Source organism: Membranihabitans maritimus (genome assembly GCF_021729145.1).
Lineage (GTDB): Bacteria > Bacteroidota > Bacteroidia > Chitinophagales > Saprospiraceae > Membranihabitans > Membranihabitans maritimus.
In genome coordinates, this window is sequence record NZ_JAJSLW010000002.1 from 173,015 (window position 1) to 288,357 (window position 115,343).

The 115,343-nt window shown below is 37.8% G+C and carries 93 protein-coding genes and 2 pseudogenes (1 of these 95 cut by a window edge); 38 read left to right on the forward strand and 57 right to left on the reverse strand.

What is annotated here, in order from left to right; all coding sequences use genetic code 11:
- From LVD47_RS02740 to LVD47_RS02775, 8 genes are all read left to right on the forward strand, one after another.
- Positions 1-94, forward strand: partial view of a sulfatase gene (locus LVD47_RS02740; RefSeq protein WP_236973998.1) — the end only. It extends 1,337 nt beyond the left edge of the window; the window shows 94 of its 1,431 coding nt (coding positions 1,338-1,431); its start codon lies off the left edge, out of view; the stop codon is at positions 92-94.
- A 143-nt stretch (positions 95-237) separates the two neighbouring features.
- Positions 238-1,077 carry a helix-turn-helix transcriptional regulator gene (locus LVD47_RS02745; RefSeq protein WP_236973999.1) on the forward strand — a complete coding sequence of 280 codons (840 nt, stop codon included), beginning with the start codon at positions 238-240 and terminating at the stop codon, positions 1,075-1,077.
- A gap of 116 nt (positions 1,078-1,193) precedes the next feature.
- Positions 1,194-1,691, forward strand: a complete 498-nt coding sequence (locus LVD47_RS02750) for a DUF8737 domain-containing protein (RefSeq protein ID WP_236974001.1) — start codon at positions 1,194-1,196, stop codon at positions 1,689-1,691.
- Positions 1,688-2,227 carry a redoxin domain-containing protein gene (locus LVD47_RS02755; protein WP_236974002.1) on the forward strand — a complete coding sequence of 180 codons (540 nt, stop codon included), beginning with the start codon at positions 1,688-1,690 and terminating at the stop codon, positions 2,225-2,227. Before LVD47_RS02750 ends, LVD47_RS02755 begins: the two co-directional genes overlap by 4 nt.
- A 565-nt stretch (positions 2,228-2,792) precedes the next feature.
- Positions 2,793-4,724, forward strand: a complete 1,932-nt coding sequence (locus tag LVD47_RS02760) for a methyltransferase domain-containing protein (protein WP_236974004.1) — start codon at positions 2,793-2,795, stop codon at positions 4,722-4,724.
- A gap of 179 nt (positions 4,725-4,903) precedes the next feature.
- Positions 4,904-5,329 (forward strand): DUF1330 domain-containing protein, encoded by a 426-nt coding sequence (locus LVD47_RS02765; protein ID WP_236974005.1) that lies wholly within the window; start codon positions 4,904-4,906, stop codon positions 5,327-5,329.
- Positions 5,330-5,397: 68 nt separating this feature from the next.
- On the forward strand, positions 5,398-5,979 hold the full coding sequence (locus LVD47_RS02770) for a TetR/AcrR family transcriptional regulator (protein WP_236974006.1): 582 nt from the start codon (positions 5,398-5,400) through the stop codon (positions 5,977-5,979).
- A 37-nt stretch (positions 5,980-6,016) separates the two neighbouring features.
- Positions 6,017-6,808, forward strand: a complete 792-nt coding sequence (locus LVD47_RS02775; protein WP_236974008.1) for an SDR family NAD(P)-dependent oxidoreductase — start codon at positions 6,017-6,019, stop codon at positions 6,806-6,808.
- Between the two features lie 111 nt (positions 6,809-6,919).
- Here LVD47_RS02775 and LVD47_RS02780 read toward each other — a convergent pair whose 3' ends face one another.
- Complete coding sequence (locus LVD47_RS02780) at positions 6,920-8,017, reverse strand: acyltransferase family protein (RefSeq protein WP_236974009.1); 1,098 nt, start codon at positions 8,015-8,017, stop codon at positions 6,920-6,922.
- Between the two features lie 303 nt (positions 8,018-8,320).
- Entirely contained in the window at positions 8,321-9,340 is a 1,020-nt protein-coding gene (locus tag LVD47_RS02785; protein WP_236974010.1) for a DUF3500 domain-containing protein, read from the reverse strand.
- Between the two features lie 270 nt (positions 9,341-9,610).
- Between LVD47_RS02785 and LVD47_RS02790 the strand changes: the two genes are divergently transcribed.
- Positions 9,611-12,262, forward strand: a complete 2,652-nt coding sequence (locus LVD47_RS02790) for a DUF7133 domain-containing protein (protein WP_236974011.1) — start codon at positions 9,611-9,613, stop codon at positions 12,260-12,262.
- A 518-nt stretch (positions 12,263-12,780) separates the two neighbouring features.
- Here the strand turns inward: LVD47_RS02790 and LVD47_RS02795 are convergent.
- From LVD47_RS02795 to LVD47_RS02835, 9 genes are all read right to left on the reverse strand, one after another.
- Positions 12,781-15,354, reverse strand: coding sequence for an ATP-binding protein (locus LVD47_RS02795; protein ID WP_236974012.1), 2,574 nt, complete (start codon positions 15,352-15,354; stop codon positions 12,781-12,783).
- 189 nt (positions 15,355-15,543) lie between these two features.
- Positions 15,544-17,889, reverse strand: coding sequence for a T9SS type A sorting domain-containing protein (locus LVD47_RS02800; protein WP_236974014.1), 2,346 nt, complete (start codon positions 17,887-17,889; stop codon positions 15,544-15,546).
- 51 nt (positions 17,890-17,940) lie between these two features.
- Positions 17,941-18,567: a porin family protein gene (locus LVD47_RS02805; RefSeq protein WP_236974015.1), complete on the reverse strand. Its 627-nt coding sequence runs from the start codon at positions 18,565-18,567 to the stop codon at positions 17,941-17,943.
- Between the two features lie 972 nt (positions 18,568-19,539).
- Positions 19,540-22,149, reverse strand: coding sequence for an ATP-binding protein (locus LVD47_RS02810; RefSeq protein WP_236974016.1), 2,610 nt, complete (start codon positions 22,147-22,149; stop codon positions 19,540-19,542).
- 181 nt (positions 22,150-22,330) lie between these two features.
- Positions 22,331-22,762: a MarR family winged helix-turn-helix transcriptional regulator gene (locus LVD47_RS02815; RefSeq protein ID WP_236974017.1), complete on the reverse strand. Its 432-nt coding sequence runs from the start codon at positions 22,760-22,762 to the stop codon at positions 22,331-22,333.
- 231 nt (positions 22,763-22,993) lie between these two features.
- Positions 22,994-23,887 carry a DUF5777 family beta-barrel protein gene (locus LVD47_RS02820; RefSeq protein WP_236974018.1) on the reverse strand — a complete coding sequence of 298 codons (894 nt, stop codon included), beginning with the start codon at positions 23,885-23,887 and terminating at the stop codon, positions 22,994-22,996.
- A 14-nt stretch (positions 23,888-23,901) separates the two neighbouring features.
- On the reverse strand, positions 23,902-24,447 hold the full coding sequence (locus LVD47_RS02825) for a YceI family protein (RefSeq protein ID WP_236974020.1): 546 nt from the start codon (positions 24,445-24,447) through the stop codon (positions 23,902-23,904).
- 11 nt (positions 24,448-24,458) lie between these two features.
- Positions 24,459-24,881, reverse strand: a complete 423-nt coding sequence (locus LVD47_RS02830; protein ID WP_236974021.1) for an OB-fold protein — start codon at positions 24,879-24,881, stop codon at positions 24,459-24,461.
- A 6-nt stretch (positions 24,882-24,887) separates the two neighbouring features.
- Entirely contained in the window at positions 24,888-25,244 is a 357-nt protein-coding gene (locus tag LVD47_RS02835) for a cytochrome c (RefSeq protein ID WP_236974023.1), read from the reverse strand.
- 220 nt (positions 25,245-25,464) lie between these two features.
- On the opposite strand from LVD47_RS02835, the gene LVD47_RS02840 reads away from it, so the two are divergent.
- The 4 genes from LVD47_RS02840 (at position 25,465) to LVD47_RS02855 (ending at position 30,053) form a co-directional block, all read left to right on the forward strand.
- Positions 25,465-26,580 (forward strand): LytTR family transcriptional regulator, encoded by a 1,116-nt coding sequence (locus LVD47_RS02840; protein ID WP_236974024.1) that lies wholly within the window; start codon positions 25,465-25,467, stop codon positions 26,578-26,580.
- Positions 26,581-26,769: 189 nt separating this feature from the next.
- Positions 26,770-27,699 (forward strand): hypothetical protein, encoded by a 930-nt coding sequence (locus LVD47_RS02845; RefSeq protein ID WP_236974025.1) that lies wholly within the window; start codon positions 26,770-26,772, stop codon positions 27,697-27,699.
- Between the two features lie 155 nt (positions 27,700-27,854).
- A complete protein-coding gene (locus tag LVD47_RS02850) occupies positions 27,855-28,562 on the forward strand; it encodes a response regulator transcription factor (RefSeq protein ID WP_236974026.1) in 708 nt (235 codons plus the stop codon).
- Between the two features lie 12 nt (positions 28,563-28,574).
- Positions 28,575-30,053, forward strand: a complete 1,479-nt coding sequence (locus LVD47_RS02855) for a sensor histidine kinase (RefSeq protein WP_236974027.1) — start codon at positions 28,575-28,577, stop codon at positions 30,051-30,053.
- Positions 30,054-30,057: 4 nt separating this feature from the next.
- On the opposite strand, the gene LVD47_RS02860 is transcribed toward LVD47_RS02855, so the two are convergent.
- The 3 genes from LVD47_RS02860 to LVD47_RS02870 all read right to left on the reverse strand — a co-directional run bounded on the left by LVD47_RS02860 (position 30,058) and on the right by LVD47_RS02870 (position 33,716).
- Positions 30,058-32,568 carry a cation-translocating P-type ATPase gene (locus LVD47_RS02860; protein WP_236974028.1) on the reverse strand — a complete coding sequence of 837 codons (2,511 nt, stop codon included), beginning with the start codon at positions 32,566-32,568 and terminating at the stop codon, positions 30,058-30,060.
- Positions 32,569-32,852: 284 nt separating this feature from the next.
- Positions 32,853-33,341 (reverse strand): GNAT family N-acetyltransferase, encoded by a 489-nt coding sequence (locus LVD47_RS02865; RefSeq protein WP_236974029.1) that lies wholly within the window; start codon positions 33,339-33,341, stop codon positions 32,853-32,855.
- A gap of 27 nt (positions 33,342-33,368) precedes the next feature.
- Positions 33,369-33,716 (reverse strand): DUF1801 domain-containing protein, encoded by a 348-nt coding sequence (locus LVD47_RS02870; RefSeq protein ID WP_236974030.1) that lies wholly within the window; start codon positions 33,714-33,716, stop codon positions 33,369-33,371.
- Between the two features lie 155 nt (positions 33,717-33,871).
- On the opposite strand from LVD47_RS02870, the gene LVD47_RS23970 reads away from it, so the two are divergent.
- Positions 33,872-34,648, forward strand: coding sequence for a MerR family transcriptional regulator (locus tag LVD47_RS23970; protein ID WP_236974031.1), 777 nt, complete (start codon positions 33,872-33,874; stop codon positions 34,646-34,648).
- A gap of 21 nt (positions 34,649-34,669) precedes the next feature.
- Here LVD47_RS23970 and LVD47_RS02880 read toward each other — a convergent pair whose 3' ends face one another.
- Positions 34,670-35,260 (reverse strand): carboxymuconolactone decarboxylase family protein, encoded by a 591-nt coding sequence (locus tag LVD47_RS02880; RefSeq protein WP_236974032.1) that lies wholly within the window; start codon positions 35,258-35,260, stop codon positions 34,670-34,672.
- Between the two features lie 57 nt (positions 35,261-35,317).
- Positions 35,318-37,096 (reverse strand): glycoside hydrolase family 9 protein, encoded by a 1,779-nt coding sequence (locus LVD47_RS02885; protein WP_236974033.1) that lies wholly within the window; start codon positions 37,094-37,096, stop codon positions 35,318-35,320.
- Positions 37,097-37,209: 113 nt separating this feature from the next.
- Between LVD47_RS02885 and LVD47_RS02890 the strand changes: the two genes are divergently transcribed.
- Entirely contained in the window at positions 37,210-37,491 is a 282-nt protein-coding gene (locus LVD47_RS02890; protein ID WP_236974034.1) for a type II toxin-antitoxin system RelE/ParE family toxin, read from the forward strand.
- 12 nt (positions 37,492-37,503) lie between these two features.
- Positions 37,504-37,794: a HigA family addiction module antitoxin gene (locus tag LVD47_RS02895; RefSeq protein WP_236974035.1), complete on the forward strand. Its 291-nt coding sequence runs from the start codon at positions 37,504-37,506 to the stop codon at positions 37,792-37,794.
- A 60-nt stretch (positions 37,795-37,854) separates the two neighbouring features.
- Here the strand turns inward: LVD47_RS02895 and pepF are convergent, their stop codons facing one another.
- The 8 genes from pepF to LVD47_RS02935 all read right to left on the reverse strand — a co-directional run bounded on the left by pepF (position 37,855) and on the right by LVD47_RS02935 (position 55,065).
- Positions 37,855-39,678, reverse strand: coding sequence for an oligoendopeptidase F (gene pepF / locus LVD47_RS02900; RefSeq protein WP_236974036.1), 1,824 nt, complete (start codon positions 39,676-39,678; stop codon positions 37,855-37,857).
- 65 nt (positions 39,679-39,743) lie between these two features.
- Entirely contained in the window at positions 39,744-42,458 is a 2,715-nt protein-coding gene (locus tag LVD47_RS02905) for an endo-acting ulvan lysase-like protein (protein ID WP_236974037.1), read from the reverse strand.
- A 17-nt stretch (positions 42,459-42,475) separates the two neighbouring features.
- Positions 42,476-44,524, reverse strand: a complete 2,049-nt coding sequence (locus tag LVD47_RS02910) for an alginate lyase family protein (RefSeq protein WP_236974038.1) — start codon at positions 44,522-44,524, stop codon at positions 42,476-42,478.
- Positions 44,521-45,921, reverse strand: coding sequence for a BNR repeat-containing protein (locus LVD47_RS02915; RefSeq protein ID WP_236974039.1), 1,401 nt, complete (start codon positions 45,919-45,921; stop codon positions 44,521-44,523). Before LVD47_RS02915 ends, LVD47_RS02910 begins: the two co-directional genes overlap by 4 nt.
- A gap of 5 nt (positions 45,922-45,926) precedes the next feature.
- Positions 45,927-48,095: a polysaccharide lyase family 8 super-sandwich domain-containing protein gene (locus LVD47_RS02920; protein WP_236974040.1), complete on the reverse strand. Its 2,169-nt coding sequence runs from the start codon at positions 48,093-48,095 to the stop codon at positions 45,927-45,929.
- An 11-nt stretch (positions 48,096-48,106) separates the two neighbouring features.
- Positions 48,107-50,005, reverse strand: a complete 1,899-nt coding sequence (locus LVD47_RS02925) for a heparinase II/III domain-containing protein (RefSeq protein WP_236974041.1) — start codon at positions 50,003-50,005, stop codon at positions 48,107-48,109.
- Between the two features lie 88 nt (positions 50,006-50,093).
- Positions 50,094-51,866, reverse strand: coding sequence for a RagB/SusD family nutrient uptake outer membrane protein (locus tag LVD47_RS02930; RefSeq protein WP_236974042.1), 1,773 nt, complete (start codon positions 51,864-51,866; stop codon positions 50,094-50,096).
- Positions 51,867-51,885: 19 nt separating this feature from the next.
- The gene (locus tag LVD47_RS02935) at positions 51,886-55,065 is read right to left on the reverse strand and encodes a SusC/RagA family TonB-linked outer membrane protein (protein WP_236974043.1); all 3,180 of its coding nucleotides are present in this window, start codon (positions 55,063-55,065) and stop codon (positions 51,886-51,888) included.
- 893 nt (positions 55,066-55,958) lie between these two features.
- Between LVD47_RS02935 and LVD47_RS02940 the strand changes: the two genes are divergently transcribed.
- Positions 55,959-56,201, forward strand: a complete 243-nt coding sequence (locus LVD47_RS02940) for a hypothetical protein (protein ID WP_236974044.1) — start codon at positions 55,959-55,961, stop codon at positions 56,199-56,201.
- Between the two features lie 411 nt (positions 56,202-56,612).
- Here LVD47_RS02940 and LVD47_RS02945 read toward each other — a convergent pair whose 3' ends face one another.
- On the reverse strand, positions 56,613-58,547 hold the full coding sequence (locus tag LVD47_RS02945) for a heparinase II/III domain-containing protein (RefSeq protein ID WP_236974045.1): 1,935 nt from the start codon (positions 58,545-58,547) through the stop codon (positions 56,613-56,615).
- A gap of 86 nt (positions 58,548-58,633) precedes the next feature.
- On the opposite strand from LVD47_RS02945, the gene mgrA reads away from it, so the two are divergent.
- The 5 genes from mgrA to LVD47_RS02970 all read left to right on the forward strand — a co-directional run bounded on the left by mgrA (position 58,634) and on the right by LVD47_RS02970 (position 62,070).
- The gene (mgrA, locus tag LVD47_RS02950) at positions 58,634-59,668 is read left to right on the forward strand and encodes an L-glyceraldehyde 3-phosphate reductase (protein WP_236974046.1); all 1,035 of its coding nucleotides are present in this window, start codon (positions 58,634-58,636) and stop codon (positions 59,666-59,668) included.
- A 216-nt stretch (positions 59,669-59,884) separates the two neighbouring features.
- Positions 59,885-60,223 (forward strand): PadR family transcriptional regulator, encoded by a 339-nt coding sequence (locus tag LVD47_RS02955; RefSeq protein ID WP_236974047.1) that lies wholly within the window; start codon positions 59,885-59,887, stop codon positions 60,221-60,223.
- Positions 60,220-60,933 (forward strand): hypothetical protein, encoded by a 714-nt coding sequence (locus tag LVD47_RS02960; protein ID WP_236974048.1) that lies wholly within the window; start codon positions 60,220-60,222, stop codon positions 60,931-60,933. Before LVD47_RS02955 ends, LVD47_RS02960 begins: the two co-directional genes overlap by 4 nt.
- The gene (locus LVD47_RS02965; RefSeq protein ID WP_236974049.1) at positions 60,930-61,646 is read left to right on the forward strand and encodes a hypothetical protein; all 717 of its coding nucleotides are present in this window, start codon (positions 60,930-60,932) and stop codon (positions 61,644-61,646) included. Before LVD47_RS02960 ends, LVD47_RS02965 begins: the two co-directional genes overlap by 4 nt.
- A 28-nt stretch (positions 61,647-61,674) precedes the next feature.
- Positions 61,675-62,070: a hypothetical protein gene (locus LVD47_RS02970; protein ID WP_236974050.1), complete on the forward strand. Its 396-nt coding sequence runs from the start codon at positions 61,675-61,677 to the stop codon at positions 62,068-62,070.
- A gap of 809 nt (positions 62,071-62,879) precedes the next feature.
- Here LVD47_RS02970 and LVD47_RS02975 read toward each other — a convergent pair.
- From LVD47_RS02975 to uvrB, 5 genes are all read right to left on the reverse strand, one after another.
- Positions 62,880-64,298 (reverse strand): SusD/RagB family nutrient-binding outer membrane lipoprotein, encoded by a 1,419-nt coding sequence (locus tag LVD47_RS02975; RefSeq protein ID WP_236974051.1) that lies wholly within the window; start codon positions 64,296-64,298, stop codon positions 62,880-62,882.
- Between the two features lie 12 nt (positions 64,299-64,310).
- On the reverse strand, positions 64,311-67,415 hold the full coding sequence (locus LVD47_RS02980; protein WP_236974052.1) for a SusC/RagA family TonB-linked outer membrane protein: 3,105 nt from the start codon (positions 67,413-67,415) through the stop codon (positions 64,311-64,313).
- A 450-nt stretch (positions 67,416-67,865) separates the two neighbouring features.
- Positions 67,866-68,288, reverse strand: coding sequence for a putative toxin-antitoxin system toxin component, PIN family (locus LVD47_RS02985; protein ID WP_236974053.1), 423 nt, complete (start codon positions 68,286-68,288; stop codon positions 67,866-67,868).
- Between the two features lie 8 nt (positions 68,289-68,296).
- The gene (locus LVD47_RS02990; RefSeq protein ID WP_236974054.1) at positions 68,297-68,509 is read right to left on the reverse strand and encodes a DUF8507 family protein; all 213 of its coding nucleotides are present in this window, start codon (positions 68,507-68,509) and stop codon (positions 68,297-68,299) included.
- Positions 68,510-68,673: 164 nt separating this feature from the next.
- Entirely contained in the window at positions 68,674-70,683 is a 2,010-nt protein-coding gene (uvrB, locus tag LVD47_RS02995; protein WP_236974055.1) for an excinuclease ABC subunit UvrB, read from the reverse strand.
- 64 nt (positions 70,684-70,747) lie between these two features.
- On the opposite strand from uvrB, the gene LVD47_RS03000 reads away from it, so the two are divergent.
- A complete protein-coding gene (locus tag LVD47_RS03000) occupies positions 70,748-71,512 on the forward strand; it encodes an alpha/beta fold hydrolase (protein ID WP_236974056.1) in 765 nt (254 codons plus the stop codon).
- A 77-nt stretch (positions 71,513-71,589) separates the two neighbouring features.
- Positions 71,590-73,227 (forward strand): S41 family peptidase, encoded by a 1,638-nt coding sequence (locus LVD47_RS03005; RefSeq protein ID WP_236974057.1) that lies wholly within the window; start codon positions 71,590-71,592, stop codon positions 73,225-73,227.
- A 7-nt stretch (positions 73,228-73,234) separates the two neighbouring features.
- Here the strand turns inward: LVD47_RS03005 and LVD47_RS03010 are convergent, their stop codons facing one another.
- Entirely contained in the window at positions 73,235-73,675 is a 441-nt protein-coding gene (locus LVD47_RS03010; protein ID WP_236974058.1) for an acetyltransferase, read from the reverse strand.
- A gap of 213 nt (positions 73,676-73,888) precedes the next feature.
- Here LVD47_RS03010 and LVD47_RS03015 point away from each other — a divergent pair, with 213 nt between their 5' ends.
- The 11 genes from LVD47_RS03015 (at position 73,889) to LVD47_RS03065 (ending at position 86,823) form a co-directional block, all read left to right on the forward strand.
- A complete protein-coding gene (locus tag LVD47_RS03015) occupies positions 73,889-74,614 on the forward strand; it encodes a helix-turn-helix transcriptional regulator (RefSeq protein ID WP_236974059.1) in 726 nt (241 codons plus the stop codon).
- A 100-nt stretch (positions 74,615-74,714) separates the two neighbouring features.
- The gene (locus tag LVD47_RS23975; protein WP_236974060.1) at positions 74,715-77,141 is read left to right on the forward strand and encodes a TonB-dependent receptor; all 2,427 of its coding nucleotides are present in this window, start codon (positions 74,715-74,717) and stop codon (positions 77,139-77,141) included.
- Between the two features lie 81 nt (positions 77,142-77,222).
- Positions 77,223-78,524, forward strand: a complete 1,302-nt coding sequence (locus tag LVD47_RS03025; RefSeq protein ID WP_439651981.1) for a DUF4374 domain-containing protein — start codon at positions 77,223-77,225, stop codon at positions 78,522-78,524.
- A gap of 17 nt (positions 78,525-78,541) precedes the next feature.
- On the forward strand, positions 78,542-80,035 hold the full coding sequence (locus LVD47_RS03030; RefSeq protein ID WP_236974062.1) for an ankyrin repeat domain-containing protein: 1,494 nt from the start codon (positions 78,542-78,544) through the stop codon (positions 80,033-80,035).
- Between the two features lie 7 nt (positions 80,036-80,042).
- The gene (locus LVD47_RS03035) at positions 80,043-80,543 is read left to right on the forward strand and encodes a DUF2271 domain-containing protein (protein WP_236974063.1); all 501 of its coding nucleotides are present in this window, start codon (positions 80,043-80,045) and stop codon (positions 80,541-80,543) included.
- 12 nt (positions 80,544-80,555) lie between these two features.
- The gene (locus LVD47_RS03040) at positions 80,556-82,742 is read left to right on the forward strand and encodes a PepSY domain-containing protein (protein WP_236974064.1); all 2,187 of its coding nucleotides are present in this window, start codon (positions 80,556-80,558) and stop codon (positions 82,740-82,742) included.
- Between the two features lie 738 nt (positions 82,743-83,480).
- A complete protein-coding gene (locus tag LVD47_RS03045; RefSeq protein WP_236974065.1) occupies positions 83,481-84,038 on the forward strand; it encodes an RNA polymerase sigma factor in 558 nt (185 codons plus the stop codon).
- The gene (locus tag LVD47_RS03050) at positions 84,028-84,558 is read left to right on the forward strand and encodes a hypothetical protein (RefSeq protein WP_236974066.1); all 531 of its coding nucleotides are present in this window, start codon (positions 84,028-84,030) and stop codon (positions 84,556-84,558) included. Before LVD47_RS03045 ends, LVD47_RS03050 begins: the two co-directional genes overlap by 11 nt.
- Positions 84,521-85,618, forward strand: a complete 1,098-nt coding sequence (locus LVD47_RS03055; RefSeq protein WP_236974067.1) for a hypothetical protein — start codon at positions 84,521-84,523, stop codon at positions 85,616-85,618. The genes LVD47_RS03050 and LVD47_RS03055 overlap by 38 nt, the downstream gene beginning before the upstream one ends.
- Before the next feature lie 9 nt (positions 85,619-85,627).
- Positions 85,628-86,305, forward strand: coding sequence for a hypothetical protein (locus tag LVD47_RS03060; RefSeq protein ID WP_236974068.1), 678 nt, complete (start codon positions 85,628-85,630; stop codon positions 86,303-86,305).
- Between the two features lie 164 nt (positions 86,306-86,469).
- Positions 86,470-86,823, forward strand: a complete 354-nt coding sequence (locus LVD47_RS03065) for an SdpI family protein (protein WP_236974069.1) — start codon at positions 86,470-86,472, stop codon at positions 86,821-86,823.
- A 1-nt stretch (position 86,824) separates the two neighbouring features.
- Here LVD47_RS03065 and LVD47_RS03070 read toward each other — a convergent pair whose 3' ends face one another.
- Entirely contained in the window at positions 86,825-87,982 is a 1,158-nt protein-coding gene (locus tag LVD47_RS03070) for a PepSY-associated TM helix domain-containing protein (RefSeq protein WP_236974070.1), read from the reverse strand.
- Positions 87,983-88,219: 237 nt separating this feature from the next.
- Positions 88,220-88,396: a hypothetical protein gene (locus LVD47_RS03075; RefSeq protein WP_236974071.1), complete on the reverse strand. Its 177-nt coding sequence runs from the start codon at positions 88,394-88,396 to the stop codon at positions 88,220-88,222.
- A gap of 303 nt (positions 88,397-88,699) precedes the next feature.
- Here LVD47_RS03075 and LVD47_RS03080 point away from each other — a divergent pair, with 303 nt between their 5' ends.
- Both LVD47_RS03080 and LVD47_RS03085 read left to right on the forward strand, forming a co-directional pair.
- Positions 88,700-89,200 carry a DUF2480 family protein gene (locus tag LVD47_RS03080; RefSeq protein ID WP_236974072.1) on the forward strand — a complete coding sequence of 167 codons (501 nt, stop codon included), beginning with the start codon at positions 88,700-88,702 and terminating at the stop codon, positions 89,198-89,200.
- Between the two features lie 5 nt (positions 89,201-89,205).
- A complete protein-coding gene (locus LVD47_RS03085) occupies positions 89,206-89,754 on the forward strand; it encodes an NADPH-dependent FMN reductase (protein WP_236974073.1) in 549 nt (182 codons plus the stop codon).
- A gap of 95 nt (positions 89,755-89,849) precedes the next feature.
- On the opposite strand, the gene LVD47_RS03090 is transcribed toward LVD47_RS03085, so the two are convergent.
- Positions 89,850-90,869: an aldo/keto reductase gene (locus LVD47_RS03090; RefSeq protein WP_236974074.1), complete on the reverse strand. Its 1,020-nt coding sequence runs from the start codon at positions 90,867-90,869 to the stop codon at positions 89,850-89,852.
- Positions 90,870-90,931: 62 nt separating this feature from the next.
- Complete coding sequence (locus tag LVD47_RS03095; RefSeq protein WP_236974075.1) at positions 90,932-91,732, reverse strand: SDR family oxidoreductase; 801 nt, start codon at positions 91,730-91,732, stop codon at positions 90,932-90,934.
- An 82-nt stretch (positions 91,733-91,814) separates the two neighbouring features.
- Between LVD47_RS03095 and LVD47_RS03100 the strand changes: the two genes are divergently transcribed.
- Positions 91,815-92,156 (forward strand): winged helix-turn-helix transcriptional regulator, encoded by a 342-nt coding sequence (locus LVD47_RS03100; RefSeq protein WP_236974076.1) that lies wholly within the window; start codon positions 91,815-91,817, stop codon positions 92,154-92,156.
- Positions 92,157-92,259: 103 nt separating this feature from the next.
- Here LVD47_RS03100 and LVD47_RS03105 read toward each other — a convergent pair whose 3' ends face one another.
- The 22 genes and pseudogenes from LVD47_RS03105 to LVD47_RS03205 form a co-directional block, all read right to left on the reverse strand.
- On the reverse strand, positions 92,260-92,664 hold the full coding sequence (locus LVD47_RS03105; protein WP_236974077.1) for a hypothetical protein: 405 nt from the start codon (positions 92,662-92,664) through the stop codon (positions 92,260-92,262).
- 277 nt (positions 92,665-92,941) lie between these two features.
- Positions 92,942-93,124 (reverse strand): annotated as a pseudogene (locus LVD47_RS24295) (phage tail sheath family protein); the annotation flags it as partial.
- A gap of 6 nt (positions 93,125-93,130) precedes the next feature.
- Positions 93,131-93,754 (reverse strand): class I SAM-dependent methyltransferase, encoded by a 624-nt coding sequence (locus tag LVD47_RS03110; RefSeq protein WP_236974078.1) that lies wholly within the window; start codon positions 93,752-93,754, stop codon positions 93,131-93,133.
- Between the two features lie 221 nt (positions 93,755-93,975).
- Positions 93,976-95,571, reverse strand: a complete 1,596-nt coding sequence (locus LVD47_RS03115) for a T9SS type A sorting domain-containing protein (protein ID WP_236974079.1) — start codon at positions 95,569-95,571, stop codon at positions 93,976-93,978.
- Positions 95,572-95,692: 121 nt separating this feature from the next.
- Positions 95,693-96,169, reverse strand: a complete 477-nt coding sequence (locus LVD47_RS03120; protein WP_236974080.1) for a Dps family protein — start codon at positions 96,167-96,169, stop codon at positions 95,693-95,695.
- 181 nt (positions 96,170-96,350) lie between these two features.
- Positions 96,351-97,013, reverse strand: a complete 663-nt coding sequence (locus LVD47_RS03125; RefSeq protein WP_236974081.1) for a DUF4386 domain-containing protein — start codon at positions 97,011-97,013, stop codon at positions 96,351-96,353.
- Positions 97,014-97,229: 216 nt separating this feature from the next.
- Positions 97,230-98,240, reverse strand: a complete 1,011-nt coding sequence (locus tag LVD47_RS03130) for an NAD(P)-dependent alcohol dehydrogenase (RefSeq protein ID WP_236974082.1) — start codon at positions 98,238-98,240, stop codon at positions 97,230-97,232.
- Positions 98,241-98,339: 99 nt separating this feature from the next.
- Positions 98,340-100,127, reverse strand: a complete 1,788-nt coding sequence (locus tag LVD47_RS23980) for a helix-turn-helix domain-containing protein (RefSeq protein WP_236974083.1) — start codon at positions 100,125-100,127, stop codon at positions 98,340-98,342.
- A 73-nt stretch (positions 100,128-100,200) separates the two neighbouring features.
- Positions 100,201-101,484 carry a hypothetical protein gene (locus LVD47_RS03140; RefSeq protein ID WP_236974084.1) on the reverse strand — a complete coding sequence of 428 codons (1,284 nt, stop codon included), beginning with the start codon at positions 101,482-101,484 and terminating at the stop codon, positions 100,201-100,203.
- 63 nt (positions 101,485-101,547) lie between these two features.
- Positions 101,548-102,474: a LytR/AlgR family response regulator transcription factor gene (locus LVD47_RS03145; protein WP_236974085.1), complete on the reverse strand. Its 927-nt coding sequence runs from the start codon at positions 102,472-102,474 to the stop codon at positions 101,548-101,550.
- A gap of 51 nt (positions 102,475-102,525) precedes the next feature.
- Positions 102,526-103,398, reverse strand: a complete 873-nt coding sequence (locus tag LVD47_RS03150; RefSeq protein WP_236974086.1) for a TraB/GumN family protein — start codon at positions 103,396-103,398, stop codon at positions 102,526-102,528.
- A gap of 23 nt (positions 103,399-103,421) precedes the next feature.
- Positions 103,422-103,916, reverse strand: a complete 495-nt coding sequence (locus LVD47_RS03155; protein WP_236974087.1) for a MepB family protein — start codon at positions 103,914-103,916, stop codon at positions 103,422-103,424.
- 58 nt (positions 103,917-103,974) lie between these two features.
- On the reverse strand, positions 103,975-104,472 hold the full coding sequence (locus tag LVD47_RS03160) for a GNAT family N-acetyltransferase (RefSeq protein WP_236974088.1): 498 nt from the start codon (positions 104,470-104,472) through the stop codon (positions 103,975-103,977).
- Positions 104,469-105,059 carry a DUF998 domain-containing protein gene (locus LVD47_RS03165; RefSeq protein ID WP_236974089.1) on the reverse strand — a complete coding sequence of 197 codons (591 nt, stop codon included), beginning with the start codon at positions 105,057-105,059 and terminating at the stop codon, positions 104,469-104,471. Before LVD47_RS03165 ends, LVD47_RS03160 begins: the two co-directional genes overlap by 4 nt.
- Positions 105,060-105,174: 115 nt before the next feature.
- Positions 105,175-106,482 carry an acyltransferase gene (locus tag LVD47_RS03170; protein ID WP_369427735.1) on the reverse strand — a complete coding sequence of 436 codons (1,308 nt, stop codon included), beginning with the start codon at positions 106,480-106,482 and terminating at the stop codon, positions 105,175-105,177.
- Positions 106,483-106,566: 84 nt separating this feature from the next.
- A pseudogene (locus LVD47_RS03175) lies at positions 106,567-107,073 on the reverse strand (ClbS/DfsB family four-helix bundle protein).
- Between the two features lie 82 nt (positions 107,074-107,155).
- Positions 107,156-108,217, reverse strand: coding sequence for a calcium:cation antiporter (locus LVD47_RS03180; RefSeq protein WP_236974092.1), 1,062 nt, complete (start codon positions 108,215-108,217; stop codon positions 107,156-107,158).
- 787 nt (positions 108,218-109,004) lie between these two features.
- A complete protein-coding gene (locus LVD47_RS03185; RefSeq protein ID WP_236974093.1) occupies positions 109,005-109,295 on the reverse strand; it encodes a DUF4242 domain-containing protein in 291 nt (96 codons plus the stop codon).
- A 236-nt stretch (positions 109,296-109,531) separates the two neighbouring features.
- Positions 109,532-110,401, reverse strand: coding sequence for a helix-turn-helix domain-containing protein (locus tag LVD47_RS03190; protein ID WP_236974094.1), 870 nt, complete (start codon positions 110,399-110,401; stop codon positions 109,532-109,534).
- Positions 110,402-110,763: 362 nt separating this feature from the next.
- Complete coding sequence (locus LVD47_RS03195; RefSeq protein WP_236974095.1) at positions 110,764-111,192, reverse strand: type II toxin-antitoxin system death-on-curing family toxin; 429 nt, start codon at positions 111,190-111,192, stop codon at positions 110,764-110,766.
- A 1-nt stretch (position 111,193) separates the two neighbouring features.
- Positions 111,194-112,294, reverse strand: coding sequence for a hypothetical protein (locus tag LVD47_RS03200; protein ID WP_236974096.1), 1,101 nt, complete (start codon positions 112,292-112,294; stop codon positions 111,194-111,196).
- A gap of 470 nt (positions 112,295-112,764) precedes the next feature.
- Positions 112,765-115,146, reverse strand: coding sequence for a TonB-dependent receptor (locus LVD47_RS03205; protein ID WP_236974097.1), 2,382 nt, complete (start codon positions 115,144-115,146; stop codon positions 112,765-112,767).
- Positions 115,147-115,343: the final 197 nt, after the last annotated feature.

The window sequence follows — 115,343 nt, forward strand, 5'->3', positions numbered from 1 at the left end:
TACAACTGTAGAAAAAGAAACCAAAAACATTGCAGATCAACATCCGGAGTTAGTAGAGAAGTTAAAAAGTGTTTTAAATGCCAGATTACAGTAAAACGCCTGCGTGTCATAATTAGTAAAAGGGTCGTACATGTATTTAATTGAAAACGTTGCTGCGATCATAATAGATAGTAGAAATACTTGAAATCTCTGATAATCTTTCGCCAACTTCTTTTGGTCAAATTAGAAACCAATTAGATGATAAAAAATCTACAACAGATCAAACTTAATGGAAGGACCATTATTGAGAAACTGAAAGTTATTACTCCTTTGCGTCAAAGTCCTGAATTTGACGATGAAGCCTGTTTCCTGTTTTTTAGCGAAGGAAGTTCAGAAATTGTATCTCCTACCGAAAGGATTTCCATTCTGGAGCATGAAAGTGTTTTATTAAAGTGCGGGACTTATCTTGCGGACCTTTTTCAAAATACTGAAACAGGGATTTGCGAAGTTTGTGTGATCCATTTATTCCCTGACATTCTGGAGAAGATTTTTAAAGATGAGATTCCATTTTTTGTTAAGCACCAAAAAAGTGACAGATATTCATTCCGTCTTTCGAAAAGAAATGCCATCAACCATTTTATTGAAAGTCTCAATTTCTATTTTGATAATCCGGGTTTGGCTAAAGAAGAACTTGTCTATCTCAAAATCAAGGAACTTGTTCTGCTTTTACTCCATACGGAAGCGGCCAATTCCATAATAGACCTGTACAGCTATTTATTTACCCCCCAGCAGGCAAATATTGTAGAGGTGGTAGAATCCCACCTCTATGCTGATTTGAATATTGAGCAATTGGCCTTTCTGGCGAGGCAGAGTCTCTCATCTTTTAAAAGAAATTTTAAAAAACATTTCAATGATACACCGGCCAATTATATTCGAAATAAACGACTGCAAAAAGCAGCGGACCTTCTGTCGTACTCTTCTTATACCATAAATGAGATCTGTTTCCATATTGGTTATGAAGACAGTGTGCATTTCTCCAAAATCTTTCAAAAGAAATTTGGCATTTTACCCTCTAAGTACCGTAATGCCAGTAAATAAAAATAAGTAATTGGTTTTCTGATCCAAATTCACGGTAGTTTGGACTTTCTTTCGCAGTAGGTTGTATCCCGATCACCATAGTTTTGCTACCATTATTTATTCAAAAACAAAATTATATGGAAGCTTTAGCGGTATTAGCTGTACAATGTACGCTCAGTGTGCTGGTCTTTTATCTTGCAACAAAATGGTATGTGATTCCAAGGATCAACAAAGAAACGATATTTGATGTTCTAGCCTTTTTGCTCCTAATAAATGTGTTTCGGTACCTGCCGCTCTCTTTGTTTATGCCGGGTCAGGTTTCCGAGGCTTTCCCCCTCTATTTAAAGAAAATTGTAGCCTACGGAGATTTTTTGTCTGGTATGATAGCACTAACAGCTTGGATATTGCTTCATTCAAATAAGAAAGGAGCATTGGCATTGACCTGGATTTTTTCAGTGATAAGTATTGTAGATATAATTGGGGTATTGATTTTGGCAATAATTGAAAAAGTATATTCTCTACCACTCGGGACGAACTATTTTACGATTTCGGTATATGTGCCTATGCTAATTGTTGTTCAGGTAGTGATTCTAAAAATTCTTACTCGCAAAAAGTTCAAATTAATCAGAAGATGAATAGCATATTAACAATAGGAGACATTGCCCCGGTCGTTGGTGCAGAGGATATTTGGGAGAATACAATAGAAGTGCCTTCCAAAAGAAGTTGGAATTATCTTTCTTTTCATCGGTTTGCTAATTGCCCGTTTTGCAATCTCAGAACCAATGAACTGATAACAAACTACAATGTATTTAAAGAGCATAAGATAGAAGTTGTTTCCATTTGGCCATCCTCAAAACCCCATTTATTGCGTTATAGTAATAGTGTAAAAACTCCCTTCCCAATGTTGTCAAACAAAGATAAGAGCATCTATCGGGCTTATGGAGTTACAAAATCTTCAATATGGGGTGGTGCAAAATTAATATTTCATCCCCAATTGATTGTAAGGGCTTTGAAAGGGAAAAGCAATACAATGGAGGTTGATGCAGACCCCAATTTGATGCCTGCAAGTTTTCTTATCAGTCCGAAAGGAATTGTTCAAATGGCATATTATGGGAAACATTTTGGTGACCACCCAACTATTGAATCTATAATACAGGCCAAAGAGCAGTAAAGATAGAGTTCATAACCTGTGGTCAAAGAATTTTTAGGATTCAGAGTAATTGAGAAAAAGGAGGTTTTACGAATGGACTATTGAGAACTTCTTATCAGGAAGCAGACCAATGTTTTCAAAATTTAATTCCTAACGTACATTCTGAAACTTGATTTGATAAGGCGAATCTAATACATACCCTTCTTTTATTTTCTCCCCATAAAGTTTCAGGAAGCAGCCTTGTATATTTAAGATCTGCTCATCCTGAACCTATAACTATTCGTCGAGTTCAGGTTTTAGATGATTTAAATAATGATACCTTGTTCTGTACTAAAAAAAACATGATTTTCGATTAACGCTTCCTATAATATAGAATATCAACAGTGATACATAAACCTGGAAGTATGCCCTAAAAAATGAGAATAATAGAGTGTCAATATCCACTCAATTAATGACTGTTAGTATGATTTTTATGACAACAAAAAGGGAGTAAATCAATACCTCAAAAAAAGAAAAAAAAAGATTTTATCAGTAGTACTATTTGTATATTTCGTGGATATAAATCACTAAATATTTAGACGAAAATATGAAAAAAGAACGCCCGAAAGGGCAAGATTCCAATGGGAAGAAAACCAAAAAGATGACTCCCAATAAAACCGTTGGTCCCGCCGAAAACCTTGAACAACATTTACAGCCCGATTGGTGGAAACGAATTTTTAATTCTATGTATCTGAAAACGGATGCGGATGTAGTGGAAGACAGTCAAATCACTAAAAAGGAAGTAGACTTATTCCATAAAATTCTCGACATAAAAGAAGGAAATACTCTTTTGGATTTGGCATGTGGGCAGGGGAGGCATTTAATAGAAATGAATGGCCGGGGGAATTACAATCTTTATGGTCTGGACCGTTCCCGCTTTTTAATTCAGAAGGCCAAAAATATATCCAAGAAAAAGGGAATAACTATCAATTTTAAAGAGGGAGATGCAAGAAAATTGCCGTATGCAACGGATACTTTTGACTTTGTAACTAATCTCGGTAACAGCTTTGGATATTTTGAAACACTTGATGATGATACTAAAATCCTGAAAGAGATATACAGGGTATTAAAACCGGGCGGGTTACTCCTGATGGAAATTGCTGATGGTGATTTTTTACGAAGCAACTACACGCCAAGAAGTTGGGAATGGATCGATAAGAAACATTTTGTTTGCCGCGAAAGAACAATGGCAACCGATAACCAGCGATTAATCTCCAGGGAAGTGATTACCCACACAGAAAAAGGAGTTATAGTAGATCAATTTTATGCGGAAAGATTGTACACCAAAGACGATTTAATTACCCTTCTTAAAGATGTGAATTTTAAAGAGGTAACTTTTCACGGCAATATTACTTCTGAGTCTTCCCGCAACCAGGACCTGGGAATGATGGAGAACAGGTTTATCCTTACTGCTAAGTCAGTAAAAGAATGGACCCCTAAAAGAGTGAAAAAAGCAGTTAAAAACATAGCTGTGATAATGGGCGATCCTACTCTCAAAGACATAATAAAGCCCGACGCAATATTTGATTCCGATGATTTTGATACAATAGCCAATCTTAAAAGTGCTTTGAGCCAGTTAGGCCAATACAAATTCAGCTATCTGAATAATCATAAAACACTGGTTTCCGACCTACAAAAATTACAGGGGAAGATAGACTTTGTGTTTAATTTATGTGATGAAGGCTTTGATAATGATGCGGTTAAGGAATTGCACGTGCCCGCACTTTTAGAAGTAATTAACTTACCCTATTCGGGATCAAATCTTCAGACACTGGCGTATTGTTATGATAAGTCTCTTATAAGGGGTATTGCAGCAGAGATAGGTGTACCGGTGGCTGATGCTTTTATGATTACAGCTGATGAAAACTTATTTGAACTCAATATTCCATTCCCTGTTATTGCCAAACCCAATTTTGGAGATTCAAGTTTTGGAATTACTCAAAAAAATGTGGCGTATACCGTTGAGGAATTAGCGAATGCAATTCTTAGGATCAGATCACAATTTGGATATACCAAACCCATTTTAGTGGAAGAATTTTTGACTGGTTCGGAATTGTCAGTAGGAATCATAGGGAATATTCAAAATTATACAGTACTTCCTATCATTGAAGAGGATTTTTCTGAATTACCTCAGGGGCTGCCAAGGATTTGTGGCTATGAGGCGAAGTGGTTACCAGACTCTCCTTATATGAAAGCTTTAAAGTCCATCCCTGCGTCTATTCCTTCCAAAACGGAAGAAGAATTAATAAACTATAGCCTCAAGCTTTTTGAGAGGCTTAATTGTAGAGATTACTGTCGATTCGATTGGAGGTTGAACGCGAATGGAGATCCTAAAATTTTAGAAGTTAATCCCAATCCCGGATGGTGTTGGGATGGCCATTTAGCTAAAATGTGCAGCATTGGTGGAATTGAATATCCTCAAATGCTGGAGTCAATTTTGAATGCTGTAGAATTAAGGTATACTCTGCCGGAATCTTGAAAACAATAGGACTTTATTCCCCTTTTGGAAGTGACTGGGACGAAATCCTGTTTATCTTCCGGAAAATAAATGGTGTTGATTCTGGTCGTTTAACCGGTCCGAAGTACGGAAATTTAATTGTATTTTTCCGATTATGATATTTTTGCCAGTATCGTTATTTTATAATTTAGAGATAAGACATGTCCAGATATATTAATACCACTCCGGAGACGGGAAAAACCTTTTATCAATATTTTCTTGGAAAGGGAAAGATTGTGATGTTGAACTTGTTGAAATTTCGAACAATTGCTGATTATACAAATCTGGATGATATTCAGCCTTCGGCAGAAATCAGCGGGGAAGAAGCATATCAATTGTATATGGAAAGTACTTTACCGGTACTAGAAAAGGCGGGGAGCCGGATTATTTATTATGGAAAAGGCAATAGCTTCCTCATAGGTCCCGAGGCAGAAAAATGGGATGCTGTTCTATTGGTTGAACACGAGTCGGTTTCGAAGTTTATGGGGTTTGCTGAAAATGAAAGTTATCTGAAAATTGCAGGGCATCGAACGGCGGCGTTGGAGGATTCCCGGTTGTTACCTACAACGGAGGTAGTTAACAAATGAAAGCAAAGCCCGGAATTTTGCGGTTCAAATTTATTTTTTTAATTTTGTATCGATCATTACAATAATAAATGAAAGGAAGGCCTACAATTTATAAGGATGAAGAAATAATACTAAAAGCACAGGGTTTGTTTTGGGAGAAAGGGTATAGTGCAACGTCCCTGGCTGACCTGAGCAGAACCACTGGGGCAGGGCCAGGTAGTCTGTATAATACCTTTAAAGGAGGGAAAAAAGAATTATTTATAAAATCACTTCATCAGAGAAAGGAAGATTTTAAGAAGTTTAAACAAAGTTTAAGAAATAGCAATAAACCGATCGAAATGATTAAAAGCTTTTTTCTAGATATAGCGAATGCAGATAAACATGCTCATTTAAAAGGCTGTATTGTAGCCAATACTATTGTAGAAATGACTTTTATTGATGACGAATTAGAAAATGAAGCCATTGATATATTGAAGGAGACGGAAAAACTCTATACGGAAGTCATACTCATAGAACAAAAGAAGGGAAATATTAGATCCAAAGTCCCTGCTAATGTCCTGGGAAAATACCTGGTCACTCTCTGGTGTGGGATTAATTCTCTACGAAGGATTTATCCGGATAAAAACGTACTTAAACAACAAATAGAATTGCAGCTGGAAATATTGAATTAATTTTTTTAACTAATTATTGAACGACCACTACACAAGTATGGATTTACAACTTACAGAGAAAAAAGCTTTTATAAGCGGCTCAACTCAAGGAATCGGATTAGCTATTGCGCGACAACTCCTGAAGGAAGGAGTGTCGGTCATCATCAATGGACGAGAAGTTGAAAAAACCATAAAAGCCCGTGAAAAGCTTCAGTCGGAATTTCCTAACTTGGATATTAAGGCAATAGCAGCTGACTTTTCAAAGAATGAAGAAGTAAACAAACTATTACCTCAATTGACGGATGTTGATATCTTAATTAACAACATTGGCATATTCGAACTAAAGGATTTTGAAGATATTTCAGATGAGGATTGGTACCGAATTTTTGAGATTAATGTGATGGGTAGTGTCCGATTAACGAGAAAGATTTTACCTGAAATGTTGACTCGGAAATGGGGGCGAATTGTTTTTATTAGTAGCGAATCTGGTGTAAATGTTCCGGAGAATATGATTCATTATGGGATGACTAAATCCGCCATTACTGCAGTGGCAAACGGACTTTCCAAACGAACAAAAGGAACTGAGGTTACAGTAAATACCGTGGTAGGAGGCCCCACGTATTCGGATGGAGTCTCATCCGTAGTTGAAACAATGGCAAAAGCTCAAAACCTTGAAGTCGATCAAATGAAAGATATTATTCTACAGCAGTCAAATCCACATATTTTGTTGGAACGATTTATAAAACCAAACGAGATAGCAAACCTGGTTACATTTTTATCAAGTCCATTATCGGTTGCAACAAATGGGGCCTCATTAAGAGCTGATTCGGGAGTATTGAAAACAGTTTGAAAAATTCTACCAGAAATAAGATATTTATTAATTAGGTCGATGTGGAACCTTATTACTCTATTTGCTTAAATTTAGCATAAAACGTAGGTAGGGAATGGATATCTCTCCAAATTATACCTTTACAAAAGTCTTATTCTTGTACATATACCAAAGCAAGAGATATAAAATTCCAAATCCGCCTATACTCAATAACAGAGGCTGAAAGTCACCCAGGTATTGTTCGAATCCGAAAAGAATATAATTTGATATTTCCGGGAAACTGATCACGTGGGAAAGTACATAGGCAGTAATGGCGTTCATACCGATCACGCGCAAGAAATACGACCACTTTTTGTATCCTTTGACATCAATAATCCAGTAGAACAAGGCCAAAAGCAAAAAACAGATCCCGGATGAAAAGAGGACGAAAGAACTCGACCACAGTTTCTTAACTATCGGATGCCAAATCCCCCAAACCAATCCGAGGGCTACCCCACCAAGACCCATTAGCAGTAAATTCCGGGCTACTTTGGGGCGGGCAATCGATGATTTGATAATCTCTCCTGCAAATAATCCCGATAAAGTCGTAGCCGTAAAACCAAACCCTGTCAATAGCCAGGTATACTGTAGTCCATCGTCAAAGCCCCTCATCACCAGACGATCAAAGTAGATTGCGAAGTTTTGGTCAGGCATCAAAATACTCCTACCTTCTCCAGGAACATTAGGTACGGTTAATATCAGTGCGTATATAACCAAACAAGCAGCAAATAAAATATATCGCGCTTTTTTCGAAAGGTGAAGATAGGCCAGCGAAGTAAATACATATCCGACTGCAATAGCTTGCAACGTATTGCTAAATATTTTAAAGGTGTTGATATCTAATTCAAGTAGATTCCCCTGCACAATCCATCCCAGGATAAAAAGGATAATAAAACGGCGTCCTAATCTGCGATATACAGGGGTTAGATTCTTGTTTGATTCACGAATCCTTCCGAGAGAATATGGGATTACCGCCCCCACTACAAACAAGAATAACGGCATAATTATATCGTAGAAGTGAAACCCAAACCATTCCGGATGGTTGAATTGTTGGGCCATGACTCCTGTAAAGGCAGTATCAGCACCCCTATGCAGGTTTTTGAAAAACTGATCTAAAAATATAATCATCAGCATGTCAAATCCCCGTAGGGCATCTATAGACATTATACGTTCCTTCTTTACAACTCCCATGCATTAAATCTTTATTGAATGGATACAAATACTTTTCCTTTTCAAAAATTTAACGTAATGTACAATAATTTAATAATATCGAAAGAATATAATAATGAAAAGAAAGGAAAAGAGGTTTTGAAGTGATGTGTTGGGTAGTCTTGAAATAGAAGGAAAGGTTAAAAAGGATATGTATTCTGTAGAAAAAACCACTTAGGCGCTAAGACTACAAGAACTAATAAGTAATAATGAAAAAAACTCTTCTGAGTGTATCTTCGTGATCTCATTGTCTCAGTGGTAAAATAAAACCACTCATACACAACATCAATGTGGATGCGGATGATCGTGATGATCAGATGATTCATAGTGTTCTTTTATCAGATCTCTGCCAAAATCCCCATCAAAATCCCGCCATACTGTGTGGATATGATTGGCATCATTTTGGGTATTGTCAAATTCAATAAGAAAGGTTTTTCCCTGGACTCTGTAATAGTGTGGTTCACCTAAATCAGTTTCTCCCGCCCATCCAAAGTGGATCTCATCCCAATCTTCAATTTCTATATTCTTTCGGCGCTTTTCTGCCAGTTTCTCAGGCATCGAAGACAAATAAACGTGAATGAGCTCATCCAAAATTTCGATTTCTTCTTCTGTCATTTCTCTAGTTGAGACACCTACGGGTTCCAGCGGATTTACTTTGGATAATACACCTGTTACATTATCTGGAAAGGCTTCTTCCTCAAAAATGGCTTTTTTTCGCTTGCTGGCAGACATCATATTTATAAGTTGAAGCCCCAGGTCTTCCTCTTCTTTGAGGGTCCGTTCGCCTTTTCGGGATCCACTGGGTACAATGGCAGGATTGGCTCCAAAAAACCGCGGTGTCATACTTATTTTCCCATCAACGACGGTAAAGTTCAACGAAACATGATGTCCTTCAAAGGACCAACTCCAGGGGTCGTCTTTCCTGGGGTCACCGTAAAAAGCAGCGTGGTATTTTTCCGGGTCACGATATTCAGTATCACCACTGATTTCTGCAAGAACTTCTTCTAAACTAATGATTTGCTTTGTTTTTTCATACCCGGATTTGCTTAAATAACTCCTGACCAGTTTGAAAAGTAAATCTTCCTGTTTATTATTGAGTTCGCTCAATTGTATTCCGGGACGCGGTTTGGTTAATACGGGAACAAAATCCCATTCTTCACGCTCTTCAATGTCAAAATCAAAATAGGCTTTATCCCATTGTTCATCCGATAGGCTTTCTATAAACTTAATGGCTGGCTTTTCATACTTGAGTGAAAAGGCATATCCAATGGCCAGTAGTGAAACAATAGGAATAAATATTTTCAAATATTTGAATTTCAGAAGTGATGTGAATGTCGACATTTTATTTTAAAGTTGTTTTGAATTCCAATATAAGGTATTTTTTTCCGACCAAAAATTTCTTCTTTTAAGAAAATACAAAATTAAATGACCTATTGACACTTTAAGTTCCCTGATTTGTGTTGTATATTTTAATTTTCAATGATCATTTTTATATTTACATCGCTTTTATGAAGGTTGAAAAACACTTTCAATTAACTGATAATCATGAAACCACAATACACAAAAGTAAATTCAATGAGAAATTATATTTATATTTTAATCTTGTCTGCAGTGGTTGCCTGGGGATGTAATCCAGGTGGATCAAAATGTGATCCGGCTGCAGAAGACCAATATACCCATATGACGGATTCATTGGTCAATTCCCTGGAGTGGCCTGAAAACCTTGAGATAAAAGCCTTTGCAGGGCCTGATTTAGTGCCAAGCCCTGCATGTATGGCTGTTTCGGCATCAGGAGAGGTGTTTGTGGGAGTTGATAAAATGGGTTCACTCGGCAAAGAGATGGGCCAGGGAGCTGTAATACGGCTAGTAGATTGTAATGGAGATGGAATATTGGACTCCCATACGGAATTTGCCAGAATGGATAATCCACGTGGAATACTTATCCTGGGAAACCGCGTATTTGTTTTGCATACTCGGTTTTCAGAAGAAACGAAGAAAGCGGCTAATATGGATCTCGTTGTGTATGAGGACAAGGACGGGGATGGAGTAGCTGATGGGGAGCCACTTCCACTGATTACAGATTTGAGCAACCCGCGCTATTTGGCAGAACGGGGAACGGACCATGCTACGAATGGAATTCAAATTGGTATTGATGGTTGGATATACATTGCGGTAGGAGACTTTGGATATCACAATGCGACAGACAGGGACGGTACGAAAATGACAATGTTGGGTGGAGGAGTTGTGAGAATAAGGCCAGATGGAACTGAGATGGAAGTCTATACACATGGATTACGAAATATATACGATGTAGCCATTGATCCATTTATGAATATTTTTACACGTGGCAACACAAATGATGGTGGGGGTTGGAATGTACGGTTTGCTCATCAAATACAGTCAGGAGAATATGGATACCCCATTTTGTTCAAGCATTTTACAGAAGAGATAATCCCTGCTTTGATAGATGTAGGAGGGGGATCCGGAACCGGAGCCCTATATCTCAATGATGACAGGTGGCCTGCAGTGTACAACAATACCCCGCTTATGGCCGATTGGGGTAGAAGTTATTTATATAGGCACCCTGTAGCCCCGGATGGTGCTTCATATAAGCAAACCGAAGAAAAATTTATTCAATTACCCCAAATCACAGATGTCGATGTAGATGCTTCCGGAGCCATGTATATGTCTGCATGGGACGGTGCGGGATATTCGGGAAGTCCGGATATAGGATACGTAGTCAGAGCTATTCCTAAAGGGCTGGAATATCAACCATTTTATAACCTTGAGAATGCATCCGATAGCGAGCTATTAGCCGAAATCCAATCAAATAATGCCAGGGCCCGAATGGCAGCACAATGGGAAATCCTCAGCAGGAATAAAGAGAAAAGTACCGAATCAATTTGGGCGTTGGTTGAAGACGAGAGTCTTTCTCTTGAATCAAGGGTGGCGGCTTTATTTACGTATTCGCAGTTAGCAAAAACCAATGGAATTGATAATTTAGTGATAGCCACTGAGAATGTTAAATTGCAAGAATATGCGCTACGGGCTCTGGCTGATCGAAAAGAATGGGTCGATAACGTACCTCTGGAGCCATTCATTACCGGACTTAATTCCCATTCACTTCGGGTAAAAGCAGCTGCAATCATTGGTTTGGGAAGATTAGCTAAGAAAGAAGCCATACCTGTATTATTGGACATTGAGGTTCCTGAATCTTTCAAGGCTCCGCAACAAGGCACTGAAGGACCCCACGCCACACCTAATTCAGAGATTATTATTCCGCACCTGGCTGTGAAAGCCCTTGTATCTCTCAATGCTACGGAGGAGTGTATTACTGCTCTGGATACGGAAAATAAAGATTTAGCTCTCTGGGTAATGAGGTATATGCACGATAGTCAGGTGGTCCAGGCACTGATTTCTAAGTTTGAAAAAACCCAAGATCCTGAGTTGAAAGAAAAAATCATCCGTACCCTGGCCCGAATATATTATCAGGAAGCTCCTTACGATGCCACCTGGTGGTGGAGCACGCGCCCCGATACCCATGGACCGTATTACAAAACAGTTGAATGGAATTCTACCCCTGTGATTCATACATTTTTGATGGAACAATGGCGGAAAGAAGGTGCTAAAGGACGAGACTTTTATAAAAAGTTAAATAGTAAGTACAGGTTAGGGATCGATGAATTTGGTACGATAGAAAAGAAAGCCCCCAAAGAAGATGCACCGGCCATAGATCTTGAAAAGCTGAAGAATAAAAAGGGGCAGGTTGGGGAATCCTCAATAGAGGATATTATGTTGGCTTTGGACAAGATTGATGGAGATCCTGAAGAAGGTAAAATTTTATTTTCTCGCCAGGGATGTCAGACCTGCCATAGTATTGATAAAAGTGAAGTAATGAAAGGGCCTTTTATGGGACAGATCGGATCAATTATGAACCGGCAGCAAATAGCGGAATCAATTTTAAAGCCCAATGCGTCCATTTCCCAGGGCTTTTCCACCGCACAGATTCAGACCAAAGGAGGTGATACTTTTGTAGGTTTCGTAACGGAGGAATCAGCGGAAAATGTGACCATTCGCAATATTGTTGGAATGGCTACGGAAATAGAGAAATCGGAAATAACAAGTCGCAAAGAGCTGGAATCTTCGATGATGCCTTCAGGCCTGGCCAATGCACTTAGTTACCAGGAACTGGCTTCATTAGTGGCGTTTTTGGAAGGGCAGAAATGATCATCACGTATGAAAAAGAGTCACCCGGAAAACAATGGTATTGTGCCTGTTCCTATTCATGTAGTGGCGGAACATCTGTACGACTCAATGTAAATTTGGTGTCTTAGTAGCTAGGTTATTCTGACAAACGCCATCAAATACAAGTTGGAAATGGACGGTGAATGTACCCTACGCTTTTTCCTTGTTTCCCTGATGATTCTCTTGAAATCTGCAGAGAAATAACCTTTACGACCAGGTGGTGGAAATCTGAAAATTCATGCCTTGGACCGTTCCTTCACTTCTCTCTGCAATTGGATCTATAACCATACATGGAGTTCAGATCCATAAAAAATTAAAAATGGCATCCTACTTGCGAATGGTAGTTCAATTTTTTAACTAAAAGAAGGATGCCCGAGTTTGATTAGGTATGAGGAGTATTATTTTTACAATCGAAATCTATAAAGGCTACCTCGTTTGCGGTTATTTGTTTGTACCAATAATTAACGCAGATGTATCAAAGTCAAAATAAGGGTGGAAAATTAAGGTTTAATGCCAAAATATTCTGAGGGAGGTACTCCGTATTTTTCCTTGAATATTTTTGAGAAATTTGATAAACTGGAGTATCCAACGGAATATGCAACTTGTGAAACCATAATTCCTTTTTTCAATAGGTAGGCTGCTCTTTTTAGTCTTTGATTGCGAATAAATTCTGCTACGGATTGGTTTGTCAAGGACTTGACCTTCCTGTATAGTTGCATTCTGCTTAAGCCCATGTCATGATAGAGGTCACTTACTTCATATTCCGCATTATCCATATTGTCTTCAACACATTCCATTAATTTTTTTAAAAAGATTTCTTCATCATTCGTAATAACTACTTCAGCGGGTTGAAGCTCTATTACTTTTTGATATTTTTTACGCAGTAATTTACGCTGGTCGAGGAGGTTTCTAATTCTTGTTTTAAGTTCCTCGGAATCAAAAGGTTTGACTAGGTATTCATCCGCTCCTGTTTTCAGCCCCTGCAGCTTATTTTTCATTTCCGTTTTCGCTGTTAATAAAACAATAGGTATGTGATTGGTAGCTGTTTGATTCTTGAGAATTTTGCATACATCAAACCCAGATGTTCCTGGCATCATTATATCACAAATAATAAGGTCTGGTAAATGATTCGTTGCGAATTTAATTCCATCTTCTCCATTTTGAACAGTTTGGACGGAATACAATGGTTTTAAAATAGAGGCTATTAAATCAGAAATCTCTTGATGATCTTCCACAATTAAAACACGTTCTCTTTCCCCACTTGTGGAGGTATCTTCATGTTTTATGGATTTTGGTTTTGTAGACTTTTCGCCTGATTCTTGACAAAGGGGCTTCCGAAGGGGGAGAATTACCCGAAATGTAGACCCCTGACCAGGTATACTTTTCAAATGTATTGACCCACCGTGGAGTTCAATTAGTTCCCGGGTAATAGATAACCCTATTCCTGTACCGGTATTTTCCTGATTTTCCAATTGATAAAACCGGTCAAAAACTTTTTGAAGTTTGTCTTCTGGAATACCAGGTCCCTGATCAGATACATCGAGAATTAAATAATCTTTGTATTCGACCTTTATGTTGATAGTTGAATCATTGCGAGTATATTTTACGGCATTGGACAGTAAATTTTGAAATATTTTTTCCAGAGCATCATGATCATATTCTAACCATTCTGCTTGTTCCGGAATGTTGGTATTAAACTGTATGTTTCGTGTTGAAGCAAGGGAGTCAAAAAGTGAAACAGTCATTCGCAGAAAGGACATGATATCTCCGGGTGTAGGAGATAATGTATAGGTACCTGATTCCAGTTTTGATAGGTCTAATAATTGATTGATCAGCCGAAGAAGACGATCTGAGTGAATTTTCAATACATCCCAATCCGTTTTAATCTTTTTGGACAAATTTTTGTCTATAGTCCCCTTTATGAGGGTGAGTGGGGTTCGTAACTCATGAGATACGTCGGTAAAAAGCTTTGTTTTCAATTCGTCAATTGCTTTTATTTTTTCAGCCTCTATTTGTGCTTTTTGTGCCTTTTCTTTTTCGATATCTGCTAATGTTCTCGCTATTTTATTGGCGCAGAGGGAAGCTATGGTTTGCAATGTGTCGAGATGCCTTCTGGTGAAAAATCCTTTTTCCGGATGTTCGGAATCTATTACCCCCAGTACTTTACCTTTGTAGATTAACGGTACTGCAATTTCTGATAACCTATTTTCATCATCGGTAATATAACGGGGGTCCAAAGTGGTATCAGAAATGATTTCAGCTTTGGCATTATTGGCTACGTTACCCACAATTCCCTGGCCCAAAGGGATTTCAATGGGTTTGTAAATTTCAAATGCTTTTGGATTTTTATTGCCAAAAGCCGCTTTTTGTACTAAAACAGCTTTTTTTTCATCAATCAAATAAATGACACAATCGACGAAACCGAATCTGCCAATACAATTTTTGGTGACATCCCAAAGGATTTCATCTATCGAGTTTTTTCCGTAAAGAGAATTTGAAAAATAATGAATAGTCTGTTCCACTTCATTAGCTATTTCCAGATCATGGATTTTTTGCTTGAATTTTTGAGCATAAGTGATGCCATGAAAAACAGCTACGGACAATGAACCTGCAAGCGTGATTAAAAGATTTCCGTAATAAACATTACTTATGTTGACTATATTGATAGATTCGGGAAATATAGAATAATTGGTAACTTCTAATACGATTAATGCCGTAATGCACAGAGTAAACAGGTACAATATTGAAAGCCATTCCTGTTTTTCTGCAAGTAAAATACCGGAGATGAGGACCAGAATCATGATAAGTTGAAATCCTGCTTCCTTCCCCAATAGTCCTGACAAAAAGAATAGATGAAAGAACGAAAAACTAAATAACCATAACCTGGCCAAAGTTGGTCTTCCACGATAATTCCAAACCCATGAAAAGGCTAACAGTATCGTTAAAAAAAGAACATATATCCCTATTTTCGTCGATTTACTGAAAAGGAAAATGACGTAAGGCAAGGAAGTAAACACCGCAAAGAAAGTATAGATATTTACCAGTCTTATCCGTTGAGATTTTAGAAAAGACATTTCGGGTTTTATACCCCAATTGGCAAGTTGTAATCGTCTGATTATCACTTGACAAAGATATTATAATTCTCTCAAATTATTACTTTTCCAGAAACTCCTTCCATTATCATAAGGTTATCTAATGAGAAAATTGATATGGTTATTTGAATCATGAGCCGGAGGAAATGATAGAGGCTTCAGAATTATTTTTTACATTTTAATAAACTTTTGTGTGGTTTGTTTATCGCCGTTTATAGTAACAGTATACATCCCTGGATGCAAATCATCTACTATTATCTGATGTGTCAGAGATTCTGTTTGGTCCGACGAGGATAGTTCCTTGACTTTTCTGCCCTGGAAATCCATTATGGTAATTTTAGAGATGACCAGAGAAGGATTTAATCTTAAGTGTAGAATATTGGTAACAGGATTGGGGTTGAGGTCCAATTTTTGAGGTTCTTTACCTGAATTTTCTATTGCTTGGTTTGTAATTCCTTGAATTTCGCAAGTTACTTCTATGGTTTGTGTAAAAAGTATTTGCAGTGAAGCAGTACAGCTCGTCACCTTCCAGTGCCTTTCAACAATACAGTTGCCATCAGTACAATCCCCTATTTCATTCTGGCCCAAAAAGATGGGTATTCCCGGACCGCATAGTCCTTCACTTACGTAATCCGGTAGCGGGGGAATATTACAAAACGCAACCTGATCTTCGGGAAGGTCAAATTGGCTGACGGTGTCATTAACCATTCTCCATTTAAAATTTTGAATACACAAGGTCGTATCACCGCAACAGTTTATCAAAAAATATACCCGGTCAAAATCAAATTCACAATTATTTAGCTGGTGAATGTGAGAATGGTCTTCGGCATGTACCCGCGATATACTACATCCTTGACTTTCAAAGGTTGTGTCCGTTAATGGAGGGGGAAATTCCGGAAATTCAGTAACGCACCCAAAATTGACATCCTCAGGGCATAGGGAGTCCGGAACTTCACCGTTATTTTCCCACCAGGTAATCATTTGATCGCAGGAAGATGTATTCCCACATTGGTCAGTAGCAGTGTAAGTCCTTGTCATTTTTATAAATCCATTGTCATTTGATATGCTACTTGCAGTGATTTCTACTGTTACGGGGCCGCAATTATCTATTGCTACAACTGTGCATTCTTCAGGATCTGGAATAGTCTTGGGGTCGCACCCAAGTTCAAGATTCGGAGGACAGGTAATAAGGGGAGGAGTGGTATCTACTGTCCAGAAAATACGCTGCGTGCATGTGCTTATATTTCCACAAAGATCCGTTACTCCATATGTGATATAGTAGTAATATAGGCAGTCATCACCCTGTATGACATTCCCGACATCTATTTTGTCAATAGAAGCAATGCCGCAGTTGTCAGTAGCTTCTATTCCAAAGTCGGGTGATACAATATGTACATCTGTATTTAATGGGTTACACCCTAGATCCATGTCAGAAGGGCAATGTGTAATATCGGGAGCTTCTGTATCTACGGTCCAGGTAAAAGTCTGGAGGCACTGATCTTGGTTTCCACATTTATCTGTAGCGATATATACCCAGCTTATGGAATATTCACATCCCACTAAGGTGATATCTGATAACTCATAGGTTATTTGTACACTAGAACAGGAATCTAATGTCTTTACCACATCTGGTGTGGGCAAAGGAAGGTCTTTGTTTACATTAAAATCCGGAATACACCCCAAGTCCTTACCTGTGGGACAACTGACTATGACGGGAGGAGTGATGTCGGACGTCCAGGTAATTGTTTGTTCACAAATACTTTCATTTCCACAACAATCAATTGCTTTATATTGACGGATGCGTTGCTGAGTGCATTCGCTACTGGAAATAATTATATCCTGAAACCAGAAAACTGTATCCAGACAACAATTGTCAGTCACTGTTAATTTTTCGGGAGACGGTGTTGGGAACGCTATAGGATTGCAACCGAGGTCGATATTCTTCTCACATTTTATTTTGGGGGGTTGCGTGTCCTTAATCCAATTGTATACTTGCGTATATGTGTATGTATCACCACTACATGGTGTGATTTTGAATTTACGAGTCAACGAATAATAACATCCGTCATTATTTTTGTCGTCTCCTAACCATTCTTGGAGTGCTTCGCAATGTCCGGGAATAAATCTTTTTGGATCGGGAATGCTTTCTCTTAGATTTGGATTACAGCCCAGGTCAATTAAAATCGTTACATCTTCAGGGGGAAAAGTATCATACACAAAAAGAATGTTTTGGGTATCGATTGTTTCATTTCCACAAGCATCAATTGCTGTATAAACCCTTTTTATGTTGTAATTGCAATCTTTGTTTGTTGGAATATCTTCAACGTGTCGTACGTTTGGTTCACGGCAATCAGAGTTTACATCTATTTCGTCGGGAGCAGGCCCGGGTATGTCAGAAAGGCTATTAATACATCCTAAATTCAATTCCGGCAAGTTCATTGAAATATTCTGGGCAGCCAGCGAAAATGTAAAGAATACAAGTATACTGGTTGTTAATATTTGACGTAAAAGTAACATGGTAGATTTTTTATAGAGTAGAAGAATAATTATTGTCAGGAGATAACAAGGTTAGTTTTTAGTGAAATTGAATAGCGTTCCGAGGACAATGTTTAATCCCCGGTTCCTAAACTTTGTTTCTATCGTTTCGACATCATTGACATCAATTACACCGATTGAGTATCTCAATTCTGCAAACACCTTGTAATCGGATACTGAACATTCCACCCCGGCTCCTAATCCGAATCCGAGGTCTACTTTTTTGAAAGAGTCGGTTCTATCTGCTTTGTCCCCATCTTCGAATTTTATGTTGCCGTTTAGTAAAATGCCAAATGAGGGTCCTGCAAGGAGATAAGGGGTTAGATTTTGATCTATTTCCAATGAATATTTAACTAATGCTGGTATCTCAATATATGATGCGCTGTATTTTTGGTTTAACTCTTTATGTCTCCACCCTTTTAGTAAATACATTGGTTCCAGTCTAATTGACAGATTTTCGTTGATATTGTGGTCTGTGACCAACCCAATGCCCAATAAGGCTCTTGTACCGATTCCATCAGAGCCTGTGTTTAAATTTGATGTTGCAAAATTTAAATCTAATAAGGGACCGATACTCCATTGAGCTGAGGATAGTTTTATGGAAAATAGAAATATGCAAGAGATAATAGTATACTTTTGAATTACAGATCGATAGTTCATATCCATAAATTTATGTTGTGAACAAAAAATTATGTGTATGGGGCGGTTATGAAAATAGGATAATGGTTACATACCATTTATTGCAGGTGTACCAATTTTTGATGGATGAGTACCATCGGTAAAAAATTGAGCAGTGGGAAAAAGATCCGACTATAAATGATACAGTCGGATATATTTGCACAATATATTTAGGGTTACTATGCTAATCCTTTTATGTCCTTGAAGAAAAGAAAATAGAATGTATCTACGTTATATTGATAGCTCTTCACTATGTAATACAAATGCTAAGATAAGTTTGTCTTTTATATTTAGATTGTCGCTATTGTAACAAATGCTGTCCCTATTGTAACAATAGGAGGGGTAGTAATTCCAAAGGTTTGGATAGTTAGGTTAATTCAAAAGAAAGTCATTCTTCAGGTGCGATGCTAAAGGAATAATACGCTAAGATACTTTTATATAGATTGTAAAATCATTTTTTCCTTATAAATAAAAAATACCCGGTAAGTTATATTTTACCGGGTAATCCTCATACTTATATAGGCTCTTATTCGAACACCCATTTTGTTCGAATATTTTAAACAAAGAAGTTTTTGGTCAATGCAAAAACTTAAATTTTAATTACCTCTTTTGGTTAATTAAATCCCCTTTTACCTACTATGTCAAAGTAAAACCAAATTGCTACACCGGATTATTTGTATTGTAACAAATAATAACTCGATTGTAACATTTATAGCAAAATAGAATTGTAATTCTCTTTGGGAAAATGATCTGGAAGGGCTGTCGTGTAAATCGCTATTGTATGTACTTTTAGCAACCTTAAGAAGAAATGGTAAATACCACCAGACTATATGACAATAATTTTTACAGCGTAGTTCTTTGTCATTATTTAGTATATCCGGATCCAGAATAGGAAACAATCATACAAAATGGAAATAGCGTAATTCTCCATACTCAATAATATACGGAGTGCTGTTATTTTTCGTAATCAGATGGAGAGACTCCGTATTCTTCTTTAAAAATTTTGGAAAAATAAGATAGGCTGGTATATCCTACTGAATAGGCGGATTGTGATACCGGTTCACCTTTGCTCAACAACTCAGTTGCCAAAAATAAACGATGTTTTTTTATAAAAAGGTTGGCCGATAAGCCCGTAAGAGCCTTTATTTTGCGATGTAATTGCATTCTGCTAATACCCATTTCTTTGCAAAGCAAATCCACGCTAAAGTGAGAGTTTTGAAGGTGATCCTGGATAATGGTTTTAAATAAATTGAGAAATTGTTCATCAGGATTTTGGTCTACTAGTTCTTTCTTACTAGGAGATTCCGGTGATCCTTGAAATTTTTCCTGGAGTAATCTCCTTTGCCGGAGAAGATTGTTGATTCTAATTAGTAATTCTTCACTATCAAAAGGTTTTTGTAAATAATAATCTGCCCCGGTTTTTAATCCTTCGAGTTTGCTATTTTGTGATACTTTTGCTGTAAGTATTATTATGGGGATATGATTGGTTAAACTTTGCGATTTTAAATGTCGGCATACTTCTATCCCTCCTATTTCAGGCATCATTATATCACAAATTATTAAGTCAGGTAATATCTTTTCAGTTTTAATAATCCCGTCTTTACCGTCAAATGATTGGATTACAAAATACTGGGGTGATAATATATCCTTAATTAGATCCGAGATTTCAATACTATCCTCGATAATTAGTATTGATTCATTATCATTTGAAACGTTTTGAGATAAAAGGGGGCGTAAATTTAATTTGGGGTCTTGAATAGAGGGTAGGGATATTTTATCTAGGGGAAGAACAACTGTAAACTGGCTTCCTTTATTCAATTCACTTTCCACTGCAATATTACCGGAATGTAATTCTACAAGTTCTCTGCAAAGCGATAGACCAATGCCTGTTCCAATCTTTTTTTCCCGGGAGAGGCGATAAAACCTCTTAAAAATATTCTTTTGGTCCATCTTAGAAATGCCTACTCCCTCGTCTTTTACTATAAAAGTCAACGCATCTGTATAATCTGCACTTATCTCTATGGAAGTATTATTATCGCTGTATTTTATAGCGTTAAAAATTAAGTTGTAGAATATTTTTTCTAATGCGTCTTTGTCAAAATTCAACCAAATTGGTTCATCCGGTATATCACTGAAAATTACGATATTCTTTTCCCGGGCATATCCTTCAAAATACGAAATTATTAACTTTATAAATGATGTGATTTCAGCCGGTTCTGGGTTGAGTTTAAATTCCCCTTCTTCTAGTTTTGTAAGGTCAAGGATCTGGTTAATAAGCCTAAGGAGTCGATCTGTTTGTTTATCGATTATTTGCCAATCGTTTTGTTTTTGTAAATTTTTGCCTGCTGTCCCTTTTATTATGGTAAGCGGTGTTCGAAGCTCATGGGAGATATTGGTAAATAATCTGTTTTTTAATTCGTCAAACATTTTAATTTTTTCGGCTTCGACTTGTAATTTAAGTGCTTTTTCCCGTTCGCGCTCTCCGATGGACCAGGTTATCTTATTGGCACATAAGGCCGCAATAGTTCTAAAAATTCGAATATGTCGTGAGGTGAAAAAATTCTTTTGTGAATTTTTGGATTCAATAATCCCGATCACATTATTGTTAAAAATTATTGGGGTGACCAGGATTGACATATCTGCGTAGGCTTTTTTATTGACGGATTGACCAAAAGAAGTGTCGTTGAGAATTACAGATTCTCCTGTTTGAATAACCTGACCAATCAAACCTTTGTCTACTGGTACTTCATTGGTTGTTTCAAGAGAGTATTTATCCGGATCAGTGGAGGAAGAGCCCGCTTTTTGTACCATCAAATTGCGATCTTGATCCAGCAAATAAATAACACAGTCTTCAAGCTTTAAATTAGTAATGCAGCTATTTACAATATCCCATAGAACTTCACTAAGACTATTTTGTCCATAAAGTGAATTGGAATAATAGTTTATAGTTTTTTCGATATCATTACTTGTTTCTATTATCCTTCTATTCGTCAATAGTTGTTGGTTGAATAAAAAGTGGTAAAATAGTCCAATAAAAATGGTAATCGATAACGATAAAAATAAGTTCAGGTATTGAAAAGAAGTAATGGCCCCATGAGGCCGGGCAAACTCCATTAAATTGTAGTCAGTGATTTCCAGGAATATCAAACTGCTTATTGATAATCCTATATAGAAGTATATCAATGCTTTGTCTTTATATTGAGATACAATTATTCCAGCCAGGGTCAGGGGGATAAAAAGGAATTGTGCACCACCCATTTTTCCCACTAATGAGCTAAGAACGATTAGAAGTGAATTGACTACAGTATATAAAAATAGTTTTACAGCTTTTAGCTTTTGGTAATAGCAAAAGATCCAGGTTGAAAAATGGGCTAAAACAAAACCGGTTAGCAATAAAAGAACACCTGAGTGCTTGACAATAAAGAGATACGGTATGACTGCAAAAGTTGCAAGAAATACATATACGTTCATCAGACGTAATTGAATTGCCGTCTCAAAAGGTGTATCTTTTGATATCCCCCAATTAAATATTTTAAGCTTCGAAATTTGAAAAGCCTTGTACATTGAGAGTCGTTTTATTAGGGATGATCTCTTTGGTTTCCGATCCTATTAATGTAAGCAAAGTTGTATTATATATTTCATGTATGCAAGACTAAATTTGAAATTAGAGTTGGTCTAAATTTCTTTAATAAACGGTATTAAAGGTGCTTTCAGAAGAAATTATTTGAAATTATCCCTATTGCGGTTATCGAAAGCTTCCTCCCAGTTCAATTAAGACATCGGTAATGGTTTCAAGCCTTTTTTCGTCTCCGTAATACAATTCCAACGCAACCTGATTTGCACTTTCATTTGCATTTTCTAAAGAATTAATTCCCGCGCTGGTAAGTTTCACAAAACTTACTCTCGCGTCTCTGGCATGAGATTCTCTTTGAACAAGCCCAATTTTTTCCATAGGGAGTAATTTTCGCGTAACTGCTGAAGCAGATAGTCCTACTTTTTCAGAGAGATCTATCCTTCTCAGTTTCTGCCCGGGCGATCTATATAGGTGAAATAATATCATGAAATCACTAAAACTAATACCGTGAACGCTAAGAGTAGCATCAAACTTGCGGGCAATGACAGCCTGAGTCATACTTAGGTTTAGGAAGAATTGAAGTGTAGAACTTAATGATTGCATAGTAATTGATTTTTAATTGAAATGTAAAATAAAATCAAAAATATACTAATTGAATCAATAAGTAAATTTCCTGCAAAACTATTTTGGACCTGTATTTTAAATCAATTGGGGTATATGAGAAAGTTCCAATTTTTATTGTGGCAATCTTTTCGCAATTTGAGGATAATCAGTAAAAATAGATCGTAAATGCTCCAGTTTTTACGAATATATTAAGTCCCAAAGACCTTGTGGCTACTTTTTATTACCCAGATGGAATGCCCTCGAAATATTAAATCCAAGGTGAATATCTCCTGAAAAGAAATTACCAGTAGTTTCTGTAATAAAACTTTTTTCAATCATGGTAATCGCATTTGACATCATCAATTGGAAAACATGTCCACCCGTTTCGATATCAACACTTATACTAAATGCGTCTCGAGGGGTAATAGATTCTATTGGATTGAAAGAGTAAAAATATTCAGCATTTACTGAAACTTGGTTGGTGATTTTCATCCGCCCTCCAATACCCAAAGCCAAAATATCATGCGGATCCTGGAAGGTAGGTACTGTATTTCTATGAATGTAGGTAGGTGCGACTTGAAGTGAAATTGCGGAATTGAATTTTCGCGCAATAAGGACCTGGGTAGTATAAGCCAGTCTATCATTGAAATCGGGTTTGTCATCAGCTGGATAATCTCGCAGGGTTTTTTGTGCCATACTTCCGACAAGTGTAACGCTTACCGGGAAGGTGTTTTGACTTGTTTTTTGTTGCAGCAAACGGTATTTGACAAATCCGTCATAGCTTTTATCAAAAGAACTTCTACCTAGACCAAGTGTAAAATTGTCGGAGACAGCATACTCCAATGCAAACCTGATATTTGATTCATCCAATCCAAACAGTTGATAAAACCCACCATTGACCCGACCGAATCGATGGGAGATAAGAAATTCCAATACTCCTTTTTTACGGGTCTCAACGGAATGGCCGTTTGCGATTCGGGTTCCCTTGAATATAGCACTTACTATTTCAGTAGTTTTAGGTGTTTCACTCTCCAGTATATCCAATAAATCCTGCGAATTAGATAATGTGGTATTTAAAAAGAAGAAAGTGAAAAAAATACAAGACAACTTTAACGAGTGATTCATAGGTAAAATGCTTTTTATCTATATGGAGTATGTTCCAGTTTGCAGGTAACTTCTACTTCTTTGGCGATATTACGTGCTACAACTGATGGAATATTTATTTCATAATCAGCTACCGTGACCATAAAAGACCCGTCAAAATTCACAGCGTCGTCAGTTATTTTCAATTTACCTTCCATGGTAATTGGCTTGGTAATTCCATGAACAGTCAAATCTCCTGTGATTGCAGCCACTCCGTTTTCACCGTCGAGAATTTCTTTCAGATTTTGAATTTCACCTTCAAAGCTAGCTTTGGGATATTTGTCTGATTCCACATAATTCTCATTAAAATGTTCTTGCATCAAAGCTTTTTCAAATTCAAAGGATTTCATAAGGAGGGTAACTGCAACATTACCTGTAGATAGATCGACTATACTTAATACCTGATTATTTTCGGCCTTAATGTCTTCTACTGGAGTATGGGAATAAAAGGAAATATACCCCTGTTTGGTGATATACCGCTCTTGCGAGAACCCAATTATTGAAAACAATAAGCAAATACATATTAATGCAGCTCTGTACATATTTATTCAGTTTAATTTACAATAACAGTCCTAATCAGCATAACATCTAGTAAAAACCCGGTACAAATCCCTCTTGCTTCTAATGTTTGACCTTTTTCCAGTCCCAGCACTTTTTGATTTTCGACAGGATCCATATTACATATAACGCTTTCAATCCCATTACCGTTTCGCAGTGTTATTACACCATTCCCATTAGCAGTATCTATGGATTGGATTGTTCCTTTCACCCGGACCACTTTGTCCAGGTATTTTTTATTGGCTAATTGCTCGTCATTTTTAAATTCATTAATCAATTCATCTGTAGAGAGAACATAATCAGCTGTAGCTTCGCGGAGGTCTTTATGGGGTTTATTATACACTTTTGTATAGACAAAAAATGCAATTATAGCCCCAATCAATAGTACGGACAGAGATATGACAAATATTTTTCTCATAATTTATTAATTATCGGGAGCCCCGTCATCTACCCAACATCCTATAAGAATTATTTGGTCATCTGTCAGGCTTCCTGTTTGAGGCATTACCCTTGATGCTGTAAGTTCTTTTATACGAGCAGAGTTGTTTTTAATGGCCTGGTAGGTACGCAAATCAGGATTTTGAACGGAGCCATTGTGACAAGAAATACAATTATTGTCAATAATTGGCTTTACATCCATTGAAAAGGATGTTCCGGGCTCGCACTCCATTTCGTTTGGATCATTCATCCCCATGTCCTCTTCAACATTTTTTTCACAAGAAAACTGAATAAGAATTCCCAAAGTGAGTGCGAATGACATTAAAAATTTTACTTTGTTCATAAACATTTGATTTTAATATTTTAAAATAGAAAGTCTACAATTAAAGAAACGACCAAAGATTATTTCTCGAGAGGATAAAAGTTCTTAATGTGAAATTTATTAAATTAGCTTACTCTAAATTTAAGTAGTATTTTACTTTATTATTGCTAAAATCTTTGTGAAAGGGAAATTTTTATAGCTGAAAGGGAATTTTTCAGCCTGAAAAAACAACACGTTTTTCATGAGAAAAGATCAAGTCTACTTCTATACTTTTATAGGGTTAACTATTGTAACATTTGCCGTCGGCTATTTTAGTATGCAATCTTTATTGCAATATTCTACGAATCAATTGCTCCAGTCCCAAATAGAATCAAGTAGACGAGAAGCCAATGAAATATCAAGCCTTGTCCAGTACCAGCTTGAAAATGGGTTGTCCAGAGGGGTAGTTATTAACAACCTACAGTCAACGCTGGAAGGGACCAGCATGGAGTCGGGATTTGTCTGTATGTTTGATTGGTCTGGTGTGGAAATTTGTCACCCCAATCCCGAAAAAGTCGGACAACAAGTAAAACCAGGTCAATCCTATGTACAACCTTTAGTATTTGATGAATTGGAAACCGATGATTTTTATAATTTGGTGACACAGGGAAAAGAAGTAGGAGGCATTCGAGACTTCCCAAATAGTACAAGAGAATCAGAAATTATTTATCTATATCCAGTAAAAAATACAGACTGGATCGTAGCTGCCCATGCGAATATCCAGCAAATCGAAAATCGCATTGACGATATGCGATCAAACTTTACCTTGATTTACGTTTTTTCCGGAATTTTAATTGTCATTGCATCTTTTTTTACTGTTCGATTTATAGGAGGCAGGTATGAAAAGATGTTGGAAATCCAAAATAGAGATTTGTCAACAGAACTAGTATCAATGTCCAAATTGAACCAGGATTTGATCAAATACAAAGAATCCTGGGAAGAACCCGATAACTCAGATAATCAAACCGAAAGTATAAATTATAAAAAAAGGGTATTAACTCATTTTAAAGATGAAATCGTGTCAATAGATACCGCTGAAATAGCCTATATTTTTATAGTTAATTCAATTACATATATTTATTGTTTAGATGGGGAAAAGTATACATGTAATCAAAGTCTTGAAGAGTTGTCAAACGAACTTAACAGGGATCAATTTTTCAGGGCTAACCGACAATATATATTATCTATCAAGTCAATTCACAAAATTTTTAAATACGGTAAAAATCAGTTAAAAATTCGTGTTGAGCCACCGTCACCAGATGATATAATTATAAGTAAGAATAAAGCTGCAGAGTTCAAAGATTGGTTGAACTCATAAAAGCCTCCAGCTTTTAGCCACTAGTTTCTAGCCTAGGCTCAGGGCCCTTAAGTCATTACATTCCGATTTTGATTTAACATTCATATTGATACGGAAATGCAACACTTTCATTACACTTTCATTACACTTTCGTGATACTTTCGCAATACTTGTACCTTACTTTTGAAGTGTAACTAAAACAATAATAGTATGACACTTAAATGGTTAATTTTTATGTTTGTTCTACCTTTCCTAGTAATCTTTTCGTGTTCAGATGATGATGGAATGAATACACCGGAGGGGAAGGATCCCGATACAGCTGAGGAAGTTTCAATAGATCGATTTAGTGAAACTGCAGCAACGTTAATGGTTCGGACAGAAGCCAATGGATTACCGAAGGCCAATGAACCGATTGATTATGATCAGGCTCCATTTATTACTACAGGCCTGGGCCGGGAAGGAGAAATAGTAGAATATTATAATTTTGATGTACAGCCCCTTACACCGGCTCCCATTTATGTATTTTTCAAGGAAGGGTCTAGTTCACCGGTAGAAGGTCAATTGAATGTGATTAATGTAGTTCCGGGTGACAATGGATACAATGATTTTTGGCAAGTGTTTAGGGTGACAGTACCTGGAGATTATGTAGCGAATACGATTTCTAGCATGAATGAATTAAATGCAAGAAATTATAATATAGAAGCGCTCAATACAGTAGTAAATTGCCCGGTAGTGCCTAAAGGGAGTACAGCGACGAAACGTATGGGTGATGAAAGTAGTGGTTTGGTTCGAGGATGGTACAAAGGGCAAATAGTATATTATTTCAATTTTAGTGAGTCTAGTCTCGAGATTAATTCCAATGGTGAAATTCCGGTTTCCCCAATTTTTGTCACATTTAATATCAACCCGGGTGAAGATGGAGGTGGCCCAGCTTCAGGCTTTGTCACAGAAGAAGGAACAGTTCAGACACATAACGTATTGGCCACCATCCCACAGAATACCGGCTATTCTCCATTGTGGGCCGTACGTATTTACGATAATTCAGGTTTTGGTTCCGTTATGGATTTAGGGTCTGCACAGAGTGCACCTGCTATTGGCCCGGGACCCAATGTCAATTGTCCGGTTGTGAACATACAATAAAACCTTTATATAATAACTGTATTTAAATGGCTACCTTTTCAGGTAGCCTTTGTTTTTGAAATGAAAACCTACTTTTTATTACATAATAGTAAAGGTTGTTGTTTCTCTGGGATATCGTAAATAGAAATGATTAATTATTTAGTAATTTACAAAGCATGAAGCGGGCTTTAATTATAGAGGATGATGTGGACATTGCTGAATTAATTGAACTTCATCTTTCGGACTTGAAGTTTGAGGTAGAAAAATTTCACGATGGCAAAAATGGCTTTATCAGAGCGATGAAGAATAATTTTGACCTGATTGTTTTAGACATTATGTTGCCGGGAATGGAAGGGATGACAATTTGTACAAAGCTTCGAAATGCCCAGGTTAAGACACCTATAATAATGTTAACGGCGAAAGCCGATGAAATTGATCAGGTTTTGGGATTGGAATCAGGAGCGGATGTCTATATCACAAAACCCTTTAGTGTACTGGAATTAAAGTCCAGGATCAAGGCTCTCTTTCGCAGAATTGACATTGAACGAAAAGACGATGGTTATGGGGGAAATAAAAATCCATCCAGCCTGAAATACGACGAACTAAGTATTAATTTAGAAAATAAAAGTTTGCATATTCGGGGTCAACGAATTGATCTTACCCCAAAGGAATTTGAATTATTAGCATTATTAGCCTCCCACCCTGGAAGAAGTTATTCCCGTGACGAATTATTGAGAAAGGTATGGGGGTATGAATACAATGCTTACGAACATACTGTGAACAGTCACATTAATCGTCTAAGAGCTAAGATAGAACCGGATATGTCCTCACCAAAATATATTTTAACAACCTGGGGAGTAGGGTATCGATTTTTAAATAGTTGAAACTAACTGTTCATGAAACCAACGATCAGAGTGAGTGCATTTTATTGGAAGATAGCAGTAATTTTTATGGTAGCTATACTCATTTTGGCAGTAATTTTTTTATGGGTTAGTATCAGGTCTTCTATTGGCTATTTTCAGGAAGCCCACCAGCGATTGAATTCGGAAGTAGCAGAACACATTGCTCTGGAAACGGAACCATTTGTAAACGGAAGTATTAATTCTTCTGCCTTAGAAGATTTATTCCACGATGTAATGGTTTTACATCCCAGTTTGGAAATTTACCTTTTGGACAATACAGGTCAAATATTGGCCTATTCCGCTCCGGATTCTCTGATTCAGTTGCAATCAGTAGAGATCGATCCGATAGAGACATTTATAGAAAAGCAGGGAGAAGTCTTTGTCAAGGGATCAGACCCGAGACATCCCGATCAGAAAAAAATATTTTCGGCGGCACCTGTAATTAGATCTGGCATCCACCATGGGTATGTTTACGCCGTTCTTCGGGGAGATCAATATACTTCAACCAATGATGCATTATTTGAAAGTTATGGATTTCGTCTGGCTACAAAAGTAATAGTAATTGCTATTATTGCTTCATTGGTCATTGGCTTGTTGGCTTTTCGCATAATTACCGGTAACCTTGAACATGTAATTCGTCAAATAAGAGCATATCGTTTACTGCCGGATAAATCCGGATATAGAATGGAAGCATCAGGAGAGTTGAAGCCCCTTGCAATTACTTTTAATCGGATGGCGCAGGAAATTGAAGAAAATATAAATGCTATTAAAAAAATGGAAAAGTCTCGTAGAGAACTTATCGCCAATGTATCCCACGATCTTCGAACCCCTCTTTCGACAATCAGGGGATATGCAGAAACCCTCCTGGTGATGGATAAGTCACTATCCGGTAAGGATAGAAAAAAGTATACCAGGGTAATTTTGAACAATGCCAAAAGACTAAAAAAACAAGCTGATGAATTATTTGAATTATCAAGACTGGAGAGTGGAGAAATCCAGATACAATGTGAACCATTTTCCATATCCGAATTAGTGCAGGATAATATTCAAAAATACAAAGACAAAGCACATGAAAAAGGTATTAATCTCAAATCTGAAATTCCCGATGAAATTCCTCTTGCATTTGCAGATATTGGGTTGATTGATCGTGTACTTCAAAATTTAATCGATAATGCCCTTAAATTTACTGCTGGAAAGGGGGTAGTCACCATAGAACTATGCCACCGTATTAGGCCGGGAAATATTTGTGTAATGGTCAGGGATACAGGAATAGGAATTCCGGATACCTTAATAGATTCTGTCTTCAATCGTTATATCAAATCGAACCGCAATTTTACAGAAGAGTCCGGATCAGGGTTGGGATTGGCAATAGTAAAAAACATTTTGGAACTTCATAATACAGAAATTTTTGTCGAAAGTATAGTCGATGAGGGAACCACATTTTACTTTGATTTGCCCGTATACAATAGTTAAATAATTATTGAGTCGGAGGAGAATTCCGTCTCCTGATCCATTTAAATGCCTCAAACCAAATAACACTTATAAATCCTATTGCTATAGATATAAGTAGTTGGTTAACAGTAATTTGTTCGAATCCAAAAAAACCAGCAACAGGCTTGAAATAAACCATAATGCCAGTTAAAATACTAGTGACAAAAATTATTATACCTACTAGATTGTTTTTGTATTTCATAGTTGTAATAATAGAGTAATAAAAGGATCGGTTGACTAATGTGAGAAAAATATTAGCTGCGATAAGTACTAAAAACACCATTGTCCGGGTAGTAGCTTCACCTGATCCTTGCGATACGGCATATTGGTAAACAAACAGACTCCCAATTGTTATGATCAACCCTTGAATTACACTGGTAAATAATTCTCTACCATTAAAAAAAGTATTGGTAAAAGGTCTTGGGTTTTGTAACATTGTGTTTTTCTCCATGGGTTCATTTTCATAAATAATAGAACAAGTTGGTCCCATTATCAATTCAAGAAAAATAATATGAACAGGCGTAAAAATATTAGGATAAATCCACCCAAGGGCAAGAGGAATAAAAACAGTTAGAATTATGGGGATGTGAATTGAAATAATATATTGAATAGCTTTTTTAAGGTTAGCGTATATTTTTCTTCCGAGCGCAACCGCATCAATCAGCTTAGATAGGTTGTCATCAGTAAGGATCAACGATGAAGCCTGTCTGGCTATTTCAGTTCCTTTTTGCCCCATGGCTATCCCAATATTAGCAGCTTTTAGGGCAGGTCCATCGTTCACTCCATCACCAATCATAGCTACGATATTATTTTGCGCTTTAAGAGAATTAATGATCCTTAGTTTTGCTTCTGGAAACATCCTGGAAAAAATCCTGAATTGCTGAGTGGCTTTAGCTAGTTGTGTATCGTCCAATTCCATCAACTCTTTTCCAGTAATGGTTTTATCCCAGCCTTGAAGATCAATTTGCCTGGCAATTGCAGAAGTTGTTACTGGATTGTCTCCTGTGACAATTTTCATTGAAATACCAGCTTTGTAAAACTTTTCGAAAACCTCTTTTGTATTTTCTTTCGGAGGATCATAAAATGCCAATAATCCTAAAAATTTAATAGGTAAGTCAACTTGTTTTTCCGGGTATTTACCATCATCAATGCTGGATATCCCAACTCCCAATAAACGATATCCCTCATTGGCCATTTGTTCCAAAATCCCATAAACTTCATTTCTGGATTGCTCGGACATATTACAAACACTGATCAACGCTTCCGGTGCTCCTTTTGTAGCGATAATTTTATCACCAAGGGAATTAGTGAAAATATGTGTCATCATGGGTGGGTTGCCCGTTAGTGGATATTTAAAGTCTAAAGAATATTTGGTCCTGTCATCCTCAGCGATAATATCTTTGTAGGTCTCATGAATTGCTTTTTCCATTTGATCAAATGGGATGGGTTCACTTGCCCACATCCCCATACGAATGAGTTCTTTTTCTTTTTCCGAAGAGTTTTTTTCAGGTTGTGTAATTTTACCTGTTGACAGGGTGAAAATTTTAGCAAGTGACATTTTATTCTCGGTAATAGTCCCTGTTTTGTCAGCGCAAATAACAGAAGCACTTCCAAGGGTTTCTACCGTTTTCATTTGCTTGACAACAACGCCCATATTCATTAACCTCAAAGCACCAAGCGCCATAAAAGTAGTAAAAGCAACAGGAATTTCTTCGGGTAGTATGCTCATAGCCAATGTGAGGGATTTTAATAGGCTATCTAGAAAATTGCTGGAATTATAATAATTTATTCCCCATACAATAAAAAATACAATGACTCCGGCAATAACCATCTTGCGTACAAAGGAGTTAATTTGAATTTCCAATGGTGATTTTTCATCCTTGATATCCTGAAGGCTTTTACCAATTTTTCCCAGTTGAGTATTGTTCCCTATTGCCGTTATTTTGGCTATTGCCATGCCACTGTCCACAGTAGTGCCGGAATATATTGACTTATTTGATGAAGTTGCCGTTTTATACACTGACATGGATTCTCCAGTGAGTAATGATTCATTTACATAAAAGTCACTGGATTGGATGATTTCTCCATCTGCGGTAATTAATGTGCCTTCTTCTGCGAGCAATAGATCCCCTACTACTATTTCTTCAGAAGGAATTTCAATAATAGAATAATTTCTAATGACCTTTGATTTTGGTTGTGTTAGCTCTTTAAGTTTTTTAATTGCGTTTCTGCTCCTGGAGTCTTGAAACAGAGAAATAGCTGCAACAAAAATGATGGCGATGGAAAGAAATAAGCCGTCTCCAAATTCTCCACTTATGAAATACACTAATGATGCAATTAATAATATAACGATCATTGGCTCTTTAAAAAGCCCTATTAGAAATGACAATATTGTATTTTGTTTCTTATGGGTAATAATATTTTTACCGAATTTTTTTTGAGCCTGTCTAGCTTCTTCTTCGGTTAATCCTTTTATAGAAACTTTATCTTTTGCCATATTTAGAGTATGATTAAGAATTTATAGCAATAAATTAATTATTAGTTCGCGTAATTATTTTAAAACATGTAAGTAATTACATTTCCTATTTTTATCCCTCCATGAGCCCTAAGGATTAAAACTTTACGTGCCTTCGCGTTGCTCGGCGAGACTTTGTGTAATTTTTTAGCTCTTACGCAAAGAATCGCTGATATTCCACATCCATATGGAATCCGAAGAGTTGCCAAGAGAATTCGTTAAATTTAGACAAGCTCTTATCCTTTTTCTTGGACCCTAAACCAATATTAACTTATTTTTTTTATCATCTTAAAATTTTTCAATAAAATATTTTGTCTCATTGGGTACTGCTCCTTAATTATAATGAAGCCTTTGTTTTGAAAAAATGGAAGAGCTGTGATACTGACATCTGAAGTCAAAGCTGTGATATTGCTCTCTATCGCATTTGATTCCAGGTGATTATATAAATAAGAGCCAATTCCTTTTTTTTGTAAATTGTAATCCACATATAAAAAATCGATATATCCATCGATTCTTAATGAACCAAATCCAACAATTTGGTTCTCAATTAAAATAACAGGAAAGTATTGATCATTAATTTTCTGTAACCACGGATCGGGTTTTTTTGCCGATGAGACCCATGCATTTATTTGTTTATGTGTATAATCATTCTGACACGAAAATGAAATGGTATGAACAAATAAATCCAGAATGCCATACATGTCCTGCTCCAATGCCTGTCGAGTCGTTAAATTAGATATATTGGATCTCTTCATGAAATTATTATTCTTATAGTTAGGCATTTAGTAATGATCTATTGCCTTCAATAGAATGTTTTTAATTACCTGGATTGGTAGGTCCCTGTAAACGTCTATTTTCAATATTTTTATTTGTTTGCGATTTCCTGCTTCCAATTCGGGATGATTAAGTAAATATCCATAATAAAATCCAACATACGGTTCGCCAGACTTTCTTTCAATCCAAATATAACATAGAATTTTGCCCTTGTAATAGAAAAAAGGTGCTCCGTATTTGTAGGCTGACCGAATATCCTTATTTGTGTCCATTATAATATCGCGTAATGCCAATAGACATTCTCTTATTTCCGGGTTTAAATTCTCATAAAAACTGTCAAGATTGTTTAATGTCACACGCTAAAATTCTATATATACTTGTTACAAGATGAGTGATATAGAAAGTAATATATAAAGTCTTCAAAAAATAATTTTAAAAAGCAAGGAAAATTATTTGACCCTAACATTACGTCATACCATATCTTTGGTCTTGAAATCAAAATGTTAGTAAAGTGGAATCCGGAAAACATTATACAGTCAAAGAATTAGCGGATATGGCGGGGGTGAGCGTACGTAGCCTTCACCATTATGACCGGATTGGTTTGTTGCACCCGGATTTTCGTACCGACGCGGGGTATCGAATGTACGGGAAGACGGAATTGTTGCGATTACAGCAAATTCTATTTTATAAGGAATTGGATTTCGGACTTAAGGAAATTACCGAAATTCTTGACAATCCCGATTTTGAATTGATAAGTGCACTGAAAAATCATAAGGAAAAACTATTGTCCGAAATAGAACGCATTGAGCAGCTGCTGACGACCATTGACAAGACTATTGATCATTTAAAAAACAAAACAAAGATGAAACACGAGTCATTATACGAGGGTATTCCCAAAGAAAAAGCCAAATCCTGGCGTAAAGAAGCTATGGAGAAGTGGCCCGATGAGGTTAAAAGATCTGAAGAATCGTTGCTTAAAATGGAGAGGGAAGGATTCGAAAAATTGAAAAATGACTTTGCAAATTGTTGGGCATCCCTGGCAACCATGAAAAGTGAAGATCCCACTTCGGAAAGTGTACAGTACGAAGTGTATAGGCATTACCGATTTATTCGTCAGTTCTGGGGTACTGCCGGAGAAGCAGACCTGCAGGGTGATGCCTATTCCGGCCTGGGGGATATGTATGTCAGCGATGAGCGATATACTTCGATAGACGGGAAACCCGATCCTGAATTTGCCGAATTTATGCAAAAAGCCATGCAGCATTTTGCGGATACGCGGTTGAAGTAATTACTGGGGTTTGGGATTTAGTCAATCCCTATTTTTTCGATTCATCATTTTTATTACAAATTTTCGTAAGAATAACGGAGGGTACTTATACCCTTTTTTTGCCAAGCGAATGCCCATTGGTTCATATTCTTTTTTATTCAATGGCAGATTGGTTCCCAGGCCATCGACATACCGATTGAACATACAAAATGCAGAAGCAATGAGTATCGTATCGTGAATGTCCTCATCCAGTGCACCGCCATTTTTGGCCGTAATAATATCGTCCTCTGTAACTTCCCGACCACTCTTTTGTACTTTGGAGGCAATAGCCAGTAATGCTTTCATTTTATCGGATACAGGAGCGGTGGCCAGATCCGTAATCACACAGTTAATTGTATTTCCATTGTCATTAAAATGAACATTGGCGGAAGCGCTATGGGATTCATGGCAGAATTCACATTTGTTGAGTTTAGAAACATAGGAAGCAATGAGTTCTCTTTCTCCCTGGCTTAAATTCGAAGGGCCGTGCAATAAAGTATGGGCGAGATTGGAAAGTGCTTTTCCGGTAGGCCCTTTGTAAAAAAGCAATTCTACAATTCCCGGTTGGTTAATTCCAGTGTTAATGTACGTCATATTTTGTGGTTTTCTCTCAATTTCGCAATTTTCGTAGAGTTCTCAAAATCCTTGCTTTTATTTTGATTTGGTTTCCATAGCAGCCAGGAGATAAATCAACGAAGCCGTTCCATCCATCGTTGGTTCATTGGTACTGTAATCTCCAGGATCGTCGTGATAAACCGCCAGGTCGGACTGGAATAGAGCGTATTCATCGGGATCGATGAGTTTAATACCGATCAAATTGCCATAGATACTGCCGTATACCGGACCATCTACCAATCCTCCCTTTACCGGATAATCATGTAACACCGTAAACGAAGTGTGGGGTGATACGGGTGTATGGCCCTTTCCCGGCAATCCTACGACCATGCTTGTTCCCCAGGGATTGAACCCGAAAAGCCAGTCAAAACACGCTTGTTCCAGTTCACGGAAAGTTTCATCATCGGTCAACTCGCGGTATTGGTGGCATTGAATAGCGAAAGATGTAGTCAGGTTATTGGAACACCAGATAAAGGGTATCCCCCGATAAAATGCATTGGTCTTTGCCTTTTGCCAGACTTTTTCAATACCCGCTTTCAGGTAGTTTATTACTTCACGCTTATGTTTTCCTTCCAGGATCTTTGCCAATTCGTAATGGTTGAAATTATGAAAAGGGTACCATTGATAGTGACGTGCTGTATTATTCCCCATCCAGGGAATTACTTTCTCTACTGATGCGTACTTCAAGGCCTGATCAAGGTAAAAAGAGTCTTTTGTAACACGGAAAACCCCGACTGCTCCCAGTTCCATATCATCGGTCCAATTATCTTCCTCATAGAAATAGGGTGCTTTATTGGGGGCGATCTGTGTCACCCCCGGATTCTCTTGTCCAAATGCATAAGCAGACTTTGATCGCTTTTCCAGAAGTTTAGCAAATGACATTTCTTCCCTGAACAATTCCGAGCCCAGCTCCAAAGCACTGGCAAACTTCCCCGCAATGGAAGAAGTCCCGGTAGCCCTGTTTTGATATTTTCCGAGACCTTGTGGTTTCCCAGACACGAAATAAACAGGCCTGCCGATTCCTGGCTCGTATCCATAATTGACAGAATCCCTCGTAGGCAATCGATACCCTGAATGATCCCGATCATCTGCAATTTGGTTGAACATCCAATCCTCTCTAGGGTGCATTTTCAACAACCATTCCAATCCCCAACGAGCTTCGTCAAGCACATCGGGAAGGTTATTTTCTCCATCCAAACCGTTAGAAAGGTGTTGATCTCCAAACGCTTCCGGGAAATCTCGATATGCGGCTAGCAAATGGTAGGTAGCGTTGGCAGAAGTGGAGGAATATTGAAGATAATCACTGGCATCGTGCCATCCACCAGTAACATCTACAAAAGAATGATCTTCCATAGGTCCGTACACTGTGTAGCCATCCGTAGTATGGCAAGAATCATTTAAATAGGGATTGAACCCGCACCGCTGTTGTCTCATATACTGTAGTGCAAAGTCTGCAGTACCATTATAAACGTCCTTCGAGACCCTAAATTCAGGAGAACGGACTCCTCCTACTTGTAGATAATACGTACCCGGTTCACTGATATTTGAAAAGTCCAATCGGTAAGATTCCAAAAAAGGACCATACGATCCGAAGTTTCGACCAATAGCTTTCCTCAAAATGGTTTTGTCTGTTTCCGAACTAATAAGTTCGAAATAAGCACTTTTTGTTTCAGAGAAGGTACCAAAAACGGCGACTTTAGTAAGATTTGGAAGGTATCCCAGTTGATTGATCCGGATTACAGGGTCTGATTGCTGAGATATAGCCGGAATGGTCGATAAACATAGGATTAAAATAGCTGTCTTTAAGCAGAACATATACGCCATAAAATATTTTAATGAGGAAATTAAACAATATTAATTTAATTTGGTTATATTCGATACGTATCACATAAAAAATTAATGCTGATGCGATTGAATGTTATAGTTCTATGATATATTCTTTTTCTTGTAAGGAGACTGAAAAAATTTGGAATGGTCAATATTCCAAAAGGTTCCCGGTTGAAATACAAGAACGATCATTACGTAAGTTGAGACAATTAGATGTTGCATTGACTATTGAAGATTTGAAAAATCCTCCCGGAAATCATTTAGAATCATTAAAGGGCAGTTTGATGGGTCAAATGAGTATTCGGATAAACAGACAATGGAGAATTTGTTTTATATGGGAGAATTCGAATGTACACGAAGTAAAAATCATCGATTATCATTAAATTTTAATGGTTATGAAATTAATTGAAAACCCACATCCCGGTATCATTCTAAAGAAGGAATTTTTGGAAGAATTGAGTATGTCTCAAAATAAATTGGCTCAGGCCATTAATGTTCCTTCGAATCGAATCCACGCCATAATCCGGGGCACGCGAAAAGTGACTGCGGATACAGACCTGAGGTTATCACGGTTTTTTAGATTATCGGAAGGATATTGGCTTAGGTTACAAAATCTTTATGACATAGAAGAAGCCAAAAGGAATAACTCTGAAAGTTTGAAAGAGATCATTCCCTATAATAATTAAACCCGAATCAATTAGGATAACGATATTTACAACTAAATATTAGGATTTCGTTTCTCTTTACTAATTGTTCAACAAAATCTCCTCGATCTCGTCCATCACCCTATTCATTTTCCGAATCGTTAATTCAAACGGTTCATTGCTTTCCATATCCACACCGGCATTTTTTAGAAGATCAACAGGATATGCAGATCCCCCGGCAGATAAAAAGTCAAGGTATTGCTTTACGTTTTCTTCTTTACCTGATAAGACCTTTTCTGCCAATGCCTGGGAGGCCGTAAATGAAGTGGCGTACTGATACACATAATAGTTGTAGTAAAAATGCGGGATATACGCCCATTCGTATTGTATATAATCACTTACTTTACAGACACCTTTATCGTGCCCATAATATTTTTTTACCAATTCGGTGTATAGTTCACTGAATCGGTCCCCAGTAAGTGCTTCACCCGACTCTACCATCTCGTGGATCTTGAGCTCAAATTCGGCAAACTGGGTTTGACGGAATAAGGTTCCTTTGGCTCCTTCCAGATAATTTCCTAAAATGGACAGACGGACTTTAGGGTCTTCCAGGTTGGATAATATGTGGTCGTTAAGCAAAGCTTCGTTCAATGTCGATGCCACTTCCGCCACGAAAATAGAATAATTGGCCTTGGAGTGGGGTTGGGCTGCATTGGCCAGATAGCTGTGCATTGTATGTCCCAACTCATGGGTTAAAGTACTTACATCGTCGTATTTCTCATTATAATTCATCAGGATATAAGGATGGACGTCATAAACTGATCCGTTGGAATATGCTCCCGAGCGTTTACCTTCATTGGGATACATATCGATCCATCGATTCTCAAAAGCGTGGGCGACAACTTCTGTGTATTGGCTTCCCAGTGGTGCCAGCGAATCAAATACAAGCTTATTTGCTTCTTCCACTGAATACCTAAGATCTACTTCATTGACCAGTGGTGCATAAAGGTCATAGTAATGGAGGGTATCAAGCTCCATTATTTTTTTCCTGAGTTCAAGGTACCGGTGAAAAGTATCCAGATTTTTGTTAACATTGGATATTAGGTTGTGGTATACCCCGGTGGGAATATTGTCAGAATCAAGTGCGCTTTCCAGGGTTGAGTTATAGTTTCGCACCTTCGAATAAAAAAGGTCTTTTTTCAGATTGCCGTAAAGTTGTGTTCCGAATGTTCTTTCGAATTCTCCTATTTTATTAAAGAAGGTTTCGAAAACCAGTTTCCTGTCCGCTCTGTTATCTGCAGCTCGATGCAATGCAAAATTGGCAAAATTTAATTTTACACTATCGTCATTGACCAAAGTGACGGTAGGAAAAGGAAAGTCTGCGTTGAAAAAAACGCTGTAGATCGAAGATGCATTGCCAGAAATAAGAGAGGATTGGGCGATAACTTTTTCGACTTCTTCAGAACTTCTATGTTCTTTTTTTCGCATTAAGTCCGATAGGTAAAAATCAAAAAGTTCAAGTGATTGTTCCTCCCCGATGAATTCTTCGATAGTAACAGGATCCATACCCAGGATCTCGGGCTCGATATAAGAAACTTTTGCAGCAAAATCCGAGTAAATCTGTTGAGCTTCTTGTTTCATGCCTTGATATTTGGTCACCCGAGTATCTTCATCCGATGCCATAGAGGCATAACTATACAATCGTCCCAGGTCTTTACTCAGTTCGTCTATGTAAGTCAGCGCTTCTGCCAGTTGTGCAGCAGATGAAGTCATTTTTCTTTTGAATTGCCCGGCATTTTCTATTCGCTTTTTGAGGCTTTCTTTTTCTGTTTTCCACTCATCGTACGAGGTGAAAATATCTTCTAATTTCCACTTGTGTTTTTCTTCGATTTTTTCTCTTCCGGAAGCAAGCGTATTAACTGACATATATCCTTTTTACTTTAAATTAAAGGATTCAAAATTAATAAATATTGCTCTTCTTTCTACATTTGTTACTCCCTCAATTTTATAACACCTTTTGATTTCGGAGGGATTTGAATGATCACCTTCTCCTCTTCCTTCTTCAATTCCAATTTTTGTTCTTCTTCCTCTATTAAAACCACGGCATTCGAAAATGTTGTATCCTGAATTTCAAATTCAAACCCTTCATTGCAATTTATGCGAAAAGTGTTTTCGTTCATTAGTTGAAGCTCGATAGAACCTATTTCTTCATTACATGATAGTGCATATTTCCCGGATTGGATACTTTTCCCTTTTCCCAAATACATTTTTTGGGGTTTGTTTTTTACGTAATTAAGGACTCCAAATATTCCCCTAAAAGCCATAGAGTCTTTTCTGAATTTCGCAATATTATCATTCCCCTGAAACACGATTTGCTTTTCGTGTGTTGTCCCCTCTATCTCAAGGACAATGTGATTAGATTGAGAATTTTTATTTAATATCTCCACATTAGTAATTTGCGATACACTTTTTTGCTCAGAAGGTTCAAATATGGAGACAAACGGCCTGGACCAGGCTTCTCCGTTTCTGAAAATAGCAAGACCCGGCGTGGGGAGTTTTTTTAATTTATTCGGGGCCGTATTGGAGCGCGGGAATGTTCCGGAATAATATTCCTGGCTCGTACCTCCGGGGAAATATACATTCATATAAGAATTCTCTGAAATGACAAATTGGGCTTTAACGGCTTCTTTATTTGCCCGAGTATGTTTTACATTTTTCAAAAATCGAATACCGGGTTTATCTTCACCAGATAGCGGGTAGGCAGGAGTGGAAAACAATGTTAAGGGATTACTATCCATTGTAAACATTGAAACTGATTTGCCGATATTGTGATATATATAATCATTTCGAACCGGATGGTCAGAACGGTAGATGTCAATATAATAACCAGAAGTATCAGATGTTCGAATAATCCCCATTGTGCGCAATTGATTGGTATTGGTAGAGTGCTCAAAATACCGTGTGTCTGTAAAGGAGAAATTTTCCGAAACAGCTGATTTCCCGGGGGAAGGTTCCATGGCAAAGAGTTCAATGGCTCCAATATCTTTTTCTCCGGCCTTGCCTTTGTAGGGTACCGAACCTGATTGTCCGCCTGCAATTACCGTATTATGGGCTGCCCATTGGGCGTAATATTCAACGTGATCCGGATGATCGTAAGTAGCTCCAGGGCCCGGGTCAGCTCCCATTACCGTTCCATTTCCGTAGAGTTCCATGGCCATGCCATTGTTGTGATTATGATTATAGGAAGCGCCGTTTACTGCATACATTAGACCATTTTTCTTATCGATTCCATTCCTTTGGAAGTAAAATCGGGCAAAGTCCAGTTCACCACTTCTTGGCCAGGAAAGTTCATAACCTTTGGTGTCAGGTAATTCGGAAGCATATGTCAATAGCCCTAGACTGCCGGAAGTTTCACGAGAATATAAACTGTCTGAAATTAGGGTTTCAATAGCCTTGGCAATATTTAATGTGTTTGTATCATCGTATTTTTTTGCATAAACCAAACCAAGTTCCAGGCCCAGAGGGCTTTGAAAGACCCTTTTCGTGTCTCCGAAAGAAGAAACTTTTAGGTTGGGGAAGGAATATTTTAGAAGCGCATAAGATGCCTGAAAAAGAGCAGGATATTTTTGAAAAACGCTATACCCATTCTTTTCGAAAACGACTCCTGAAAGCAATAGATTGGAAACGGGATAATTGTGATATCCCCCGGGTTCTTTCCAGTGGCCATCAGGCGTCAACCATTCTTCGACAGTAGTAGCATAAGACAAGTGACCACAATTGTTTTCAATTGTATCCCTTGAAAAAAAGAAATCCATAAAGAAATCTTTTCGTTCCTGGTTTTCAAGGCTCAGTATAGCCATAGCCAGGGCTGCACTTTCTGCGGCATACCAATTGCTGTGAGCAAACCCATTATAGGTCAATGTCTCAGCAAGTCGGTCAAAGACTACCTCATAGTAATTCATATTGTAGCCTGTTTCCACCATAAATGACTTTAAAAAATCATAGGCAAGAAGAAGTGGCTCATTGTGCCCATCTCCCAGGGTTTGAATGTTTAAATATCCCACGCGGCAAGGGCCTTCTATGGGATCCTGGTAATAGGCGCCACGAGCCCATTGATTGACAATATCCGAAGCAAACTTCGCATATTTCTCCTCTCCATACAACCAGTAAAGAATTGACGCTTTCAAGGCTAGTCTATGGAATTTGCCATTTATAGACCCCACATAGGCCCTGGGATCAATTTTTTCATTTTTCTCAATGTCGGGATTGTAAAGCTCCATTTTCATAGAGGTATCGTATGGTGTCAATTCTTCAATTGATGGGACTTTATACCGGTTGCCCTTTTTAGTAACAGGAGGTCGCTTGTGAGGAGAGTACCTCACCGTAGGACAAGGTGCATCACCTGAATAACTAATGATTTGTGTACCGATGGAATCTGAAACAGCATGTGTATATCTTTTTCCGGGTATCCTGTTCATCAAATACCGACTTAATATCCACGCCGTATCATTTTGATGTCGTTGCACATATGGATCCACATTTGAACGCATGTCTGTAACAATTCTTTGCGCCCATTCATGATTTTTGATTTTATTCAGGATTTTACCTTTATCAGATTGATTTACTAAAAGGTGTGGATTCTGTGAAATTCCTCCATTAGGAAAAAAGCATATGCTCAATAATGACAAGAATAAGAAACGAATCATAGATTAGGGTTCAAATGTTATTTTTCATCAATTACTATATTATCGGTATTATTTAAGGGTAGCGAAACTTCATAAGTAGCATTAGAATCAAATGTTAGCTTTATAGTGATGAACTCCTGATCCTGGTCTATAATTTGAGCTGAAAATTCTGGCATTATGGTGTCATAGGGAACAATTAACCACGGAATTATCACTTCTTCAGATATTTCAGTAGAATAGACACTTGTGTAGTTTTTTAAAACCTTATTATACAATTTGCTATACCAGCCTTGAAGTACTGGTTTTTCCTGCCCTTTAACCAGGTCAACTTTCCAATTGGCTTGGTTAAGAGGGCGAATAAAAAGATTTCCTTTTTTACGTTGGGTAAAGACGGTATTCTCTTCATTTTTTAGGATTTCAAAATCAGGGTTCCAATGCCACAGTGCTTCAATATTCCTGGGGCGATCCGTTTTTATTTTGTCAATAACGATCCAAAACTGATCCTTGAGATAGAAAAAAGTTCTTTGATGTTCTGCCGAGCCTTCAATTCCTGAAAATGGTTCTGCTGTTCCCCAGGCATAATCATATTGATCAGTAAGTTTATACTGATTTTCCTCAATCGCATTTTTAGCCAGCTTGGGCCCAGGACTTTGTTCTTTTCCGTCTACTAGTATAATATTGTGACTTAAAGAACCACGGGCATACTTGCTAAATTTATCTGCTACTTTACCTCTATAGGCAAATCTACCACCGTCCACCAAAAAATCAACCCCATATGCCGCCAGGGAAATGTGAAGTTTATCGCTGTGTTGGTGACCTGATCCCCAAGGGCCTATGTCAAAAAACGACCAATGAGCACTTTCTGAGAAGTTATTTCGGGATACTACTTGTCCAGCCCAGGGAAATATAAGAGAAGAATTTTGTTCTGGTTTGATCCCGGAATCGCCATTACTTGCAAGGTATTCCCAATCTGTACGGCCGTACTTTTGCGCTGCTTCTAGAACTCGCGGACGATTAAAATCAAGGTCGGAATCGTTGTTCATTACCCCGTTTCCATCAGGTCGTATTGACCAGGCAAGGTAGTTCCACATATTTTCTAATTGATCTGTGTAAAACTTTGGAAGCGGTTTGCCTGCACGTTCGCAGATATCATTGAACAAAAGGAAGTTGTGCAATGCTACTGTATGGTAATGGGAGGCCAATTCGGTCTGGACACCGTCAGGATAAACTTGCCCCTTGAGACTTTCTGTCATTTGATCAATGGTATATCCCAACCATTTAGTTGACATTTTAAACTCTGGCCAGGAAGTAGCTAAGGTTGCCAGGCCTGACATTTCCATTGTTAACCAGTTATTTTGTCCGTGAAAATTGTATGCATAATGTGCGTGTTCCGGTAGACTACTAAGTATAAGCAATTGGGTTGCAGGGCTAATCAGGTCAGTGTCAATAAACTGATAAAAGACATTAGACCATACTTTTACTCTAAAACTTGCCTCCAGTCCTCTCCACATGGCAGTGCTGCTCTTTACTTCCGGATATGGCAAGCTCTCAATGACCCAGCTTTTGATAAAATGGTCGATGTATCGAATATATTTTGGATTACGAGTGTCGGAATAAATAGATAATAATTCCCTCACTGGGTAGTGACGATTGAGAGCCCAGGCCCATTCTATATCGCTGTCAGGACCTTCCCATGCCCAGTCCAAATGACCCGAATTATCTCTTGGTACTTTATCAGACAATGCATAAAAACGAAAAATATCTTGCAGGATAGAATCACCTTTTGCACTTGTTTTCGTTGAAAAAGGGGGTAATTCTTTTCGCAAATGCGAAGCAATATTATTGTTTTTATAATATTCCAGGAGTGCGGAACAGGCTTTAACTAAGTCCGCATCATTGTAATAATCATTAACTTGGGCTAATTCCGGAATTTTCAGATCAAGGTCTTTCATTAATTTGTTCATCCGTTCTGGAAACGCTGCACAAACATCTCCTACAGTTGATAATTCCATCCAATGGGTCTGTGCTATGCAGTTTGCACTGGTCAGTAAACTTAAAAGATAGAAACCAATAATTCTGGGTATCATTTATTCTTGATTTTATACAAATATAATTGACTTGGATTAGGCCAGGGTTTGCCTCTTGGCCGGTCTCGATTATTGGGAAGGGTCTCCCACTTTATTATGTATTTGACATCACTTGACTCAGGTTTCCCAGTATCCCCTGTCTTAAGTACCTGGAGTCCGGGAAAATCACCTTCTAATGGAAACGAAATTTCTTTTTCCTTTTTATTTTCCATCGTTTGAACAATGTCAAAATCATTATTTAGTAAAAATGTTTTTTCACCGTGTTTGATGTGGTAGAAGGAAACTTTATATCCAGATTTCGTCCTGGTAAAATCTCGGAATCTCACTTCTTTAACAATACTTCCGCGTCCTTGAAATTCCCACCGATAGTCCCAGTCAGTTATTTGTTTGTATTCCCATTTATCATCTACAAGCCGGGCGATAAAAAATTGCAAATTCCCTTTTGGACCGTACTTGTGGTACACAAAAACTGGCTTTAGGTCCTTGTCGAGACACAATCTTGCAGAGAGATTTATTATTCCTCCACCGGAGGGAATAGGGTCAACAATAACGGATTTATCGTCATAAGTAACTGATATATCTACAGGGTCATCATAAGCATTGTACCAATTTTTCAGGTCAGGGCTCTTAATATATGATAAATCGTGGTTGGTTTCACAGTCCGGAGTATCCCGCCACACCCAATACACGTGATACCAGTTATCTTGTAGTAAAGTAGGTTGGGACTGATAGGCATTCATAAGCCCCTGGCCATCTGTAAGTGGAGCATCCAATAATCGGGTCCATTCCTGCTTTTCGGTTGAATATATATTATAAATTTCATTACCATTACCGCTTCCCCCGTCTCTATAGTGGAAAAGTAGTTCGCCTTCACGGGTTTTCATAAATTTGGGATAGGTGCAGCGGTTTTCTTCTGTTCCGACCATATGGCGATATTGTACCATTTCGGAAACATCGTCCGGATTTTTGCTTCTGAAATACGTCAATGGATGTACATGCATATTACCTGCGAGATGTATATAACCTTCTTTGTCTATGGCTAGGGTAACTGAATTGTGGCTATCCCAACCAAGGATTGTACTGGTTCCACCTGAAGTTTCCCGACGTAGAAGAGGTAATGGATGTAGGTCAAATTTGCTTTCATCGAGATTGCGTTGGCCGACCACCATTTTACGATCTGAATTGTAGTATGCTATATACTGTCGGTTTTCATGCGTAAGTAGACAAAACCCGACGGGGTGTCCCGCCCAAACGCTGTCAATTTTTATCTTATCTAAAATAGCAGGATTTGAAAATCTTTCCTGTGCCGACAAGTTACTAACACCAAAAGAAGTACTTGCAAGAGAGTATATGAAAAGAATTATTTGCACTTTAAATTGCCTGTATTTCGCTGTCATATTTTTTAAAATTTGATATTTACGCTTTGACCGGCATAAACAGTTTGCGGCAATTCTACGGAAAATTCTGTATATCCTTTTTTGGAATCCCAGTATGTATGCACTATTTCATTAGAAAAATAGATTTTATCGTTGATCGCAAAGTGTAGTTTCCCCATTTTTCTTGTAGGGTCCGCTACTGTAATTTCTGTGATTCCTATATTGTTGTAAGTAATCATGATCATTCCGGGGCTGTGAAATATAAGATCTGTGTCCCCAAATATGTTTAGAGTATCATTTTGATAAAAAACTGCTTGAGCGATTTGCAATCGTGAATGATTAACAGCTTGGACTGTGGGAGAATTAGCAGTAACTTCTATCGGGTTTCGGGCTGTGAAATTAATGAGCTTTTCACGATTTGCATTTGGAAGTACAAAATACGTGTATGAGTCATTTTCAGGTTCGTAACCATGATCTAACCAAACTTTAAATATTTCCTTTTCTATCTTTTCTTTAGGGGAATCAGATTGTTCATTGATGTCGTACCAACTACCGGACTGGGTCTTATTGGATATATATACAGAGTCTGTTTCATGTAGCACATAGCCAACCTTGTCATGAAGTATCCATCGGGGCTTTTTAAAATTTAATATTGTATCAATATTGAGTGTTTGAACAGTCTCTCCTGAAATGATGACATCGGAGTTTAAATGGCATTGGTTTAAAGTGGTAACCACATTTCCATCGGATTTTGAGGAAATATTACTTCCGAGACAGACGTATTCATCGTCGAAGAAGAACCAGGACTTTTTCGCTTTTATAGTATCGAATACACTGCTATAATAAAATCCGGCAGCCCCGTACAAACCATTTGTTACGCCACCTGCAAAATCAGTAATGCCTTCTTTTTGTATTTCCCATTTGGACGAGAAAGAAGAATGTTGGACCAGGGTAGTACCGGGAATTTTATGAAAGTCAAAAACCGGGAAAATATCTCGATATTCTTGCCCTGTCCTCGAAATAAAATTTGACCCATTGCCCAGGTAATGATTGCGAAGTCCTTCGCTGTTGTAAGGAACCTCCATATTGTGATTTCGGGTGGAAAACATGCGAACAGAAGTGAAGTAATCAGGTCTTTGATGGGTATGATGTTCGGAGTGCCAGTAAAAGGTATTGTGAGAATGAGATGGTTGTAAATTATTATTCCTTATAGCGATAATCTCTTCCAGTTCATCCTTCCTGTAATCGCCTGAAGCTATCAATCTTTTGGGAGTTGTTGAACCGTAAGGATCCAGGGTTCCAGCCCTGGAAATACTCCTGTTTTTGGCTCCGGGGTCGGGATATTTCCCATGTACCATCATTTTACATATTCCATCCAGGTAATAGTCGGTAAGCATTTTCATAGAATTATCCGAAAAGGAATAAGTAGTGCCCCGAACATAGGCTGCCCACTCTGCAAAAGCATCGGCATACCCTTTGCCATAAGAAAGTGTATTGTTTACACGGTCAAGGCGGTGGTGAAAGCTATAATCATATTGCATGCCACGTGCAGTTGCAAATTTGATCTCACTTTCGATGACTTCTATAACTTTGTCAAATTCCTCTTTATCTTCCTTCACCAAAAGTTGCTTCGCCAGGATTCCGGCAATTTTTATCCGGTCCCCGCTTGGACGGGCACCCGAAGCTTCGAGATGAGCCCGATTAGCTATTTTCAAAGATTCTTCTAGCTGACTTTCTGTAAAAATGTTGTCTTCTTTAAGGATTAGTAGGATCTCCACCAAAGTCCTGGGGATTCCAATTTGATTCCACCACCAGTTTTGGCAGATAAAATCATGCTCTAGCCAATAGTTTAATGCAGAATTTATTGTGGCTTTTACTTGTTCCGAATTATAAAAATTGGATCCTTTACGGACGTAAGATCTACTTAAATCATGAATATTTTCCATATGAATATGGTGTTGAAAAGCAGTTCTTGTAGTATCGACATAGTCAATTCCCGGCCAGGTGCTATCTTCTTGAAAGGTTGCCAATAATTGAGATATTTGACTATCGTCAATAGTAGGGGCCATAATTTCTTTTATAATCCGGTCTTTGATGATAGAGAGGTCGGATTGGGCGTAGGTAGTTTGTTTGCATAAACATCCCATAATAAGAATAATATAGAAAATTACAGCCTTAGACCATGTGCTTTTCATTTCACCGTAAATTACTTCCCTGTCAATCTAATTTTTATTTCCCCTTCCCCATTTTCAAATGTCCAGGAAGGTATGCGTAATTCCACTCTTTTTAATCCTGCTATTTGTCGATCCAATTCAAGGGGAGCAGGATCTAGAGACACAATTGAAATAGAGAACTCAGAATGGGATAAATTTTCTAATTGAATTTGTTTGCCTGCTTGTTTTAATATAGCCCCTCCGTTCACAGGAATTACTTCGGCCGTAGTCATTAGTTGCCAGGTGACTAATTTAGTTTTTTCATTCGTTTTTATTTGATCTTCGATAATCAGGGAGTGTGGACTGTCCTTCGTAAAAGTTCTTTTGATCATATCCAAAGTTCCTTCAAAAACCGGAGACATATCAAATGTGGCAGAAGGCTCAGCTCCTTTAGTAAAATCTTCCAGCGAAGCAAACCCATCAACCACGTGCAATTGGTCATTGACGGTAATAGTACTGTGACCGTAATTGTTTTTGGTGATAAGTGTCCATCGTTCACATTCCTGACAACGACCCCATAAGTTAAACCCCGTTTTTTCCAATTCGTGATAACTTTGGTTTCCCGGGTCAATTACCCAACGAACCCCATTTAATTCCCAAATAAAAGACCCGGCATCCATATTGCCGTGGTTGACGGTTCCCCGTCCACCTTTTCCACCGAAATAATATTGGTTTTCGTCATCGCGAAAAAAAACTATAGGATTATCTCCTTTTCCACTCCAGGCATAGGGCAATGCTGGTTCGATATCTACGGGTTCATATTGGGATAGCCAAACAAGACCTGCGCCGGCATGTCTTGTCAGCTTGCTCATTTCTTCAGGCGCTATCATAAATCGTTCCTTTTCAAAGAACAATGGATAATTATACGTTTTCGCAAACCAGGCCAGCGTCATATCACCATTTTTCCCTCGGTTATCTCCACAATCTGCAAAATTGTAATACATCCCCGAAGGCGCTTCACTTAATTTTTTAAATAAAGCACTTTCTCGAAAAGCCGGGTAATTTGAAATGCCATAATCTTTGCCAAATGCACTTTCCAGCATAGAGGCAGTAAGCACTGTGAACGCCGTACCATATCCCCAGTAAGTAGCACCCTCCGGATACACCCCATCAGGTCCATATTCTACAAGGGCATTCGGCATTCCATCAATTGATCTGCTAATAGTTCTAGCAGCTAATTCGGGGTTTTCATCTGCGATCATAATAGAAGCAGCAATCATTCCCCCGTTACAAACCTGGTTCCAATTATTGGTCCCGTTTACCCATCCGGGTGTCCCATCAAATGAAGGATTGATGCCTTTTTCTATAAGGGCATCTTTCGCTTTTCGTATGGTAGGTTTGGGCAAATCCCCTTCTGTCCAGTCAAGGCCAATAGCGACGGCCATTGCCATTTCAGCGACATCGAGAAAGTGGGATGGGTTCCAATCCGAAAAATTACAAACTGCGAGAATTTCATCATTTATTCGATCGAGAATTTCTTTGTTTTTATCCACCTGGTATACCATCCCCAAAACATTCATACGATATAACATTTCTCTCGACACATGAAGCAATCTTCTTCCCGTTTGAATCCTTTCCAAAAGAGGCTGCTCTATAATTTTGGCAGCGTTTAGCTCAATAGCCCTGTAGACATTTTTTATGACGGGATCAGAATTTAATTTTTGTTGCAGGTTTCTTCTTAGCGGTTTAGTAAGAATTAGTTTAGGACTTTTGTTTCGTAGATTTTCCTTTACATAGTTGGCTGTAAAAGGATTCTCCAATTTTGTGGTATCTATTCTACTTAAATCAGTTTTAGGGTTAGAAGGAAGGTCAAAAATAGCGGCATAAATATTCAAATTTAAAGCTGAAAACATAAGAAATGGAAGCAAGAAATTCTTGGTAATATGAAGCATTTTTGAAATTTTATGATGAAAAAAATGATCCTGATGAATATAATATTATTCACCAGGATCTGTATAAAATATTTAAGATTAAATTAAATTACCAACCCGGGTTTTGCTGAACGTTCGGATTCTGAGAGATTGTGCTGGTAGGAATAGGCCATAAATAGTGTTTATTCTCGTCAAAAACCGGATCAGCGAAGTCCGTTCCCTGATAAATATCGACATAGGGAACTCCATCTACCATGGATGACAATACATTAGCTCCTTCATATCTGGTTTGTGCAGCAGCATCCCATCGAATTCCATAGTCGGGTGTCTCCAATTTTTTACCTTGTTTCCATCTTCTAAGATCATCATATCTTAGCCCTTCCATAAATAATTCAACTCTTCGTTCCCTTCGGATTTCTACAATGAGAGGTGATACGCCGTCACTTGTATATCTTGGATCAACAGGGATGTTGTTGATATCCATATGAGGCATTCCTACCCGATCTCTTAGCAGGTTGATACTTATATCGAGGTCTTCCTGGGAAATGGTCCCCAATTCCGCCATCGCTTCAGCATAATTCAATAATGCTTCTCCATAACGAAGAGTAATTGCTGGTGTGTTGGAAGTATTATATGTAGCGTAAGAAGTATTGGGGTCAAATACTTTAATAATGTGGTATCCTGTCTCTATGGTTTGTCCACCATCCATACCTCGTAATCTAGGGTACGGCCGGGTATCGAAATTTCCATACCCGTATTTCAGTACATCGTCAGGGTGTAATATGGTTTGTCTCAACCTCGGGTCACGGTTTTGGAAAACATCTTCTATGGTAGCATCACCTTCGTATAATGGGGAAAGAGTGATTGGCAGGCCGTCTGTACACAGGTAGTCCTCCACCATACTCTTAGTAGCTCCTCCGTTATAACCACGGTGATAACTTTGGACGTGATTCGTGTATATCCCCAGTTCGTATCTTCTCCAATACATTACTTCGGGAACCCCAGTCAGGTCATCCGTTATCTGGTGGATGGCATTGTAGTCGTTTTCAGGGTCTCCTGTTTGATACAATTCGTAAGGTCCATTATCCATCAATTCCTTTGCAGCTGAAGCAGCTTCTTGCAACCACATGTCCGGATTGGTGCCTCCGTGATATTTTCTCCAGGTTCCTTCGAAAAGGCATATACGAGATTTTACCAATAACGCTGCCCAGCGATTAAGCCGTCCCGGTCCGCCACCATCGCCCCAATCATCGGGTAGATTTTGCGAAGCAAAATTCAGATCATCCAACACATTAGCCATCACCTCCTCACGGGGCGTTCTGCTAGCATAGAGTTCTTCAGAATCTACATTCAATTCCCGGTCTACCCAGGGAGCATCTCCAAATTTCGAAACTTTATCGGCATAAAACCAACCTCGGAACAAACGGGCCTCTGCAGCATATTTGTCCTTTACTTCTTGTGATACATCAGCGGTACCATAATTCTCCAATCCTACATTTATTGCCCGTACAAAATTCCATCCCTTGTAGCCAAACCATTGGGAGCCTGAAGTAACGGTATGTTTTCCGGCCCGAACTTGCTGGTACCTTGTGTGACGTGAATGTCGAGGTGCGATATTATCTGTGAATTCATCCAGGTACCAGATGCCTCCCCAGTGACTTTCAAAGTTTTGGTAATGCCCCATCATAATTGGGACAGCGTCATCATTTCTCGCCAAATCATACAGGCTATTATTATAAACCCTTAAATCGTTTTCTGTATTCCAGAACGTTTCATTACTCACCTCATCGAGGGGGTATCTTTCCAAAAAATCGTCGTTGCAACTTGCCAATCCTAATACGACAAGCAATGCCAGACTATGTTTTATTATAATATTTTTCATCGCGCTATTTTTTATTTAATTAGAAGGTCACGTTAGCACCCAGAGAAAAAATTCGTTGCAGAGGATATTCTACAGCACCGTTGAAATCTTCACCTGATAATACATTGGTATGTAAGTTTTCCGGATCCAACGGTTTTCTCATACCTGTCATTTCAAATAGATTCATTCCAGCTAGATACAACCTAATCCCGCCAATGCCTATTCGCTGGGTAAAATCGGAATTAAAGTTGTAGCTCAAAGTGAGATTTTTTAATCGCATATAACCTGCGTTCTGAATAAACCTTGATTGTGTTTGTAAATTTTTCTTTGTATTCGTTGAAAAATGTGGTGCTGGAAAATAAGCGTCCCGATTGTCCTCGCTCCAGGTATCAGTGATATAATACCATTCTACATGTCCTGCATTGAAAGGGAAGAACCATGTCCAGTTATTGGCTGATGGCCAGTAGTCCCTTTTGCCAACTCCCTGGAAGAATGATGTTAATGACCAGTTTTTGTAGTGAAGGTCTAAATTGATTCCAAAGCTGTAACGCGGTGTAGAATTCCCAATAATCTTTCTATCGCCCGGATCATCCAATGTTTCTTTACCAGGACTGATTTTACCATCTCCATTAAGGTCTGCATAGCGGATGTCTCCGGCTCGCCAGTTGGCTCCATCCGGTACTTCGCTTTGATCCGGAGAAGACGCTACTTCTTCATCCGTTTGGAAAATACCAACAGTCTCATATCCCCATATTTCTCCTATTTTTTGTCCCTCATAGTATTCGGATAGTGCACCTGTAGGATTATCATACTTTGTGATAGTTGTTTGCCAGTCTGACAATGCTAAAGTTACTCTATAATTAAAATCACCACCAATATCATCCCGCCAGGTCAAGGAAGCTTCCCATCCATTGGTTTCCAGATCTGCTGCATTGGCTTGAGGTGCATCGGTTCCCAGAATATTCGGATATTCTACATCAGTTAACATGTCTTTTGTTTCACGGGTGTATATATCAAAGGAAGCATCCAAACGCTGGTCAAGAATGGTAAAATCTACCCCTAAGTTTTTTGAGATAACAGTTTCCCAGGTTAGTGTAGGGCTTACCAGTCCTGCTGCCGAAACATAAGGGGTTCTGGTTCCACCAGACATCATATATGGAGATGTACCTATTCCCATAGTAGATATATATGGATAGTAATTATTACCCAGTAGTTGGTTCCCGAGCGTTCCATAACTGGCTCTTATTTTAAGGTTACTCATAAAATCCCGGGTAGCCGCCATAAAGTTTTCTTCTGAGATCCTCCATCCCACTGAGAAGGAAGGGAAGAAACCAAAACGATCATCCTTTGGAAACCTTGAAGTGCCATCGTATCTTCCGTTAGCTTCAAATAAATATTTATCGTCATAAATATAGTTCAATCGGTAAAAGGCTCCTCTCAAAGAAACATGGGATTTACTTCCAAACGTCTGTTGATTGCCCGTCGTTGCATTTAGATCAGTAATAAGAGGCGTAATAAGCGTATTGGCCTGGGAACGAGTGTAGGAGTTCTTACCCCATTCCTGGTTGAAACCAACCATTGCTTTAAGATAATGATTATTAAACTGATCCAATTGGTATTCTGCATATGTGTTTAATACAAAGTACTGGTTGTAGTTATTTCGATTGTCAATCCAGTCATTCCCACTAAACCCGTTTCCTATGATCAAGTTAGTTAGGTCTTGGTTTTCAATTACATCAATTTTGCTCGCGACATCCTGATAATCTCTGTGATACGTATTATAAGAAAATTCTCCTCGGAATTTCAAGCCGGGCAAAGGGGTTAGAGTCGCTCCCTGTGACAACCATGTATCATTGACCGTAAAGGTTTCCCTTCCTCCCTGATCCAGATACGGGAAAAAGTTCAAACTAGCAAAGTGCATACCTATATATTGCTCATATTCGGATCGGTCTCCGGGCGTTAGGTAGTATTCCAGGTCCGGAAAGTCAATGGGCAAAATGGGATTTACCCTGGCTACTGTATTTATGTTGACATCCCAGTTATAAAAGTGGGGTTTGTCACTTATCTGGGCATTAAATACGATTTTTTCGTCGAGACTTAACCAGTCGTTGATTTGAAAGTCTGCTTTCATTAACGCATTGTACCGTTGAAAGCTTTCATTGTTTTCATGATCCAGATATCCCGCTTTATTTAAAGCACCAAATGACACGTAATAGTTGGCACTTTCTGTAGCTCCTGACACGCTGAGGTCATATTTTTGCTGGGGAGCAAATTCTGTCATCAAACGGTCCTGATAATTATTATATCCGTAATATTGCAAAACACCGTCTTGTACGCCCCAGGCAGGCCCTCCTTCTTCAGAATATTTTCTCACATTTTCTATAAATTCATCGTTGAAAGCTGGAGAACCATTAGTTCTCATACTGGCATTGTTTCTTGCTTTCACAAACTCATATGGGTCCGTAACCGGGTCCATGTTGAAAATGGGTTTTGCTTCTGAAAGTTCAGTAGAAAGCTGAATATTTACTTTTCCCTGTTTACCTTTCTTGGTTTCTACCAGTATAACACCGAATGCTGCCCTAGCACCGTAAACTGCTGCTGCCGAAGCATCTTTTAGTACATTTACACTCGCTATATCATTTGGATTGATACGCTCAAGATCCATAGGCACCCCATCTACCAGGATTAGTGGGGATCCACCATTGATGGATTCAAATCCCCTGATATTGAAATCGGCAGATCGCGTAGGGTCACCATTCCTGATAGAGACGTTGAGATTGGGGATCAACCCCTGTAATCCTTGCCCTACACTGGGGATAGGCCGGTTTTCAAGCGCCTCGCTGGTGACAGATGAAACGGCTCCTGTAAGATTCACCTTTTTCTGAGAACCATAACCCACTACCACCACTTCGTCGAGTGTTTCTAGGTTGGGTTCCAGTGAAACGTTAATTTCAGCCTTACCTTCTACCGGAATCTCCATACTTTGATAACCGATATACGTAAATAAAAGGACAGCATCAGAAGCTACGTTTTCAAGGGAGTAATTCCCGTCAAAATCTGTAGATGCACCTGTGGTCTGACCCTGTACAATTACATTTACGCCAATAAGTGCCTGGCCTTCTTCGTCAGTAACATTACCCGAAATATCCACTGTATTTTGGGCATGTAGAATAGGTATTGCTAATAATACCCATGCTAACATAAAAATTAGTCTTCTCATTGAAAGTTAATTTTATTTAATAAAAAACATACAAGTATCACGCATTTGCACAAACGTTTGCGCAAATGATTAGAATAAAACTTAATTTATAATAGCTACTACTTAAGCTATTATTAAATGCCTAAAGTTTATTAAAGTTATTTATCAGAGTTAGAGAGTTATCTTCACATCCATATAATTATTGTGGTTTTACAATTATTACATCATATAGTGTTTGTCTAATATAAAAAGTTTTTACAAAATTAAGAAATCGAAAATAAATACTTCATTATATCTCATGTCAAAAATATCATATTGTTTGACTTAAATTCATGTACTTTTCACACTTATCGTGGTACTTTTCAAGCATATTCTAAAATAAATGTTAAATAATTATTTTTATATCCTTTTAATTAACGTTTGATAGAGTGTTTCTGTGGTGGTAAATATCGTGGTTTAACAATATTGTAGATTAATATTTTGGTTTTATGCTAGCTGTTTTTGGATATAGGGGCCTATCTTATGAGTTTTCCTTGGTTGGAAATTATCTTTCCCAGCCAATACTTTTCTCAGTGTTTTGAAAATTACCAGGTGATTTTAAAGAGTGAAGTCTTGTGTAGCAATCAGATATAGTAGTAATAATCACAAAGATCTTATTTGTAATGTTTATCATGTTCTTTATGACCTTTGCCGTTGAATATACAAATTTCTGCATAAGTATTGGGAGTCGTTTGATGTTAATTAGAAGGCTGAATTCGATGAAAATTTAGAATTCACCCACCTGGGAATAGTTAGTTTCGACAAAAGTAGTTGACTACAATGGAGACAATTTATAGTCTATTGCGGAACAAGGATCGCTGTTTTGACAGGGTTAGGACTTTCTTTAGTGCGAAATCAGTTCCAGATTTGAAAGAATGGGTGAATATATTACTTTGCCTATGCTTTTTATCCTGATAAGGACACACGAAACTACCGTAGAATACAGCGTAAGGACAGTCAGGGCAGCTACATTTGATTTACCTCATTTTCCATCTGAAAGCATGTATATTTGGCGAGTGCTGGTTGGTGCCATAAAAGATTTAATCCGGGCAAAACAATATATTTTTCGTACAGGTTTCTCAGCCTGCAATTGCTATGACGTTCAGGGTGGGCATTGAACATACGTCAGGTTTCGCGTTTTTTCGAAATGGCAAAATATTAATTGTGAGGTCGTTATGGAATAAATGCTAATTTGTTAGTGTTGTGTCACGCCTCTCAATTTAGGGTGTAAATATATTCTAATTTCCTATTGTGTCCGGAGGTTTGTCGTCAGGAGATTACCTTTGACATATTATTTTTAAAATCAACTATATTAAAAGGTAGTGTTGTCATTATTCTGCGAAAGCCTCTGGGATTGTAGTCCTTAAAAGGGGTAAGGGATAGGAGAGTGAAAAGGTAATGAGTAGTTTCTATAGAACGAAATAAAATTTGCTTAATGTTAATAGAATTGAAAATTGATAAAATATTATATTATGAATCGTAAAACAATTAGTAAGTTCCGGTTTGATTTATTTAATTTATTTGTTCTGTTAATCTAATTTTGAAATCTTGAAAAAGTACTTTCCGTTTGTACTTAACGTTTTTGCCTTCAATGTGAGTCTATAGATTCTTTCTCCCCAAACCCTTGAAAGCCTTTCGTCGTCAATAAATATTGCTTCTGAACGAACCTCAAAAATTTTATCATTATAAGAAAGTTGAACGGACTTTCCGTCCTTTCGTAACTCTATAACACCAGGATGAGCAATTATTGGCTTTGACCAGGTCATAAAGTTGATTTCATTATTTATTTCAGGATTATTTAATTCAAATTTATCTCTGATTTCAATTTCATCTTTATCGTTTACACTGTAAGATCGTTTCCATTCTTTAATGCCGGCTTCTGGTTTATATGCTTTTGCCAGGTTCAATGAAAATGAGGGGTTACCGGGGTCAAAGTCTACCCCGGTTGCTTTAAACTCACTACCTTCTTTTTGAGCATACCCATTAATTACCGGAAGATTGTGGTAATTACTCTGCATAGTCCAGATAGAATACCTTTCGCTACTAAAGGTCTGCCGTGTGTAGGTTCCTACTCCGGCATCTATAAAAAAGGGAATATTGTCCAGATATAGCGAAAAAGTTCCAACATCATTATGGTTGTGACTTTCTCCGTTATACCCCCCTTTCGCGGCGAAATAAAAGCCACTTTCTGTTTTGAAATAACAGAATTCAGTTTGCGGATACCAGGTATATTGAAACCTGGGCAATTCTGGTTTTGTTTCTTTTAGCTCTGGCTGAACAAGCAAAGCCTCTAAACTCCTGAATATGTCCCGACCGCTGGGAATGGATTTGTCCATTTGGTCTCTGTGGAATAAATAGGCGGCAAAATGTTTCATTTCATCGCTGCCTACAGATTTCCCATATCGGTAAATCACATATTTGTCACCCCCTCCCCTTGCTGAAGCATCAGCAAAATTTACAACCCATCCGTCACCTACATAAGATCGACCGATGTACTCTCCCATGTTGTGAATTATTGGTTGGTCATATATTTCTACTTTTCCGGAAGTAGCCATCGATAGAATATCAAGGTAATCAAACATTTTTCCAGCTGCATGGCCCCAATAAGAAGGACCTTCCTCACAGGCACCGTCCTCATGGGTGTAGTTGATAAACTCATCTACCGAGCGCATCGACCTGTAAACGGCATTTGCCAACCGGTCCGGATCCTCTTCCATTAGAAGGAAGCAGGTTAGTACATTAAAATTGCACCAGGGATTCCAATTATTAACCATTCTTCCTTCTCTTCCATCAAGTGCCTGCCACCAAAAATCACTTCGTTCCATGTACGGCGTTAAAATGCGGTCTTCTATATTATGACGAAGTCTTTTAGCAATTAAGGGACTGGATTTATCAAATTCATCTTTGAAAAAATAATATACCCACGAATAAAAAGAACCTAAATCTCCTGCAGTTAAATCAATAGTGTATTCATATGGATCGGGAACAGACCTTCCATTGGACTGAAAAGAGGGTAAATGTGCCGAAAGCACCCATGTAGTCATTTCACAGGCAAACCAGGTGCCATTTATAATTTGATCTATAAAACGTCCCTTCCCTTCAGCCAATTCTGCCATTACTAAAGCAGCCATGGCTGAATTGTTTTGACCAAAGGGTCGTTGCATTATTACTCTTGAGCCACTTTTTTCAAATTCGGTATAATCGGTAAATTTCACTACTTTCCAATCGTAATCGAGATATTCTTCTCCTTTGGAAATCAAATCGTACTTTATGCCATTTGTTAATTTATCCCAACCTTTTCTATCCTTATAGCTGGGATACGGAACCCATTCTTTATGGGTCTGCAGGACCGATTTCAATTCTTCCGGTGTAATCTTCGTTTGGAGTAAGTTCCTACTTTCATAGCTATACAATAAAACGTTTGCGGATACTAAACAAAGGATCAGGGTAAATAGATTTTTCATCGGATGATTATTAATTAGGTGTTTAAAGTTTTTCTATTTTTGGAGATATTGCGATTTTCAACTTTTGAAAGATAATAGAATAAAATATGAATTGGAAGCCTTCGGATCAGCGATATTCAAATATGATTTATAATTATTGTGGGAAGAGTGGATTGAAGTTGCCAGCTATTTCTTTGGGATTGTGGCATAATTTCGGTTATGATGTCTCCCATGAACGGAAGCAAGCCATTTGTAGAAGGGCTTTTGACCTGGGTATTACGCATTTTGACCTGGCAAATAATTATGGGCCGCCCCCCGGCAGTGCAGAAAAATCTTTTGGTCGCATTCTGAAGGAAGATTTTGCAGGATATCGCGACCAGCTTCTTATTTCTTCAAAAGCCGGTTATGATATGTGGCCTGGCCCTTATGGCGAATGGGGTAGCCGAAAATATTTGATTGCCAGTTGCGACCAGAGCCTGAAGAGAATGGGGTTGGATTATGTAGATATTTTTTATTCCCACCGTTTTGATCCTAATACCCCATTGGAAGAAACCATGATGGCACTGGATCATATAGTGCGATCCGGAAGAGCTTTGTACGCAGGAATTTCTTCCTATAATTCGGATAGAACCCGGAGAGCTGTTGCTATAATGAAAGAACTGGGAACCCCGTGCCTCATCCATCAACCGAGTTATTCCATGCTCAATCGCTGGGTCGAAGACGACGGGTTATTAGATACGCTGGAAGAAGAAGGTGTCGGTTCTATTGTATTTTCCCCGCTGGCACAGGGTATGTTGACCGACAAGTATTTGGGAGGTGTGCCGGAAACCAGCAGGGCCGGAAAGGACAAACCCTCTTTTCGCCCGGATTTCCTCAATGATCAAAATCTGGAAAATATACGTGCCCTCAATGAAATAGCAAAAAAACGGGGACAATCCCTGGCGCAGATGGCTATAGCCTGGGTACTCAAAAAGGGAAGGGTGACTTCTGCCCTGATCGGTGCCAGCAAGCCGGAGCAGGTAGAGGACTGTATTGGTGCGTTGGACAATCTTAATTTTTCTGAAAATGAATTAAAGGAGATCGACCAATATGCCAAAGATGGGGCCATCAATATCTGGGCACAGTCTGCGGAGCTGGAATGATGTCACGGGTTTGATGAATTATTACATTTTATGTGGATTTAGAATTCTAAACTCGATTATCTTTTTTTGTTCAGCATTCTGAATTGGAAGTTTTATTAAATATAATCATTTATTAAAGTAAGTGAAACTATTACATAGTAATCAAGTATTAATGTAAACGGACATTGATCCCGGTGTGCAGGCTCTTACCTAAGATTTTTATGTATATTTGCTTTTATGAATTCGAAACTATTGCGGGGAACACTGGATTCCATCATCCTAAAGCTGCTATCCGAAAACGATGAAATGTACGGATATGAAATGACGCGTGCGGTTAAGGAACTGACCGAAGGAGAAATTGAATTGACTGAAGGGGCACTGTATCCGGCACTCCACCGACTGGAAGCTAAAGGAGTATTGGAAACCCATACGAAGTCAATTGGGAATCGATACCGGAAGTACTACCGTTTGACAGAAAGCGGGAAAGGAGAAACTGCTTCAGCGCTCACTGAAATGGATCGATACATGAGTGCCCTCCAACTTATTTTTCACCCCACTAACCGATCATTGACATGAAAAATAAGCCACAACTCAGTTCTGAAGAGATCGATAAACTATTCCACTTTGTACAAAGCAAATACGTCGACTTCAAAGATGTACAATACGAGATCGTAGACCACCTGGCTACAGCCATTGAAGAAATCCAGCAAAAGGATCCTGAAGTGTCGTTTGAAAATGCCCTGACTCAAGTGTATGCCCGATTTCCCGTTTCAGGATTTGCTAATTGGGTAACGAAAATAAAAAACGAAATGGATCGAAAAAGCCGAAGGCAAGGTTGGATTTGGGTAAAGCGATTTTTTGGTTTCGGGGAAGTATTAATTACTATCTTACTTGCTACGGTTTTCATATTGCTAGTGAACTACTACGGTATTTTTGGAGTAGTAGGTAGCCTGGTGGCAATAAGCGCATATCTTAGATTTTTACAAATTTATCCGCCGCGCAGGAAAAAGGAGTGGGTTAGCTTAAAAAGAGAATACTGGGTAGTTTTTTCCTATTTAGACGGTTTTCCTTTAAACTTCAGAGAACCATTTCTACATCCCTCACTGGCAGCTTTACTGATTCTACAGATTTCATTTCACTTTGTTCCACAGTTTATTCTGATTCCAGCTTCCCTGTTTTTGGCGTGGTATTGTGTAGTGGCATATGCTGCTACCTATATTTTCCCTTCCTGGCTAGCTGAAGAAATTGACCAAAAATACACCCACCTGAATATTGCATTATCATGAGAGAGGATGTACCACAACTCGGTCCAAATGAAATAGACAAGTTATTCCAATTTGTGAAGGGTAAATATGTACGTTACCGGGATGTCCAATACGAGATCGTGGATCACCTGGCTACAGCCATTGAAGAAATTCAACGAATTAATCCGGAAATCACTTTCACTGATGCATTGGCTAAAGTTTATGCGAGATTTCCCGTAACCGGGTTTGCGCAATTGGTAGCCATCAAACAAAAGCAAATGAACCGGTACTGGACACGTAGGATCGGAAGGTGGCTATTGCAGTATTTCAGGCCACCGCAGGTAATTGTTACGTTTGGGTTGTCCGGGTTGTTTTACTGTATTCTTCACTTTACCGGGGCTATGGGTATACTCGGAATGTTGCTATTTATATGGCTATTGGCAGTTGTGCTGAGAAGTAAATCCCCTCATGACAGACAGTTCGAAAATCCCGAAAGACGTAAATATTTAGTCATTGATTCATTTTACAATACTGTTCCAATGGCCCTGGCACAGCCCATTGGGTTTTTGTGGGGTTTTGTACAATTTGTTGACGATATCCGCTTCGAATATATTCCGGTTTCTGACACTATTATTATTCCCCTTTCGATATTCTTGGCCCTTTACTGCATTCTTACCTATGCGGCTAATTATATTTTTCCATATTGGCTGGAAGAGGAGATAGAGGAGAGGTATGGGCATTTAGAGTTTGTGTAGATTTTGCTTGTTCTAAAATACAAACGTAATGAATCGAAAAATGCAAAATTTAATACTAGTTCTGTTTCTGGTTTTTGTTGCCGGAGGGGTGTGGCTGTACGTTACCTTCTCCGATTACTTTGGATCAAAAGTCTCCAAAACGGTAGTAATTGAGGATTTTAATCAAAGAATTGTAGATTCCCTGGTAGCCAAACCAAATAAATCGTATTCAACATACTTTGTCAAGATCAACGGATTTGTCAATGATTCGGTTTATGTACAAATGTGGAAGGAGGGTTTTAGAATAAAGCTTTTCGGGACTATTGATACGGTATTTAGATCTGATTTTTATGGAGGTGAGAGAAGTAAAGGAACCCGACATTTTATTTTTGATCCGTACAAAGCCGATGAAGGGAATTTGGAGATAAACTATTCGATTCAGTAGCTAAAGTAAAGGTAAATACATATGTCTATCGCGCCAGGTGAAGAGAAGGTTGTGCATCCTGTAATTATTGTATTCACGGAATGGATCTGAATCCCGTGTCAGCGTAAAAAGAACAAATGAGAAATGAATCAATCAGCATCTCGACAGGTAATGTATCAAACGGACTTTATCTTCTTAACTCGCTTTATTTATGACAAGATCATGAATAATGGCGATGATTGATTGTAATTAATTGATATACAATTAATCGTGCCAGGATTAACCCAGGCAATTTCAAAATATTTAGCACCCAAACCTGCCGGATACAGGCTGGTTTGAGGAATGATTAAAAATTTAAATACTGTCTAGAGTTGTATAACTCTTTCTTATTCAATGCCTTAAGATTCTGGCATCATGCAGACATTAATCGTCTGTAGCCTGCTAGCGGTGCTAGAACCACTATCTTCAACCATCGGGCGAAAAATTCGGTTAATTTTTCTATCTAACAAAACCACATCACGGTTCTCGTCATCCCGCAGTTAATGCCCCCCAAAGGGATCATTATGTGACGGGACTGACCTGACGATCTTTCCTTAAATTGTCAGGAACAGACTCTCCCAATAAGTCCTTCGCGACCTGACAAGATCTTTATTTTGTTAGCACTTTTAGCCTTATGCCATGGGCATCCCATTGGGGCTAACCTTATGTTGTATTCAATTTCGGGTTAAGAACTGGAATTAAAAGAATGGTTAGAAGAATTACAATAAAAAACCCGGAGCACTCCATTTAAAGTTCCCCGGGTAATTTAGATCTATAACGTATATGCTAAATCAATTATCCCAATACACCGGATCAGTCAATCCGGAGATCTCGGGGACATTGGATCCATTCCTCGACATTTCCGTGTCGGGGAATTGCAGTCTACGGATAAAATCCGGTAATTGTGCACCTTCGGGCAATTCAAAATCAGTGTACTGATAGTCAAACCTTCTCGCATCGTTCCAGGTTTCAGGATTGAGGAAAAGTGCAATATACTTTTCGTTCATAATATCGAGTAAGGTAAGGTTCCCGGCAGATAAACCCGGGTATTTGTCTGCGATAAAAGCATTCTGGTCTTCGGTAGACACACCAATTTTGGTCATATTGGACTTGATGCCTTCTACAAAAGCATCCATCGCCCGTTGCTTGTCATCAGTGCGGAAGGCTGCTTCCGCTTCGATAAATTTTTGCTCTGAATAGGTAAATACCAATAAAGGAGCTTCTTCGCTTGAATAAAATCCTGATGTCTCCAGGTAGCATTCTACCTGCACGGTTCCATCCCCTCTTCGGCCCGCACCATTGGGTGTGCCAAGAAAGGTGGTTTCCCCGTCTTCTTCAAAAGGTTCGGTGATTAACGGAAGCCGGGGGTCGAAAACGCCAAAAGTTGTCCCGTTTAGCGCATCAATAAACTGCTCGGAAAGCCATCCGCCCAATACCAGGTTGTCATTGTCAATAGCTACATCAGCCCATGGATTACGAACATCAAAGGTAGTTAATTCGGCATCATCTTCATTCCCTTGGAGACCACTGCCAAGGGCAGAAAGAACAACTGCGGGATCGTAGGAGCCTTGCTTGGAAAAGTGATTCAAATATCGTGCTTTCAGTCCATTCGCTAATTTAATCCATCGGGTTACATCTCCTCCATAAAATAAATCCTTTGAAGCGGTAATGGCACGAGTCTCACCCCCTGAATTAAGGAGGGAAATACTTTCGTCTAACAGGGATAATACGGTGTTGTAAATTTGTTCGCCACTATCGTATCCGGGTTGGATAATTTCTCCTGAAAAAGCTTCTGAATAAGGTGCACTTTCCCAACTATCAGCTACGTATGAGAGATTGATCGCCATTATGATTTTGCCTACCCCGGCATATAAATCAGCTCCCTGCTCTTCCGCATTGTTGATTAGGTCATAAGCATCTGTCATTACACCATACAGGTTTCCCCAGGCTGTTGAATAATTCACTTCGTCATATGTATCTGTTGGGGATCCCTGGTTGGGGGATGCCAAATACTGAGTAAAGTAAGAAGTGTACCCATTACTTACCCTGTATGCATTAACAGGAGTCTGGTGCGTTACCCTGTTCAAAAGTCCGTCGATCGGTGAACTGGTAGCTACATTGGGATTATCATTAACATTGAGGTATTCCTCACAGCCCATAGTGAAAATCAAACTGCAAAAAACAATCGCATTTATTATATAGTTTTTCATTTTTATGTCTTTTTAGAAGGATACGTTAATTGAGAAATTATAACTTTTCACGGCGGGATATGTAAAACCTCCAAAGCCGTCGTCCCCGTTGCCATTGGCCCGGTTACTTTCCGGGTCATACCCAGAAAACGGTGTACTCAACCACAAATTATTTCCCACAAAACTGACGCGTGCTCCTTTCATTGGAATGGTTTCAAACCACTTCATAGGCAACTGATAAGAGAGCGATAGGTTTCTCAATCGAACCCAGTCGGCGTCTTCTACAAAATTTTCAGTGATACCGCGGTAAACATTACGATAAAAACCAGCTCCATAGTCCACACCATCAGGTCCCACGCCCTGTCCTTTAAAAACCTCCATCGTATTTGGTGAACCGTCTGCCAGGACTCCGTCAAAAACGACCATGTCTTCACGATCAAGAGTGTATGGTGAAATTCCAAAAGCCGCAAAGAAGTTGTCCATTTGATTGTACTTTTGGACCCCCTGGCGGGTATCAAAAAGAGCCGTTAGTGTCAAATCCTTCCATGTAAAAGTAGTAGATAAAGATCCAAACCACTTGGGTTGGGTGTTTCCGAGTATAAGCTGATCTGTATTCCGCTCCGGGAACCCATCTTCTCCGATTAAAATGGGGGCGTCTTCATCAATGAATTTAGGATCGGAAGGGTTGGGATTATATCGTGCATAACTTGTACCATATATATTTCCGTATGCTTCCCCTGGTACCAGATTTAAAGAAGCCGTGGCTCCTGCATAACCGTAGTGGCTGCCCAGGAAGATCTGGTCTACGCCTTCGATGATCTCCAATACTTCATTTTTATTGGAAGTATAGTTGAATCGAAGGTCCCAGCTAAAGTTGTTTGTTCTAATAGGGGTAACATCTAACCCTATTTCTACACCCTGGTTTTTAATTGATCCTGCATTTAGGATAAAAGTCGTAAACCCGGTCGTTTCGGAAGTAGGTACGGGAACGATTTGATCTTCACTCACATGGTTGTAGTAGGTGAAGTCCAGGCCTACCCGGCTTCCTATTGCAGATAGTTCAAGGCCTGCTTCAAAAGTAGACGTGCGCTCCGGAGACAGAGTGGAAGAACCTTTTGTATTTTGTCTAGTGAAGGCACCTATGTCATCTGTTCCATACGTAACATTTGTTCTGTAGGGATCTGTATCTTTTCCGATTTCAGCATAGGACAACCGTACTTTCCCAAAGTCAAAAAATCCCTGAAAAGGTTCAAAGTGTTCAGTAAATACGTATCCCAGGCTAAAGGAAGGATAAAAGAAGGAACGGTTTTCCATTGGCAATGTTGAACTCCAGTCATTCCTACCGGTTATGGTAAGGTACAGAGCCCTGTCATAATCAATAGATATTTCCCCAAAAGCACCAATCAGTCTTTTTTGGGAGAGATAAGTAGAAGAAGATAGCGTTTCGGGGTTGACATTGTTAATGCTGAGCCAATTCCATACACTTAGTTCCTCTCCTTCTGTGGAAATCCTGTTATAAGATTGGTCCAGAAGATCATGCCCAAGCAATAGGTTGGCCTGTATTTTGTCAGAGAATTCGTGATTAAAATTCAACATCAGGTTAGAGTTTATATCCCGGCTTCTCATCCTTGTTTCTTCGACAAATCCCAGTCCATTATCTTCGTGGACATTTTCACCTTCAATGCCTGTGGGACCTGGTGCTCTTCTGTATCTAAAATCAGAGTATTGGTCCAGTCCCAAGCGATAATTAATACCAAACCAATCCGTAACCTGGTAATTTATGTTGAAGTTTCCAATATACCGGTCTACATCGTCTGTCAACTTATTGGTCTTGGCTCCATAGGTAGGATTATTTCCTACGGCACCGTCGTTGCGATAGCCTTTCATTGTACCGTCTTCAAATTCAAAATCTTTAACATCGACCCTGGGAGACCAATAGGTTAGACTTTCATTATAACGGTCAGCATTTACCCGGTCTCCACCTGAATTGATATAACTAATACCGGCATCGATTTTAACCTTGTCGGTAGCTTGAATACTTCCGTTAAACCGGGCTGATAAATTTCCATAATTGGAAAAAGGCAATACCCCAACGTGATCGAGGTTTGAGAGAGACAACCTAAAGTTTGATTTGTCTGTGCCTGCTCCCATGGCAAGAGTGTTTCGCCACTTATTTCCTTTTTGATACCCGTTTATATAATTATTGTACAAGATATCAGGATGCGAAGGGTCAATTGATTTTGCTTCTTCAATGGATGGTCCCCATGTGGGCCAGAAAGAATTAGGGTCATAACTTCCCAGATATCCCTGTGTGTACTTTCTTTGTGTCTCCGGGTGTTTGTTAATCTCTTCAATGCCATAGGTAGAAGTGTAGTCAACGGTTAATTTACCTTCCTTCCCTTTTTTGGTAGTGATAATTACAGCACCATTGGCAGCTCGTACACCGTATAATGCTGTTGCTGCACCTCCTTTCAGAATACTCATGGATTCTATGTTATCGGGGTTAATGTCCCCTACCCTGTTGGACATATTTCGACTTTCTCCTCCACCGACGGTATATGTAGAATTATCTATGGGCACTCCGTCCACGATAAACAGGGGTTGGTTATTGGCTCCCGGGTCCAGCGAATTAATTCCTCGTATAACAATTCTAGATGACTGTCCCGGACCGCCACCACTTGAAGTAATTTGTACGCCCGTAGCCTTCCCCTGCATAGCATTTACCAGGTTGTCCTGGCCAGAAACCTCCAGGTCCTTTGCATCAATATTTTCGACTGCATAAGGCAGGGCTTTTTTATCCCTGGAAATGTTCTGGGCAGTAATCACTACTTCATTAAGCTCATTACCTTCCATCATAACCACATCTATGGTTGACTGGTCTCCTATTTCCACTTCTTTGCTTTGATAACCGACGTAAGAAAAGCGTAGGGTTTGACCTTCTTCGGCCATAAGGCTGTATTTGCCATTAAAATCAGTCACGACCCCTTCATCGGTTTCGACTATCACAATATTAGCAGCGATAAGAGGAAGGCCGTCTTCATCTGTGACCGATCCTTCGATTCTTTTTTCCTGTCCGATTAAGGAAAAACTACTCGCCAAAACGGCAAATAGGGTTAATAGTAAAAATTTTGTTTTCATAATGCACATGTTTGTATCCAACTTGCCCGGTTGGATGATCTAATAAAAATGAATGTAATTTTTGTATCAATCAGAGTGTTAAATCTATAATTTCATATGTTTTGTATTCATTAAAGTTAATGGATACTTTGTCTAAATGAGATTTAACTATAAGTCAAATTTAATAAAAAATTAATATTTAATTACCAAATTCCAGACAACTAATTACCAAAAATAAAAATGTTGTCAATTTCAATGTGGGCATGGGCAAGCTAAGTTGGGAAGATTGAAGAAATTATGCTTTGGTATATTGTTACAGGAACTATTGGATGGGAGTTGCCAGCAACGAGTTACGAGAAAGTAAAAGATTAACTCAAAGCTCGAAACCCCGGACTCAAGGCTCGAAACTCTCGGCTCAGACAAAGGAAGATTGAGCTTTTAAAAAAACCATTCAATATGACTAATTATAATTTAATCATAAACAAAAGATTTAAATTTCTTTGGGTGTAAAACATTTAGTGGAGGAAAAGTTAATTCTTTAAAAATGTCAAAATGTTTATCGAAAGTTATTAATGCATCTGCTGAAGCAGATAGTGCTAAATCGGCAAATTTATTATCATCGGGGTCTTTTTTTATCAAACCCCACCTATAATGTGGTTCTGCAAAAATTACATTAGTAGCTGAACAAAGAATACCAAGAACAAAATTTGCTGTTTTTTCAGAGTAAAAGTTTGTCAATTTTTCAGCGTATTCAGATAAAACTTCAGTACTTACCACCCAATTAAACTTCTTTTCCTCAAAAGCTTGGTAGATAATAAATTCAGGGTTAGAACGGTTAATTGTCGTTATTAAAACATTAGTATCAATGACTAATTTTAACTTTGGAAACGACATAGCCTAAATTATTGATCACGCAGCTTTTGGTAATCCTTACTTGTTATACCCTTTGCTTCAACAACTCTATTCACTTCTTCTTTCAATTTCCTGGAATAATGATCGACTAACAAATCACGGATTTCAACAGATTCTTCATAGGTCATTTCTCGGTTAAAAATTCGAAGTAAACTCAGTTGTACCTCATTTAACCCGCTCATCTCTTTATTTCCCGTTACCATATGTCATTATTATTTTATCATCAAGTGTATAAAGTTAAGTAAATTCCTTCCCATTTTCAAGATTACAACATTTTTTAGCTGTAGTGGAAAATTAGTAGTTTCCAAAAAGCTATGAGTTACGAGAAAGTAAAAGATTAACTCAAAGCTCGAAACCCCAGGACTTTCTAAAGCTTCTTCTTCAGTGCCATCATTTCATCTCGGTATTGAGCAGCAGAAATAAAATCGAGATCGGCAGCAGCCTTTTTCATCTTCTTTTCTGTGGCTTCTATGGCTTTTTCCAGTTGGTCTTTACTCATATACTCCACTATGGGGTCGGCTGCTTCTGTCGCAGCTTCCGTAGGCCCGGTATAAGCTTTTTTACCTCGAATATCAAGGATGGATTTTGAGCTCAAGATCTCTTCCCTTGTTTTGGATACCGTTCTCGGGGATATATTATGTTCTTCGTTGTACGCTATTTGCTTAGCCCTTCTCCGGTTGGTTTCATCGATGGTTTTTTGCATGGAGTCTGTCATTTTATCCGCATAAAAAATGACAAGCCCGTTTTCATTTCTCGCAGCCCTACCGGCCGTTTGGGTAAGCGAACGTTCATTCCGTAAAAACCCTTCTTTATCTGCATCAATAATGGCCACCAGTGAAACCTCCGGCAGGTCAAGCCCTTCCCTTAGTAAATTTACTCCAATCAGTACATCAAAAACCCCTAATCTTAATTGCTGTAAAATTTCTACGCGTTCAAGTGTGTCAACTTCTGAGTGAATATACCGACATTTAATATCTATTTTTTGCAGGTAATCGGTCAATTCTTCGGCCATTCTTTTAGTCAACGTAGTAACCAGGACCCTTTCGCTTTTATTGATCCGTTGGTTGATTTCATCTAATAAGTCGTCTACCTGATTGTAGCTCGGGCGAACTTCAATTGGTGGATCAAGCAATCCGGTAGGGCGAACTACCTGCTCTACAATCAGTCCCCCTGTTTTCTCCAATTCATAATCCCCCGGAGTAGCGCTTACATAAATTATTTGATTGGTCATCCCCTCAAATTCTTCAAAATTTAAAGGTCGGTTATCCATGGCTGAAGGAAGGCGAAATCCGTAGTTTACCAGGTTCATTTTGCGCGCCCTGTCACCGCCCCACATGCCCCGGACTTGCGGAAGAGTAACGTGGCTTTCATCGATCACGGTTAGGTAATCTTCGGGAAAGTAATCCAGTAAGCAAAATGGACGGGATCCGGGCTCTCTTCCATCGAAAAACCTCGAATAATTTTCTACCCCATTGCAATATCCTAATTCCCGGAGCATTTCCAGGTCAAATGTTACTCTTTCGTGAATGCGTTTGGCTTCGAAATACCTTCCGTCAGATTCAAAATATTTCTCCTGTTCTCTGAGTTCATCTTCGATGTGGGTAATAATACCATTGATTCTATCTTTTGGTGCAAGGTATAAGTTTGCAGGAAATATGGCTGCGTGTTCGAGATTTTCAATGCGCTTTCCGGTTTCTATTTCAATCCTCTCAATTTCCTCTATTTCATCACCAAAAAATGTAACCCTGTACCCATAGTCTACATAAGGTAAATTAATGTCTACCGTATCTCCACGGACTCGAAAAGTTGCCCGGTTAAATTGGTTCTCGGTCCTCGAATATAGGCTGCCTACTAATTGATACAGGAATGAATTTCTCGTAATTACCTTACCTTCATGGATTCGTATAATTCCCGTTTTGAAGTCTTCCGGGTTCCCCATGCCGTATATGCAAGAAACAGATGCTACAATTATGACGTCTCTCCTTCCAGACAGTAAAGAAGATGTAGCGCGCAACCTTAATTTATCAACTTCTTCATTAATTGATAGGTCTTTCTCTATAAAAGTATCTGATACAGCAATATAAGCCTCGGGTTGGTAATAATCATAGTAGGAAACAAAATATTCTACAGCGTTATTGGGAAAAAAATCACAAAATTCTCCGTACAATTGGGCTGTCAGGGTCTTATTGTGAGTAATCACCAATGTAGGTTTATTGACTTTCTCAATTACATTTGCGATGGTAAACGTTTTTCCGGAACCTGTTACCCCGAGCAACACCTGGGCTTCATCACCTGCATTGATTCCAGAAGTTAACTGATCAATCGCTACCGGCTGATCACCAGTGGGGGAATATGAGGATTCTAATTTAAATGGCATAGGTTATGATAAACATATATTGCTTAAATGTGGTTCAATTCTTGTTTGATAAAAGTAAAAATTTATGTTGAAATTAAATTATCGCGCATTGGGTGAAGGCCAGCCTATGGTTATCCTTCACGGATTGTTTGGGTCGCTGGACAATTGGGCAACATTGGGGCGCAAGTGGTCAGAGGAATTTAACGTGATCCTTGTCGATTTGAGAAATCATGGAAAATCCCCCCATACATCTTCTCATTCTTACCCGGAGATGGCAGAAGACGTAAACCGGTTTTTGGAAGAACACGACCTTTTTGATGTCTGTTTATTAGGTCATTCCATGGGTGGCAAGGTTGCCATGCAAACAGCGCTTAGTTTTCCTGACCGGCTTAATTCGATAATTGTGGCAGATATGGCACCTAAAGCGTATCCCAGGGGGCATGATAAAATTTTTGAGGCAATGAACGCGTTGAACTTAAATGTGACTTCGCGAAAAGAGCTGGAGGAAAAATTATTTGAATATTTAGACGATAAGGGAATTGTGCTTTTTTTATCCAAGAACTTAAAGCGTTCTTCTACGGGCTTTGAATGGAAATTTAACAAAGAGGTATTGGAAAAGGATTATGAAAAAATAATACGTGCTCTCCATTCATCAAACTCGTTTACAAAACCTGCTTTATTTATAAAAGGGGAAAAATCTCACTACTTAGCTGAAGAAGACGGGAGTATAATTGCGCCCTTGTTCCCGCAGTATCAGTTAAATATTATTGAAAATGCGGGTCATTGGATACATGCGGACAATCCAAACCGTTTTTATAATGTAGTCCGTCAATTTTTACATAAATTGTAAAGCGGAGTGCAACGAAAGGAAGTTTTCCCATTGCAAACGAATAGATAAATATTTAATACTGCAAAACCAAAAATCTTATGAAGTTTTCACGAAATATACTTCTGCTTATATTCTTCCTAATGCCCTGGCTTTCCTTTGTCAATCAACCAATACAAAGTAAAGCATTTGAGATAACGAAGAATCTGGAGATTTTTGCAGATGTCTACAAAAATCTTAATAAGCATTATGTTGAGGAACTGGACCCCTCCACTATAATTAATGTCGGATTAAAGGCCATGATGAAATCCCTTGATCCTTATACAAGGTTTTATTCGGAATCAGAAATTGAAAGTTACCGGTTTCAGACGGAAGGAACCTACGATGGGATAGGTGCCAGGATCAAAAAAATTGAAGATGCAATTACGATTATTGAACCCTATGAAGGAGGTCCTGCAGTGGAAGCCGGGTTGAGGGCCGGTGATAGAATATTGAGCGTTGATGGGGTAGACGTTCTGGGAAAATCCAATGAAGAGGTAAAAGATATTTTGTTGGGAACCGGTGGATCAGAAGTTGTATTGGGAATTGAGCGATATGGCACTGGGGCACTTGAAAAGATTACGGTTGAAAAAGGAGAAGTTAATATTAAAAATGTTCCTTATTCGGGAGTTATCAAGGATGGTTATGGTTACATTGCACTGAGTACATTTACCGGAAATGCAGGAAAAAATGTTCGCGGCGCGTTGTTGGAAATGATGAATAACCACGAATTGAAAGGAATTATTTTTGATTTAAGGGGAAATGGAGGAGGATTGCTTCGTGAAGCAGTTGAAGTGTCCAATGTGTTTCTTCCGAAAAATAAAGTGATTGTTTCCACAAAAGGTAAAATAAAAGAAGAGCAAAGATCATATAAGACTATGAAAGATGCAGCTACACTGGAACTTCCTGTGGTTGTACTTGTCGATGAAAATTCAGCTTCTGCGTCGGAAATTGTAAGTGGTGCACTACAGGATTATGATCGTGCTGTATTATTAGGCGAACGAACGTATGGGAAGGGTCTTGTGCAAATAACGAGAAGCCTGCCATATAATAGCCAAATGAAATTAACGACATCCAAATACTATATCCCCAGTGGCAGATGTATTCAATCTGTAGAATACGATGAAGAAGGGGAGCCAATAATGATCCCGGATTCTCTAAGGACGAAATTCAAAACGGAAAAGGGTCGGACTGTTTTGGATGGTGGTGGGGTCAAACCAGATGTTGAATTACCGCAACATTTAAATCCTGAAATATTAAAACACCTTCAGGAGAATAATATGATCTTTTATTATGCCAATGAATATTATTTGAATCACGAAGAGATTCCGGAAGCTGCTGAATTTGAATATGATGATTACAAAGATTGGTTGAATTTTCTCAAAGCGAACAAGTTTCAATACCAATCCGATTTACAAAAGTCATTAGACAAATTTGTGGATGAATTGAATGATAAGGAACGCTTTTCAAAGCAAATTACATCTATCTCATCGGAACTTTCTAAGGATAAGGAAATGGAGTTGGAAAAGTACAAAGATGTTATCCAGCAAGAAATCGGAAAGGAAATAGCGAGCAGGTATTATTTGCAAAAAGGGAAAATTTTGTATTCGTTGAGACATGACTTACAGATTGATAAAGCGATAGAAATAATGTCAGATTCTACGACATATAATTCTATTCTTTCCACATCGGATGAGTAAATTGCAATTATTTCAATTTCATATGTAGTATTGGATACGGCTTTCCAGTAGCATCTAATTCGGAGCGTTCTGTGACCGTAAAACCGCAGTGCTTGTAAAACCCAACAGCCCTTTCATTTTGTTCGTTTACATCGACTGTATTGGTCCCGAGTTTTTCAATGGCGAATTCCACTAACAATCTTCCCAGACCAATTCCGAAGTAGTCCGGATGTATGAACAGCATTTCAATATTTTTTCCAGTCGTTCCCAGAAATCCAACTATTTCATCATTCTCAGTTCTAAGGACGCTCAGTTCTACAATATCCAGATATTTATCCAATATTAAAGGTTTATAGTATTCGATGTCTTCCTCTTTCAGGAAGTGATGAGTAGCGCGAACTGATTTTTCCCATATCCGAATGATTTCAGGATATTCATTTTTTGAGGCTTTTCCTATATTATGTTCCATCCATACAAACTTCTAACTAAACGGCTCAAATATAGTAGATACTATTTACAGCAATTGGATGGAAAGGAAGAAATGCACGTAAATTTTGTTATATTTATAAAGTATAATTGACTGGTTTTTGCATTTATTTTGCAAAGTGGACTCAATTTAGTTTTTTTTATTTCAATTTAGTTAGTTGACGTCATTTCAAATAATGATTTGTAGCCTAGAGCGATGGAAAGATGTATTCAAATTTCGGAATATATAGAATTGTCTATTTGTAAAATCAATACTACAATTTCCTCTTATGGAAGGATATTTAAAAAAAGAGGTGATTTTGTTTTTGAATTTTGTATGATAGATGAGGATACGTTAATACAGACAAACAATCAGGCATTTTTAATAAAAATTAAAGTACATCAAGCATTTTTTGATAAGTATGAAGAAGAGGTAATGTATCATACTAAGAAACAAAAATTAAACTTTAAAGTACAATCAATTCTATTTGAACTGGTGGATATCATTCCACAAAATATTGAAAAGAAAATACTCATAGAAGCAAATTCACTTTTCCTGATACAACAGCTATTAGTCAATTCCAATCCTATGTATATCAACAAGGGAATAGATGGATCCCCGCTGAATGAGGAGAAGGTTTCTGAAGCGGAGAAGTACATATTGAAAAATTTATCCCAAAAGTTAACTATTCCCCAAATAGCCAATAAAATAGGAACTAACCAGGGGTATTTAAAAACAAGTTTTAAAATTCTAAAAGGGGAAACCATATACTTTTTCATCAAAAGGAAGAGAATGACACTTGCAAAACACCTTATTCTTACATCCAATTTATCTATTTCAGATATAGCACATAAAGTGGGTTATAGTTCTCTAAGTAGTTTTAGCCAGGCTTTTAGCAGTTATTATGGGGTCAAACCCAGTATGTTTGTGCAATCGAAGTAATAAATTTCCAATTCCTAAACTATTTTTTCTTCTCTATAAACTTATGAGACTAATTTTCTGATAATATTGCATCATTTTAAAATTAGTCTAAATAAGAACAGTGTGTAGAATTTATACAATACGAATTTTTCTTCTTTATGTATTAGTAAGTGTTACTTCTGGTATTCAGGCTCAGGAGACAAGCTTATACGGATACGTGTATACCGGAGATAATAAGCCACTTACAGGGGCATCCATTTTTATTGACTCAGTAGAAATGGGCGCAGTTTCAGGATTGGATGGTAGTTATAGTATTGAGAATGTAAAGGCAGGGAGCTATTCGATTCGAGTTTCTTATATTGGTTTCAAGCCGGTAATGACCAATGTAAAACTAGAGCCAAATAAGGCAACATCAGTTGATTTTACATTAGATGAGGGAGTAGAAGAAATATCAACTGTGGTAGTTCAGGCTAAGACACATAAAGCAGAAATCGAAACCCAGGGATTTGCTGTAAATACTATCAGTACTGAGAAGGCAGGGCAACGAAATATCCAGACAAATGAATTATTAAATACTTCAGTTGGTGTTAAAATTCGGCAGAATGGAGGCCTGGGATCAAATGTTGAATATTCATTAAACGGACTGTCGGGAAGTGCAGTACGCATTTTCATAGATGGTATACCGCTTTCCACTTTCGGTTCTTCATTTAACCTGAATAGTATTCCCCCATCAATGATTGAAAGGATTGACGTGTATAAAGGTGTTGTTCCCGGTCACCTGTCAGATGATGCTCTCGGAGGTGCTATAAATATCGTCCTCAAAAAAGCAGCAGGAAGTAATTTGAATGCTTCATTATCATACGGTTCTTTCAACACGCTACAGGGAAGTTTTAATGGTTTATACCGGTTCGAAAATTCAGGCTTTACCATAAAATCCTCCGGGTTTCATAATTATTCTGACAACAATTACAAAGTATCCGGTAGAAGTGTTGTGGTGGCGGGACTAGGAGGAGTTCAAACTCCTGTTACCGCCAGGAGATTTAATGATGCGTACAGATCGACAGGTGGAATGATAGAGATAGGGTATACCGGAGTCGAATGGGCAGACCAATTTTTTATTGGGTTTACAGGATCCAGTGATTACAAGGAGGTTCAACACGGTGCGTTTATGACTATTACGCCTTATGAAGGTAGGTTTTATTCATCCGATGCCACATTGGCAAATCTTTCTTATAAAAAAGCAAGTCTCTTCACCGAAGGGCTGGATATTACATTAAATGGATATTATGGCCAGCGCAACCGTCAGGTTAATGATACGGTTAGTTGGGCATACAGTTGGAATGGACAGCGAGCTATCGATTTTAGGGGGGATGAATACCAGTATAGTTGGGATTCTCAACAAGAGGGAGGTCCTTCTCTGGCCAAAATTAACAGAAATGTAGCTGCGATAAGAACGGGATTGTCCTATAGTTTGAATGACAATCATAAATTATTAATCAACCATGTATATAACAGGATTGACAGGGAGGATAGTGATATCCTGAGATCCGTATTGGAAAATACTTTTCGTGGTACAAGAGATTTATATAAGAATATAGTCGCTTTGACGTATGAATTAAATGCCTTTGATGAAAGGTTGAAGTCAAGCTTATTTGGAAAATACTATCAACAAAAAACAACGAGTATTGACCCAGCTGTTGAAATAAGCTCTGATGGAAATAGACGAATAGTAGACGAAGTGGTAAGTAGTAATAAAGTTTATGAGGGGTATGGTTTTGCTGTGTCTTATGCTATCACTCCAGAAATCACCCTATTGACTTCAGCAGAGAAAGCCGTACGACTTCCGAATGAAACGGAAATTTTTGGGAATGATGGCGATAATGTAGTTGCAAATGCCAGTATCAACCCCGAGCAGAGTAATAACTACAACCTGGGATTTAGGTTTGGAGCATTTAATTTCAACAATCATAAATTTACGCTCTCTACAAATATTTTCACCCGAAATATCAAAGATAGAATTGGCCTTCCCATTGAAACATCGTTAAATGTAGACGATGAGTTGATCCTATATGTAAACCAGGGTAGTGGTACATCAAAAGGAATTGATGTCCAATTTAATTATAGCCTTGAAAAAAAATTATTCCTCAATTTCAACTTTTCTAAATTTGATTTGAAAATAGAAAACAGAGGTGTTGAAATTGATGTGCCTAATACCCCATTTTTTACAATGAATGGAAACCTCCAGTACTCTTTAAGGGATTTAATTCAGAAAAACTCAAGGCTCGATCTTTTTTATACATTGTATTTTACTGATGAATTTTCTTATCTGGTTCCTCAGGGCTCGAATACTGTGGGGGATGATTTTTTTAAAGTTCCTGACCAATTGGCACAGGATTTGGGAATAAGTTATGCTTTTCCAAAGAATAATATTGTTGTCAGTTTTGATGTCAAGAATGTCTTTGATAAACCGGTTTATGATAATCTATCTGTCCAAAAGCCGGGAAGAGCTTTCTACCTGAAATTTAACTACTCAATTAATACATTTTAAATTATTAAATAATAAGAAATGACAAATTTATTTTCAACCATTAGAAATTTAGCACTGATTGCCATCTCTGCATGGCTATTAATGTCTTGCGATAAAGAAGAAATTACACCAAATCCAGATCCCACTCCTGAGCCGACAGAATCCAGGTGGATTACTGTTGCTGCAGCCAGGATGGGCGATAATCCCGGTGATGGGAATGGAGGAACACTAATATATGCCATTGATAGTGAGGATGCCAGAGACCCATCAGTCTCAGTGGAGCCTTTTGACAACGGCTTTATAGTCCCGTCTAATCGGACAGCCAGATTACAGGCATCAGAAGACGGAAATACAATTTTCAATATTAGTTATGCGGGAGATACTGGAGGGAATTACTCTAAGTACAATGTAGAAGGTGGTCAGAATTTTGAGCAGACGGGTTCAGAAGTAAGTATTGCTCCTTATGTAGGCTCGGCCCCACGCTGGATCAAATTATTTGATGGCGACCAGACCGGCGCTGCCGTTTATGTATCGACCGAGCATGAAATCGATGACAATGGTACTCCTGATGATGTAACAGATGATACTTATTTGCGTACAGAAGCTACGATGGGGATAGTAACGTTGGATTTGGTAAATTCTTCAATAAAAGAATTTCAGGAGCACAGTATTCCTTTGACTGCAGAAGAAGAGGCGCAAGGGTACTATATTTCAAGAATTGATATGCCGGTTTTGAATGCTGCAGGAGATAAAATATATATCGGTGCCCGTCTAAGTAAGGTCGATCCCGAAACAGCAGAAAGAGATAATGATTATGAGATTTTAGGGTCAAAAACGATTGTATTGGATTATCCGTCTTTATTGAACCCATCTATTATTACCTCAAGTGTAGGTCATGGAAATACGAATGGATATCGCAGTATTAATGCATTTTTGTACGATGGAAGTGTTTACCAGGCAAATCAAAGTGATCCTGAAGGTTCACATATATTAAAAATCGATAGCGATAACCAGTATGATGATTCTTACGATTTTAACCTTGATGAAGCTTTAGGGGTAGAGGGCGCATATATTTTGGCCTGGAGACCGGCTGCTAATGGTAAAGCCGTTTTAGCGTATCGCCATGACGGGTCTGAAGAAGGCGTTGCCGGTGCACAGGGATTTTTTGCATTGGTTGATTTAGAGGCCAGAACAGCAGAACTAATTGATGAAATTCCGTATGACCCTGATTTTTATTTGTTCCAATATCAGGGATTTGCTGTATATGAAAATGAAATATTTGTTACCCAGGCCCCAGTTGGAGAGAATGGTAATATTTATGTCATAAATACCAATACAGGCGAAGTAACCAGGGGGGCAGAGCTGGTAAACGTGGAAGGAAGCCACTTCATAGGCACATTTTAAATTATAAAATAAAGGATATGAAACATACATGGATTGCTCTATTTTTCACATTTCCAATTTTTTTACAGGCACAATCAGAAAATATTTTTCACGATCGGTCTTTTTGGAGCACGCAACCCAATGTCGATGTAATACGACAAAAAATAGCTGAAGGTCACGATGCTGAAGCATTAGACCCCAATGCTTTTGATGCTGTAACAAGTGCAATCAATAGTGGCGCACCTCTCGAGACTATTAAATTTTTGTTATCGCTTGAAGGCAATGATGTAAATAAACATACCCACGATGGTAGAAACTATTTGATGTGGGCAGGAAGATCCGGCAATATTGAAATAGTAAAAATACTATTAGAAAAAGGTAGTCGCACGGATATTACGGATTCCCACGGATATAATTTTCTTACGTTTACCGCTGCATCCGGCAATACGGATATAGAATTATATGACCTTATTTTGGATCACGAAGTCAGTGTGCATTCAACGACCCGTTCAGGAGCCAATGTGCTTCATATCCTTGCAGCCTCGATTAAGGACAAAAATATGATCGATTATTTTGTAGAAAAAGGATTGGACATACACAGTCGCGATGATGAGGGCAATGGAATGTTTAATTACGCAGCAAAAGGGGGTAATATTGAGTTAATGGAGCATTTGATCAAAATGGGCCTTGATTACAAAAAATTAAATTCAAAAGGGGAAAATGCCCTCTTTTTTGCTACGCAGGGAAGCAGGGGGTATACCAATCCGCTAAGTGTTTACAAATTTTTGGAGGGACTCGGTTTTGAAGTAGATATTGTTAACTTCGACGGACAGACGCCAATCCATAATCTTTCCAGGAGCGCAAGAGATATGGAAATCATTAATTACTTTATAGATAATGGTGTAAATATCAATCAGGTAGACCGAAATGGAAATACTGCGTTTATGAATGCTGTTAGTGCAGGGAATACAGTAGTAGCTGAAAGTCTGTTATCGGAGGTAAAAGAAATTAATTTACAAAATAAGGAAGGATACTCAGCTTTGAGTTATGCGATTATGCGCAGTTCCGGGGAGTTGGTTGATTTGTTAAAAGTACATGGAGCAGATTTTAGTATCCTCGATGCTAATGGGAATAATTTAGTGTATCATCTTTTTAATTCTTATAGTAACAGGACGAAAGATGGGTTTGATCCACTCTTTGAACTTCTTAAGGAAAAAGGTCTGGGACTGGCAGAAAGTTTTGAAAATGGTAATACATTAGCACATATTGCCATTGAAAAGGAGGAAAAAGGATTATTAGTCAAAGCCATTGATTCAAATGTAGAAATCAATCAAAAGAACGATGATGGCTTGACTCCTCTACATCTTGCTGCAATGAAAGCAAAAAATAATGAGATATTGAATATCCTGTTAGACAGTGGAGCGGATAAAAGTATTTTAACGGAATTCGAAGAAAGTGCATTTGATCTTGCAAGTGAAAATGAGGCCCTTAAAAAGGCAAAGTTGGATTTGAAATTTTTGAAAATAAATTGATTTTACTATGAAATATTTAGGCTTCCTAGTGGTCTTATGTGCAATATCAATAGGACTTACTTCATTTGTTTCCCCTTTGGCAGATGGTGAAGAGAGACAATTTAAATGTATGATTCAATTAACTAATTATACAGGGGAAGGTGCTTATATAGTCGTGTCGGTCCTGGATAGTGAGGATAATTATGTCAAGACATTGAGGGTGCTTGGAGACGATGAAGAATGGTATCCTGATATTCCCACATGGTGGGAATTCCATGAATCCAAGAACAAACCCAACATAGATGGGATCACAGGTGCGACGATAGCAGGAGGGGAACGGTCAATTTTTGTTTTGGATATTGACGAATCGTATTTAAACAATGGATATCAACTTAGGTTTGAAACATCGGTAGAGCACCAGGACTATCATAAAGACGATTTAAAAATATCAATAAACGATGCATCTCTAAAAGGCAAGTTTGAAGGTACCGGCTATATCCGTTATGTTCGAATACTTCCTCAAACCTAGTTTTACAGACTTATGGTAAAAAGAATATGGAGGTACAGTCACTTTTTGCTGGCTGTATCTTCTTCTATTTTCGTGCTTTTGGCATCTATCACCGGGCTTTTCCTGGCTTTTGAACCTATTGAAAATCAATTGCGGGATTTCAAAGTTAAGGGAATCGAAGAAATACCTTTGAATCATGTCATTGATACCATGAAATCTACCTATGAAGAGGTGGTGGAGATAATGGTTACACCTGAAGGGTTTGTAAAAGCATCCGTATTTAGTATGGAGGAAGATTTGAGCGGAGATATATACATTAATCCTTATAACGGTCAAAAAATTGGGGATATTCCGGCAAAAAGGCCTTTGTTTGAGTTTATGACTACCCTGCATCGGTCTTTGTTCCTCAAAACGACGGGGAGGATTTTAGTTGGAATTGTATCATTTTTACTTTTCCTCATTGCAATTACAGGAACAATTTTATTTATCAAAAGGCAAAATGGAATTCAGAACGTCTTCAAAAGAATAACCAAAGACGATTTTTATCAATTTTACCATGTCATATTAGGTCGATGGACCTTGTTACCCATTTTAATCATAAGTCTGTCCGGAGTGTATTTATCACTTTTACGGTTTGATTTGGTACCTGAAGGCGAGCCTGTTGCGATACAAACATCTTCTGTAAATGGATCCAATAGTATGTCAGGAGTGCTGGAAACCATCAAATTGGGGGATATAGAAAGCCTGGAATTCCCATTTTCATCTGATGAAGAGGATTATTTCATTCTTACCCTACCTGATAAAAAATTGAGTATTAATCAGGTGACAGGTGCAATTGTAGAAACAAATCAATTTCCAGTTACTAAATCGGTAGCAAGGGTAAGTTTTAATCTTCATACCGGGACCGGTAGTATTTTATGGTCCCTGGTATTAGCCATTTCATCTGCCAATATTTTATTCTTTTTGTATTCGGGGTTTGCCATTTCGATTAAAAGACTAAGCAAAAAAATAAAAAATAGGTACAAGCCAAATGAGGCAGAGATTATTATTCTGGTGGGTTCAGAAAATGGCAGTACAAAATCTTTTGGACAAATATTTTACAGTGCATTATTAAATCAAAAGCAAAAAGTCTATTGGGAAGAATTGGATAGTTATCAAAATTTCCCCAATATGACGGACATGGTAATTCTGACATCTACATACGGAGAGGGGGACCCCCCGGCCAATGCAACCCAGTTTTTTTCAAAGTTTTTAGAAAATCCCCCGACCAGGAAATTTAATTTAGCCGTTGTCGGATTTGGTTCTCTGGCTTATCCGAAGTACTGCCAATATGCCAAAGATGTAAATGCTTTAATTAGCAAAAACGTAAATTGTGAATCTGGGAGGCCCATTTGCTTAATACACAATAAGTCATACACAAACTTTCAAACATGGGCTTCTTCCTGGGGTAATCACAAAGGTGTATCAATAGAATTGCCAGCTCAATTATCATCCCAGAAGAAAAAATCACATACTTTTTCAGTTAAAAGCAAAACCCTGGTAAATGATGATTTTAATGAAACCTTTACCCTCGAACTTGAATCTCCAAAGAAGCAATTTTCATCAGGTGATTTAATTGGGATACTACCGCCGGATTCCAACATAGAAAGGTGGTATTCCATTGCTAAATTAAATAAAAGAAGAATTCTACTCAGTGTGAAACGGCATGAAATGGGTGTTTGTTCCAATTATCTGAGAAATCTCGAAACGGGCGATGCACTTCATGCTATTTTCCGTGTAAATAAAGATTTTCACTTCCCCAGAAAAGCTAACAATGTTATACTTATTGCCAACGGTACCGGGATTGCACCCTATCTCGGAATGTTGTTTGATAATAAACGATCAATTCCGGTATCTTTATTTTGGGGAGGAAGAAATAATACATCATTTACGTTGTACAAGAAATGGATTGAATCTGCTAAATCTCAGGGATTGTTAACAGATTTTAAAATTGCCTATTCCAAGGAAGATGCCCCTTTTCGATACGTTCAGGATTTGATCCGGCATGAGGGAACATATCTTGCACATTCCCTGGAGAAGGGTGGTACCATTATGATTTGTGGATCTATTTCAATGCAAAATGAGGTTTTAGCTATCCTGGAAACCATTACACAAGACTACAACGGAAGAAATTTTAGTGATTTTCTCCAGAAAGGGCAAATTTTGATGGATTGCTATTAACCCGATCCCTGGGACTAATGATCCCTTGAGGTGACGAGGAAAGTAAACAATCGAGATAAACCATGGATCATAAAGCATGCCTTTTTATTCAGAGGATATCCTGTTAATAGGTGACGCATCCATGGGAATTTACAGGGAAGGAGAAAAGGGTCTTGCTATCCGGTGGGATTCTTCTCGATAAGCCATTACCTTCAGTTGTATTTTCAATGCTACAATCCATTTAATTATCATGTGCCAGACGAATTGTTGAAGGTTAAGGGGGGAGTGAAAGGAATATTCTAGGCTGCTTCCTGAATCTTTATCGCAATAAAGAAAAGGGGGAGCGAACGCAGTAGATATATCTTTCCGGTCTTAGCTTAAGGATTTACATTTTGGAGTTGCTACTTGGAAACAGCGACCTTCTTCCTAAAAATAGCGCTAAAGAGTCCACTATGTATTCGCCGCTTTTAGTCGAACCTTACTATTCTCAAATGCTCTGAATCCTAAAAAATTACCGGACTTAGATTAATTTCAATTTTAGTTCTTCTAATTACCCCAAGGATTAGCCTTTCCAAAAGGTTCTTTGGGAATGGTTAAATTCACGGTGTAAGAAAACTACAGGACTGACTGTTATCTGGACCTACCTACCCCCCTAGAAGTATATTTATATCTAAGAAATTTAAATTTATTTAAATTTCTTTTCTCATTGTGCAACGCTTTCAAAAATGAAAAGACTATATCAATAGAAGAAAAATATTTGTGAAAAACACAGTTGATCTATTAAATGATGAAAAAGTACTTGTGGAGCGTTGTGTCCAGCAGGATAGAAAGGCACAAAAGCGGCTTTATAAACGCTATGCGCGAAAAATGTACAACGTTGCTTACAGGATTCTCAGAGATGATGAATCAGCACAAGATGCATTGCAAGAGGGCTTTTTAGTGGTTCTCAGGGATATATCATCATTTCGGGGAGATAGTTCCCTGTCAACCTGGATTCACAGGATCATTGTGTATAAATCTATAAATATTTTGAAGAGAGAAAAGAATGTAAGCTTTGAAAAGGTTGAATCAGAATTTTCTGAGCCATTTGAATTTACAGTAGATGAATACAAAATTTCAATTGATCAAATAAAGGAAGCTATTGCGTCTTTATCTGATGGTTATCGAACCATTATAAATCTATACTTGATTGAAGGATACGACCATACTGAGATCAGTGAAATTCTGGGTGTCAGTGAATCAACTTCGCGGTCACAGTATCATCGTGGACGGAAAGCTTTACAGCAATTACTAAAAAATAAATTTTATGGACATTAACGATTATATACAGAAAAACAAAAGTGAATTTGATGACCGTGATTTTGATGAAAACCTGGTCTGGAATCGTATAGAAAAAGAATTACCACCACCCCGATTTAGAATTATTCCATTGTTGAAGCGAGCCGCCATTGCATGTATTATTATAATATCCGCTATTACCCTTTATCAATACGGGTACTATGAGGGCAGTAACAGAATGTTTAATGAGGGGCTTTCAGAATTGAATGCTATTGAAACTTACTACGGGCAAAAATACGAGGTACTAAAGTCATCACTGGAAAACAACAATACGTATGAGCAAACCACTAAAGATGCATTTTTGAAAACTATGGAAGTTCTGGAATTAGAAAATATAAAGCTAAAGGATCGGTTAAACAGAAATATTGATGATGAAAAAGTAATGATGGCTTTAGTAGAAAACTACAAAGAACAGATACAAGCGCTTGAAGATTTTTTGGGTAAATCCCAAATGGATAAAAATGAAAAAAATGATGATCGTGAATACTTATCGCTTTAGAGGGTTGCTTCTGTGGATAGTCTTGTTTTTTGTTGGCCACTCTTATGGTCAAACGGGAGCTACTTACCCTTTTGAGAAAACTCTTCATGTAACGACAGAGAACCTGGTTAATGTAGTGAATAATCTTGGGGATATACGTATTGTTGGTTGGGATCGGGAAATTATACAACTGGAAATCATTGTTCGGGACAGTAAAAATGGCAAAATTTTGCAACATACCAATGCTCTTACTCCTCAGATTATACGAACGGGGCAAGAAATAACGATTGCCATGAAATGGGAAGATCAGTCGGAAAATTGGTTTTCATCATGGATCAATGACAAAATAAAAAGCATTGGGAAGTCAGACTTTTGGGTCGGGTACACATTGAATGTCCCGAATACTATGGACCTGAATATTGTAAATGAATTCGGAAATGTATCCATTGAATCCTGGGATAGTGATTTATATATCGATCAACAACACGGCCAACTGGTCATTGATGGAAATATTTCAAATGCAAATGGTGTGTTGAAGTTTGTGGAGGCGAAATTTGGTTCCGTTTCGAGAGTGAAAATGGATCTAAAGCAAACTAATATAGAAGCTTATAGTATAGATGTATTTGAATCAGAATCCGTAGGGGGTGTTTATGAAATTGAAAATATCGGTCAGTTAAATCTTGTTTCATCAAGAGATGAGCTCAAAATAAATTATGCTGCCAGGTGTGATATTGATGCCAACTTTAGTGAGATAATAATTGATAGGTTGTCAGAGAGATCAAAATTTGAAATCCAGTTTGTGACAATGAATATTTTGGGATTTAGGGACGGTATTGTACCCCTGGATATCAATCAGCGAAGTTCTCAGGTGTCTGTTTTTGTAGGTGATGATCCATTTGAATTCAAAGGACAGGTGGATGGGGGTACCCTACGGTTGCCACTGTCAACCAAGATATTACAGGTCGAATCACTGGATAATAAAGATAAGCAAAAGAAAATTCACGCGCACTATGGAAATGGTGTGGGAGAGACTATCAATTTAATTTCAAAAAACGGGAATGTAATTTTTAAAAATCAATAATTAACAACAATGAAGATTAATATCATTTTTTTACTTTTAGTGACGGTAGGTTTATACGGGCAAAATGACCAGGAAGGTTATATTGAGTTTTCTGAAAAAAAGGTTGATGCGGCAGAAACATTTAGTTCTGGAAGTGGGACGCACGGTGTTTATCTTGGCATTCAACCCAAATTTGGGAAAATTGGAGATGACAATGCTTTGTTTTTCACTGGGCGGCTCGGCTATGTAACTAATAATAAATTGGAGATAGGAATAAGTGGGTCCGGATTTTATTCAGATCACAATCTTTCCAACCTCAATAGGAGGAAGGTCCTTACCGGGGCATATGGTGGATTGCACTTCGAGCCTATATTTTTCGGAAAACAAAAAGTTCATATGTCCGTACCCGTCATGATAGGAGGCGGGGCTATCGGATTTCTGGACAGGGATGATTTTGATATTGATCCGTATGATGATGAGTGGGATCCCTTTTTTCTTGTGGAACCCGGCGTAAATGTCGTTTTTAAAATATCAAATATAATACAGTTGGAAACAGGAATTACCTATCGCATGACAAGTGATGTCTTACTTGGTAATCAGCTGAACCTTGAAAATGTTAATGGATTATCATTTGGAGTTGGATTGAAAATGGGGGTATTCAATCTCGGTTCTCGAAAAATGGTTAAAACAAATGTCTCCACCGAATAGATTAGTTTGATACTTATTATCTTATGGTGGAAAGTTAAAAAGTAGTATCCATGATATCTGTAATATGCATACGGGGTTGATAATAAAATAGTTGCGGGTGTAAAATGTTGCCTGAAAATAATTATTTGAAATTACAATTTTAAGAGTTCAAACATTGATTACTAATGAATTTTTCACAACCTTTTTTTACTATTCTTATAATTTGTGGTACTGTATTTTTGATACTGGGTTGGATTCTCAGGAATAAACCTCCTAAAAGTATTAATTATTACTTTGGGTACCGAACTTCTTCTGCGATGAAAAGTAAGGATAGGTGGGATTTTGCACAATCCTATTCCGGTAAATTGTTGACAAATTCGGGTGGAGCTTTGGTCGTATTTGCTATTATAAGCCTGTTTTTTGAGATTCCCGAAACAGCTGGAAATATTATTGGAACGGTATTGACAGTTCTTGTGATTTTCATTATAATCTTCAAGGTAGAAAGGGCCCTTCGGAATAACTTTAACCAAGAAGGATAAATTATTCTGTAGTAACGCTATTTCCCGCATCTGTTTTTCGACTTTTTTTATTTCTTCTACCCCACCAGATAAGAAATCCTGTGATAGGTAGTGTAGAAATGAACAGCGTTGAAATAAAAAGTAATAGGCGTCCCCAGAATCCCAGGATATTTCCCAGGTGGATATCATACACTAATCCATTAAGGTAAGAATAAGTACTTTTGTCTGAGAAGGATCCCGGTTTAAACGAGCCACTTATTTGTTTACCGGAATAGCGGTCATAATAATAATGATCAGTACTATATACTCTTTGATAGGAATCTATTACCGTTATATGAATAGGATCCGTTTCCGAGTGAGGCATAGAAATATTGACTGATTTTTTCGGGAAATTCCTTCGAAACTGTTTGGCCAATTTCTCCATTATATCTACTTCACTTAGTATTTTGACCTTTGATGGTTTTTTAGATCGGGGGGTATCGTATTCAATTATTTGCTCTCCCGTTACCATTTGTAATGCATTTTGTACTCCGCTAAACCCCCAAAAAATCCCGGTAAGTACTGAAAGAATGCCAATCCATAGTGAATAAAACCCCAAAGTTTTATGTAAATCATAATTTATTCTTTTAAATCGACTTCCCCATTTAATTTGTAAGGATCTGGCCATCCCCTGTCCATTCCTTGGCCACCACAAATAAATACCCGTGAAAAGTAAAATAAAAGATATCAACGTCACCCAATGTACAACTTCTTCACCAACCTTCCCCAGAAGCAAATTTCGATGTAAGGGAACCAATTTATTTAACCACCCCTTTTTCATGTCTTGTAAATGGATAATTTCTGCGCTGTATGGGTTTAAGAATGCATAATAATAGGTTCCCGGAACAAAGAGTAAAACCTTAGTTGCGCTAATGCTGTCTCCAAAATGAATAGTGCGAAAATCCCCTTCAGGAAACGCTTTCTCAAGCACGGATTTAAACTTGGGAATGGGGGCAAATGATCTTTGTTCGTTTTCGACCTTTTCTTTGTATAAAAGGCTGCTGATTTCTGGTTTCCAGGTCAATATGGCACCAGAAATACAAATTATGAAGAATAATAGTCCAGTTCCTAACCCCAACCAAAGGTGTATTTTCCCAAATACTTTTTTAATCCGGGTTCCAATGGAGTAGTTTTTTGACATATGGGTAAATTAGTAAAAAAAACACAAAGAGTTGTCTGAATGTAATTTGTGAGATGAAGAGGAAAAAAAATTACAGCAAGAAATCAAACATAAGTTTGCATCATTATTTTAAAACATTTAGTTAAATACATTTTGTATTTAAATTCCTCCAGGGGCCTTTCGGCTAAGAACTTTATATGAGTGTTCGACTGAGTTCACGACGAAGTCCTTCGGATTGCTCAGTGAGTCTTTTTGCTCTTACTTGTCTGCCAGCGAAGGACAGGCAGGACAAAGGTCTGCTGAGGCTCCACATGGATACGGATCCACAGTGCCGACCAGAGGAGGGCAGGTTCCGCAGATAATTTGATAGATTAAGGCAAACTCTAATTTTCCCGGCATAATTTCAATGGGCAGAACACCGATTAATAAGACCATATTATTCCATTAGTACTTTCAAAAATTTAATAAAACAAGTGATCACTTGTTTTATTAGTAATCTATCTTTACCTTTACAGGTAAATAATTTTAAAATTAAAGTATAAGTTATAAATTACCCGAATTGGTTTGGTTGAAGGATGCGTTGGGAATTTAAGTTGGTATTGAAACGAAGACTATTTATCACCGGTATCAGGATGAGGTAAGGATTTCTCATAAAGGTTTGGAAGAACAATATTCAAAATCAAAAACTTGCAATTATGGTATATATAATGGATGCAAAATTTCTCAAAAAAAGAATAAATGACGGGAAAAACCATATCTAACAAAGTCGAGAGAAGCGGAATTATTCCGGTTAATCTACAGGATTATGAGCCTGAAATAAAAAGCATTTTTTTTGATATAAAAGAAGGTTTGTATATGGGGTTGATGTTGAAGGAAAAAGAGTTTAAGGCTTTTCTTGCCGAAGTAAATTGGGAAAAATACAGGAATATGCCTGTCGCCATAGGTTGTTCTACTGACGCCATAATACCATCCTGGGCTTATATGTCTATTGCGGAAAAGCTTTGTGGTATAGCTACTCAAATAGATTATACATCTCCCGGTCAATTGGACCTTCGTTTATGGAAAGAGCGGATTGAAACTACTGATTTCAATCATCTTGAAGGTCAAAAGGTAGTGGTGAGACAGAACCAGAATATAGAGCCCCAGTTGTATTTGGCAATTACCAATAAACTCAAACCATTGGTGAAAACGCTTATGTATGGTGAAGTAGGGCTTCCTAAAGTGATTTATAAAAAATAAGAATAATGAAAGCATTGATATTTAACGGTGCATTGGAACGTAGAAAAGATACTACTTCTGAGCGATTATCGGACTACTTAAGTGAAGAACTTAATAAATTGGAAATCGAAACCAATGTATTCAAAATTGCAGAATCAGGAGTACCACTATTTGATGTTTCCATACAGAATACACCCAATTCGGTAGTATTAATGAACCATATATTTCGGGATGCAGATGTTCATATTTGGCTTACACCCCTTTATCACGGCAGTATGACAGGTGTCATGAAAAACTGCCTGGATTGGTTGGAATATAGCGCCGATCAACCCAATCCATACCTTACCGGTAAGGTAATCGGATTGGTTTGTTGGGCAGATGGCGTACAGGCCATGCAGGGAATCAACGCAATGGATGCTGTTGCCAAGTCTTTAAGGGCATGGACAGCACCTTTGAGTATCCCCATTCAACGCAATGAATTGTTTGATGACAACGGGAATATAAATCCAAAATATGAAAACAGGTTTGAAATTTTATTACAATTGTTAACCCGCGGAGTTCAAACTATATCGTAAATAGCAGTCAGCGATATGTTCTGGAAAAGAGTGAAAAATATTTGCCGTTTCACCCACTACATTCGTTTGGTACAACCCCTGGGCGGTAATTATTTTTACATTCGATAGCCACTTTGCTGCCGGACCATCCAACCGGGATATTGCAATGGAAGAGGACTAATTTCATCTATCTCTTTCAAATCATTATCTGATAAATCAATAGTTACAGATTTAATATTTTCATTTAATTGGTCAACAGTTTTTGCACCAATAATAGTACTTGTAATGCCGCGTTGTTGGCGTACCCAGGCTAAAGCCAATTGCGCGATACTTGCATCATACCGGTTTCCCATTTCTTGCAAAATATCCACTAAATTGTATGCTTTTTCTTTGTCAACAGGTGGAAAATCAAAGTTACTACGTCTCGCACCTTGTGTAGTATTTTTTCTGGTGAATTTTCCCGTAAGAAAACCGCCGGCCAATGGACTCCATGGGAAAATAGATAGATTGTGTTCGACGGCCATTGGTACTAATTCGTGTTCAATATCTCGATTGACTGCAGCGTAATGATGTTGTAAGGCGATAAACTTGTGCCAGCCTTTGTATTGTGCTATAGCTTGTGCTTTTGAAATTTGCCAGGCATACCAATTACATACGGCGATATAACGAACTTTACCCGTATTCACAATATCATTCAGTGAATGCATGATTTCTTCAATCGGTGTTTTCGGATCAACGCCATGCACATAAAGAATATCGATGTGCTCTAATTGCAATCGCTTAAGGCTTGCATCAACCGAATTGAAAATATGATATCGTGAAAGTCCTGCACTATTGGGCTTTTCATTCATTTTTCCCAATACTTTTGTGGCAATTATTACTTCATCTCTCGGAATTCCCAGATCTTTCAATGCTTGTCCCAGAAGTTGTTCTGATTCACCAAACGAATATACATTGGCCGTATCAATAAAATTGATTCCGGCATCAAAAGCGGTTTTGATTAAACTATTTGCTTCTTTTTGTTCTACATTTCCTATTTTCTCCCAAATACCACCGTTCTTTCCACCAAATGTCATTGTGCCCAAACAGAGTTCAGAAACCAATAGCCCGGTGTTACTTATATATTTATAGTTCATGTTGTTATATTTTTATTTTTTAATTGAAATGTCTGAAGGAATTATCTTCCCGAAATATTTTTTTAATTGTTTTGTAAGTTCAAAAACCATTTCTTTATTTCTTTTCTGAAATTTTCCGCACCTAATTCCAAACGTTGATTAAAACGCTTTTCAGCAGTTTCTCCGGCAAGGTATCTTAGTTGGTCTTTCCCATCTGTTGTTGCTTCATAAATCACAGCAGCAATTTCCTCGGGGGTGGAAGGGGTACTAAATCCACTAATTGTTTTTTGAACCATTTCATCATATATCGGATCAGATCCCAAATCTAAAGAGCGTCCAGAAAAATCGGTTTTTGTTCCACCCGGTGCTATGGTTTTAATGATAATGTTGAATGGTGCCAATTCAATAGACAGACTTTCACTCCAGCCTTCCAATCCCCATTTCGTGGCATGATATATACTACTGAACGGGAAAGCCACAAGTCCCGCTATGGAGGTTATGTTAAGGACCATTCCGTTTTTCCTTTCCCTGAAATAAGGGATAAATGCCTGTGTAACCCTCATTGTACCCAATAAATTCGTATTTACCTGTTGCACAATTTGTTCATCGTTAAGTGTTTCCATTGCTCCAAACAGCCCATACCCTGCATTGTTCAGTATAACATCGATGGATCCCAATGAAATTGCACTTTGTACCGTTGATTTTATTTGTTTGGTATCGGTTATGTCCAGGGGTAAAATAGTAACATTGCGGAGTTTTGATAATTCTGTTTCTTCTTCGGGTTTTCTCATCGTAGCGATGACCCTCCACCCTTTTGATTGAAACAGCCTGGCGGATGATTTTCCGATACCTGATGATGCTCCTGTAATAAATATTGTTTTCATTTTTATGTTTTAGAATTCAAATATAACCTACAAAAAGTATACATTAGATACTTGTATCCTAAAGGATACTTATTCTATTATTATGGTGATTGAAGAAGAAAAATTTAGGGGAAAAATTCAAGCCATACAAGATACTATGTATGTGCTTGGAGGAAAATGGAAATTGCCTATAATCCTTTCCATCTTTGGTGGGAACAAACGGTTTAATGAAATTTCAAAGTCAATTCCTAATATTACTAACAGGGTATTATCCAAGGAGTTGAAGCATCTTGAAGAAAATTTATTGATTAAAAGGACGGTCATTGATGATTACCCTGTTAGGATTGAATACACGGTAACAGCGTATTGTTTTGGCATCGAAAAGGTGGTGAAACAAATGGAAAGTTGGGGAAAAAAACATAGGGAAAAATTAGGGTTAAAGTAAAAGATACACCCTAAATACAATATTCAGGCAAAGTGATCGAACTGATATTCAATGTAGTTAAAAGTAATGATCTAATGCAACGTCCTGCCCAACTCTTTTAGTTTCACCCGGCAAAGAAATCTCTTATCATGGCTTTTATTTGGTTATCTGTCATACTATCTGCATTCTTATGATCCTTTACTTTGGCAAATAAGTCTGGATAGGATTTTGCAAGCTCGTTGTTCAGTTTTTCTCCGGTTTGGGCAGGTCCAAAAATTACTATGGCATCCGAACCTTTTATTGTATCAGCAATTAATTTAAAATAACCTTTATATTGGTGCTTTTCACGTTCCAGATATTTACTGTCTTGCACAACATCCTGGGGGCCCCCTTTCATTCTTGTTCCGCTTCCTCCTTTCGGACGGTACTCATCGATGTCTGATTCAATGGTTTCGAATTTTTCTACGTCATCATCCAGGGTAAGAATCTTAGCTACTCTTTTGTCAATCCAAATTCCTGTTTTCTTCATTTTTTTGTGTTTTAGGCGTTCATTATTCAATGTTGTATATGGGGCATAGATTGTGTAAGTTTTCATTTTCATCGTCAAGTAAAACAGCTTGAAAGGAATGTATTGCCTTTGATACTAATATATTAAATTTAGAACAAATATTAATGTAAAAAGCTAGTGATCTAGTTTAAATGGACATTGCACAATTTGGATAATCAGTTTGAAATGTTTCCTGGTGTTCCCTTTTGATACAAGTATAACTCAGTTTGGCAATTAATGATCATTGCAGACTGCATACTTTCCAAATATTGATTAAGAAATTGGTAATCATAGCATTTACAGTTTTCCAGGAGTTTTTGTCATTGGGCTCAAAAACAAATGCCTTTTCAGCAAATTTTCATGATTGCTCGAGAAAAATAATAGTTTTTCTTACAGAGATATATCTCCATTCCTGACTGTTTCCATCAAGGGTTCTTACGCCTCAAATTCATGACCCCTTTTTAAAGGAACAAAAAACAAAATTCTGGAATACACCCGAAGGAGTTTTATGATCTATCTCTATACATATTCTTTTTTTAAATTCATGTTTAAATCGGTTCGTTAGCTCCGATTCAGAGTATTGTTTGATTTCTAATCCACTGCATTTTTTTGGTCCCTTTTCTGAAAATGTGCCCAATACCAGAATCCCGGCTGGATTGATATGGCGACTGGCAGTTTCTATATAGGAGGAAATTTCATCTTCTCGGGTCAAGAAATGATAGGCTGCTCTATCATGCCAAAAGTCATATTGTTCCGTGGGGTGAAATGAAGAAATATCAGAGATAATCCAATTTACTTTATTTGCTCTTTGTCCTAAACGTTTTTTTGCCCTGTTTATAGCAGTTTCAGAAATGTCAAGAACGGTGATGTCTCGATATCCCATGTCGACTAGATGATCAACTAAAAGGCTGTCTCCCCCACCAATATCAATTACTTTAGCGGTTTTGGATACTTTGTATTGTGTGAAAAAATCTATTGAAGTTTGTGGTATTGGTTCATGCCAGCTAACATCTTTTAATTCTTTGGTTTGGTATATCGATTCCCAATGGGATTTTCTATTAAAAACTTTCAAATATTTTATTTTATGTGTGGTGTAAATAGGCATTCAAGTAGTTACAAGATGATGCTTTGGCAAAGTTTATTCCATTGAAGTAGGCTTTTGGGGGATTATAATTTTACGGCATTTTCCCCATCGCACCTTTTTTACGTAATAAGCGGAAAGGTAAATGACCTTTTTGACAATGATTGGCCAAATTCCCTTATAATTACAATCCCTTTCTTATTTAATTTTTATCATTTAAAAATAAATTTTTGTGTTGCTTTTCCATAGGTAGTTTGAATCGAAATAGCATAGACACCACTCTTTAATTGATTGCTAGCATTTAAAGTATAGGTGTTGTTTCCAGAAGATTGATTTTCTAGAAAAACATTTCTAATAGTCGCACCCTGCATATCATACATGGTTAATTTAACATCAGAATCCTTCTTTAAAAAATAGTCAACGACAAAATGGCCATCATTTGGGTTGGGATTAACGGACAAATTCAAACTTCCTGTCTCCTGAGGATTCCCTTCATAACCAGAATAAATCGTATTGGTTAAATATACTTTATATATTTGGCTATTGGCAGTACTTTGTGTGCCATCATTGTTCCAAAAAATATTGGCTTCTGAGCTAATAATACCTCCAAAAATATACCCAATCAAAGTGCTATCTCTTGTAATTTCATCGAGTTTATAAACGCCGTTATTATATAGAGATTGATTCACATTGGGAATGAATTCTGAACCCGCACCCAATAAAACTGGCATTTCAATAGGAAGTTTATATTCAGTCATTTTTCCATTTGCCTCCCTTGTGACTCTTGCTATTGTTTTTACAAAAGGAACATTATTATCTTGAACCAATATCCCAGCACTATCATAATACTGAGCTATCCCTCCAAAAAAGACAGTGTGCATTTCATTTTCACTTGATGAATATAAAGGGATGGTAGCACAGTGATAATGGTTATAATATTGTAGAAAGGAATTGTTTACTGAATAATTACTGCTGTCTACAGTGACTGAATTTAAAAAAGGTAAATTAACGGTTGGCTGAAATACGCCGGAAAACATGGTGATTCCTTCTTCGCCATTGGGTAATATTTGTGGAGCAGCATTATAGTCCCTTCGATGTAAATTTTCTGCATCCGTATAAGAAGATAAATGCTGTACAACAATATTTACTCCATCATCCTGTAACGAAAACCTTCGTATTTGATTAGTATATTCCTGATAAAATGTAGGGTTATTCATAGGGTTGTATCTTCCTAAAAATATTTGTCCTCCCAAAAGATAATATATGTCATATATTTTTTGCAACTGCCCCCCTGTAACCTGAAATCGGGGATCTTCAATTTGCCTAAAGTACATTGAAAAATTCAATCCATTAACAATCGCATTTATAACATCGGGAACTTTTATAGCGGTAAGATAGGGATAGGTGATATGATTGCCTTGCGTTGTACTATACCCGTACCCTCCAATTATATATAAATAGGCCCCCTCCTGGTAAAAGTTCATATTGGTAGAACTCAAATGCTCTTGAATGGAAATCGGCAATGAAGATAATGGAGCACCCCATTTTTCATGGGAGATAGGATCTACTACTATAAGTTGATTGTTGTGACCAGCAATGTCAAATGTGGCCCAAGGCTGTCTTTGATGCAAGCCATCAAGTCGTCCACCTACCAATAACCACTTTTCTTGATCTTGCCCAAATGCAAAAGATTGAAGTCCTCCTAATTCAGAAATATTAAATGGCTCCAAAGCTATTGTAAAGGGTGATTGGGAATAAACAGTTATGTTTAACAATAAGAACCCAAGTATTAATCGTAGATTATTCATTTCCTTCATTTGGTTTATATAGGATCTCTTATGTCCGACCCTTTGAAGGATGGACTATGGTTTAGTACATTAAACTCATTAATCGCATATAGTCACATATCACAAAAGAATTATTCCAATTCTACCGGTTCAAAAATGAGGAATACATCCAAACTAACTTTTCTTGTTCTCGAATGTAATCACTCATTAATGCATTAGTACCTTCGTCATCTGCATCAGATGAGATATCAAGCAATTCACGTTGGAGAATAATGGTTGTTTGAAAGGATTCCAATATATCTTCAACCGCCTTTTTGCCGTCGCTGACCTGCAGGCTTTCTTTAATCGTAGAAATATTTCTATAGTCTGAATAATTATGTTGAGGGGAATGACCCAGGGTTAGAATCCTTTCTGCAACTTCATCTATCTTTAAAATCAAGTCATTGTATAACTCTTCAAATTTCACATGAAGTTCAAAAAACTTTTCTCCTTTTATGTTCCAGTGATACCCTCTGGTATTTTGGTAAAAGATAGAATAGTTTGCTAATAACTCATTGAGTTTTTCAGCTAATAATTTTGATTTTTCCGTGTCTAATCCGATTGCATTTTTACTTTTCATTTGCCTGATTTTATGGTTCATTCCAAATATAACGATATTCCTTTTGTTGAAGCGTAACAAAGGTTACATATAGATTCTCATATTTGATCTAAGTTGTGTAAGTTTTAATTTCGAATTGTATGTAAGGGAAATATTAATCCAATGGTCAGACTATTGATAGATACAGTACAATATCTATTTTCTATCTTCCCCCTTTCAGAATTAACCAAATGGCCAATCCCAATTCACTTATAGCCATAGGAATTCCGAGGATCAATTCAACCGTGGCAATGGTGTTTGAGGCTTCGGGGATTGCCGACTTTACTCCATGTGTAATGGTGTAACTTACTCCGGCTATATAGAGCAATAGGCCTATCCATTTAGGTGTTGATTTTGAATAAATTGACAGGTATCCCAGCCCCATTAAATGAAATCCAAATACAATAAGACCAAGAGACCAGTATTTTTCAAAGGCACCAAGCAAATTTGCAATAGCTAATGCATCGGGATTTACAAAGTGTAATATTTGCCATGCATTTACCAGGTGGTAGATGGCAAATGCCAGAATGATGGAGTAAATAATACGCACAAGGCCCGTAGCGAAGGAAACTTTACTATTGACTGGAGTAAAGAATTTCCAAAGACTCCAGGCAACCAAAATATCTGCCATCAAAATGACAAACCATCCTATTATCCCTCTCTCAAATAAATCGGTTGCTTTTTTCAGATTCATTAATGTAGCATTGGAGTCCCCGGGAACAATTAGCCTGTTTTGAACGTAACCATAGGAGTAGGCTGCAGCTATAGCCATAATTATAAGTGCTGTACCCGATAGTATAGCGTAATTTCTTTCTATTATTTTCATGATTAATAGGTTGTAATGTCTTTGATATTAGGTGAACGAGAAGGCTTATTTATAAATAATAACGTGAGCTCGACGAATAATTGATTTTGTCATTATTCTGCGAAAAATGCAAATATCAATGCCAGAATCGACGTTTTACCTTGATTTCCATCCCGGGCTGGCACCCCGGGTTATTTATATTTCGCTTCCCGACAATTTCATGTCGGGACAGGCACTTCAGAGCTCTTTTTTCTCTGTCGTACTCGCATTAATAATAACAACATTGCCTTTTTTACGACCTGTGTCAATATAGGCATGGGCCTGGGAGACCTTTTCCAGTGGATATTGCCGGTCGATTACAGATTTTAGCTTCCCCTCCTTAAAGATTTTAACTAATTCTGTTAACAGTTCTTTCAGCTCCTCTTCTTTCTTCATACCTGTCGCTTCGAATCGCGCTTTCTTTTTGCCAAATATTGTGGTAAGAAGCATTTTTACCAACAAAGGGAATTTTAAAACCGGTGAAATATACGCTCCGTTTTTCGTCAGAATACTTTTTGTTTTATCAAAAGAACTTTTTCCAATAGTATCGTAAATAAGGTCGTATTGTATCTTTCCTTTAGTGAAATCTTCTTTTGTATAATCGATTACATGATCTGCTCCCAGGGATTTCACCATGCCCACATTCCTGTAGCTGCATACTGCGGTAACTTCCGCACCCATATATTTTGCAAGTTGAACAGCTGAGGTTCCCAGGCTTCCGGAAGCTCCATTAATCAGTATTTTCTGTCCGGGTTTTAGTAGTCCCACGTTTTTCAGGAAATTGATAGAGGTCAAATTTCCATCACAGAAAGTTGAAGCACTCTCATAGCTTAGGTTCTCGGGCTTGTGGAGAATTACACCTTTCTCCGGGACAACAGCATATTCGGCATTAGTACTAAAATTAGTAGTAGTTTCACCAAATACCTGATCTCCAAGGTTGAAAGAAGTAACATCAGGGCCTATTTCTACAATTTCACCCGCAAATCCGGTACCTGGAATAGTATGTTTAGGTTTGCGAAGCCCCAAGATCAAACGACCTATAAATGGTTTCCCTGTTCTCATCATACTGTCTGCTCTTGTGGCGGAGCTGGCGTGAATTTTCACTAATACTTCTCGGGTTTTAGGTTTTGGTATTTCTACTTCCTTACAATGGATTACTTCAGGAGATCCGTATCCCGATAATACGGCTGCTTTCATTTTTCGGTCCATAACATTCAATTTTTGATTCGAAGCAAAGATCGAATGATCATCCGGATTAAAAGTTCCAATAAAATAGGAAGGCGTTCGGATTTATAATTCCGAACCTTTTTAGAGGCGGGTATTATTCATATATTCTTTTGGTGTTATTCCTGTTTCTCTTTTGAAGGCAGTATTAAAGGCAGTTTTAGAATTAAAACCACTTTCATATGCCAATCCTAATAATGAAATATGGTTATTTTCTGGTTTTAGTATTAACTCCTTAAAATGTTCAATTCGTAGCTTATTAATGAAAGTATTGAAGTTTTTCCCGATCTTTTCATTTAAAAGCCAAGACAATTGATTGGGATGTATTTCAATTTGACCTGCCAATTCCCTTAATGTCAGCGTGGGATTTAAGTAAGGGGTTTCTTGTTCCATAAAGCTATACAAGCGTGTTAAATATGTGTTAGCAGTGCTATTATCCAATGAAGAAGATTTGGATTTAGATTGGGAAGAGAGTTTATGTAACCTGTATATACGTGAATGATACTTTTTATACCTGGTATCCACTTGGATGGATTCTGCCAGAGGATCCCCAAAAGAAAGCAATAGGATGGAAGATTTATTATTAAATAGTTTTTCCAGTATTTTAAAGGCCTCATCGTATTTATCAAGGCAACAATAGACTTTATACAAATAGGCATGGGCTTGAAAAGAAGAGTCGTTTAAAGCATTTTTTTCAAGTTCATTAAGCATGGGCCCGAGAGCCTCATTCTCGCCTGAAAGAGCCATATGAATACATTGCAATCCCAGTTTTTCATCTGGCATTATCATTTCTCCCGGTACATTATTTAGTATTTTATCTGCTTGATCAAACTCTGCAGTTTTTAACAGAAGGTAGGCCATGGTAATGACTGCCGGAAGGTTCCGGTTATTTGCTTCTAATAATTCTTCCAATAAAGATTTTGCCCTATTATATTGTCGAAAGCGGTAATGAAAATAAGCTTCATAAAATTTTGTTTCCTGATTTAATGGGTCTATTGACTTGGCAAATAATATATATTTTTGAGCTTCTTTTTTGTCTCCCCTCAGTATGAATAGAAAAGCTATAAATTGTATGGCTTCCGAATAATTAGGTTTATTAACCAGTGCAATTTGAATATACTCCATCGCTTTTTCAAAGCTAGCCTCTGTAAAAAAAGCCTGATTGGCAAGAAGGTAATTAAGGGGTGCATTGTTGTGATCAATAGATTTGGCTTTTTCCAAATGATCAATGGATTTTTTCCAGGCTTTTTCTCTTGGGGCAAATCCTGCAACGGCAAGGAAACTATATCCATCTGCCAGCCCTGTGTGAGCTTCAATGAGATTAGGGTCAAGCATTACAGCCTTTTCAAAATGCGTAATGGCAGCATTGACATCTTCCGGGTTCCATTTGTTGAATAAAGATCTACCCAGGAGACACTCCTGGTACGCATCAAGATTGTATGTAGGCGCTGTGTTTAAATGCTCCTGAATATCAAAATGGCCAAATTGTTCCCGTAGTTTATCTGCAATGAATAAGCTGATTTCGTCCTGGATTTCAAATACATTATCCAGGAATCTGTCCCATGTTTCAGACCAGATATGTGTGTCGTCCTTTACATTAATCAATTGTGCAGATACCCTGATTTGATTATCGTGTAATCGGACACTCCCTTCAAGTATCGCACTGACATTTAATGTGCGGGCAATTTCACTTAAGGGTGTGTTTTTCCCTTTGAAGTAAAAGCTTGATGTTTTGGAGGTAACTTTTAGCTGTTTTATTTTGGCCAGAGAATTGATAATCTCTTCGGTCATTCCATCACAAAAGAATTCATTTTCTGTATGAACACTCCGATTCACAAAAGGCAACACTGCAATGGATTTTTGGGCATTCACTTTTACTGTAGCTTTAGTTTGTTAAAAGTAATAAAACTTATTTTCTTTACAGTAACCTTCAATCCGTCTATGGTTATTTAATTTTTCGCCTGGCTTTGCGAACATGCCACCAACGGTCAGGGTAAAAAACGAATTGGATAAAGTTAAATTCAAATTGATCAACTCTTATTTTATCCGAAACTCCATCATTGATTTTCTGGTATGGATAGTATCGTAGATTAGTGCGCAAAACCCATGTGTCAATTGAGGAAGGTGATATGTCCCAGCCAAATATCAGACCCGGTGAAAACATATTGCTTCTTGATGTTTTCCCTTGCTGTTTGTCGTTGAGGAAAAGCCCGGTTGCCCATTTTTCTGAACTTAAACTAATACCAATAAATGGTACAAATCCATTGTAATTCCAAATAAATTTGAACCCTTCAAGTGAAATAGCTCGTCTACGGATAACATGTTCCAGGTTATAGCTTACCGAATTAGAACGGTAGGTGCGATAGGTTAATCCCAAATGAATCCTTTGTTTGTGTAGGAAGTACCCAAGGCTGTATTCCATATTGAAACTTCCTTTGTGTCGGGGCAGGGACCTCAATTCATCCGAAAAGGGTGGGGATTTAAAGAAATAGGATCCGTTTGCCGCAATACCGATTGAAAAACTATTGAGTTTTCCATTTTTAATTAGTAATTCTTCTATGGCTTTTGTCTTTCCTGAGAGTTTGGGTTTTTCTTCCGATAGAGTGAAATCAAAAGGCTTGACTATACCTATAGAAAAATAGGAGTCCGGCAATTTATATTGGTGTTTTTGTTCTAAATTACTGTAGAAATTGCGGCCATTTTGAGGTAAAAACATCCATTCAGTGTTTACTTGCCACCCCTTATAAGAATAAGAAAATCCTGTGAGCAGGGATGAAGTAATGAACCCTTCTACCCTTTTTCCAATGTTTATATTTTCTAACGACAATTGCATTGTGTTGAAAGACAACCCTACAAAGGGACGAAATTTTTTATCTAATAATGGCCAGGGATAATATCTTGCACTAAGATCAGCTCCGCTGGAAAAGTGAATTTTTGCCCCCTGGGAAATACTTTTGTCGGCAAGGCTTTTCAATGGAATGTTCATATTAAAATCCCATTTTCCCCAAAAATGCAGGCCTCCTATATTCAATCTGGGTATTGCATTTGTGGGAAAATTATACTTCTTATTTTTAAATATAATACGCCCTGATGATGGGATCAATTGCGTATTTAAACCTATATAAGTTTGGGCAAATCGATGTTGTGTTTTTTTATCACTGTATACCTGACCAAATAGCAGGCAAAACTTGAAAACAATCAATACAGTAATCAGGCTTTTTCTTTGCATTATTTTCGAATTTTTTCAAAGGCAAAAAACGTACTCTTCTAATGCAATAGCTATTTTCAAAGGCTATTTGGTATGGATGGGAGGATATTGTGGCGAATGGGAATGGCTACTAATTGTTTCCAATAGGGAATTAATTTTTGACCGGGAAACTGGTACACATTGTTCAGAGTTTTTCATAATTAATGTGAAATCACGTGCATTACCGGAGGCCGTTTCTATTTGGTTGAGGTTGACGATAAAACTGCGGTGCACTCGCCAAAAGTAATCTCGATTTAATAAAGATTCTGCATAGCTAAGTTTATTTCTTACCAATTGGCTAGCTAGTTTTTTGCCAGAATCTAAATAATAAATATTGAAATAATTCCCGTCTGCCTTTATAAACTGAATATCAAATATGTTTATCTGGCAGGCGGGTTTGTCATTCTCATGTAGAAACCATACCCTGTCTTTGTCAGGTCCGGAAATATTTGAAGCAACCCTTTTTTTGACATGTAAATTTCTGATCGCTTTATTGAGGATAAGAGCTCTTTTCAATTGTTTTGTCCTATGGTTGTATTGTTCAAAAAGGACCAATCCAATTACCGGGAAGATACTTACTACTATTGTCCGTAGGTAAACCTTTTGGAAAAGAAGTAAAGGAGGTTCTTCCGAAAACTGGAAAAAGTAAAGAAGAAAATGAAAGAATGCAATCGCAGATATAACGGAAATAAAAAGGATCATTTCTTTTCCAATGGTCCAATTTTCATTCCGGGTCCACCGGGGGAATAGTATTTTTATAGCAGAAACGACGAGCCATACACATCCGGAAGCAATAAATGCGCTGGCGAAGGCATGAATAACCCGGATATAAATAGAGGCGTCTGATATATCAAATGGAGCTAACATGAATATAATTACGAAAGTGAGTAACCCGGGAAGAATAATACTGGAAGTATTAAAAATAAAAGGATGAGGATTCTTCCAGATATATTTATTATCTAAACTTGTCACTTGATGTCTTTCAATTCCCCGGGCTTTCATACTATATTGTATCTGCGAACTCTATTTGACCATTACAGGCGTGATAGTGTAACCAAGTTTTTTTAATTGATTTATTAATCCGCATTCGTACATAAGGTGACTTAGTCCAACAGCAATAAAACAATTATCAGAATCCAGGTATTTCTGAAGAGAATCCATCCATTTTAGGTTCCTGTCGGTCAGCATAAGTGTGTTTTGACAGGGTTTTTCTAGTTGATAGTCTATATCCATCTGACGATACCATTCTGTTTCTTCACAATTATTGCTATTTCCGGATTTAATGTGTTTAATTATAGAGGAGAGTCTTTTTTTGTGTACTTTTCTGGGCATACCCTCCACATCTTTATTGATGATTTTTATTTGATCTTCAGTTGTTTCAAGTCCGACTAATTTCAAGTTTTGTTTTTTTGCTTTATTGCCGATATAATCATCCAGGGATAGATAACTATCATTGGTGTCTTTGGTTAGGCAATACTTTTTTTTATAGTGCCTGTTAAGGAAAACATACATTTCTGTAGGGGTCATTTTTTTGAAATCGGTTGGACTGTTGGCAAAAAGGTCTTTTATAAATGATAAATCTTTTTTATTCAGATACTTCTTCCATTTGATGGCATTTTCTCTTTGGTTGATAATATCTTCTGCCATTTGGCCGGGAATATTCAGATTTTCTTTGACCAAAATGTTGCATGTGGAAAGGTATTGGTTGGCCAGGGTTAATGAATCGAAAAAGGATTTTCCAAAAGCATGGTGTGTGCCAAATAAATACGAGACCTGATCGTGATGAGTTGAGGTGATTTTAAAAAGGACGGTATTAGATGTATTTACAGCTGATCCCATGGCCCATTGAATACTAAAAAAGAATACTGAAAAAGTGATTTTTAATGTGTTGGTCATGGTTTTGAAGAGTTTTTTCGAAATTATCTAGCGTTGTATAATTCCCTTATTTTATCAAAATTATTGATTTTACTAATTTCGTAAAAATATTTCAGTTGCCATTTTTGTGTCCGTATCGATTGTTTGTTGGTAGGGGAATCCCACTTCGGATAAACACGGAAAGCCCTTTTTCCTTCCTTACTTTCGGTAGTAATAATTCCTTTTTCGATCAATACGGATTTAGGAAATACAAACTGTCCAAAAAACTTTTCTTTGCTAACATTTACAATGTAAAAATCTATAGGGTCGGTATCTGAAAAGGGTGCAATGGAGCCCTTTTCTAATCGCTTCCAAAATGTAACAAATTGGCCTTTTTTTTTAGGCGTAATTTTGGCATTCCTACACAGTACCTTCCGTCCATTCACTGTAAATTGGCAAGCATTATACTCTTTACCCTCCAATTCCGGGAAAAAATCGAAAATAACAAAGCCTATTTGATCATAAATATTCTTTATTACTCGAAGCGATTTTGGATCCATTCGAAGCGCTTTATTGGTGATAATTAGAAAAATGGAATGCCAGGAGCTTTCCAAGTTATTACTTTTCAACTCCTACATATCTTTTCAGTTCATAAATATAACAGGTATCTCCTTCAAATTCTCTTTCTTCTGTAAAAGTAAATCCCAGCCTTTCATAAAATCTGTGCGCCTTGGTATTGGTTTTTAAAGGGTCAACTAGGATCGCATTTACTTTTTGGTCATTGAAACATCGTTTGATAATCAGATTCATTATTTGAGTACCATACCCTTTATTTAGATTATTTGTTTCTCCTATCCATATATCTATTGCTCTATTGTCAGGGTCTATTTTCCCCCAATAGTGGGTCTCCTCTTTTTGAGGGTCTATTATTTGAACAAACCCTATTGGTTCTCCTTCCTCTTCTGCAATAAGTAATTCCCGCCAATCGGGATGGCGATTGAGTTCAATTTCCCAATTCCAATCTCCTTCGGGGTCACAGTCTATCACATGTTGCTTGGTATCCCAATAGGTAAGTAGTTCTAAATCATGGATTGAAGCGGGCCTGAATTGTATCATTTTTGTATCTTTTCATTTATTAATAACCCTACTGAGGAAATGGCTGTCCATCCAAAAACAATTCCGAACACCAGGCGATGAGTAATAGGTATGGTCCAGAAACCTAATACAAATCCAATCATAGATATTACGATCAATACCGCCGTTATATTTGCTCGATTTCGAATACTAAATTTTAGTTTTTGATTACTACCAAGCCTTGAGAGACTGAATAACCAACAAGCCAATCCCAGGCAAATAGCAACTGTATGGGCTTTGGAGACAGAAGTTGTTGACATTTCCAGGTTTGCGGGAATAGCTGTAAATGCAAAGCCAAGTCCAAATAATGCTAACAAAATAGACAGTATTTTGTCCTTTAATATCTTTCCATAGGATAGACCAAATGTTGAAAGTAATAGTCCAACAGTTATAAAACCAATGATATTAAAACACAGTGCGTTGGGTTCTCCTTTTGCACCAAGTTTACTGATATAATCATTCATGAAGTCAAAACCCGGGTTTAGATTACCAAATGTTATTAAGGCGAAAGCAAATAATAATACTGAACAGAGGCCAATGGATCCAACGATTTTGTTTTTATCTTTCATCTGATTTATTCAATCCTCATATTAAGTACTACCCTACACGTTTTTAATTTTATTTTGTATTTAATTGAATGATGTTTTTGGAATTATTAAGGGATATTCTAATATTCTCCAATTTTTAAACATTCATAGCGGTATGATTGAAAAAATTTTCCAACCATATCTGTTTATTCTTTACCTTATTATAGGTTTTTCCAAGTTGGCCTCTCAAATACACATTTATCCCTGGTTTGTCAGGCTGAGATGGCCAGATTTTCAATGCATCCGGTAAGTCATTGGGTAGAATTAATACAGGTGTTCCCATCCCGAAATCAATATCATACAATTTAAATTTCAAAAAATTGTTAACATATAAACAAGTGGGTTTTTGAGCGTTCATAGCTTGTAAATCAAAAGGAGTAAAAGGTATCTTATATTTTGATGCAGCTATATTAAGCAATACATGTTCCTCAAGTAAATCAGTATTTTGCAATAGATATTTAGCGATAGTATTATCAATTATTACTGCAAGGTCTGACAAAGGATTCTCCGGGTTAAAATCTCTGGTTGTTATATTGCTCGTGGCGTTTCCAGCATACGAAGTTGGAAAAGAACTTAACCTACCTTTTAGATCAATCACTGAAACAAGTGAACAATTGGTAGTTGTTTTGAAGTTATTGAGTTTATAACTGAGTTTAATTAATATGGAAGATAACAAAGCGTGTTTGCTTAAATGACTTATCCCTTTTTTCTCGATTTGTTTTTGAATGGCGGAGAGGTAGTCTTCTGAAATATGGATGGGAGGAGAAACGATTTTTTCTATTCTCCTGAATTTCTGCCAGGTATATTGGACAAGTGTATTGATGGAAACTGGCTTCCAACCCTTTTCGAGCATTAATTTATAGGCTTTGTTTTTTGAAGGAATTTTGTCAAAAAAGAGGTTTGATCTATCGAGATCGATTGGTTGAATTGGTTTATTTTGATAAAGTTGTTCTAGGTTTTTAACAAACCTGAAAAATCCATTCCCGTCCAGGCAGACATGAGCACAGTGTATTATTAATAGGCACCCATCTTTTAACCTGACTATTTTTACGGACATCAGGGGTTCTTTGCCATTGACCAATTTTTTTATCTTGATCGGAGTTTTATATAAATCAAAGCTCCTGGGTTGTTTTATTAGAGATAAAACTGAAATATGGTATTCTTCGTTTGAAAAATAGATTCCACCATTATTAAGGACGATTTCATTGGGCCCGTTCATTCTACCCGCAACATGAGGATAAAATTCCAATAGTTTAACTAGCGATGATTTCACTTTTTCTTCATTAAGGGGGTAATCAAATACCCAGATTCCTTTAATTATCATTCGAAGACAGTTTAAATCCAACTGGCTAAGTTTCCATTCTGAAGGGATTGTTGTTTGTATGTTGGCATTTATTATTTCCACGTAATACTACTACTACCCGTTTATTTTATTTGAATTGGTCCTACTAAGTTAAATTGTTCAAAATAGACAGAATTCCATTATTGATCAGAGCTTTTGTTTTTTCCCATTTTTAATTAATTTATATGCCCAATCATAATGACTGGAAGTAGCCGAAACAAGGTATGAACCAAGGGAGGTGGAACCTGTCCATTGGTATCTTTTCTTCTCAAAAAGTTCTTCATTGGAATGCTTTTCTATAATCTTTATGACTTTTTTATAAGAGCACCGGAACATTTCATAGGCATCATCCAGGGTGATTTTATTATATTTTTCCCAAATCCATTGATTAAATGCAGGAACAGTTTTCCATGAATAACCTTTTGCAGGCATGGCTGGCTTTTCCCCTTTCATACCTATGGTATACCAATTTAGCATCATTAAGTGCCAGTGGTGCAAATGAGCAATTACATCCCGAATATTTCTATTCATTGTACCAGGTGCAAAATCGGTTAGTTGTTCTTGTTTATTCATTTAATCTATCAGCTCAATAAATCTATCGTAGTTTTTTTGGCTCAATGTGAGTAATTCAGTCTTTGTTTTTGGTCGGGGCATTAAAATATTATTTTTTAACCTGGGGTTCAAAAGCATGAAATATGGCTGCTCTTACTAAACTGAAAAAGAATTAAGACAATTATTAAGGGAATAATATAGTAAAAATAAAAGTCATAAACAAAGCTATAAGTATTACACCGTAAATAATATTAGTTCTACCTTTTGATAGCGAAAGCATTACTGTAAAAATAGATAATCCCAACAATAGCATAGTAATACTATCCAATCCCAACACAATGTCAATTCCAAAAAAGATACTCACAAATGCTACTGTAGGGATTGTCAAACCAATAGCTGCCAGAGATGAACCCAGTGCAAGGTTTAGACTTGTCTGAACATCGTCGTTTTTAGCGGCTTTGATGGCGGCTATGGCCTCCGGTAATAATATGACAGAAGCTATGATAATACCAAGAAGTGATTGAGGTAAACCGGCATCCACTATTATTTTCTCAATAGATGGCGAAATGGTTTTCGCTAACAAAACAACAATCGCCAGACTTGCTACCAGGAATCCGATATTCACATAGATTGGAAAATTGGGTTCATGGCTGTGTTGTTGAGCTGGCTGGTCCGGCACGAAATAATTCCGGTGACGAATGGTTTGTACATATATAAAGGTACCATAGATAATAAAACAGATAATGGCTACAAATATCAACTGGGGGTTACTGAATTTTCCTTCGCCGGGATTCCCTACGTAATTCGGCAAAACCATCGATAATACAAGTATAGTAATTAAGCTGACTAAAGCTGTATTGACGGATTTTTTTCCAAAAAATTGTTCAAAATGTTTGATACTACCGATAGTAATACATAGTCCGATAATCAAGGTCAATAGGATCATTACAGCTGCAAATACAGTATCCCGGGCCAAATACGCCGACTTTTCCCCGCCCGCCAGCATCAGAGATACGATCAGAGCAACTTCGATGACCGTTACAGATACAGCCAAAATTATGGTGCCAAAGGGTTCCCCGACTTTATGGGCAATTAATTCCGAATGCAATACTGCAGATAGAATGGACCCTACCAACAATCCAATCACAATAATCTGACCCAAAAGATTTATTTGATAAAGGCCCATCGCATAGGCAATAATGGCCAGTAAGGGAGTTATTTTGTACCACTTGAGTAATTTCTTCATTCGCTATTTTATTTTACCTGATTAACCATTGCGGTTTGGGAGTGTTGCGATATTATATAAAAATTACCAGAGTTTGAACTAAAAAATAAAAGTTGTGATTTCAAACTACAAAAAGCTTATGCTTTCTCCAAAAGTAAAAAGGAAGAGAAAGAAATCAACTAATTATAAATCTACTTCTTGCACATATATTATATGTTACAGGACAAAATTAGCGGAAATTGTTTTGGCAAAAATGATAGCAATTTTTGAGGTCTGTTTTGATTTTATGGTTTGATTAATTCTGAGGTGGAAATCCGAAAACGGCTAATATAAGGATGAAGATCCCGGTTAAGATTATTATTCCACTTGTTAAGACGTTCCCCAGGAATAAGAGTAGTATCCACAATTGCTTTTTAGATTGAGAATTAAACCAATTTCTGATAGTTAGCAGCCCGAACACCAATGAGACTAAAATTCCAGTCCAAAAGATCCAATCGTAATCAAGAGGAAGTAGGTTGTATATAAATTTGAAATAGTTGCCACCTAGAAAGAAAAGTAAGAACGTTGCGATTCCTGTGATTCCGGTTAGGTAAATATTCTTGGCCATTAGTAACCGTTACTTTAAAATTAGTAATAGTCTTATTCTGTTTTATCCAATTAATTCGGATTTTCCTTGATAGCTTTCTATGAAGGATGACTATAATTTAACAGAAATATCCGTAAACCCTGATATATATTATAAAATTTGGGTGCCAGAAACCTATTGATATACAATTTCATGCCCATTATTCAAATTAAGTCTATTCATTTACTTCTCAGTATCCGGGCCAATAATCGCAGAAACCTTGCTAATCGACTGGGCCGGGGCGCCTACTTTCTCGGCGTGATCATTTATAATAGATTTATCCATTGCTTTGTACACACAATATGTCTTGTCACCAACAACATAGCTGTGTATCCACTGGATTCCTGGGCCCATTTCTTCGATTGCCGAATTAGACTCCCTTGAAATGGCTTTTAATTCAGCGGGGGTAGAATTTCCTACGCCCTTCGCTTCTCTTTCAATTACATATGTGGCCATTTCTTTGTTGCTACTCATGATTTTTTCTTTTTTTTGATGTTGGTCGGAATAATTACACGAAGCCAAAAAGACTAATAAAAAACATATTGTCAATGGCTTACTTTTCGAGGTTTTAAAATTAAAATGTACCATATTTGAAATGTATTTAATTATCAATTATTTACCCTCAAAAATACGGGGAGGAGACATTAAAGACTTTGCTTAAAAGCTCAATGTTTTTGCTTTGCAGAGTAATTACAAATTCCGAGAGTTTTTTATTTATGGTTGTTTTGGCGGTAAGCACTAGGTGTTACACCATAGGTTTTCTTAAAAACCCTACTGAAATGGGATAAATTTTCAAAACCGCTTTCTATAGCAACCTCCTTAACGAGTCTATCACTGGTTTCTAACACCAGTTTGGCATGCTCTAATTTTCTTTTCGTTAACCATTTACCCGGAGTGGTATGATAGTATTCCCGAAATTCTCTTTTGAATGTTGCGGGACTGCGTTGCGCAATTTTTGCAAACTCATCAATGGTTAAATTAAAAGTATAATTGGTTTCCATTACTTCCCAAATAGGAGTCTTGAATTGATTTTGAATGCTATTGACATAGGCCAATAATCTTGCATTGGATGGATCAGCTAATATGGTAAAAATTAATTCTTTGAATTTATGCTCCAGAAGCTTTTCGGGAGGAGGATTTTTTTTATCGAAATACGGAATTATGCTGAAGAAAAATGCCCGGGCCGTTTCATTAACTGTGATTTCTATAAACATTTCCTTTGGAGGATTGGGTAGGTTGTTTAGTGGCAAATACAATCTGTATTCATCGAAAACTTTTCGCAAAAAATCGTCATTAAAATAAAAAGCCAATACTTCCCACCCCGATGTTTCATCCAACTCCTGCTTGTAGGCTGCTCTCCTAAGGAACAAGCTTTTGTTTTCAGTGAGAACCCATGATTTACCGCCCTGTTGGATTGTTTTTTTGCCTGATAAAGTAAAGGCTATTTCATTGAGGTGAGTAAAAAGCTCTAATTGTTTTTCTACTTGAGGGCAATGGTAATATACGAACAACATGTCTTTTACTGACAATTGATTGAATTTTTGGGGTTGACTGATTTTCAAGTCATACGTATTGATCATATTTTTATAAAATAAAAAAATGATCAAATACTTGCAAGTTCCTTACTGCTGCAATTAGTCCCAATGATTACTTATTCGGGGCCTAATCAAAACCATTAGCCTGGAAAATTCACATAATTTTTCGCTTGTCAGCTATTTAAAAATCTTTTCCCGGACTTTGCATAAACCAACTTGGTTCGAAATAATTTATATGGTCCTGAATTAGTAAACAACTTCACCTGACATGAAGTATTGTAATTGGTCCTATAATCTGATCTTGGCAGATAGTTATAGGTTCAGAGGGGGCAGGAGTTTTCATGAAAGGGTAGTGTATTGTAAAATTCCCTTTTGCACCTACAGTTTGGCTATGCGTCCCATAGAGTTTAATTAATTGCATCTATTATTTTTATACGCAGTTCTTCGCTAAAATCATCTTCATTGATTATTGAATATATAATCTCGTAAAGAAGGTCTTTGTTTATTCGGTTGTCTGCAACATGCACAGAGATGTTTTCCATTTCAATTATGAAACGATCTACGCAATAGTCAAGTCCATTAAGCTCAAGAAAGTAAGCACCTAATGCTATACTGCTTCGTTTATTACCATCACTGAAAGCATGGTTTTTATTTACGGAATAGACCAAATGTGTGACCTTTGTTTCAAATTCAGGATAGTAAAGATCATTTTTGATGTGCTCCAAAACACTTTCTAACAGCCCTAAGTCATTTACGCCATGTGAACCACCCGATTCATTGATAATGAAGTCATGTGTCTCGATGGCATGTTTTTTGTCGAGATAGTTAAATGCCATCTTATCGATCTTTTAACCTTTTGAATACGTCAATATTTTCTTTAAGACGTTCTTCAAGTGCTTTGCTTTTTTCTCCCAAGAACTTATCAAATTCTTCAGCAGTAAGATGGGTGACATAAGTCTTAAGCTTCTCATGCAAAGCATCACGGAAAACCATATCTCTACTTGCCATTAAGGTTCTAGCTTTCTCTAATAGTGGAGTAAAAGCTGCATTATGGAATTGTTCAAATAGCTTAAAGAGCTGTTGTGCTTCAGGCATAGTCAATTTGCGACCTATTTCTTCTTTCTTTTTACAAAGAAATTCTGTAAAGCCATTTTCATAAGCGGCTATCAAATCCAAAACTTCAGAATACATGGTATCACGGGCTGAATCTTTAGATTTTAGGTTGAGTATCTTTTTGTATTCCTTTGCATTTTCATGAAAAATGGACTTGTATACAGTATTAGTAAATTGAGCGTATTTCCATTTATTGTCCACTATACAATCATCTAAGGCATCAGTAAATGCTTGACGGTAATTAAACTCTCTAATGGCACTTGGAAGAAATTCTTCTTCACGTTGGTTAATGTATTTGGTGCTGCCACCGATTTTGCTATTGATTGTATCAATCACTATATCTAAAATGAGTGCACGTAGGTGTTTTGCTCTATCGCTCTCGGTTAGCAGCATTCCTATATTCAAAAAAGCACGGAAGCTAAACACGCCCACTTTGGGAGCCTTGGATATGTTGGCGACATCAATGTCGGTAACATCCGAATCACTTGTGCCGCTACCATCTTTTATGTTCGGGACATTGATGTCTTTAACTCCGCCTAACTCACTGATATACTGTTGATATGCAGCTTTAAAATCTCTTAAACGCTTACCTACTAGCACTTCATATCCATTGCTTGAAAACTCTTCTTCGTGTTGCTCCAAGTAACGTTCAATGGTACGTTCATCTATGTCATAGAAATGAGCGATTTGTCGCTTGGTGTAGAGCAAACTGCCATCAAGCAAAATGCCAGGAAAGGCGACTTCCTTCTCAATCTCTTGTAGGGCATACTTGTTATTCAGGATATTCTTTCTATGTATGTTTGATGAGGTTAAATCTTTGGCCATAGCTTAGAGCAAATTTTATTTAACTTTTTTAAGTGCATCATTTTATATTATATACAACTGTTCTCACTATTTAAATCAGAATTTATTTCAAAAGACTCGTTTATTCAAATGGGGAATAACACCCGAATATACGCATTGTGCATATCTTCTTTATAATGCTATTCGTATATCCAGCACAAAATTATTATCCAAGTAATCGGGTAGTGTCCCAGACTGAACGTAAGTGGATTGCAGGATTGAAAAAATTCCTAAATCGATTCCGGCAGCGAACTGATTACTATTCAAAATTCATAAGGAATAAAGACAGTACCGATGCACTTTCTATTAAACTTTTGCAAACTCTTAGAAATTTTTACTAATTCTATACGTACGAAAAAACAAAACGGAAGAATAGCATTCCCCCGAATTGTACAATAGGTAGTGAAAAAATTTAGAAGCGTAAACTCCACTAAATATTTATCCTAAAAAGACTAAAATTGTTTTTGTCCGGCAAATTCCATAGCTTCCCCTTTTCCGAATCCATAGCTAAAGCCCAGGATAATAAACCGTCCGCGCAACCGACGGTTGTACAAATAAAAATTGGGTTGGTTGGTCTCGCTCTCGAATACCCGGCTGGCAAATATATCCCGTATACTGAGATTAACCACGGCCTTTCCCTTGTTGAACTTCTTTCTAAGCCCCAGGTCCGCAAACAATTGATCCGAAATTTCACTTTGCACTGTCTGATACCCGGACTCATAGTTGCCTGTTACCTCAAAATCGATTTGCGCAGGCAGTTTGAACTTGGCCATTACCTGAGAAGACCATTGATCTCCCTGGAAATCAAATATTTGCTCCTCCAGTTCCCCTTCTCTTTTGAAATAATTGAAATTGAAGTCCCCATTAAAGGTCAACCAATCGCTGGGCGTATATTTTCCATTAAATTCGATACCTGTAGTGCGGTTAGTACCCACGTTGATGGGTTTGGATACATTGACATTGTTTTCGAAGCTAGATACTCGTTCTACTACATCGGTGGTGTAACGATAGTATACTCCGAAATTGAGAGAAGCTTTGTTGAAAATATAAATACTCATCAACTCGTAAGAGTCTGTGAATTCAGGCTGTAAATCTGGATTTCCCGTGCGGATACTGTAGTTGTTTCGAATATTGAAAAATGGATTCAAATCCCATAATCGAGGACGGAATATCCGACTGGAATACCCGGCTTGCAATGAAATGGCATCGGTGATTTTGTAGGATGTATGTACACTGGGAAATAGATTCGTATAGTTTTGATTATTGGATTCGTTTGTAGTTTCCAGTAATGTTGACAAGTCCGTATTTTCTAATCGCAATCCCAGTTTGAGTCCCCATTTGTCTTTTTCATAGGCTCCGGTACCATACACGCCCATTACCTTCTGATTGTAGTCAAATAAATTGGTCAGATCCATGTCCTGTACCCATTCTTCGTCAATATAATTCTTTACTCCGAAGTCATTGGCTACATCAGAAATCACATATTGAGCTCCGGTTTCAAGGGTGAAACTCTCCAAAAAAGGTTTTGTATAATCCAGTTTAAAGGTGTATTCCGCATTTTTGAAATTGGTAGCTGTCTCTTGTAATTCGTCTTCAAAACCGCCTTCCTGATAGGCATTAATAAAGTTGGAAGACTGGTCTTTTCCGAAGAAATTTCCCAGTGCGCTAAAGAGCAAGGTGTGGTCTTCATGGTTTTCAAAGTCCTTTTTGTACTGGAGTTCGTATTGCCATTTTGGATTGGTCGCCTCCGTTTCTTCTTCGCGGTTCCACCGACTGCTAACCGTATTACCATTTAATGATTCTGCAAAATTGGTATTGGCATTTTCAGATTCTATTTCATAGGCAAAGTGCCCTGAAAGCGTAAGAACATTATAGTCATTGATATGGTAGTCGGTACCCAGGATTAGGTTATAAAAGGTTTCGTTCTTGTCGCTTTCTCCTTTGCTATTGATAGTTGTATTTGATAACAAATCGCGGTTGATATTTTCATTTTCACTGGGGAATGTGCGGTGGCCTACTCCCAACTGGGAAAAAAGGTTGAATTTTTCCGTCCGTCGATTGAGACTAAGTCCCACACTGTGATTATTGGGTATCCCAGTATTTACAGTAACCGAGCCGTTCATTCCCTTTTTCTCTTCTTTTTTGATGACAATATTTATAATTCCTGATGTACCTTCTGCTTCATATTTGGCAGATGGATTGGTAATTACTTCTATCTTTTCCAGCATATCTGCTGTAATGGTTCCCAGTGCATTTCCACCTTCACTGGCGAGAACCGAAGGCTTCCCATTGATCAGGATTTGGACGCCAGAACTACCCCGAAGGCTTATTTGTCCTTCGATGTTTACATTTACGGAAGGTACATTGTTCAACACTTCTAACGCACTGGCACCGGTGCTACTCAGGTCTTGTCCTACATTGAATACCCGCTTGTCTAGCTTAAATTCGGTTTGGGATTTTTCAGCTCTTACTACGACCTGGTCCAGTGTCTGGCTATCTTCGGTCAAAGTAATGGTCCCCAGGTTTACTTTTCCTTCTTTGGGATTGATATTGCGGATTCGTTGTTTCGAATAACCGATAAAACTGATTTCAATGTACACATTATCGGAATTGGATTCTACCGAAAAGGTACCGTCGTCTGCTGTTGATGTGCCTGCTACCACACTCTTGTCGTCGTTATTGACTACCATTATCGTGGCAAAAGGAACCGGCTGATTTCCCTGACCTTCTATTACCTTCCCGGTGATTTCCAGGCTATTTGACTGAGCCATCCCCCAATGAGCCACCAGGACCATTGCAATTACCAGTACTGAATTTATACCTTTCGTAAACATTTTGACAATTTTTTGACAATAAACCTTATTACAAAGAAAAGATAAGATTTTGCTATAAAGAAATACAATCCCCCAACGACATAAATAGTAAGGTAAACGACGGCTGGACAACCTGTACTGTGGTTATTCTTTGTCGTTAGCGTTACTACATTTGCTGTTGGGCAGTTCCCTTATAACAATCTTGACACTTTCTCTTA

Coding starts and splice junctions, on each gene's coding strand:
- LVD47_RS03040 (WP_236974064.1), top strand. CDS start 80,556: ATGGTAAAAAGAATATGGAGGTACAGTCACTTTTTGCTGGCTGTATCT.
- LVD47_RS03050 (WP_236974066.1), top strand. CDS start 84,028: ATGGACATTAACGATTATATACAGAAAAACAAAAGTGAATTTGATGAC.
- LVD47_RS02890 (WP_236974034.1), top strand. CDS start 37,210: ATGATATATTCTTTTTCTTGTAAGGAGACTGAAAAAATTTGGAATGGT.
- pepF (WP_236974036.1), bottom strand. CDS start 39,678: ATGTCAGTTAATACGCTTGCTTCCGGAAGAGAAAAAATCGAAGAAAAA.
- LVD47_RS02895 (WP_236974035.1), top strand. CDS start 37,504: ATGAAATTAATTGAAAACCCACATCCCGGTATCATTCTAAAGAAGGAA.
- LVD47_RS02795 (WP_236974012.1), bottom strand. CDS start 15,354: ATGTCTTTTCTAAAATCTCAACGGATAAGACTGGTAAATATCTATACT.
- LVD47_RS02800 (WP_236974014.1), bottom strand. CDS start 17,889: ATGTTACTTTTACGTCAAATATTAACAACCAGTATACTTGTATTCTTT.
- LVD47_RS02860 (WP_236974028.1), bottom strand. CDS start 32,568: ATGGCAAAAGATAAAGTTTCTATAAAAGGATTAACCGAAGAAGAAGCT.
- LVD47_RS03065 (WP_236974069.1), top strand. CDS start 86,470: ATGAATTTTTCACAACCTTTTTTTACTATTCTTATAATTTGTGGTACT.
- LVD47_RS02915 (WP_236974039.1), bottom strand. CDS start 45,921: ATGACAGCGAAATACAGGCAATTTAAAGTGCAAATAATTCTTTTCATA.
- LVD47_RS03105 (WP_236974077.1), bottom strand. CDS start 92,664: ATGAAGAAAACAGGAATTTGGATTGACAAAAGAGTAGCTAAGATTCTT.
- LVD47_RS03090 (WP_236974074.1), bottom strand. CDS start 90,869: ATGAACTATAAATATATAAGTAACACCGGGCTATTGGTTTCTGAACTC.
- LVD47_RS02855 (WP_236974027.1), top strand. CDS start 28,575: ATGAAACCAACGATCAGAGTGAGTGCATTTTATTGGAAGATAGCAGTA.
- LVD47_RS02850 (WP_236974026.1), top strand. CDS start 27,855: ATGAAGCGGGCTTTAATTATAGAGGATGATGTGGACATTGCTGAATTA.
- LVD47_RS02955 (WP_236974047.1), top strand. CDS start 59,885: ATGAATTCGAAACTATTGCGGGGAACACTGGATTCCATCATCCTAAAG.
- LVD47_RS02880 (WP_236974032.1), bottom strand. CDS start 35,260: ATGACGTACATTAACACTGGAATTAACCAACCGGGAATTGTAGAATTG.
- LVD47_RS03125 (WP_236974081.1), bottom strand. CDS start 97,013: ATGAAAATAATAGAAAGAAATTACGCTATACTATCGGGTACAGCACTT.
- LVD47_RS02960 (WP_236974048.1), top strand. CDS start 60,220: ATGAAAAATAAGCCACAACTCAGTTCTGAAGAGATCGATAAACTATTC.
- LVD47_RS03075 (WP_236974071.1), bottom strand. CDS start 88,396: ATGGTCTTATTAATCGGTGTTCTGCCCATTGAAATTATGCCGGGAAAA.
- LVD47_RS02845 (WP_236974025.1), top strand. CDS start 26,770: ATGACACTTAAATGGTTAATTTTTATGTTTGTTCTACCTTTCCTAGTA.
- LVD47_RS03160 (WP_236974088.1), bottom strand. CDS start 104,472: ATGATACAATTCAGGCCCGCTTCAATCCATGATTTAGAACTACTTACC.
- LVD47_RS02905 (WP_236974037.1), bottom strand. CDS start 42,458: ATGATTCGTTTCTTATTCTTGTCATTATTGAGCATATGCTTTTTTCCT.
- LVD47_RS02805 (WP_236974015.1), bottom strand. CDS start 18,567: ATGAACTATCGATCTGTAATTCAAAAGTATACTATTATCTCTTGCATA.
- LVD47_RS02975 (WP_236974051.1), bottom strand. CDS start 64,298: ATGAAAAACTATATAATAAATGCGATTGTTTTTTGCAGTTTGATTTTC.
- uvrB (WP_236974055.1), bottom strand. CDS start 70,683: ATGCCATTTAAATTAGAATCCTCATATTCCCCCACTGGTGATCAGCCG.
- LVD47_RS02990 (WP_236974054.1), bottom strand. CDS start 68,509: ATGGTAACGGGAAATAAAGAGATGAGCGGGTTAAATGAGGTACAACTG.
- LVD47_RS03185 (WP_236974093.1), bottom strand. CDS start 109,295: ATGAGTAGCAACAAAGAAATGGCCACATATGTAATTGAAAGAGAAGCG.
- LVD47_RS02885 (WP_236974033.1), bottom strand. CDS start 37,096: ATGTTCTGCTTAAAGACAGCTATTTTAATCCTATGTTTATCGACCATT.
- LVD47_RS02825 (WP_236974020.1), bottom strand. CDS start 24,447: ATGTACAGAGCTGCATTAATATGTATTTGCTTATTGTTTTCAATAATT.
- LVD47_RS03115 (WP_236974079.1), bottom strand. CDS start 95,571: ATGAATAATCTACGATTAATACTTGGGTTCTTATTGTTAAACATAACT.
- LVD47_RS03080 (WP_236974072.1), top strand. CDS start 88,700: ATGACGGGAAAAACCATATCTAACAAAGTCGAGAGAAGCGGAATTATT.
- LVD47_RS02815 (WP_236974017.1), bottom strand. CDS start 22,762: ATGCAATCATTAAGTTCTACACTTCAATTCTTCCTAAACCTAAGTATG.
- LVD47_RS03100 (WP_236974076.1), top strand. CDS start 91,815: ATGGTGATTGAAGAAGAAAAATTTAGGGGAAAAATTCAAGCCATACAA.
- LVD47_RS02910 (WP_236974038.1), bottom strand. CDS start 44,524: ATGATACCCAGAATTATTGGTTTCTATCTTTTAAGTTTACTGACCAGT.
- LVD47_RS03030 (WP_236974062.1), top strand. CDS start 78,542: ATGAAACATACATGGATTGCTCTATTTTTCACATTTCCAATTTTTTTA.
- LVD47_RS02820 (WP_236974018.1), bottom strand. CDS start 23,887: ATGAATCACTCGTTAAAGTTGTCTTGTATTTTTTTCACTTTCTTCTTT.
- LVD47_RS03070 (WP_236974070.1), bottom strand. CDS start 87,982: ATGTCAAAAAACTACTCCATTGGAACCCGGATTAAAAAAGTATTTGGG.
- LVD47_RS03195 (WP_236974095.1), bottom strand. CDS start 111,192: ATGGCATTTAACTATCTCGACAAAAAACATGCCATCGAGACACATGAC.
- LVD47_RS02775 (WP_236974008.1), top strand. CDS start 6,017: ATGGATTTACAACTTACAGAGAAAAAAGCTTTTATAAGCGGCTCAACT.
- LVD47_RS02935 (WP_236974043.1), bottom strand. CDS start 55,065: ATGAGAAGACTAATTTTTATGTTAGCATGGGTATTATTAGCAATACCT.
- LVD47_RS02760 (WP_236974004.1), top strand. CDS start 2,793: ATGAAAAAAGAACGCCCGAAAGGGCAAGATTCCAATGGGAAGAAAACC.
- LVD47_RS03190 (WP_236974094.1), bottom strand. CDS start 110,401: ATGATCAATACGTATGACTTGAAAATCAGTCAACCCCAAAAATTCAAT.
- LVD47_RS02925 (WP_236974041.1), bottom strand. CDS start 50,005: ATGCTTCATATTACCAAGAATTTCTTGCTTCCATTTCTTATGTTTTCA.
- LVD47_RS02840 (WP_236974024.1), top strand. CDS start 25,465: ATGAGAAAAGATCAAGTCTACTTCTATACTTTTATAGGGTTAACTATT.
- LVD47_RS02965 (WP_236974049.1), top strand. CDS start 60,930: ATGAGAGAGGATGTACCACAACTCGGTCCAAATGAAATAGACAAGTTA.
- LVD47_RS02770 (WP_236974006.1), top strand. CDS start 5,398: ATGAAAGGAAGGCCTACAATTTATAAGGATGAAGAAATAATACTAAAA.
- LVD47_RS02930 (WP_236974042.1), bottom strand. CDS start 51,866: ATGAAAAATATTATAATAAAACATAGTCTGGCATTGCTTGTCGTATTA.
- LVD47_RS02830 (WP_236974021.1), bottom strand. CDS start 24,881: ATGAGAAAAATATTTGTCATATCTCTGTCCGTACTATTGATTGGGGCT.
- LVD47_RS03180 (WP_236974092.1), bottom strand. CDS start 108,217: ATGAAGAAATTACTCAAGTGGTACAAAATAACTCCCTTACTGGCCATT.
- LVD47_RS02865 (WP_236974029.1), bottom strand. CDS start 33,341: ATGAAGAGATCCAATATATCTAATTTAACGACTCGACAGGCATTGGAG.
- LVD47_RS02780 (WP_236974009.1), bottom strand. CDS start 8,017: ATGGGAGTTGTAAAGAAGGAACGTATAATGTCTATAGATGCCCTACGG.
- LVD47_RS02985 (WP_236974053.1), bottom strand. CDS start 68,288: ATGTCGTTTCCAAAGTTAAAATTAGTCATTGATACTAATGTTTTAATA.
- LVD47_RS02810 (WP_236974016.1), bottom strand. CDS start 22,149: ATGTACAAGGCTTTTCAAATTTCGAAGCTTAAAATATTTAATTGGGGG.
- LVD47_RS02835 (WP_236974023.1), bottom strand. CDS start 25,244: ATGAACAAAGTAAAATTTTTAATGTCATTCGCACTCACTTTGGGAATT.
- LVD47_RS03205 (WP_236974097.1), bottom strand. CDS start 115,146: ATGTTTACGAAAGGTATAAATTCAGTACTGGTAATTGCAATGGTCCTG.
- LVD47_RS03095 (WP_236974075.1), bottom strand. CDS start 91,732: ATGAAAACAATATTTATTACAGGAGCATCATCAGGTATCGGAAAATCA.
- LVD47_RS02980 (WP_236974052.1), bottom strand. CDS start 67,415: ATGAAAACAAAATTTTTACTATTAACCCTATTTGCCGTTTTGGCGAGT.
- LVD47_RS03025 (WP_439651981.1), top strand. CDS start 77,223: ATGTCTTGCGATAAAGAAGAAATTACACCAAATCCAGATCCCACTCCT.
- LVD47_RS03165 (WP_236974089.1), bottom strand. CDS start 105,059: ATGAAAGATAAAAACAAAATCGTTGGATCCATTGGCCTCTGTTCAGTA.
- mgrA (WP_236974046.1), top strand. CDS start 58,634: ATGAATTGGAAGCCTTCGGATCAGCGATATTCAAATATGATTTATAAT.
- LVD47_RS03015 (WP_236974059.1), top strand. CDS start 73,889: ATGGAAAGATGTATTCAAATTTCGGAATATATAGAATTGTCTATTTGT.
- LVD47_RS03120 (WP_236974080.1), bottom strand. CDS start 96,169: ATGAAAAGTAAAAATGCAATCGGATTAGACACGGAAAAATCAAAATTA.
- LVD47_RS02945 (WP_236974045.1), bottom strand. CDS start 58,547: ATGAAAAATCTATTTACCCTGATCCTTTGTTTAGTATCCGCAAACGTT.
- LVD47_RS03005 (WP_236974057.1), top strand. CDS start 71,590: ATGAAGTTTTCACGAAATATACTTCTGCTTATATTCTTCCTAATGCCC.
- LVD47_RS02940 (WP_236974044.1), top strand. CDS start 55,959: ATGGGTGAATATATTACTTTGCCTATGCTTTTTATCCTGATAAGGACA.
- LVD47_RS02750 (WP_236974001.1), top strand. CDS start 1,194: ATGGAAGCTTTAGCGGTATTAGCTGTACAATGTACGCTCAGTGTGCTG.
- LVD47_RS03035 (WP_236974063.1), top strand. CDS start 80,043: ATGAAATATTTAGGCTTCCTAGTGGTCTTATGTGCAATATCAATAGGA.
- LVD47_RS03150 (WP_236974086.1), bottom strand. CDS start 103,398: ATGACCAACACATTAAAAATCACTTTTTCAGTATTCTTTTTTAGTATT.
- LVD47_RS03010 (WP_236974058.1), bottom strand. CDS start 73,675: ATGGAACATAATATAGGAAAAGCCTCAAAAAATGAATATCCTGAAATC.
- LVD47_RS02790 (WP_236974011.1), top strand. CDS start 9,611: ATGAGAAATTATATTTATATTTTAATCTTGTCTGCAGTGGTTGCCTGG.
- LVD47_RS02970 (WP_236974050.1), top strand. CDS start 61,675: ATGAATCGAAAAATGCAAAATTTAATACTAGTTCTGTTTCTGGTTTTT.
- LVD47_RS03055 (WP_236974067.1), top strand. CDS start 84,521: ATGAAAAAAATGATGATCGTGAATACTTATCGCTTTAGAGGGTTGCTT.
- LVD47_RS02765 (WP_236974005.1), top strand. CDS start 4,904: ATGTCCAGATATATTAATACCACTCCGGAGACGGGAAAAACCTTTTAT.
- LVD47_RS03060 (WP_236974068.1), top strand. CDS start 85,628: ATGAAGATTAATATCATTTTTTTACTTTTAGTGACGGTAGGTTTATAC.
- LVD47_RS03000 (WP_236974056.1), top strand. CDS start 70,748: ATGTTGAAATTAAATTATCGCGCATTGGGTGAAGGCCAGCCTATGGTT.
- LVD47_RS03155 (WP_236974087.1), bottom strand. CDS start 103,916: ATGGATCCAAAATCGCTTCGAGTAATAAAGAATATTTATGATCAAATA.
- LVD47_RS03200 (WP_236974096.1), bottom strand. CDS start 112,294: ATGGCCAAAGATTTAACCTCATCAAACATACATAGAAAGAATATCCTG.
- LVD47_RS03130 (WP_236974082.1), bottom strand. CDS start 98,240: ATGGACCGAAAAATGAAAGCAGCCGTATTATCGGGATACGGATCTCCT.
- LVD47_RS02745 (WP_236973999.1), top strand. CDS start 238: ATGATAAAAAATCTACAACAGATCAAACTTAATGGAAGGACCATTATT.
- LVD47_RS02920 (WP_236974040.1), bottom strand. CDS start 48,095: ATGAAAAGCACATGGTCTAAGGCTGTAATTTTCTATATTATTCTTATT.
- LVD47_RS03140 (WP_236974084.1), bottom strand. CDS start 101,484: ATGCAAAGAAAAAGCCTGATTACTGTATTGATTGTTTTCAAGTTTTGC.
- LVD47_RS03085 (WP_236974073.1), top strand. CDS start 89,206: ATGAAAGCATTGATATTTAACGGTGCATTGGAACGTAGAAAAGATACT.
- LVD47_RS02755 (WP_236974002.1), top strand. CDS start 1,688: ATGAATAGCATATTAACAATAGGAGACATTGCCCCGGTCGTTGGTGCA.